This is a genomic window from Ewingella sp. AOP9-I1-14 (genome assembly GCF_052375995.1).
GTDB lineage: Bacteria > Pseudomonadota > Gammaproteobacteria > Enterobacterales > Enterobacteriaceae > Ewingella > Ewingella allii.
Genome location: NZ_JBQSVA010000001.1, coordinates 1 through 112,210, shown reverse-complemented (window position 1 = coordinate 112,210; position 112,210 = coordinate 1). Strand labels below are relative to the sequence as shown.

Here is a 112,210-nt window from a genome sequence, read left to right as displayed (position 1 = left end):
CGGGGAGATGAGCAAACGCTACGGCTTTATCTATGTCGACCGCGACGACGCCGGGCAGGGCACGCTGGCGCGCACCCGCAAAAAATCCTTCTATTGGTATAAGAAGGTGATTGCCAGCAACGGGGCGGATTTGGATTAAGCCCGCCGCGCTAGCGGGTGGTCAAATCTTGGTTTTCGCCACAAACTTGCCGTCGCGCAGCAGCGCCACTTGGTGCGTTCTTTTGTACCAGATGGCGGTAAAAATGCCTTTCTGATAGACCTGAGCATCGGCGTTTTCTTCAACCAGCGCCGCCGCCGTGGATTCAATGTAACCCTGCTTGTCGGCGGGATAGATTTTGATGTCGATCCCGTCGATTCGCGCGGTAACTTTTTTGTATTTCGGCGTGGCCTGCGCATACTGCGCGGCGGCATTGCGCAGCGCGGCATTTTCAGCCGCACTGGTGATGCTGGCCTGACGGTTCTGCTCGGCAATGTAACAGGCGTCTTTCGAGATGCCCTGCGCCTGACAATCCGCCATGCGCGATGCCGAGGAGCTGCAACCCGCCGCCGCCATCGCCACTAAAACTAAACTCATCGCTTTCATCATCATCATTATTTCTCTTTTCTACTGCTTAATCGCGGAGAGGCTTTAACCCCGCCCGTTGAATCACTCTTACCACTCGGCGGAGAAACCTGCGCCAATCACCGGGTCATTGGAGGTGGTCCCGGCGATAGTGGCTTTCGTCACCCAGCTATGGTTGATGCGAGCCGAGAAGCCTACGGCAATTCCCGCCTCTGATGCATATTCACCCGCACCGGCACCCACCGAGAAGGTGGCGTTTTGCGACACCTGCGGGATGTTCGCCATCGCCGCGACGCCAGCAATGCCGGCATTCGCCTGCTTCTTATTATCGTCCACTTGGGATTTAAGGTCGGAGAATTTCTGATTGGTGTAGTTTTGCGACTGCTGCAACGTCTGCTGATCGCCCGCCGCGCGCGCGTGGGATTCTGACAAGACTTCTGCGTGATTCTGCTCCGCCTGACTGTTCAGCGCGTTGATCTGCTGGTCGTAGTAGTTGGCTCGGCGCTGCTGCTGTTGGGCAGCTTGCTGAGTCTTCGCCTCGGTCGCTTGAATTTGTTGCTGGGTCTGCTTTTCCTCAGCCGTGACTTCGGCAGTCATTTCCGAATGCGCTCTGGCATGTAGCATGGATTGGTAGCGATCGCCTGAGATAATGGCCTGCTGTTTCGCAATGCCTTCAGCCGATTTCTGGGCATTAGCCGCAGTCGAGGTTGCCGCAGATGCAGATGATAAGGCGACTTCGGAATTCTTCTCTGCTTGATGAACCTGCGTCATATCAGCGTCTTTGCCATCAGCGCCATCTTTGCCGTCGATACCATTTTTGCCATCAACACCGTCGCGTCCATGAGCGCCGGTGGCACCCGTCGCGCCGTCTTTGCCGTCGATACCATCCTTACCGTCAACCCCATCTTTACCATCGACGCCATCATGGGGCAGGGGCTGGGATTCTAATTCACTAATGCGTCGAGTATTGCTGGAAACCTGATGATCTTCATTATCGAGTTGGGTCCCTAGACTGTTGATAAGCTGATGGTCATCATGAATCGCTAGCGTGTTGATCTTAATCTGCGGATCAGGTTCGGCAACAGGTTGAGAAGGGGCAGTGCTAACGACTGGTGTCAGGGTAGAGGTCGTGTCGAATGAGGTTGGAGTGGATAAGAGCTTAATTTCGTGAGGATCATCAAAACGGACCAGTTGATTGGTTTGCTGAACATTATAACTTGCGCCAAACAGCTGTTGGTTCACGGTTGCCAAGCTGTCACCACCGAGGATGGCACTCCGCATGTACTGCGGCATATCATTATGTTCCGAAATAAACTGGTTAGCGGCATCAAGCTCTAGTCCGGTTAACCCGGCTCTTGCAGGCTCTGCAACTGTCGCCGCAACGAACACCATCATTACGCCAGACAGGACGCGGCGAATCGTCGAAGGTGAAACACCAAAATAGCGCGCCAGCTCGGCTTTATTGGTATTTCCGGCAATAAAGGCTTTGATGATTTCCGCATTACGGTTTTGAGATTTTTGCGACACGTCTTTATTTCTCCCTTGAAATAAGTATCCATTAGATACAAAAAATATTTCTCTTAGCTTCATATTTGGCTAGGTTTGACGAAGCATACACAGGGTGAATATGACTTGCCTTAGTCATCAGCTATAAGATTGACCATTGTCAAGAAATGTAAGCTTTAATAGCTACGTGAATAGGTTTTACTGGAACATCTATTTTGTCGCTAATAGATGGTTTTTATGGGCGCTAATGGATTTTTAGGTCGTGTAGATTGTAGCGGTTCGCTACGCTATGAAAACCCTACAAGATGCGAGTAGAATGCGGCAGGCAAAAAATGAAGGGAGCTAAGTCTATGGCGGTTAAAGCAAAAGAGTTTCATGATTACGTGGCACGTTTAGGGATTGAACAGCCCGCGTTATGTATTCTACTCGGCGTCCAGCGATCAACGCTGAATAAGTGGCTGAATGGCACGGTGACGCAAATTCCCGCCGTGGCGGTGACGGCCATCAAGATGCTGTGGTTTATGAAAGAGAGCGATCCGGTGATGTTCTCCAAGTGGGCCTATGTCCAAGATTTCGGCATGACGGCAGAATACGCGCTAAACGAGCGCGCGCAGGAGTTTCTGCAAACCATCAAGAAAGAGCCAAGCCTGCCGATTCGAAAGCTGCTGAGTAAAAGCTAATCCCACACCTCTACCCATTCGCCACATCCAAAATCGCCTGCGCGAAAGCCTCGGGTGCCTCTTGCGGCAGGTTGTGGCCTATGCCACCGCCGATGGTTCGATGCTGATACTTACCCGTGAACTTATTGGCATAAGTTTCAGGAGCAGGGTGCGGCGCGCCGTTAGCGTCGCCCTCTAGGGTGATAGTCGGGATCTTAATCAGTGGGGAAGCAGCCAGGCGATTCTCCAAATCATTGTATTTTGACTCACCCTCGGCCAGACCCAGACGCCAGCGATAGTTGTGGATCGACACCGCTACGTGGTCCGGGTTGTGCAGCGCCTGAGCCGAACGGGCGAACTCTTCGTCGCTGAACTGCCATTTTGGCGAGGCGGTGTGCCAGATGAGTTTGGCGAAAGCTTCCGTATTGGCGGCATATCCCGCCTGACCGCGCTCGGTGGCGAAGTAGAACTGATACCACCACGCCAGCTCGGCCGCAGGGGGCAGTGGCTTCTTATTGGCGGCTTGGCTACCAATCAAATAGCCACTCACCGACACCAAGGCTTTAAAACGCTGAGGCCAAATTGCTGCGAGAATATTGGCGGTGCGCGCGCCCCAGTCAAATCCGCCAACCACCACCTTCTCAAGCCCCAGCGCGTCTAAAAATGCAATCGCATCTACCGCGACCACTGCCTGCTGGCCGTTTCTCGGCGTAGATTCTGAGAGAAAGTGCGTCGAACCGTAACCGCGCAGCCAAGGGATCAGCACGCGGTATCCCGCTGACACCAGGATCGGCGCGACATCAAAAAAGCTGTAGATATCGTAAGGCCAGCCGTGCAGCAACAACACCGGTTCACCGTTTTTCGGCCCGACATCCACATAACCGATGTTTAAATCTCCGGCGCGGATCTGCTGAATATTTTTAAAGGTGCCCAGCACTTTGTTGCCAGAAGCTGCGGGCAATGCGCCAGCTGTGCCGGAATTTGCACTGGCAGGTAAGGCCGTCAGCCCCAGCTCAAAAGCGGCAAGTCCGGCTGCGGCGGTCTGAATAAAGCGGCGGCGGGCAGGGTTATCAATGTCTGGCATAGCTCTCTTCCTCAAAGGTCAGATGGATCGATATGCAGCAGAATGACGCGCGAGATGACACTGCTCTGTGCACCTCTTTATTTAAAACGGGCGATGTATCTCCTGTGTGTCGGTTTAGCCGCTCAATTGTATGTTCAGGTATCTGAACTGTGCCGTAAGCCCTTTAACCTTCTATGCCATTCGGCAAAATGGTCGTTCACACTTGCTACTTTTTGCAGTATATTGCGTTTTTCTGCTGTTATTTGTGAGTGGAGGGCGAATGCACAAAGTGGCTCGCCAGCAGGTTTTGCTGGAACTGCTCAGTGAAAAAGGGCAAGTGAGTGTCGCGGATTTAGCGCAAAAAATGCAGGTTTCTGCGGATACCGTGCGGCGCGATCTGGCGGACCTTGAGCGTCAGGGGCTGGCGCAAAAAAACCACGGCGGGGCGATTGCCTTAGACCTGTCGGCCATGAACCGTCAGGGGCGTAGCCATCTGCTTGCTACCACCAAGCGAACGCTGGGGCAGGCCGTGGCGGCGCAGATCCCCGCAGGCAGCACGATTTTCCTTGATGCGGGCAGCACGGTGCTGGCGGTGGCGGATGCCCTGCGCGGGCCGATGACCGTCATCACCACCTCGCTGGATATCGCCCAGTGCCTGAGCGAGCGGGCGGACATTCAGCTGATCCTGCTCGGCGGCAGCTGGGATGCCAAACAGCGACTGTTTGCCGGCAGCGCCACCCTTGCGATGCTGGCCCACTACCGTGCAGATATCGCCGTGCTGGGGGCCTGCGCTATCCACGCCCAGCTTGGCCTGAGTGCCAGTCAGGAGGCGGATGCCGAAGTGAAACGCGCCATGCTCAAGCTGAGCGCCGCCCACTGGTTGGTCGCCGATCACCTCAAACTCAATCGCTGCGAGCCGCATCTGGTGGCGGAGCTAACTGATATTCATCACTTGTTCATCGACCGCCCGTGGGGCGAGCTGGGTGAGCAAGATTCGATCAAAGTCAGCGTCACCGCCTCGGGGACGCAAGGAGAAAACCATGAGTGAAACGACCCGCACCGCCACTAAAAGCCTCAACGTGGCGTTAATCGGCTACGGCTTTGTTGGCAAGACCTTCCATGCGCCGCTGATCGGCGCGACGCCGGGCTTAAACCTGCTGGTGGTTGCCTCGCGCGATGCCGATAAAGTCCATGCGGACCTGCCGGGGGCTCTGGTGATTGCTTCTCCAGAAGAGGCTATCCGCCATCCTGATGTGGATCTGGTGGTCATCGCGTCACCTAACGCCACCCACGCGCCGCTGGCCAAAGTGGCGCTGGAGGCGGGGAAGCACGTGGTGGTGGATAAGCCATTTACATTGGATATGCAGGAAGCGCGCGAGCTAATTGCGCTGGCGGATAAGCAACAGCGCCTGCTGTCGGTGTTCCACAATCGCCGCTGGGACAGTGATTACCTCGGCGTGAAGCAGGTGATTGAGCAGGGGCTGATTGGCAAAGTGGCGCATTTTGAGTCGCACATTGACCGTTTCCGTCCAGAAGTGCGGGTGCGCTGGCGTGAGCAAAACGTGCCGGGCAGCGGCCTGTGGTTCGACATCGGCCCACACCTGATTGATCAGGCGCTGCAACTGTTCGGCCTGCCGCAGACGGTGCAGGGCAATATTGCCACGCTGCGCCCGAACGCGGAGATCAACGACTGGGCACACGTGGTGCTGAACTACCCGACGCATAAAGTGATTTTGCATTGCAGCATGCTGGTGGCAGGCGGCGCGTCCCGCTTTGCGGTTCACGGCGAGAAAGGAAGTGTGGTGAAGGCCAACGCCGACCGCCAGGAGAGCCAACTGTTGGCGGGCGTGGTTCCGGGAAGTGATGTCTGGGGGCAGGATGATGATGCCTTGGTGCTGTTTGAAGGCACCCACCCGTCGCGCACTATCGCCACCCCGAACGGCGATCAGCGCCAGTACTATATGCAAGTTCGCGACGCTTTAAACGGCGAGCGCGCCAACCCGGTGCCTGCGGTTGAAGCCTTGGCCGTGATGGCCGTGCTGGAAGCGGCGGTAAAATCCTCCGAGACGGGACAATCCCAATCCTTGGATCTGACCAGCGACGAGCAAGCCAGCTTGCGTTAATGGCCTTGGTGGTTCGCCAATAAATGCAAAAGCCGCCTGAGATGGGCGGCTTTTTTGTGGCTTCGAGTCAGGCTCAGTTGGCTTTTGAGCTGTCATTTAGTGGCGCCAACAAGACATACCGACTCAGCAGCTGAACAAACTGGTTATCCAGCTGCTTCACCAGCTGTGGCGGCACTTGATCATTCTGCTGGCGCGCTGCGGCCAGTTTTCGCAGCGACTCTTCCACCGGCGGCGCGGCGTTCAGTGCCTGCTGGATGGCGAATACCGAGGATTTGAGCTGCGAGACGGTCATGTACTTTCCGCGCTGCTCGTCTAAACCGTTTAGCTTATCGGCAAGTTGCTGAAGCTGGGTACTGGCCGAGTGCCAGCCGTTTAGGCTGTCTAGCGGCGCGGCGTTGGCATTCAGCTGCTGATTCCAGCTTTTTGCGAGCGCGATGGCCGCTGGATCCGTGGGCCACAGGGCTTGTGCCTGCTCGGCCAGCCGCGTGCCGCTATCCAACGCCCAGCGCGGTGACAGTCTGGCAAGCTGCTCGGTCTGGCGCTGGGTGCTGGCGATAAACGCCGGCGCGGCTTTATTCAGCTGCTCGGCGTATTGGATCTTCAGCGCGGCCAGCTCCTGCGAACTCACCGGCTGTGGCAAAACGGGCAAAGTCGCTGCCAGCTGTTGGTTAACCGGAGAATGTTTATAGGTCTTGATGCTCGCCGAGATACCGCTGCCAACTATCACCGTGACCAACACGCCCGCCACGAACCCTTTCCACTGGACAGGGGGTTTAGCCTCAGCCGGGGCAATCACTACCCGGGGCGTGGCCGGTTCGGCCTGTGCCACATACACCCAGCGCCGATCCTGATCGATGGGCATTTCGGTTGCAGCAACCTCTGCCGACGGGGGCAGCACCACGGCGCTCTCGCTGGTGTCCTGACTGTTTTCGAGCCGCACCGCGGCGTTTTGCAGCAGCCGACTCAGAGCCTGCAACTGGCTGAGATGTTTCAGCTCAAGGCGCTGAAGTTGGTCGCAAAGTGAGTTGATGAGCTTTTCTGCCTGATAAATCTGCGGCAGGTCGCGGTATTCTAACGTCATACAGCGCAGAGCCTGCTGCAACCTCTGGCTGAGGCCGTTGAGGATCTCGATGCGCGCATGCACCGCCTGCGGCCACAGCCCCGACCATTGATGAGACAGCAGGGCTTCAAGAATAGCCAACCCCTCGATCAAACCAGATAAACCGGCCAGCTGCACTCGCGCCTGGGTATACCAAGAGGCGGTTTGCAGCTCGATTCCGTTTTGCTGGAACAGATTGAGGCACAGCTGTTCGACCTTATGCCAGTTCACTTCTGGCCGTGCCGGATGGGTTAATTTGCCGAGTTCTTCACGGATAACGCGATAATCAGCGAGCTGACGGGGATCGCCACCCGTGCGTAGCTGGCGCTCAATAGACATTGATCGATTCCTTTCAGACGTGTCGTAGGGGGGTTAGAGATACTGCTGCTGTTTTAAATGGCGGATCAGCACCCGGCCTTCGGGCATAAAAGCCGTGCCGAAATGCACCAGCCCGAACTCCTTTAGCTCGGCGTGAATGCCGTATTCCAGCTGGCCCGGCGCGGATTGTGGCAGCAGGATCACCTTAATCTTTTTAAGCCGAGGTTCATATTTCAACAGCGTGTGCGAAAGCGTGGTCAGCAGAGAGTGCGCGGTGCCGGGCATCCCTTGCAGGATTTTGCTCATGTCCGGCAACCCGTAGTCCGGCAAATGGCTCAGCGTCCCCGCGCGACAGTTGAGAATACGCTGCATATTGTCGAGTACCGAGAGGATCACCTGATCCTGCTCGCTGACTTGTTGCAGATTAAGCCCCCCGGCAAAGTTGCCTAGCAGCATTTCGTAGAGTGAGGGCGAGTGACTTTGCGACATCACTTTTTCTCCGCGCGCAGCGTCAGGTTATTGTTACCCAGCTCAATGACGCGAGGGGAATCGGGATCGAGTTCTTCGCGATTGATCAGCAGCCGCCAGTGGTCTTTATTCATATCCGGATGGCGGAATAGGCCGACGATGGCTACAAACTTGGCGTCTTTTTCCATTGGCATGTCCAGTGACACCGAGGTTCCCGGCTTCACCACTAGGCTGCGAGTCGCCAGAAGCTCCTCTTTCAGCGCGTCTTCGCCATCTTCGGCGAGCTGTTGATAAACCGTTTTCTGGAAGGTTTTGTCGTCGCGTAGCTGATAGACCCGCACCATCACCGGCTCGGAGGAAGAGTTCTGCTCGTTATCATCTGTGTTCAGTGCTTCACGGGCGGTAAAATCGAGATGTAGAACTTTTATCTGCTTATAGAATATCGATTTAGTGGCAGCAACGGTGCCATCCGTTACGGTTTGAGTCAGCCCGCAGCCGCTCAATAACAGAGCCAAGACGGGGAGTCCGATTTTACTTTTCCAAACGGTATTTAATAACACGCGGTGTTCCTTCTTGAGGCTTGTGGGTAGCCATGCCGCTATAAAGGCTCAGCTCCACGGTAAAATAATCAGGTATGTCTTGGGTTGAAGCTTCTTCATCCAGCCCCAGTACGCCGGTGAGCCCTAGCCAAATCGGCGTATCTCCCAAGATGGGAGTAGGAAGCAGGCGAATGGGGACGGTCAGTTGAATGCGTGCCTTGTAGCGCCAGCCCAGGTAGACGCGCAACAACACCAGAAAATCGGCATAAATCGAGCCATCCGGCAGCCATTCCTTGGCTTCTTCACTATCTTCAGTGTGCAGTGAGATAAGCAACTGGCTGTTGGCATCGGTGGCTTCATCACCCAATACGGTGGCGTCGCGCAGCCAGTCGGCGCCCTCGTCGGTAAATGCCATCGGTGAGGCAATACGTACAGTGCGCAAGCAATGTGGTGTGACATCTGCCCGCGTTGCCGGAGCCAGTAATCGCACGAGTGCCTGCACGCCTTCAGCCGTTCTGCCCGGCTGGCGCATCACGCCGAGCAGCGCCAAAAATCTCGACGTCGGCGTAGCAAAATGCTGCTGCGAGCCGGGAATTCCCATACCAATCAGGCCCAATAGATTCTGCGAAATACTGTCTTTGCCGCCCGCCTCGTAGGTCGCCGGATAGGAGTATTTGCGCCAGATGCGATAAAACTGAGTCATGACGCGGTGGTTGAAAATATCGAGAAAACCCGCCAGCGCCTCGTGACCTTCGCGCTGCTGGGTGATGTCGTCGATATAGGATGTTGGCAGTGGGGAATCTACGCCATACAGCCCCATAAAGGTGGTGCGTACCGTCGGCAATCCGTCGGGATCGGTTTCCAGCGCCTTGAGTTCGCTGACGGGAAAACCCATCCCAGGATGGGGCCGAAAACGCACCGGATCGTCCGCTGGGTTGGCGGTACTTCCCAGTTTTGGCATGCCGGGTTGTTCGAGCAACTGGCAAAATCGGAAGAAATTAATCTTGCCGATATCCCGTTCCAGCCTGGCACTTAGCCGGGAAGGCGGGTTTTGTGATTCTCTTCCCATTCAAGTCGTTCTCCGGTGGGTTGCAGTATCAGGGTCAGGCGGTTAAAGAGATGAATATCGGTATACAGTGCGAAGAAGCGGCTAAGCATTTCGCCGAACAGGCAGATATCCCCCGTGCCTGCGAATCCATTACTGTCGAGGGTGATTTCAATGTGCACGCCGCGCAGCAAATACCCCCGTTCAAAACGCTCAATTTCGCTGTGTTTAACGTCGGCAATGGCATCCAGACGGCGGCGGTTCATCTCGCTTTCCGTCCAGTCATACAGGGCGAGCGTGCCGCGCAGCACTTCGGCACTGTCCATCATCCATAGGAAGCTGCTGCCCAGATGGCTGAGCACCCGCCAGTGAAAACGATCGCGATTTGGCGGGTAACAGGGCATCGACGGCACGGACAAGTTTCGCATTCGCACGTTGGCGCCAGTGGATTTGACGACGGTATCCAGCACCGTGCTCTGCAAGGATTTGCGCGGCAGTTGGCCGTTGGTGCCCGTTAGGCTAAGGGAAAGATTTTCATTTTCCGGCACCGTGTGGTTGTCAAAAGCTTCCCCACCGAGAACCAGCCAAGTGTCATGCAGCCCCGAAGGACCGCGTTTCACCCTCGTGTGGTAGTAATACTCCGGCGCGTTGTGGCGCAGCATGCCCCCTTTGTGGCGGAAGCTGGTGAAAGGCACGTACACCTGATAACCCGAGTGCTTCGACGAAATAACCGAGTCCACCGAGTAGATTTCGGTATAGCCATCCTGCACCCGCATTGGGCGCAGCAGGTATTCCGTCTGCAAAGAGGAGAGGGTGAGAGGATCCGACTCCAGCGAGAACAAATTGATCACCGGCACGCAGTGCAGGCGCAGGTTTTTTTCTGAGAAAGAGAAGTCGTGCTCCCAGCGTTTTTCCAGCACCACGTCAATCTCGAACCATGGAAGTGCGTTCGGCAGCGCCACCGATTCCAATCCTTCCAGGGCGACGAACATAAACTTTTCGCGGAAAGTGAAGTATTCCAGCAAAAGCTGGTAGCCACTGAATGCTGTATCGCCTTTCGGCCACAGCTGGTCTTGCTCGCTAAAACCCTGCGGGGCGAAAAAGCCGTCTAACAGCTGACGGTCGGCCTGACCCGGCAGGCGGATCCACATTTTGGCCGTATTTAACGTCAACGCTTCATGCAGGGCGCAGGCCAGCGGGGCATCGGCATCAAGATAGATCGGCAAATGCTTGAGACTAATTTTGCTCCAGTCAGCCAATTCGCCGCAGTTAAAACGCAAGCGAATCACCGAGCGACCGTCAGGCTCGCTGTCCAGCGCGGCGCGTTGTAGCGAGATCGGCAGCAGCTCGATGTCCTGAGTCGTGGTATAGCGGCAGCGCGTTGCGCGTTCACCAATCGGGCGCGACAAAACTTCGAACCCTTTGTGCATCGTCATCCGCTCCTTCATTTCCCGCCAGTCTGGGGTGAATTCCACAATCGACAGGGAAGGGATGGTGCGCAAGTAGTGCGGCCAAAGCAGGCTGACCAGCCCTTCGGTAAGCTCCGGCAGGTCATCATCAAGCTTCTCCCGCAGGCGGCCCATCAGGAAAGCAAAGCCTTCAAACAGGCGTTCAACATAGGGGTCGCGAGCCCCGACTTTATCCAGATTCAATCCGGCAGCGCGGTCAGGGTGCGCACGAGCAAATTCCTCGCCCGCTTCGCGCAGGTAACGCATTTCGGCGTCAAAATAACGCAGGGTTAAGTCGTCCATGGGATCTCAATGATAAAGAGTGGTGGTTGGAGAAGTTTTAAGCTTTTATTTTCTTTAAAGTTCGCATGAACATAAAGAGCATGAATGTGGTTATTTTGATGAAGGAGATAATCGAAACCCAATAAAACGTGTAAACGATATGATATAGTTCCTCAATTAAGAAAATCTATTCTCTATTCCCAAAGTTAGGTTCAAAGGTATATTTGATATCCAGTGGTATAAGAATTAATACAACGCTTATTACAATAATGGAAATTATCAAAGAGGATGGCCAGGTAAAAGTGAGGGTTATTGAACTGACAGTCAATCACCCTAAGTTACTTTTAATATTTAAGATGATAAAGTCATTTATTCTAGTTCTGTCCATAGGTGTCTCTGAATGGAGTTATTCTTTTATAACAGAATCCACGCTTTATTTCTTCAAGGGTAGATCTTTTTTCATATATGGTTATTAATGCTTTACAAATCCTTCCATCAGATGAGAGAGTGAATGCTTGTCCGCCACTGCTGATGGAGTAATAAGATTGTCTGTTACCAACACTCCAACCTATATCTATCCTTGTGTTATTTTTCATCATCCTAAAAATAGAAGGCGATATCCTTTTTAACTCATTGGGTTTAATGATTTGAGGTGTCTCGTTCATTATTTCTTCAACTTCCTCTTCATTAGGTTCAACACCATATATGCTTTCGCCAGAGTACAAGTAAATGTTATGTTTTGTACTGTTTGATATAAGTATTGTAGGCTTGACGAGATCTAATTTAGCAGTAATGATTGCTAAAAGTATTACAGTTGCTGTAATCATTATTATTGGCATTCTCACTTAGGATCCTTTAGAGTTGTCTCAACTAATTTTTATCAAATATCACTTTTAGATCTCATAACCTAAGTAATATCATGCCTATCTAATTTTCTTAAAAGAAAACAAGATAATGGACATGGATATGACAAAGCCATAAATAGATGCCCGATTGATACTATCGAGTGCACTGGTTAGAGCGTCGATTGCATCATAATATTCTTTTAATGAAGTTGGGGGAGTGAGTTTTATGCTTTGATTTTCATAAAATGCACCTATTTGGAACGATGTTATTGTTATTAAGGTAAAATAAACAAAACAAGCTACGATTATCATCACCCAGCGAAGTATGTATTTTTTTTAAATGAATATCTCATGATTTCTCTACGATGCTCGCTAATAGGTATCATAAACTTGTTTAAAATGCATGAAGTTTTTGGTAACAGATGGTTTTGTTCTCTTTCTTTAAAATAGCCGTGTCGCTTTTAATGATAATTGATATTGAGCAGTTTCCTTCTTGTTTGGAGAGTTTAAATAATTGCCCCGATGTGCTGATTGAATTATATTCATATTGCCCTCCAATATACCAACCGACACCCACTTCCGAATCGTTGGCTAATAATCTTTTTAAAGAAGGTTTTAACATTATTTTTTGGCCGGGCATGAGCTCGTTGGGTCTTCTTTTTATTATCTTATCAACCTCTTCGGCGCTTGGGTCTACATCATATGTACTTTCGCCAAAGTATATATAAATATTATGACTTGTATTGTTGTGGATCAATATTTTCGGCTTTAGTAAACTTATTATATAGAATGATGTGAAAAATAATGCAACAATTAAAGTCGAGACTAATATTGGTTTTCTCATTGATTTTTACTCTAAACAGTATAGTTTGGTTTTTTTACACTCAAACACAAATGGTCTTGTCTCGATTGTTTCAAGTTAATGTCTGGTTCATTTTCGAGTGCGTTTAGAATGTCTATAGAGGTTAAGTCCCGTGCGTACCTACCGTATTTATAATACAAGTTAAATCCTATGTTTACGCAAGCAATATCGTCAATTGGATCTTTTACCGAATCAATGCTGGTTCTAATTTGTTCCATGTTTGAGCCTGCAAGTAAAGTTTCAACTGAAAACCCAGTGCTTAACCCTACATAACCATAATGTATATTAGACCAGACAACATAGAAGTAATCGTGATTTTTGTATTTGTGATAATGGCTCTTTGAGATTTGGCGGCTTTTTAATTGACGCTCTACAGCTACCTCACTAAATTTGGATTTTATTAAATGCTTATGATCCCAAATCGATCCTGTTTTTACTGCTTGAAACCAAATTGCCATCGCAGTAACCGGTGAAAGTTGCGGTGGTGGGTTCAATTTATTATACCAAGGACTATATTCCCATTCTTTCATACTTTCGTTATAAGTTTCTTTGTCTATAAGTAACCTAATTTGTTCCGCAGTCTGACTTCTTACATTCTTTTTAATTTCATTAACAATATATTCGGCGACAATTAAGGCGCCATCTGTATGCGTACAGATTATTTTATTTTTGGGCGAGTTAGCTTGGTTATTGTTGTCGGCGGATTCACTTGCTTGAGTACTTGGTTTAGAGGAATCAGAAGGAGTTAAATCATACGTATCATCCACCATTGACGGAATAAACTCTGCTTCGCAAGGACAGCTGCTTTTGCTGTGCAGAGTGCCAGCAAAATTTCGGCCGTGGATCTTATCGCCGGGAATATGGCCGATAATAAAGTAAGTGCCGGGGTGTTTGCCGCAGGTTACGCGATCTTCCTCGCGAGCCACGGCTCTGCCGAACAGTGTGTGGGTTGTATCACCTTCAATGATGATACCGCCACAGGTGGTTTCATCTTCCACCACCAAGTAATAACCTTGTGTCATAAAATAATCCCTTATTAAATGTTAATCACACAACACCGCAGCCCTTGCCGGGTCGAGCGCTATTAGCCCGCTGAGCAAGGTTTCCTTATCGCTGTGCAGGCGAAGTTTGTCGCTGTCACTGCGCTGCGCCTTCATACGCAGTAACTTGAGGCGTCGGGCTTTGACCTCAAAAACCAATCCCGGCTCCCAGTGGTTTAGGGTGAGGGATGAGCCGCCGCTATCCAGATCCGCCAGCAGGTGGAGCGCCATGTCATTCTTGCCATATTGCTCAGCCACGCGGGCCATCACCAGTCGTAACAACCATTGATGACGCGGGGTAGTGACTCCCGGACGTGCTTGCAACCAGAGGATCGCGGTTTCAACGCCGTCACTGTCGGCCTGCGCCAGCGCTTCGCTTTCAAGCTGAAGAATATCGTCCTCGCCGGAGGTGACGGCAGCGGCGGGTTCATTGCCCCAGCCAGTGGACGATTCCAGCACCTGCTGATTAATCCAATCTTGCGTGACTTCATCCGCGAAAGGCGTGCCGTCGCTCCAGCACAGGCTTTCCAGCCCGGTGAGACGGGTCAGCAGCAGGCGTAAATCCTGTGTAATACAGCTGGCCCAGCTGTCGAAGGGCGCTCCGGCCTTACTGAGTGCCAGATGCAAATACCACTGTACGTCGAGCCAGAAGTGGTTAACGCCTTCGGCAAACATCGACTCTGCCTGTTCCAGCAGTTCTACCCAGCTCTGTTGAAGATAGAGACGTTTGAGCTGTGCGCGATACTCCGGGCGCGGCGGCAGTAAGCGAGTACGGCCACTGGCGTCCAGCGGAGGAAGCTCATGAACCGTATCCCAACGCACGCTCTTGATCAGATGATGGCCCGAGAGCCATCCCTGAGGCTGGTCGCGCAGGTATTTTGCCAGCGTCTTTGCCTGATCCAGCAAGTCTCGGCCGGACTGCACTGGTCGCAGTGAGAGGGACGCGCTGGTGGTTTCCGCCGAGGGGGTTGAGGAGCCGCTATTTTGCGGCACTACGGCATGCATCCCGCCAGACTGCGCGAGGCGATTCTCCAGCACGGCGTAGAGCGCGCCGAATTGTGGGCGACTCGCTTCAGGCCATGTGCTTACGCCTTGCTCGATAAGTGTCAGAGCCGCCACGATACGGGCAAAATCAGCTTTATCCACTTCGGGGTAGAGTGAAAGGCTGTCCAGCATGCGTGAGCCTGCAAGCCATTCGAGCGCCGTTTTTCTGCTGGTGGCGCGCTGCGGGTGCAGCATCTCACCGTAGTCGCCAAGGAGAGCGGCTAACAAGGAGAGACCATCGGCAAAGCCGGCTTCGCCATCGCGATGCAGCCGCGCCCAGATGTAATAGGTGGCGACCCGCACATCCTTGCAATAGGCGGTAAGCAATTTCTCCGACAGCTCGCAGATAAGCGTGGTATTCGCACCTGAGAGCTTATTCACCTCTTCGCGCATTTGCTGAAAGTCGTCGTCGTAGCCCGGATCTTCACCGGCAGGCTGATCCGCTGAGATCGGTTTTAACCAGTTATTCCAGAGTGCGGCCTGCTCAGTTGCCAATTGCAAGAGTGATGAAGACTCGGCGCTGCAAGCCTCTTGCAGCGTGATTAATGTGGTCATTACGGGTCCTGTTGAATTTTAAGCGAGAGGGGCGGAGATCACTCTTGGGCTATTGCATCGGCGTCAAATGGCTTTTCAGCCGCAGCTTGCGTCTCTGAGGTCAGGAAGATTTTTGTCGGCAGCGTGAAGTTGCGCAGCTGCAATAGGCCCAGCGGGCCTTTGCCGAGCTCGGTGCGCAATATCCACTGGAGCGGCTGTTTATCGGTGGTTGTGAAGGTGAGCTGATAGCGCCCCTCATCAAGCTTTTGCTGTTTTGCCTGTTCCAGCCAACGAATCAATCCCCAGGTTCCCTGATAATCGCCGTATAAACGGGCGCCAGCGTTAACATTCGTCCAGGTCAGCATGGTGCCCGGTTTATAGGTATCGCCCGGCCAGCGGAAGCTCTGCCAGCTTTCCATCTGATTGAAGTATTTGAGCTTTTGTCCGTCAATTGATAGGTTGGTTTCCACTACGTCTGGCACGGGGCGGGCGAGCAGCTCGAAGCGCATACCCTGACTGCCATCAGTAAACAGGATGTCGGAAATCTGGCTGAGTTGATTAATCGCCTCGAGAAACGCCGGATTAAAGGTCAATCCTTGACTGTTAACCCTGTCTGGCACCCAGCGCGTCCCTTCTTTATGCAGCACGCCACTCAGTTCGCGGGTCAGGAAGCTGTCGATACGGCCACTGTCTTTGCGAATAAATTCGGCCAACATCGGCAGTGACGCATCGCTCTTACTGATGGCGAACGGATAACGCCCGTCAAACGCTGATTTCCAGTTAGCGACAATGGCGTTTTTCCACTGATCGTTGAGGCTGGCGGAAGAGGGTTGCAGCACCGTTTCCCAAGCCTGAGTCAAAGGCTGAACAAACATCGACTGCCCAAAACCGCTCCACTCCTCCCCCAGACTCGCCGCGATTAGGCTGCCATACTCTTGGGTGTCGGTCAGATCGACGCTTTTGCCTTGGAATACCGTCTGCGCCAGTACCTGTGTCATCTCCTGTGGGTCAGAGGCATTGGCAACCTGCTGAAGTTTAAGACGGACGCGAGTCACGCGGGTCAGCAGCGTTTGCAGGCTGAGCGAACTGTCGGAAGGCATCATATTCTGTGCACTGCCTTTGCCCATCAAGGCGAGCAGGGGACCAAAGGTTTCATCCAGCGGCCCGACCGGGCCGTGGGCCTGTTGGTCGATGGCTGGCTGCGCGTCTTTATTGATCAAGGCTTTCGCCGATTTCACCAGAGAGTCCGACAGGGCCTGATCTTTTTGCCCGGTCTGCCCCTGCCACGCCAGTGTGTTCATTAAGGCAATCAATGGCGACTGGCGCACATCGCTCATCAGGGTGAGCTGGTCAATAACATCAGATAAATTATGAGCGTCGTTCCAATGAAGACTGTTGAGGAAGTTCAACCAACTGCCTGCAAAATCAGTGAAATAGCGTTCTGTCAGGCGTTTTTTCAGGGCTTCAGGTGAGATTTCATCAGCAACTGACCGACGGTTGTCACTCAGCACCCAGTCAATCTCTTCACGGCGCGACGCCACGGCTTTATCTATTGCCTGCTGGATTTGCTCATCCCAGGCTTTGCGCGTGAACATGCCCGGCACGCTTTCATCAGTGTGGAACAGGCGCTGGGCATCGGTATCGCCCGCCATATCAGTCAGCGTCATATCCGCATAGTTGCGGCGTACCGACAGCAGCATATTTTCGTATAGCGTGCTTTCGGCATTGCGCTGGCCGATTTCTCCCAGCAGTACCTGACGCGCCTGAGTGACCAGACTGCTATCGACGTTGATTTTCCAACTTGGCTGAGTCGGCAGGTTAGAAGCATAAAACTGCCATAAATCAGGCGCCAGGCTCTGCCACAGGCCGGAAGAGACGCCTGCACGGCGCGGCTCAGTGGATTTCATCACTTGCGCGTAAAACTGGCCTTCGGCTTTTTCTGGTCTCGCCATCATCAAGTAGGCTTTTAACTGGTCGTAGCCTGATTTCGCCAGCACAGCGCGTTTCGGGCTATTCGCCGGAAGGTTGGCCAGCACGCTCAGTTTCTGCTGCAAACTGTCCGCAGCGGCATCGCGTATCAGGCGATTATTCGCCTGACGATACCAAGGGAGTAGGGCATCAAGCAGTGCCGCATTTTGGTCTAAGCCAAAACGCTGATACCAAGGAGCGCCGTGCTGAACGCGGGTTTGTAAACGCCCGATATCATTGCGCAGGGCTTGCAGGGCCATCAGTTGTGCATCAGATACAGGAAGCGGCTTCGCCAGATTCTGCGCCAGCTCGCTGGCTGAGACCATTTGATGGCGATTCACTACGAACGACAACAGGCTCCCTGCTGCCCAAAGCATAATCAGCGCCAGCAGGCTGTAACACAGGGTTTGCTCCCATGGCAGGCCAACGCGTTGTCCACGCGCCGCGCGACAATCCTCTAAAACCCCTTGCCAAGTTACGGGTGCAGACCAGGTTTTTTCATGGACGCCGGCAGAGGTGGCCGATGATACCGGCTGGCTGAACATTAAGCCGCGTAAAGGGATGCGTTTGCCATAGCTGGCGAGCCACGGGGTGAGTATTTTCCCCCAATGCGCGGCGGTGCTGCTCTCCAGTGATTGAGCAAGGCGCAGCAGGAAATCGTGCTGCTGATCGACAAAGACCTGTTGTAAACCCTGCTCGCGCAGCTGCGGTGTTAAGGACTTAAGTTGAGATTGAATCGACTCGGGTGACATTTTTGCAGGGAAAATGGCTCCTATCGATTGTTCCGTGCGCAAGTGACCCTCAGCTTTCCCTGCAATCACCTGCCAGAGATAAACCGCAGGCTGGTAGCGCAGCGTATCGCCGATTTTTTCCAAAGATCGCAGGCCGTCATCGACCCACTGAGCGTTTCGGCTTTGCCCATCAGCCATCGCCCAGACGATGCCGTCGAAGGGCCGAGTGCGGCGCAGCTTTCGCCACTCAGTCAGACGCGAGTGATCGCCTTCTTCATGCAGGCTGCCACCAAAAATGAGCAACGTGCGCTGACCTTCAAGCCAGCCCTGACTTGCCAGAGTAGGTGCCAGCGCGGCAACCTGTTCGGCTTCACCCATTACCATCAGCAAACGAACTTTATTGCGCCAGAACAGGCCGTAGCGAAGGCGCAGATGGCGCTTCAGAAACACCATTTTGTTCAGAGATTTATCTTTCGCTACTTTTTCAGGCTTAGGAATATCATCCCCTTTGGCTTGTTGACGAATTTCATCAAAATGCTTTTTACCCGAAAGGCGCGTACCGGCATAGGTTAACAACGCGCAACAGCTAAGAACGCCGGTTCCTACCATCAGCCCTGTCAGCCAGCGATCCTGCTGCGGCGTGTTTGGTATTAACCCAACCTGTTCTGGGTGCTGCCAGACTAGCCAGCAAAGTAGCGCGCCGGTAAGTAAAAATACCAAGGCAATAATCCAGAACCAGACTTCTGGTTTTTTAATCGGTAAGGCAATGCGCTTCACGTTATGTTCTCCTTGTGAGAAGCATTGGGAGAGACGGCACAACTCCAGACACTTTCGCTGCCTTGTTCGCCGTTAAAAATAAAATGTGGGGCAGGGGAATAGCTCATCGCCTTGGCAGCAACGGCAATGGCTAGCCAAGGGGCTGCGAGTGCCGTATCTCCAAGAAAACTGTCTATATGGTGCATGTCACTTTGTTGCTCAAGGCCGGTAAAGGGCAGCGCAGTTTTGACTTTGAGAATCGCTCTGTAAGCATCGCTTTTAGCCGATATTCCTGTTAACCACAGGTGCTGCACTCTGTCGATGCTCATGGGTACCCAGTCCGCAGCCTGCAAAGCCCTGGCGCGCAACATTTCATCATCCGGTTCCGAAAGCTCTGGCCGATGAAGCAGAGCAAGAGGTAACAAATCTTTTTGTGTCAGCCGGTTGCCGAGTAACAGTCCGACCACGGCTTCTGCGCTGAACAGGGTTATATCAGGCGCGATATGCAAGGCGACAACCAATAGCAAATCTTCATCTTGGATATGGTTATCCAGCCAGTTGTCGATCACCCTAAGCCCGCTCCCCCGAACAAAATGCGTAGGCTGAGGAAACGCTCTCTTTTTCCAGGCCTTCTGCCAGATCTCTTTCACCTGTGCATCAGGTATTGAAGAGGCGGATTCGAGTAAAACAGCAATAGGATGATCTGGCCGGATAAAGGCGAACGTATTCACGAAACTTTCCAAAAGTTCAGCAAAGGCAGCGGCAATGCGGTCATGAGGCTCATGATCTTCGGAAGTCGGCAATTTACTGTGGCGGACAGTACTTTCTTTTTTCCAGCTAGTTTGCGGTGTTAACATTGGCTGATTACGAAGCATAGCTTCGGTGCAGTCAGTGAATTCTGCATTGGCTATATGCGCCGTGCTGAAAGTCCCTGCCAAAATTTGTAATGCGCGACGTCCCCGCTGCACTTCCTGCAAAATCACCTGTTCACGGCGTTTGTCCCAAGCGTTGGCCTGAATTTGCTGCATCATGTAAATAGCCATTCGAATTCCCATTAATACCAGCCAAAAAATGACTGGAATACCCATGGCAAACCACCAGAAAGTGGCATCGCCCACCAATTTCCCTAATAATCGCATCAGTAATATTCCTGTCGCGACAAGGCATACCAACGCAGCTAACCAGCGCAAAGGCTTGGGCGGAGTAGGACGTAAATAGGGGGCAGGTATGGTATCTAGGTTTACTGGCATGTTTTGGGCCCTGGTCAGACAGGTTTTTATTTAATTGAATTTAATCAGATGGTTAGTTGATATTAGTTTTATCAAGGCATTGCTTTTATTAAAAAATGAGCGTAAATGTGTAGCTCTTTATTTTTGTTCTTATCTTGTGAATTTTTATTTGCTGTAAATAATTTTTCATATTAGATTTATTTCTTTTTTAATTTGTTAATCGCTTCTTGCTTGCCCATTACACCACCATTTGACATAGTTACACGTCCATCTTCATAAATAAATTCCGATTTATCTTCAAACAACATTTTTGATTTTTCTTCTCCCCATGTGATATTTATTAGCATGGAGTTTAATACGGGGGGGTAAAATGAATTGGATAATATGTTTTTACGAAAAAGATCAATTACCCTAAATTTCTGACAGCGAAATTTTATATTTTCAGAAATGCAATCTCTGGAGTTATAGGAAATTAGTAATTTTTCAATTAGTTTTGATTTTCCTTTTTTGTGTGGGAGATCATAATATGAAAATGCTTCATTTATATCACTGGAATTTATGGTTGTAATTAAATAATTATTCAAATATAGCCCTACAATATCTTTTTCAATAATAGCTGATGTTAACTTGCCTTTTATAGTTTCACAGCCAACTGTGTCCAATTTGCAACTCAATTCCGCTTTTGCATTAAACATTGTAGTTAATGATAATATAATTAATAAATAATATTTTAACATATTGTCTCATTTAATTTTGTTAATTACATCAAACAGATTGACGTCATTCGTTTTTTCTTTGCCAACTTCGGTGTAATAATATAAATGAATGACAATATTTGAATTTATAAGATTGCTTAGCCATAACTTATGTGTATTTATATGACTTTATATCCATCTTAGAGGTTTTTTTTTGATGGGCTTCCCATGCCGTGGGTTAAATATATCCTGCCAATACCTATTGTGAATATTTACAAGTAATGAATTGGGATGTTATTTTATGATGAATGATAGATATACTTTATTGTAATCGCTAAATAAAGATGGGTTGCCTCTACCAGTAAATATGAAATTTACCTTTTGTGGTAATTTTATTTCCGCCTGAAAACACTGCTCAGAATGGTATCCAGCATCATCTTTATACTTACATGAAACTACAGCACTCATTCCAGTAAATTTTGAGTTGGTGTTTATATTTGCAAAAACTGGAATGCCGTCAGTTACCGCCTCCCATTTTCCGTCATCATTCATTGTAAAGTAATCACTTTCTTCATTTGATATATTTCTACATAGTTTAAGGTAATCGGATGCATATACATGTTCCGCCCTAATGATTAAACAGTTGTTATTTTTTTTGATATTCCATTTTTCAGGGGTGTTTATAGTAGCTTCGTCAAGAGATGCTGATTTGGTATGCTCTTCGCTAAAACAAGCGGTGGTAAAGGAAAACAAAAAAAGTATTATGATTTTTTTCACTTATTCATCCCCAAGAATAGAATATATATTTTTAGTTGATTGAAATCTACGTTCAAATGATTGTTGATCCCATCTGTTTATTATCATGCTTACAGACCTTGAACTCTCGCGTGTAATCCCTGCATCCGCTCTTCTTAAAACTCCGTTTTTTACAACGAACTGTCCACCAGAGTCAATGCAATTGTACGGGACTATCGATACACTTTGTGGGTTATCAATTATAGGAACTCTTAATCTATTGGGATTTTGCCACCAACTGTTATCATATTCAGTGTTACGTAGCCACCCTCTATAAGTCCAATATCCTGCATAATTCGCTAATCCTGTTAATTGTTTAAATCCTCGCCCACGGAATTTCATACCATCTCCCACATGTGATAAAGTGGGATCAATAATCTGTCTTTGAGGTGCGGTTAAAATTGGTCTGTTTCTGGAGTCTCTCCCAATAACTATCATTAAGCGATTGTTCCTTATGTCTCTTAATTCGCTCTTATGGATATTTCCCAAATCATTGCCGTCACGTTCATAATTGTGGAAATAACCATATGTGTCTGTAGGATCAGAATAAAAGCCATTGGTTTCTTCGGAAAATGATGGATGCTCAGGGTGACGGCTAAATGAAACCGTTCCCTCAACCATAAGGTTTAAGTTTTGTGATTCAATTGAACCCTGCCCCAAGAAATGAGCTGCGCGTGTTGGATTATTCATGCCATATTTGGTTAATATATAATTTATAGACTTGCGATATTTCTCCCTAGTTTTTTCAGCTGTAGTTGAGTAAATTCTGCTTAAATCTATCTTATTTAACCACCCGCACTTCCTAAAATGCTCAATAAACCCACGTGGATCAAAATGCCATACTTTCCCTGAACCCAAGGCACCTGAATAAAAACACAGAGCCTCTGCGTGTTGTTTGAATCTGTCATAGTCCTTTTCATTCATCAGAACACGATCCTTCGATTCATTTGTTCCCGGTATCCGCCATATTGCCGTTTTTTCTGGTGTACATTGCTCCCATGGCAGACCAGTCATTAGCCATTTGTACCGGGCATCAATAGTGCTTTTCTCCCACTCAAACGGCATACAGCAGATAAGTTTGCGGCTTTGTGCTGCATACCTGTCTTCTTCCCTGAGCTTTCTTATTGCTGCTGAATTGCACTGGCTATGCGTGTCTTTATCATCATCAACCAGCTGCCAGCCTGTCCAGTGGGGGAAATCCGCATCGCTGAACTTTTTAACAGCCGCCACGGCAAGGTTCACTATACCTTGTCCACCAGGGTAATTTACGGTCATCCATAAGGGTGCTGTAGCAGGGACTAAGGTTTCATGCTCGGTGTGGATGATCCGCCCAAAACGTAGAAGTTCATAGCCGGCACTCGGACTTTGCGGATAGCGTGAAGTAGCTGTTTTATAGAGGTTATACTCATAGTCCTTGCCATCGGCATTGACCAAAGGAGAGCCAACACTCTCAAAGGCATCTTCTGCATTGGCGCATGCGCGTCGCGTAATCATGGTGCATGCTCCTTTACTGAAGCTCATGCTTACATACAGCGGCACTTCACTAGTATGGATTTCATTCAACTTTGTTGTGATATCGGTATTAGCCGAGGGGCGAGCCTCATAGAATTTCGTGCCTGCTGGCAGATAAAAATGAATATCGCCATAGATAACATCCGATCTTCCATTTTCATTAATATTCAACTTGCCGGTAGCTCTACCAACCAATTTACTGATGTTGGTGTCATCGCAGAAAATCTGAAAATGAAATTCATTTTTCCCATCAGTCATTCCCGATGAGCCAATAGGGGCTTTACGATAAATTTTAGAGCCCGTGTGAATCTCTGCTTCCAGATGCTTCAAGTGCATATATAGAGAATAAAAAATAATCTTCCCTTCTTCACCAGAACCGATCTCAGTCTCATGTTTTAATAAAACATAGCCATCATCCGTTCCTCTGGTAGGCGAGTATTTCAGCGGAAATTGATCTCTTTTCCAAGGCTTTGAAGGTATTCGAAACGACTCGACTGTACCGTCAGCTATAGCCCTAACTTTATTCGGTACTGCGCCAGAATCAGTGTGCGAAATATGGATCCCACCATGCCATGAATCCGACGCATTAAGAGGATACCCTCTACTGGAACTAACAGGCATCATCGCATCAACCCAGCCAGCATCACACAGGCTTGCATCTCTATTTCTCAGAAATGGAGGACTGATAATCATATTTTGACTCCTTGTCAGGAAAAAGTGAAATGGCTGGCAGGTTCTGTAGTTTCCGGTGCAACACTCGGGAAATCTTCTGGGATATTAGCTTTCTCCAACCGCCCATAATGTCCAGCCTTAGTCAGATATTCTCCCGCGGTGCCGGATTCGATCCGGTTCTCATCGAGTGTGATATAACTCCCGCCAGCGTTCAGCGTGATCCTTTTCTTCGCCGTGATCTTAATTTCATCTTCGGTGCTGGTGATAGTGATTGCCTTACGGGCCAGCAGTTCCATCAGGTCGTTTTGCGCCTGAACGGTGATAGGGCCTTGATTAGCAATTAACTTCATCCCCAGTTTTCTGACAAAAATACTCAGAGTATTGCCCACGCCGAGAAAGAAGTTCTTGGCGACGCTGACATCGGCATTTTTACCCGCTGTGGCAATTAGGTTGTCGCTGGCACTTATTTGCAGGTGCTCGCCGCTGCTCAGGGCAATACCTTTGGGGGCACTTAGCAAAAGAACGGATTGCTTTAATTCTTTAAGGTTTTGATGCAAAAGATTGATTTGAGCCTGCAGGTCAGAAGGGCTGGCCGTTGAAGCCTGAGCATCAGAAGAGATTGAGTTCATCTGCTCGTGAGCACTGTTCAGCAAATCCATTGCCGACTGCATCTCCAGCGCCTTCCCCTGGGCCTTGGGCTGCCCGTCGGCGCTGATGAAAATGCCTTTCTCGGCGCGGATCGCACCGAAGCTGTCGGTGCGCAGCTCGAAGCCTTCGCCGCGCGGCTGCTTGTCGGCGTCGACCAGATGGCCGAGGTTGAGCTGGCTCTTGCCACCGTACTCGGTGCTGAGCTTGATGTGCTCCTTGCCGCGCTCGTCGTCGAGGCGCAGCTTGTTATTGGACGGCGTGCGCAGCACGTTGCGGCGGTAGTTGCGAATGGTGACGTGGTCGCCGTGCGCCGAGTCGTGCAGGACGTGCGCGATGTACGGCCGGTCTGGGTTGCCATTTTCAAAAGCGATAGCCACCTCGGTGCCCGCCAGCAGCGGCAGGTGCATGCCGTAGGTGTCACCGGCGTAAGGCCGCGCCTGGCGGACCCACAGGCTCTCGTAACCCTGCTCCCAGCCGTCGCGGTCAAACAGCATGTTGACGCGATACCGCCCGTCCTTGTCGATATGCCCGTAGGTGTCGTTGGTCGTGGTGCTGGTGACGCGGGCGGGCAGGGTGCCGGCCATCGCCGGCTTGCTGACGGGCGTCGGGCGGAAGCAGTAATCCTCCGAGTAAGGAATGGCATCAAACGCCACTTCAAAACTTTTATCCCGCGCGGCGGTGCTGCGGGTTTGGGCCACTATCACGCCTTTGGCGAACGGGGACGGAATAGTGTTGCCGATAACCTTTAGCTCGTGGCCCGGCGTCAGGGTGGCCGCGTTGGCGACGCCCGAGAACCGCGCCTGTTGGTTAAGGTAGCGCTCGTGGCGCAGGCGGGCGTAGAACGCGCCGCTCTCCGGCTCGGGGTCACGGCCTTCGGAGCCCGCTGCCAGGTAGTTGTCGGCGTAGTGATAAGCCTCGCCGTAGGTGGTGGTGTCGCCGCGGGTGACGTCCGCCGCCGAGGCCAGGTCGGCGTTGGCGGTGCGGTAGTTGTAATCCCCGGTGCTCACGGATTTTTCCACCACCCGATAGGCGCTGGCCAAATCCCACGCCGACTCGACGCCGACGTCGTGCATGCCGGAGGGCGGCACGGCGTGCAGGGTCGGGCCGGTCGCGTAGTGGCGCTGGTCGTCATAAAACTCCACCACGTCGATATTGAGCTTGGGGTCGGCGGTGAAGCGGAACCAAATACCCACCTCGGCCAGCAGGCGCGAGATAAAGGTCAGGTCGTCCTCGCCGTACTGCATCACCTGCTCGCGTCGCGGATACGCTTTTACCAGCGTGAAGACGAAGTCCTGCCCGCGCATGGCGTGGCGCTCGCGCAGGATTTTCTCCACGATGCCGGGCACGGAGATATCCTGATAAATGCGGTTCTGGTGGCTGCGCGACAGCAGGGCCAGCCTCGGCTGCAGGCAGAGGGCGTAGCGGCTCTCGTCGCGCGAGGCAGAGAGGCGTTTGAAGCCGGTGACCACGCCCTGAATAACCCGCTGCGACTGCTGCACCGCCACGCCGAAGGCCTCCATCACGGGGGCCTGCAGGGTCAGCGAGGCGTCCTTCAGCAGCAGGGTGGCCGCTTCGATGTTTTGGTCGCCGCTGGTGAACGTGATGTCATAGCTGAACGGCAGGCTCAGGCTCTCGTTGCCAACAAAGCCTTCCACGTCAATCGGCGCGTCGCAGTCGCGCACGGCGAGCTTGTGGTGGCTGTGGTCGAAAAAGGGTGTCTTAGACGTGGTACTCATATCTCTGCTCCTTCAAACTCCAACAAAACCCCTTCCTCATCATCCCAGCCCAGCGTCAGCGACGTTGTGCGCTGCTGTTCGCTCATACGGCTGAGAAGCTGTTGACTCAGCACCGGCAGAATCTGCTGGTTGAGCAGGCTGTCGATGTTGCGCGCGCCGGTGTCCGGCAGCAGGCAGGCGGCGACTAGCTGGTCGTAAAGGCTCTCTTGGATGACGCATTTCAGGCTGTAATGTCGGTTGAGGCGTTTCGCGACCTGAGCCAGCTTCATCTCGACGATTTTTCTGAGCGCTTCTGCATCCAGCGGGCGATAAATCAGCGTTTGGAAGCGGGCCAGCAGGGCAGGCTGGAAATGATCGCGCAGGATAGGGCGCAGCAGTTCGTGCATCTCGCCATGCGTGGCCTGCGGCTGTTCATCCAGCAGTTGCATCAGGTGGTCACTGCCGAGGTTGGCGGTCATTAAGATCACGCTGTTGCGAAAATCAATCTCACGGCCTTCTCCGTCGCGCATAAAGCCACGATCAAACACCTGATAGAACAGGTTAATCACGTCGCGGTGGGCCTTTTCCACTTCGTCGAGCAGCACCACGCTGTACGGGCGTTTGCGCACCGCTTCGGTCAAAATGCCGCCCTGACCGTAGCCCACGTAGCCCGGAGGTGAGCCCTTGAGCTGGGAAACCGTGTGGGCTTCTTGATACTCGGACATATTGATGGTGATCAGCGATTTTTCACCGCCAAACAGGGTGTCGGCCAGCGCCAGCGCGGTCTCGGTTTTCCCCACGCCGCTTGGGCCGACCAGCAGAAAGACACCGAGCGGGCCGTTTTCTGACGTCAGGCCGGTTTTAGCGGCGCGCAGGCGCTGCGCCATATCCACCAAGGCGGCATCTTGCCCCACCACCCGCGTGGCGAGATGTTTCTCCAGTTGCAGCAGGTCAGTCTGCTCATCTTTTAACAGGCTGCTCAGCGGCACGCCAGTCCAGTCGGCAATGACGGTGGCGACGGTGCGGGCATCGACGTCGAGAGAGAGCAGCGGAGCGTTGCCTTGAACCAAACTGAGCTCTTGCTGCAAGGCTGCCAGTTGGGCCACGTCGGCAATCTCCCGACGGGCTTCGACAATCAGCTGGGTCAGGCGCTGCTCTTCTTTATACTGCTGATCGAGTTTTTGCTGCTCGAAGGAAAGCTGTTCGCGGCGCTGTTCAATGTCGTGCAGGCGGGTCGACGCGGTATCCGGGATCAGCAACAGATCCTGCTCAATAGCCTGTTGTTCGACCGCCAGTGCCGCCAGTTCGGCATTGATCTCCATCAAAGCCTCCGGCAGCGTGTCGATGCTCATGCGAACACGGGCACCGGCGGTATCGAGCAGGTCAACGGCTTTGTCCGGCAGTTGGCGGCCAGTCAGGAAGCGGCGCGAAAGAGTGACGGCGGCGGTGATCGCGGCGTCAAGAATGTGCACGCCGTGGTGCTGGGCGTAACGGCCTTTAAGGCCGCGCAGCATCAGGCTGGCTTTGGCGTCATCCGGCTCGTCGACTTTGACCATCTGGAAGCGGCGCTCAAGCGCGGCGTCGCGCTCAAAATACTGTTTGTACTCAGACCAGGTGGTCGCCGCGATAGTGCGCAGTTCGCCGCGCGCCAGAGCCGGTTTAAGCAGGTTAGCGGCATCTGCACCACCGGCCTGATTGCCTGCGCCGATGATGGTGTGAGCCTCATCGATAAACAGTAAAACGGGGGTTGGCGACTGCTGAACGGCTTCAATCACGTTTTTCAAACGCTGCTCAAACTCGCCTTTAACTCCGGCTCCGGCCTGAAGCAGGCCGAGATCTAAGGTGCGCAGGCTGACGGTTTTCAGGCTGTCCGGCACATTACCCTCACTAATGCGTAATGCCAGACCTTCCACCAAGGCGGTTTTCCCCACGCCCGGCTCGCCCACTAGAATCGGGTTGTTTTTACGGCGGCGCGAGAGGATGTCGATCATCTGGCGGATCTCGGTGTCACGGCCAAAGATCGGGTCGATCTGTCCAGCCTTGGCTTTAGCCGTCACGTCTAGCGTGAATTTATCCAGCGCGGCCTGTAGCGCTTCACTCAATGTCTGACCGGAAAGGGCGTCAGCGCCGGGTTGACGGGCTGGCTCATTCAGCGACGAAGCAGGCATATTGAGACTGGCCTGCTGCTGCAACTCAGGGCGCTCGTCGGACTGGACATTCAACAAGGGCTTGAGGCGAGATATATGGGCCGTGCTCAGGCTAAACAGCGGCCAGGCTCCGTCACAACGCAGCAAATGAGGGTGCATATTAAGGGCTTCGAGCAGGTGAATACTGCGAATGCGGTCATCGCCGTCTTGCAGGGATGCATTCAGCCAGGCGCTCTGCATCAGCTCGGTCAGCGAGTCCGATAACACCGGGCGAGCATGCACCGAGCGTGGCAGAGTATCAAGGTGCGCCAGCAGGCTCTGCCACAGGCTGTCCATGTCCCACTCGTAGCGGCGGGCCAGCACGGTGATGTCGCCTTCGCCCAATTCCAGTAATTTTAGTAGCCAGTGTTCTAGCGTTATCTCAGCGTGGGCGCGGGTCTGGCACAGCGTAGCGGCGGCCTCCAGTGCCTGAGCACAGTAAGGATTGAGGCGACGAAGGAGGGTGGCTGATTGATGTTCCAAGCTGAAATTCCTTGTGTTTTGGGTACGCTACCGCCCATAGCCTTCCTTTGCAGGAACCCAGGCCCATTAGGTCGATGTTCGAATTGTTTGTTGTTTGCGAAACTGCCACTGACTCTCAATAAGCAGTTTTGAAAACCACAAAAACAGCAGACGGCGAACCGCCTGCTTGGGGTTTACCCTAAATAATTCGCGTCGCGGGAAGGCGGCAAGTTCGCAAGTCCCCGGGAGCATAGATAACTATGTGACCGGGGCGAGGGAAGGCAGCCAAAGCACCAGCGGCGCGAAGAATGACGGGTAATTAGGCTGTGGTACGTTCGTTCCATGAATCGGAATGAATGATGTTGCCGTCTTTGTAAGTCCAGGTGATTTTTTCGTAACGCAGCTCAATCTCTTCGAGGTGGTTGTGTTTCTCGAAAGAGGCGTCTTTGATGTCGTGCATTTTCGGCGCGACTTTGACCAGCTTGACGTTCTCAAGCTTGGTGTTGAAATACTCCACTTCCTGACCTGCATCGTTGATGCGATACCATTTGAATTCGGCAGATTTCAGCGTCTGGCCGGTGGTCACCGCTTTGTAGAGATACGGGCTGGAGGAGTCGATTTCCTTGGTGAACAGGAACGGGGTATGAATGCGGGTCCCCGTCAGTTTGCCGGTGTTGTTGTCTGTCGGGATGTAAACGTTATGCTCCTGAGCCACGACTTCGATGCTGCCTTCGCGATCTTTCACATCAACGGCACCTTTAATGTCCGCGCCGCCGTCGTCTTTCAGCCATAAGTAAACGGGAATTGCCATGGTTAGTTCTCCTTGCTTGGTGTTGTAGCCACTTCAGATCCTGAAGTGGATTGAGATGCTGTTGCCTGACATGCATTCGCCTGCGGCACCAGACTAATTTCGACACGGCGATTGGCTGCTCGGCCTTCTGCTGTGTCATTTGTTGCAATCGGGCGTGTCGCACCGTAACCCTGAACGGCAAAGCAGGTTGGCGAGACATCGCTGGTTGAGAGCATCCAGTCGCGTAAGGCTTCGGCGCGTTTGAGTGATAGGATCTGGTTGGCGCGTGCGTCGCCGGTGATGTCGGTATGTCCTGCCACCACGATGAGCCAGCCGGGCTTGGCTTTGATGCCAATCAGCGCATTAACCAGCAGTTTCGTGCTGTTGGCTTTGAGCTGATATTTACCGGTATCAAACAGCGACAGGGCGTCGAGCCGCACGGTTTTCGGGGCAGTTTCCACGACCTTTGGCGGTGGCGGCGGAGGCAGATAGCTTTTGATGGCGGTTAGCAGAGGTAAGCGCAGACGCTCCCCTTGATACAGCCCTAACCCAAGGCGAAGCGGCTCGCCGTTACGGAACCAGTCATCAAGATGGGCGGCATCGTCGCGCAGGACGGCCACGGCTTTGGCTTTCGGGGCGTAATTGTGCATATCAATGCTTTCGTAATGACGGATATCGAAAGCCACGCGATGCAGCAGTTGCCGGTTGTGCCATGCGCTACAGCACAGCGCCACGACCGCAGCCAAGACGAGTAGGGTGAAACCTTGGCGCAGCACGCGTTGACAGGCTGATTTGCCATAGCCCAGAGGAAGGGTGGAAAAGAGAAAATCTGGGAAAGGCAGGCGGCTTGGTTCAGCCTCGGGTGCGGGCTGCCAGCCAGATACTGTGTTCAGCGCTGTCAGTGAGGATAGCCAGCGCAACCACAGAGAAGCTGGCTCGAGGTCTGGCAAACTGGCGACTTGATGCAGAATCACCTGCTGGGGTTGTACGCAGATGACGTCATCATTGCGTTGTACAAAAGCAGGTAAGACTTTTTCTTTTAGCCATTCATCGTGCTTAAAGAACATCACGGCTTGTTTGAGACGAACGGCTCGTTCCTCATTATCTTGAGTAAATTGCCAATCGCTTAGAATTTCCGGCATCGTGACGCTTGGCCAGACTGTCGCGGGCTGCGACTGCTGTTGTGACAGCCAAACTGGCGTTTCAACCAGACTGCTTGCAACCGTGCTGTAAACCACCAGCGGCACAGCGCAACGACTGTCTCGACGAAGTTGCACCAGCTGCCAGCGAAGCTCGAATAAATGGGTGGAAAGTGTTTGTTCATCCCCCTGCTGCTGTGGATTGACGGAGAACATGACGCTCAGTTGTCTGGCCCACTCAGGACGCTGTTCCAACAATTTCTGCGCGAATTGCCGAAGCGCTGTGATCTCATTGACGCGAAGCCAGCAGCCCTGCGCCGATTGATGAATAGTGTCGGCACCAAACAGCGCAGGCAGCGCATCGCCGCAAACCAGTACCACCGGCAAGCGATAGCTTTCCGGCGGCAGGCTGTCGAGGTTTATCGCTTCCAATTCGAGCAGGGATTTACGTCCGGCCAGCCAGAGGCCAGTCAGGCATATCAGCATGACCAGCGCAAAACTGACCCAGCGAACGGTCGGTGAAAAAGGCAGAAAGACCAGACATATTATTCCGGCTAAGATCCCCGCCCATAACCACAATCCTCGTTGCCAGATCTTACTCATCGCACTGACCCCGGTAACAAGGTCGAGAGTAGCCCTGACAGCCAGTGATCAAGACCTAACCACAGTAGCGCCACTAATAGCGCAGCTAAGCCAAGGCGTAGCGGCCAATAACGTAGCCATAACCCAATGCGATGACGCGACGGGGCGATCGCCAGCACGGGATTGGTTGGTGCAGAGTTAAAGGCGGGAACTCGAGCAGAGAGTTGGTCGACCAATTGCTGGCGCTCGACACCCTCCTGTGGGCCTAGACCCCCTTGAAAACCTAGCATCAGCACGCAATGAAAACAGATTAAAACGGCTGAATCCGGCGCCGGTTCTCGCAACACCTGCCTGACGCGCTCGTAAAGCTGGCTTCCTGCATCCAAAGTTTTGAAGAAATGCGCCTGCAGGGGAGAGTTACACCATACGAAATAGATATCATCATGGGTGCTGCGGCCTTTTACCGTCTCATCCAGCACCGCGCACTGGGCATACATGATGTGCTGGCAGTTTGGCTCACTGATATGGGCGGCCTTCAGCGCCTGCTGAACATGCTCGATATCATCTACGCAGCGCTGCCAAAAAGCGCGACCGTCACCTTCGCTGCAGGTCATTCCCTGACGCAGGCTGATGATTTGCAGCCAGGTATTAGCGAGCAGCGCATCGATATCAAGGGAGTGAGTTGATACTTTTAAGGATTGATTCATGCGCGTAACACCGCAAAGAGTTCAAGCTGGATCTCACCTAAAGTGCCCGGCACATAGAACACGCAGGCCCCGGCATCCATCATCTGTTTCGCCGCCGGATGGTTGAGATCAAGAGAGAAATATTGGTTTTCGAGGCGCAGTGGTATGGCGGCAGGGACGTGAGTCAGTGCTCGCAGCGGAATGCCGTTCAATGCCACGTTGACCACATTCCCGACATCATCAGGCGCGCCGACTTTGCACAGCTGTGGGAACTGCGTTTGTAACTGAGCCGACGAGAGCGTGGAGCGAACGGAGAGATAGAAATCCACCTCTTCGCGCAGCCGTGGGTCATGTAAATCAGCGCGCCACTGGTTAATCCGCGCATCGTGAACCAGTTCAACAGCCACCAGGCGCGAAGGCAGGCTTGCCTCGAGCAAGATATTCAGTAATGCGAAAAGCGGCGGGAAAACGGCAGTTAGGCGGTCGTGCTGGTAAACGGGAATAGCCGTGCTGTCATGCTCTAAAGAGAATGTCAGCAAGCTGCCAGCCAGCCTTGCCAGCTCCTGATATAAACGCTCCGGGTGAACTTGCGGGTAGCGCTGGAAATTCCCCAGCACGGGTTCAGTACTGTTAAGGGCGTTGAGCAGCCAGAACAGCGAAACATCGGCCACGGCGAAGTCGGCCATGCGGGCGTTGCTTTCGCGACGCATGCCCATCAGCCGTTGCAGGCGCGCACGAAGCTGCACCATCAATATTTCCAATTGCTCACTACACCAGTGGCTCGCTTGCAGGCTGAGCAACGGCGGAATAAAGCTCTTGTCCTGAGTCCAGCGACCTTGCTGGTCACGGCGCAGAAGGGCAACCGGGCAGGTCTGATAATCCCCGTTCTCCTGCGTGCTTAGACGCAGTGAAAGCTCATGGGTCATCACGGCGATCTGTTTTTTATCGTCGCCAAACTGGTTCTGTACGTCTCGCCAGGCTTGGCGATATCGCACCGGGCGCTCCGCCCACTCGTCAGGTTGCAGACAGTTACCCCCATTGGCATAGGTTTGAGGTATCGCCAGCATGACGGTCGCTTCATTGGCCTGCGCTGGCAGGTTGGCGGCAAGCGTTAAGGTCGATGGCAGCAAATCAGCACTGCCGGTATCCACCAAAGTGCCATCCTGAAAGCGGACGTGTAAGCGTTCAGCTTTTAGACGGCCTTGGGCCAGCGCGTCCTGCTCGAAACTGGCATGCAGCACTCCCCACGGATGCAAAACGCCCATTTGCGCAATGCATTCGTTAGTCCAGGCCTCCAGAGAGGCCTGTTGTTGAAATTGCTGTGGAGAAACCAGAATTCCGCGTGTCCATAGCGGACGTTCAATTTTCATCCTGCCTCCGGGCTTCAAGCTTTCGCTTTAGGCATCTGAGAAACCAACGACAAGTTGACGTCCATGCCTTCCACCTGGAAGTGCGGAACGGCGTAGAGTTTCACGCGGAAGAAGCCAGGGTTGTCCTCGATATCTTCGACGGTCACTTTTGCGTCGCGCAGGGGGTGAGAGGCCTGCAGGTCGTCGCCCGGATCGGTCATTTCAGTTACCAGCGAACGCACCCAAGTATTCAATTCCAGCTCTAACAAGCGGCGGTCTTTGGTGGTGCCGATATTCTCGCGCTGGATCAACTTCAGGTAATGCGCGATGCGAGACAGCAGGAAGATGTAAGGCAGGCGGGCGTTGATACGGCTGTTGGCCGTGGCGTCAGCGGTGTCATACAGAGCCGGCTTCTGCGTGGAGTTAGCCGAGAAGAAGCAGGAGTAGTCGCGATTTTTGTAGTAAGAGAGCGGAATGAAGCCCAGATTGGCGAACTCAAACTCGCGGGTTTCAGGGATCATCACCTCTGAAGGGATTTTCACCTGATTGCCGGTACCCAAGTCGTACAAGTGGATTGGCAAGTCGGTTACTGCGCCACCGGCCTGCGGGCCACGGATCTGCACGCACCAGCCGTTCTTAATAAAGCTTTTCACCATATTGGCGGCAAAAGCAAAAGAGGCGTTGGTCCACAGGTATTTCTCGTGGTCGGGGCCTTTGACTTCCTCCACATAGTTGAAGCTGCGAACCGGCACGGTGTCTGGGCCATAAGGCAGACGACCCAGTACGCGCGGCATGGTCAGGCCGATGTAGCGGGAGTCATCGGCGTCGCGGAAGGATTTCCACTTGATGTACTCGGCGCGGTCGAAGTAGTTACCAATGTCTTTGATTGCCGCGACCTCTTCCATGGAGTCTTTCAGGAAGAATTTCGGGCCGACGGAGCCTACAAATGGCATATGCGCCGAGGCTGATACTTTAGAAATGTTACGCAGCAGGGCCACGTCTTGCGCACTGGCGTCAAACTCATAGTTAGAGATGATAGAGCCAATCGGCTCGCCGCCCGGCGTGTCATATTCTTGAATATAGGTGTGGTGATACAGGCCGCTTTGAATGATTTCCGGGCAGTCTTCGAAGTCTTGGCGCAGGTCTTCTTTGGAGACATCCAGCAGTTCGATTTTGACATTTTGGCGGAAGTCGGTGCGATCAATCAGGAACTTCAGGCCACGCCAGCCGGACTCCACGCGCTGGAAGTCAGGATGGTGCATGACCACGTCCAACTGACGGCTGATCTGCTCGTCGAGCATCGCGATATGGCCGTCGAGCAGCGTTTTATCCAGACGCTCAACTTTCTGCCCGGATGCCTTTAGGCGTTGCAGGAACACTTGCACAGCGGCGGTCACGCGCTCGTCGGTGGTGACATCAGACATCGCCTGATTGTCCTGGAAGAGGTTGACGTCGCCCAACGAGGAGACTGGCGTCAGGTTGATTTTGTCAAACAGGGACGCGTAAACACTTCCTGCGTCGGAATGTTCCAGCACGGTTGTGCGGCTTTCATGAGTATTTTCTGTATTTGCAGACATAAGCATAATCTCAGGTTGGTCCGATTCAGGAAGGGTTAAGCGTCTTTAGGGGCCAGCGCGGCCAGCTCGTTGCGCAAGTCATTGCTCAAGGTTTCATCCTTAAGGATGGTTTCGAGCTCTTTGCGGAAAGTGGCGTTGTCTAGCAGATTAGATTTGAGGTCGCGCAATAAATTACGCATTGCCAGCATGGCGCGAAGTTGGGGGATTTGACGGGCGACTTGTTCAGGCTCGAAGTCTTTCATATCGCCAAACGAAAGCTTAACGCTCTCTTCACTGCGATCGCCGGCCAGCGTGTTTTCCACTGTCAGGTTGAGCGAAGGGCCATATTCGGCCAGTACGCTATTGAAGTTGTTTTTGTTGATATTGATTTTTTCGCGTTCAGATAACGGACGATTCTCTTTCCCGTTACTGTAATCGCCCATTACCACCAGCTTTAATGGCAGTTCGACTTTCTTCTGCGCGCCGCCGGTATGGAGATCTAGCTTTATATTAACGCGAGCTTTAGGTATTTCATTTTGAAAGCTATTAGACATGGTTATTTTCCCTGCTTGTGATCGGGGTGTGATTTTTTTTGGCGACAAGCAGAAACGAAGAGCTTTGCTTCCTGCAAGGCCACTAACGGAGTTACGTCAAGATTCACTCATTACCTATGAGTTAAAAAATAGGGAATCTACTGGTTAATAATATTGAATACTTTGAATTAATCAATGCTTCCACATGCTAACTAATAGCTTTTTGGTTGTTTTAATTAAATGCATAAGTAAATTTAAAAGGGTTGCTTTTACTTTATATTGTTGTTTTATATTGCTTTTATAGGTTTTCTTTTTGTGGGGTCTAGGGGGCGGCAAATTGATGCGTCTGAGAGGTTTTTATTTTTATTATTTAACATTTAGGAGGCGTTTCTAAGAGTTTTCTTTAAGATTTTTCTGTGGTTTAGGAATAATCTTTCAAGTCTGTAGGATTATTCTTTCGCATTTCAGCTTAAGACTTTTCGTATATAAATTTTAATTCATCAGTTAATTGTGATTTTGCTGATAATAAAAACCAAAGAATTAATAGTCGAAAGTAAAAATAACGGCCGTAGAATGTCACGTAAGCCAATAATAGTTATAACCTGTTTTTGGGATAGCTGTCGGCAGAGGAGGTTAAGGATAGGGAGTCCGGCCTGATTGTTGGGGTATCAGGCCGGAATGTGGCGGGTAATTTTTACTGGGTGACGGGGATGGCTTCGATGACCAGGGTTTGTAACGGTTTTAAGGTCACGACAACAGGCTGGCGGTAATTGGCAGGCAGGCTGGTGTTGCTGCCATACACATTTTTAAGGGTGAATTGGTTGGCCTCGCCGCTGGGGATTTCAAAGCTTTTACTGAGGTCCAGATAGTAACTTTGTGCTTTATCCGACGGATTGCGCAGGCCCAAAATGGCTTTCTTTTTGCTCCATGATGCCCAGCCGTAGACCTCCAATGCAGTCGGATCGCCGCCAATCCAGTGGGTATCGACCAGCACGTCACTGTTATTGCGTGACCATTTTGCCGCCGCTGCCAGCGTGTCCCACTTATTGCTGTTTAACATTGACGGCGTGATGTACAGCTCTTGCAGCTGGGTCCCTGTCGCAAAATAGCTCCACACCTGATCGGCAAAGTCACCGTCGGTCTGCACTTTCTCCAGTCCAAAATAGGCGTGCTCCGCGCTGACAATCCCGTGATACATCAATGAGTTTATTGGGAACAGCGGGCCTTTGCGCACGATGGAGCGATAGGTTTCGGCATCGCGATAAGTCATCCACTGTTGAACCGGCGAGCCTTTGCCAAACACATTGATGTCATCCCCCTGACGCCAGATAGAGTCGGCGTAGAACAGCCATGACGGGCTGGCGTCGGTGCCGGTAGTCAGGTTGATAAATAGATCAGGATTGGCCTGGCGCATATTTTTAATCAACTCGATTGAGGCATCAAAGTCAGAGGCGAACTGACTGCCTGGTATATACGAGTTGGCGTTGCCCATGCCGTCTAGTTTGAAAGAGGTAATGTGCTCATTTTTAATGAGTTTGATGATTTGTTCATTAAAATTGCGAAAGTAATTGGGGCCAGAAAGGGCGAACTTGCCATCGACGGTTTCGAAACCATATTCTTTGGCGTGCGAAACGCGGATGTCGCGCGGCTTGTTATAGCCCCCCCAGGGTGAGAGCCACAGCCCGACCGAAGTGTGCAGGCTATCGGCTTTCTCCTTCACCGCGCCAAACCCTTTGCTGAATGCCGGGCCAAACATCCATTTCCCGGTGCGATCGTCCCAGCCGTCATCCAGTAAAAAACCATCCAGCTTCACGCCGCGCTTTTTAATCAGCTCGTCGGCGTAGGTGTCCATGCGATTCAGCACCTCTTGTTCGGTATAGGTGGTGAAGAAGCCGATATCCATCCAGCTGTTATAGTGCAGATAGGGTTGATAAGGGCGCGCCCGCACGGCGTTAATGAACTGGTTGAAGCTGCGGCGCAGCTGATTGCTTTCTTCAAAAGTCCCAAAGTAGGTGGTGAAGGTGACAGGGGTATCCGTGCCAATCGGCGTTTTCAGCTCAACGTTTAAATTGGTTGTGGTTTCATAGGCATAGGTATTAACGATAGGTTTTTCCGGCAGAATGAAAAAGCTGTCCGCAATGATCGGCGAGCTACTGATGGCGCCATTAACATAAGGAGCCTGAGCCTGCCCTTTGGTTGGGAAGAAGGTGATTTTCGCTACTTTCTGCGGCTGGCCTTTGGCCTGAATACTGTAGTCAATGCTGGCGTATTTGCCTTTCAGGCTATGCAACGCGACGCTGACGCTGAAGTCTTGGTGCTCATAATCAATGAGGATCGCGTCATCTTTTTTCTGCACGCTCTTAATTTTAAAATCGGCAGCGTGAATCACCTTTTCATCAGGTAATGTCAGGAAAAACAATTCAATAGGCGCTAGCTGGTGGCCCGAAAGCTTATCTTTTAACATCACGGCTGAGTGGGCGTCGTCAAAAGAGAAAGCCAAGTTATCGTTGTTTAACTGGTACTCGGAGGCGAGAGCGCCATTGCTGATCAGCAATAATAGGAGAGAACTTTTTATGAGGGTTTTCATAGGATGTCCTGATATCTCAGAGTAAAAAAGGGATGGGTGCTGAGATGGAAAAGGCTACCCGATAAGTGACAGGGTAACCTATATAAGAGATTTAATGTGACGCAACGGCTTCAGGGATGAGCTTATTCGCCGAGCCGCAGACCGTGACTTTGCTGCGCACCACGTCTTTCATGGCGTCCATGCCAACGCGCATGTAATAGCGCGGGTCGTTGCCTTCGGGGTTGTCGCCAAACCATTTTTTAACCGCCGCCGCAAAGGCAATTTTCAGCTCGGTGGCGACATTCACTTTGCAAACGCCCAACTCAATGGCGCGGCGCACATAGTCGTCAGGCACATCGCTCGCGCCATGCAAAACCAACGGAATGTCCACCGTTTCGCGAATTTCCCCCAAACGCTGGAAATCAATTTTTGGCCGCTTGGTGTATAAGCCGTGTGCCGTACCAATGGCGACGGCAAGGCTATCAATGCCGGTTAACTCGACAAATCGGCGGGCTTCCTGTGGGTCAGTGAGAAAAGCGCTCTCTTCGTCGACGTCCATGTCATCTTCAACGCCGCCTAGTCGGCCTAATTCAGCCTCAACGCTACAATCGTTGCGATGGCAAAAATCCACCACGCTTCTCACCAGACGGGCGTTCTCAGCAAACGGGAAGTGGCTGCCGTCAATCATCGCGCTGCGCACCCCGGCATTGACCTTGCGGGTAATATCTTCCAGTGACTCATGGTGGTCGAGATGCAGAGCCAGCGGCATGCAGTAGCTGGCAGAATAGGCTTCGCACAGGGCGTAGATCTCTTCAAAAGCGATATGTTTGAAGGTGCCCGGCGTACCGGCAAGGATCACCGGAGACTGCATTTCTTTGCAGACTTCGAGGATCGCCTGAATGGTTTCTGCGTTATGGATATTAAAAGCGGGAACGGCGTAACGCCGCGCCTGAGCGTCCTGTAAAAGATATTTGGTCGAAATAATGCTCATGTGGTGATCCTCTCAGCTTTTCCATGGATGAATAATGACGCCTTTCACCACGCGATTAACCGTGCCGCTGGCGGAAGGGGTGTCAGGGGTAATGCCCGCTTTGATTGATTCACCGAGAGCGAAAATTTGGGTGTACATCAGGAAACAGAAAGCCTGTTCGATATCGATAAAATCTCGGGAGGCGGGTAACAAGATGTGTGGCCCGGCAACGATTTCAGGGCTGCTGGTGGCCGAGATTGCCACCACGCGCATCGCCTGCTGGTCGCGGCGCAGCTCGTTGAGCAAGTCGAGATCGTATTGGCGGGTGTAGGGATGGCTCGACACAAACAGCACGACCAGGGTTTCATCATTGACCAAGGATTTTGGTCCGTGGCGAAAACCTGTCGGCGAGTCATAAAATGCCGCCAGTTTTCCCGCCGTCAGCTCCAACACTTTTAAGGCGGATTCCCGCGCCACGCCCTGCAAGCCGCCGCTGCCGAGATAAACAATGCGTTTGTATGGCAAGCCGCCAAATACCGGCTCGCTGAAGTCACCTTGAGAATCGATGATCTGTTCGCAGCGCGTCGCCACGTCCTGAAAACTCGGGCTGTTGATGATTTCAGGTACAAAAACTGCCAGACAGCTGGCCATCATGGTGCTGATGCTGCTGGTCATGGCGAACCCGCGATCGTGCGTTTCCGCAGGCATCAGCAGGGCTAGCGAGTTGTCACTGCTGACAGCATTTTGATACAGGCTGCCCGCTTCATTGCAGGTAATAACCAAATGGTGGCACTGGCCGACCAGCTGATTGGCTAAATCCACTGCCGCGACGCTCTCCGGACTGTTGCCCGAGCGGGCAAAAGAGACCAGCAGCGTCGGGCGATGGGAGGATAAATAATCAGCAGGGTTAGTCACGAGATCGGTGGTCGGCACGGCGACGAAATTTTTACCCGTCTGGCGCGCAAGCCAAGGCGCAATAATATCGCCGATAAATGCCGAGGTTCCCGCGCCGGTCAGGACGATATGCAGATCAGATTTTTGCAGCAGAGGGCTGAGAAAAGTCTCTATCTCGCGGCGTTGGCTTTCAATGTTTTTTAAGGATTGGATCCAGCATCCCGGTTGCTGGCGGATCTCTTTTTCGGTCCAGGTTGCCGTACCTGAAATACTGGCAAATTCGGTTTCGCTCATCACTTAGTCCTTAGTCGTACCTTTCAGTGAGCCAATACAAATCATGCATGGCTATCTTTCGTTTCGTTTCATTTGGCTTGTTTTGTGGTTAAATGAAATCTATACAAAAGAAAGTGAAAGATCAACGAAAGAAAGGAAATAAAACTAAAACTGTGATCTAAAGATGGAATGAATTTATTCAACTGATTGTTTTATATGAATAAGGCTATTTCTTGAGGAAGAAGACTTGCTACAGTCGAAAGGAAAGGAAAGGTTTGTGACCACGAGGGTCACAAACCAAAGTGTTGTGCAGTGAAAGGATTAGATCTCGACAGACTGACCATCAACCCATATTTTTTGCACCTTAAGCTGTGAGTCTAGCGCGATGATGTTGGCCATTTTCCCCTCTGAGAGTGAACCGTAACTCTGTTCAAGGCCGAGCATTTTGGCCGGATGCAGTGACGCCATATGAATGGCATCCGCCTCTGATATCGCGAGGTTATTGACCAGATTGCGCACCCCGGCATCCAGCGACAGGGTGCTTCCGGCAAGCCCGCCCGCAGCCGTGCGCACCATGCCTTGCTGTAGGGTGACGGGTTGCCCGCAAATCGAATACTCGCCGTCGGGCATGCCAGCAGCGCGCATAGCGTCAGTGATCAGCACCACTCGAGGCGCCGCGCAGTCATAGCAAAGGGCCATCGCCGCGGGATGAACATGGTGACCATCGGCAATTAACTCCAGCCAGGCTCGCTTATCCGTTAACCCCGCGCCAACCATACCCGGATCACGGTGATGAAGCCCCGTCATGCCGTTAAAGCAGTGCACCAGCCCATCGGCTCCGGCGTCAAAGGCCCGGACTGTCTCTTCATAGCTTGCCGCACTGTGGCCGAGCATTACTCGGATTCCCTGACTTTTAAGGTGCTGAATGACCGCGATCGCCTCGGGTTTTTCAGGTGCCAGAGCCACCACGCGCAGGGTGTTTTGCGACACATTAATCAGGCCATCTAGCTCGGCGATGCTCAGTTCGCGGAATAGCTCTGGGGCATGCACCCCCTTGTTCTGCGGCGTGAAGTAAGGCCCTTCCAGATAACTTCCCAGCACCGTCGCGCCTTTCCCACCCTGGTGATAGCGCAGGGCAATGCGTCGCAGTGCGCTCGTTATCTCATCAAGCTTCGCCGTGACGGTAGTCGGCAACCAGCCGCCGACGCCCTGACGCGCTTTAAACATCGCCAGCTGGTCCAACACCTCGGGAGCGTCATCCATGACGTCAACGCCATCGCCCCCGTGAACATGGATATCTATGTAGGCCGGACATAGCAGCTCGGCATCGCGCTTTGGAACACCTGCAGGGATTGGCTCAATGGCGATAATCTTGTTGCCGTTGAGCCGTAACTGGTGGTCTTGCAGCCAGCCTTGTTCAGTGAGCACTCGGTGCGCGCGCAATAGCGTGCTCATATCCCTTCCTCTATGGGTACGGCCTCACGATGACGGCCCAGCTCATCCACTAAGCTGGTTAGCCCCCGATGACCACATTCAAGGGCCAGAAGGCGGAATTCCTGACTGCTCAATCCCTCGCGCTCCAGTACCATTTCCAGCAGAAGCTGTAGATTCACGCCGGTGATCACTTCCCGCTCGGGTTTCTGCATGGCTAATGTCGATGCCACGCGAAAAGGCGTCCCGCCCAGTAAATCGGTCAGAAAAACCAGCCCCTCACTCTCATCTAGCAGGCTCAGCGCCTGTTCAAACTCGGAGGTCAGCAGGGCGGTTGACGAGCTTTCGGGGAAATCGATTGCCATGATTTGTGGCTGTTCGCCAAGAATTTGCTTCATGGCTTTCTCAAGCCCGGTGGCGAACCCGCCGTGACCCGTAAGAATAATGCTTAACATGTTGCGTCCTCTTGCTTACAGGAAGTGACCAAATTTGCCGACGATGCCCAACACCACGGTCAGCCCGATCAGGCGCAGCGGGCTCCAGCCACGGCGTACCAGCCAATACATCGTCAGGGTATATAGCAGGGGCAGAAACGCTGGCATTAGTTTGTCGATAACGTCGGTTTGCAGTTTAACTACCGCGTCACCGGCATTGATCTCCAGCGTGGTGGCTAAACGAACATAGGTTGCCACTAGCGCGCCAATTACCGTCATCCCAACGATAGAGGCGGCGCGGCCCACTTTTAGCGTGTTGGCCTTGATAACCGGAATGGCGGCAACTCCCATGCGATAGGCATAGTGAGCCAGCCCGAAACGCAGCCCGAGATGAACGACGTTAAACATCACCAAAAACACCACCGCACCGAGAATCGAGCCTTGCAGCGCCAGGCTGGCCCCAATCCCGCCGCAAATTGGCAGTAACGTGAGCCAGAACATGGCATCGCCAATGCCGCCCAGTGGCGCGCCAACAGCAATTTTAGTGCTCTGAATGCTGTTCACATCCTGCTTGGAACGCTCCATCGCCAGAATAATGCCGATGACAAATGTCACCAGAAAAGGGTGAGTGTTGAAGAACCCCATATGGCCTTTCATGGCTCGCGCCAGATCATTTTTATTGGTGTGGATCTTTTTCAAGGCGGGCAGCAGCCCATATAGCCAGCCTGAAGCTTGCATACGCTCATAGTTAAAGGAGGCTTGCAGCAGCATGGAGCGCCACGCCACGCGGTTAATATCTTTTTTAGTCAGCTCGGTGCCAATGGTCTGATCTTCATAGATATTGTCACTGCCAGACGTCACGGTTTTCTCACTGGTGCTGATCCCTGGCAAAACCTGAGTATTAGATACCATCTTCGAATTCCTCTTGTTTAGAGCTGGAAGGCTGCAGTGGGGCTGAGTCTTTGCGCATAAAATCGATGATTGCCATGGCGAGTGCGGCGGCGGCAATCGCCAGTACCGGCAGTTTTAGCCAAGCGGCAGCAACAAATCCAAGAATGAAATAGGGGATGTAGACGTTTTTCATCATGATTTTCAGCAGCACGGCAAAGCCGATGGCTGGCATAATGCCGCCCGCCACGCCAAGGCCGTCAATCAGGCGCGCCGGTAAGACATCAATGGCCGCTTTTGCGTGATCCGCGCCGAAGTAGATAGGCAGGAAGGCGCAGAGAAAATAGAAAGCCCCCAGTGCCAGTAACGCCAGATAGTTAACTCTTTCGATGCCTTTGGTGTCCGCGTTGGCCGCCATGCGGTCGCAGCGCGCCATCACGCCAGACATAATGGAGAACAAGAAGGTAATGCCCATTTGCACCGCCACGGCGAAGGGAACGGCCACGCCGACGGCCACTTCAGGCTTCACTCTGGCGGTGATAGCAAATGCGGTGCCGACAATTGTGCCGATAATCACATTCGGCGGCTGGGCACCGGCCAGCGGCGCAAGCCCCATCCATACCAATTCCAGCGTACCGCCGGTCAATATTCCCGCGTGAAGGTCACCCATAATCAGGCCGACCAGGGGGCCAAGGACTACCGGGCGATGCATATGCGTCAGGCCATTGAACATATCCAATCCCGCAATAAAGGCCAGGATCCCTAACGCTAGTGCCTGTAATAAGCTAATTTCCATAGAAAATACCTCAAAGGAGTTTGTAGAGATCCTGTGCTGGCTCGGTAGGTACGCCCTGAACAAAACATTCCACGCCGGCTTTTTTCAGGCCATTAAAAGCGGCAATGTCCTGATCGTCGACGGAGACGGTTTTGGCGATTTGTTGCTTGCCTTCGGCATAGTGCATATTGCCCACGTTGATGCGCGTCACCGGCACATTGCCGTTGGTGAGGGTCAGAAAGTCGGTGGGATTTTTACAGACCAGTAAGATTTTCTGCCGATCGTTGGCTCGATGAATATTGTCGATAACCTTTTGCAGCGGCCAAAAACGCACGGCGATGCCCTCCGCCAACACCATCTCCATTAAATGCTGCTGAACTTCATCTTCGGCCACTTCATCATTGGCTACTAACACCAGATTCGCCCCGGCAAACCCGACCCACTGAACACCCACCTGGCCGTGGATCAGACGCTCATCAATACGACTTAAAACAATGTTTGGCATATTTTCTTCCTTATTATCATTGTGTTATTGGGATGACGAAGTGCTCATGCAGGCAGCATGGTACTGACGCAGTACATCCTGAATGTGGTCAATAATCAGTTCATGCGGTGTTGCTGCCAGTCTGCCTTCACGAACTCTGCTGTATTGAAGGGGTAGGTACTGGCTAATCAGCGGCAGTGGAATAGATTGATCCGCTAGATGCGTCACCAAACGGGAATAAGCCTCGTCAATGTCGTGATCCGGCCAGTAGTAGCGAACGCGGTCGGAATAGCTGTACCCGCGCGCCAGACGGCGCTCATCGTTATTGCCGTGGTAATGCTGTTCCCAGTGCTGCGGGTGCTGTTGCATCACGCTTTCTAAGACATCTCTTAGCCCTGAACACTGGTGAGAAGGGCGAAGTTCATGCTCGATGGCGGCCAGCGAAAAGAGGGCTTCGCGCAATGCAAAAGTGAGCGCCGGGCCGACTTTCAAAATAGCGAAGTGATGTTGAACAAGCTGCCGTAGGGCGAGTGGTGTTTGATAATCGGTGGAGTGCGCTTCGAAGACCATGGTGTCAAATTCTTCGATAGTCTGACTTAGAGCAAGAGATTTTTCAGGTTGATAATCAATAATATGAGCATGATCGAATTCCACGCCGGGCTGCACGACCAGCCCAATAATCCGTGGCCAAATTTCGTTCAGCCCCTGTTGTTCAAAAGCATGGCGATGAGCTTGCAGCGTGGCTTTTGCTGCTTGTGGTGAGGTCACGGTGAGTGCCGACAGCGTTTCGTGCGCGCCCCCCGGAACCGGCACTTCTGTCCCAATGACATACACCAGATCAGAGGAACCCCATGTTTCCTTGCTGGTCTGCTCGGCAATTCGCGCAAGCCTTGCGGCACGCTCAGCCACGATCTCATCGGTTAATGGCACCGGGTCATCGGCACAGGACATGCTGCAATCCAGATGGATTTTTTTAAAACCCGCGGCAACATAATGGCGAATCAGCTCTTCAGCATGCGCCATAGCTTCTGCGGCAGGCGCCGTTTGCCAGCGATTTGGCCCCAAATGGTCGCCACCTAATATCAACTGTTGGCGTGGCAAGTGGTGCTCATCGGCCATTTGCTCAACGAAGTGACGAAAGTCTACCGGGGTCATGCCCGTGTAGCCGCCAAACTGATCCACTTGATTGGAGGTGGCTTCTATTAATAAGAGCGATTGTGTTTCCCTGGCGTGACGTATTGCCGCTTCAAGCACTAATGGGTGCGCGGAACAGACGGCAAAGATGCCGCATCCTTTATCCTGCTTATGGTCAGCCACAAACTCGGTTAAATGTTTCACTTTCCACTCCATAAGGGGTTAATGGTTATTTTTCTTTCAGTTCATTTCGTTGGATATTGCTTTAACGAACAATAAAAACAAAACGAAAGATAATGGAAATGCGATCTGTTTCGCAAAAGAAACGTAGTGAAAGGTTTTTTTATCCATTGCTCCACCGATTTCGCGTCGTGCAAAGGCTTGCATTTCAGCAAAAGAAAGGCGTTAATAGGTAAAGCGAAATGAAACGAAAGGCCGCGAGAAAGGATTAATGATGAGCAATACCGATTCGGCAATGGAAAAACGGGTAACAGGGACCAGTGAAAGGCGTGAGCAGATTATTCAGCGTCTTCGTCAACAGGGTAGTGTTCAGGTTAATGATTTGTCAGCATTTTTTAATGTTTCCACGGTCACTATCCGCAACGATTTAGCCTTTCTGGAAAAGCAGGGCATCGCCGTGCGAGCCTACGGCGGTGCGCTGGTCTGCGACGCCAACACGCCGGGAATTGAGCCGACGGTAGAAGATAAAAGCTCCCTTAATACTTCTTTAAAGCGCAGCATTGCGCTCGTGGCGGCCAATCTTATCAAGCCGGGCCACCGCGTCATTCTCGACTCAGGCACCACCACCTGTGAAATTGCGCGCCATATGCGTAATCATAAAGAGGTGATTGCCATGACCAATGGCATGAATGTGGCCAACGCGCTGGTGGAAGCCGAAGGGGTGGACGTGCTGATGACCGGCGGGCACCTACGCCGCCAGTCGCTCTCTTTCTATGGTGAACAGGCTGACCAGTCACTGCAAAATTACCACTTCGATATCCTTTTCCTTGGGGTGGATGCCTTCAGCCTCGAGCGCGGAGTCAGTACCCATAATGAAGACGAAGCGCGTTTGAATCGCCGGATGTGTGAAGTCGCGGAGCACATTATTGTGGTCACCGACTCCAGCAAATTTAACCGCTCCAGCCTGCACAAGATTATTGATACTCAACGTATTCATACGGTTATTACTGATAGCGGCATTCCAGAAGAGAGTTTGAACGGACTGCGAAAAGCCGGGGTAGAAGTGGTGGTGGTTGAGGGGTAGTTGCTGGGTCGATTTCTTCCGATTGACCCTAGCCAATAAAGTTATTGGAGCGCAATAACCATCATTCGGGATTAGGTTTTTTAAGGGAGTAAGTAGATTGGTGCTGGGATTTGTTACTAAGAAAGTTCTAACCGGCTGGCTAAATGTACCTATATATATGCCGAACTTTCAGTTCTATGAGAGACATCAAGCAACTATCACCACTCTCTACCCGGAAAAAATATTATCGGCGGTGGCTGATTATGATATCCAGCAGGACTTCATCATTAGAACCTTGATGTCGGTGCGACAACTGCCACAAAGATTACGTTTGGGTGAGTCTAGAGACAGTATTCATCAGTTCGGACTGAGTAATTTTACATTGCTTGAAAAATCCACAACTGAACTTTGTTATGGCTTAAGAGGCCAATTTTGGCGTAGCGATTTTGGTCTTGAGGATATTCCGGACACTCGTGCGTATTGCGCAGCACTTAAGCCTGGTAACGCAAAATTGTTACTGCGGTATCAATTACAAGAGATAGCGACTGATAAATATGCACTCTGTACAGAAACCTTCATCCATTGCTCTGACAGAGCGACCTACTTAAAAATGGCTTTGTACTGGCTGACGATAAGAGCAGGAAGTGGCTGGATCCGCCAAAGGACGCTCAAGGCCGTAAAGCGTAGCCTCGAAAAAGCGGGCTAATATCCTTCGGCATGCTGTGATGTCAGCTTATGCGCCATAAGCTGACATCTACATAATTACTTCTTCTTATTCAGCAGCGACTTTAAATCTGCGAAGGGATTATAGGTCGCCGCTTCAACATCGTCCTGCGCGTCTTCGCCCGCGACGACGGTTGTGCCGTACTGGTCCGCCTCGGTGTATTTTGAGTGCTCATGGTCATGGCAGTACAAACACAACAACTCCCAGTTACTGCCATCCGCCGGGTTATTGGTGTGGTCGTGATCGATATGGTGAACCGTTAATTCGCGCAGGTTGGAATAAACAAACTCACGCGAGCAGCGCCCACAAACCCACGGATAGATTTTTAACGCTTTCTCGCGATAGCCGCTTTCCAACCGCGAGTAATTTTTGGGGATCAGTGCCATGGTGGTGTCCGTTACGAAGTGAGGGAGTTAGATTATTGCCTCAATATATCCTTTAATGGGGTGGAAGGTCATCTGTCATGCCTCCAAACAAAAACCCCACGCATCTGCATGGGGTTTCTTTAACACAACTTATAGTCTCTACAACCCGAATTTTGGCTTAGACGTTAAACAAGAAGTTCATCACGTCGCCATCTTTCACGATGTACTCTTTACCTTCTGAACGCATTTTGCCGGCTTCTTTCGCGCCTTGTTCACCTTTGTAGGTGATGAAGTCTTCGAAAGCGATGGTTTGCGCGCGGATAAAGCCTTTCTCGAAGTCGGTGTGGATTTTACCGGCTGCCTGTGGGGCAGTGGCGCCCACAGGGATGGTCCATGCGCGGACTTCTTTCACGCCTGCGGTGAAGTAAGTTTGCAGGTTCAGCAGCTCATAACCGGCGCGGATCACGCGGTTCAGGCCCGGCTCTTCCAGCCCCAGCTCGGCCATGAACTCATCACGATCAGCGTCGTCCAGCTCGGCGATATCAGATTCAACCGCGGCGCAGACTGCCACTACGACAGAGCCTTCAGCAGCGGCGATTTTGCGAACGGTGTCGAGGTACGGGTTATTTTCAAAACCGTCTTCGTTAACGTTAGCGATATACATGGTTGGTTTTAGCGTCAGGAAGCTCAGGTAGCGGATCGCCGCTTTATCTTCGTCAGTCAGATCTAGCGCACGCAGCATGCCAGCTTCGGAAAGCTGTGGCAGGCATTTTTCCAGCGCAGCCAGTTCGGCTTTTGCGTCTTTATCGCCGCCTTTAGCACGTTTCTGCACGCGGTGGATCGCACGCTCACAGGTGTCGAGGTCGGACAGGGCCAGCTCGGTGTTGATGACATCAATGTCTTCCGCCGGGTCGACTTTGTTGTTCACGTGAATGATGTTGTCATTCTCGAAACAGCGCACAACGTGGCCGATAGCTTCAGTTTCGCGGATGTTGGTCAGGAACTGGTTACCCAGGCCTTCACCTTTAGACGCGCCTTTCACCAGACCGGCGATATCAACGAATTCCATGGTAGTAGGCAGAATGCGCTGCGGTTTTACGATCTCAGCCAGTTGGTCAAGACGTGAATCAGGCATTGGCACCACGCCAGTGTTAGGCTCGATAGTGCAGAACGGGAAGTTCGCCGCCTCGATGCCCGCTTTAGTCAGCGCGTTGAACAATGTAGATTTACCGACGTTCGGCAGGCCCACGATACCGCATTTGAATCCCATGTTGTTATCACCTTAATATCTTAATTATCAAGCAATTAACTTTAATCGCACGATGTAATGACCGTTATGCCCGCCATTATACACAGAATGCCGATCTCCGGCATCCTTCGCACCGTCTCTGCGTTGGCGCCTTCACTTATCCCGGTCACTGACTTGTGTCAGCTCGCGGGATTCGTTCAGTTGGCGCCTTCACTTATCTCAGACTCTAACCTGTATTTGAGATTAAAAATCTTGCCAGTATTCCGATCATTTTAGATACTGATCACAATGTTTTAACCGACCGGAAACGCGCCAGATGTCTTTCTTGCCTACGCCACCTTGAGTTTTTCCCTTCCGTAAACGGTTTTCACCGTGCTTTTTGCCGCGCTTTGCCACTGTGTGAAGCCTTCTGCGGCACGCGTTTCTCCGTCTGCGAGAAATGGTTTCTATTGATAAAAAGTGAATAACATCATGTTTAACCTGAAAGATTTCAGGATTTCTGACGTCAAGAATGAAGTTCTGGCGGGATTTGTTGTCGCGGTTTCGATGATCCCCGAAGCCGTAGGTTTTTCGCTGGTGGCCGGTCTGTCACCCATTGTCGGCTTGCACACGGCTTTCATTATTGGCTTAGTCACGGCGCTATTTGGCGGCAAGCCGGGCATGGTCTCCGGCGCGGCGGGCTCGATTGTGGTGGTGTTGATGAGCCTCGCGGCACAGCACGGCATGGGCTACGTGCTATGGGCGACGATATTTGCCGGGATAATTCAGATCCTGATCGGCGTTTTCCGTTTGGGGAAATTTATCCGTCTGGTGCCTCTTCCGGCTATTCACGGCTTTGTGAACGGTCTGGCGATCGTCATCATGCTGGCGCAACTGCACATGATTGCCGGGCAGGGGCCGCTGATGTACGGGCTGGTGCTGCTGGCGATTCTGGTGGTCGTGCTCTTCCCAAAACTGACCCGCGTTATTCCTTCTTCGCTGGCCGCCCTGATAGTGGTGGCGGCGGTGGCGATTGGCTTTAATCTGCATACGCTGCGAGTCGGAGATTTGGCGGATATCTCCGGCGCTTTGCCTCACTTCAGCCTGCCGGTTGCGCCGTTTAACCTTGAGATGCTGAAGGTGGTGCTGCCTTACGCGGTGGTGATCGCGCTGGTCGGCCTGATTGAATCCCTGCTGACCATGACCGTGCTGGACGAAATGGGGAATAAGAAGGGTAATGGCAATCGCGAAAGCATCGCGCAGGGCGCGGGAAACACCATTTGCGGGCTTTTTGGCTGCTTCGCCGGTTGCGCGATGATTGGGCAGTCAATTATCAACTTTACCTCGGGCGGGCGCGGGCGCATTTCAGGCGTGGTCGGGGCTATTTTGCTGATTTTATTTGTGATTAGCCTGTCGGGTTACATCGGTCTGTTGCCGGTAGCGGCGCTGGCAGGGATCATGTTGGTAGTGTGTTACAACACCTTTGAGTGGAGTTCGCTGCGCAGGCTGCGACGCATGCCAAAGGCCGACGCGCTGGTGATGGTGATTGTTACCTTAATCACTATTTTCACCGATCTGGCCGTGGCGGTGATCAGTGGAGTAATTATCTCCGCGCTGGTCTTCGCCTGGCAGCAGGCGCGTATCCGCATTCGTGAACATAAAACCAAGGGCGATCTGGCGATTTATAAGCTTGAAGGGCCACTGTTCTTTGGCTCCTCGGCCAGCTTTGGCGAGTTATTTGAGCCGATGAACGATCCGCAAAACGTAGTGTTGGACTTTGCCGCAACGCGAGTGATGGACTCCAGCGGCGTTGAGGCGATTGATAAACTGACCGCGCGCTATCTCGAGGCGGGCAAGTCGATTCGGCTGCGCCACCTCAGTGATGACTGCGTGAGCCTGCTGAAAAAGGCTGGTCCGTTCTGTAGCCACGAGCTGGATGACCCGCAGTATTACGTCGCGGAAGACAATCTGTGAAGGCAGTCAGGCAATCTGAATAAGAAAAGGCGCGAATTTCGCGCCTTTTTGCTTTTAATAGAGTTTTAACTGAGTTACGGCTGGGCTTTAAAACTGTGCAGACGCTGGATGGTTTTCTCTAAACCTTCTTTCATTAGCATCTCGGTACAGCGTAGCGACTCGTCGATGGCGTCATCAATCAGCTTCTGCTCGCTGGCCGGGGGCTTGCCGAGAACAAATCCCACCACCTTATTTTTATCGCCCGGATGACCAATACCAATGCGCAGGCGATAGAAATTAGGGTTGTTCCCCAGCTTGCTCTGAATATCTTTCAGGCCGTTGTGGCCGCCGTTGCCGCCGCCCAGTTTGATTTTCGCCAAGCCCGGCGGGATGTCTAACTCGTCGTGGGCTACCAAAATCTCATTCGGCTCGACGCGATAAAAATTCGCCATCGCCAGCACGGCCTTGCCGCTGAGATTCATAAAGGTCGTCGGCACTAAAAGACGAACATCCTGGCCCGCCAGCGACAAACGCGCGGTGTAGCCGTAGAACTTACTCTCTTCTTTAAGCTGCTGATTATGCTGGCGCGCCAACAGGTCCACATACCAGGCTCCGGCGTTGTGCCGCGTTTGGGCGTATTCGGCGCCAGGGTTGGCCAGACCCACAATTAATTTAATGCTGCTCACGTTGGTTTCGCTTCTTCATGAGGTGACGATCAGGGCGTTAGTTTACCCGCGTGAGGCAGTTGTGCCAAACCTGCGGAGGGGAATTTCAGGATAATGATTTTAAAGGTGAATAGTTGAGCAAGAAAACCATTCACCCTTCAAATGAAAGTGACAACAAAACGTAAAGATTTGTCATGCTATGTTCTCTGTCTGTGATCGTTGCCGCAAAGTAAAACCCACCCGACGACTACACTTTGAGCTAGGAAAACAGAAATAGACCTGTTCAATTGATGGATTACTGGAGGTGACATATGAAACGTAAAACCGCAACAGTATTAGGTAACGTGCTGATGGGGCTTGGTCTGGTCACTATGGTCGGCGGGGTTGGATACTCCATTCTGAATCAGATGCCGAGTCTGAATTTACCGCAATTTTTAGCCCATGGCGCAATAGCCAGCATCTTTCTTGGTGCGATTTTATGGCTAGCAGGGGCGCGAATCGGTGGCCGTGAACGCGTTGCCGACCGTTATTTTTGGGTTCGTCATTATGATGCCCGCTGCCGCAAGAATCATCGTCATTCTTAACACTAGGCGATTAACAACCTATAGCTTTGCCGATCGGCCAAAGAAAAACCCGTTATTGCGCGAACAATAACGGGTTTTTTATGCTCGCTAATCAGCCCCTTCCGCAAGCAGAAGGGAACCAGATTAATGTTCGAACATCGCAGAGATAGACTCTTCGTTGCTGATGCGACGAATCGCTTCAGCCAGCATACCTGACAGAGTCAGAGTACGAACTTTCTTCAGTGCGCGAATTTCTGGAGACAGCGGAATGGTGTCACAGACAATCACTTCATCAATCACGGAGTTCTTGATGTTCTCGACGGCATTGCCAGAGAAGATTGGGTGCGTGGCATAAGCGAAAACGCGCTTAGCACCGCGCTCTTTCAAGGCTTCAGCGGCTTTACACAGCGTGCCGCCGGTGTCGATCATGTCGTCAACCAGCACGCAGTCACGGCCAGCAACGTCACCGATGATGTGCATCACCTGAGAAACGTTAGCGCGTGGGCGGCGTTTGTCGATGATAGCCATGTCAGTGTCGTTGAGCAGTTTTGCCACGGCGCGAGCACGGACAACACCACCAATATCTGGGGAAACCACGATTGGGTTTTCCAGATTCTGTTGCAGCATATCTTCCAGCAGAATCGGGCTACCGAACACGTTATCAACCGGTACGTCGAAGAAGCCCTGGATCTGTTCGGCGTGTAAATCTACGGTAAGAACGCGGTCAACACCGACGCTAGAAAGGAAGTCTGCAACCACTTTGGCGGTGATTGGCACACGGGCTGAACGCACCCGGCGATCTTGACGTGCATAACCAAAATAAGGGATGACCGCAGTGATACGGCCGGCGGAAGCGCGGCGTAAGGCATCAACCATCACGACCAGTTCCATCAGGTTATCGTTAGTAGGTGCGCAGGTGGACTGGATAATGAAAATATCTCCGCCACGTACATTTTCGTTGATTTGCACACTTACTTCACCGTCGCTAAAACGACTGACGGCGGCGTCACCAAGGCTGGTGTATAAACGGTTGGCAATACGTTGTGCTAGTTCCGGGGTGGCGTTACCAGCAAAAAGCTTCATATCAGGCACGAGAAGAACCTCAGGCTTGCGTCCAGGGAAGACATTGGCTTATGGCACCACCGGGCGGTGAGCGATGCCACAGCATTATGCTTACGAGAAAAAATACTTCGGTACATCTTTACAACCAATACTACGAAAATCTTGGCTCTGTTACAGAGTGAGAGGCTGGCAAAGAACAGACACGGGAAACGGGACCGTGACGCTCTACGCTTTGCCTGCTGCTCTCAGCCATTCTTCGCGGAAACGGTGCAGGGGAGAGACGTTGACGCCCTTAGCTACAAACCCGGTGACCGACGATGGAATCTGATTCAAAACCTGACGGGCTTCATGCTCGGTCGCAAATTCGGCGAAAACGCAAGCACCCGTGCCCGTCATACGTGACGGCGCGTATTCTAACAGCCAAGAAACAAGCTGTTCAACCTCGCAAAAACGTTTTATCGCAATCGGTTGGCAATCATTTGTCCACGCTGTGCTTAAAAGCACATTTATCGGCCGTTTTGGCGTGTCGCGGGTTAACTCAGGATCGCCAAAAATCATCGGGGTCGGGATATGCACGCCCGGGTGGGCCACTAAATACCATTTTTCCTCAGGCGCGACGGGTTGCAGTATCTCGCCAATGCCTTCGGCAAAGGCGGCATGGCCCATCACGAACACCGGAACATCTGCGCCTAAGGTGACGCCTAACGCGGCCAGTTGTTCATCTGACAGGCCGCACTCCCACAGGGCATTCAGTGCTACCAATACCGTCGCGGCATTAGAGGAACCCCCGCCCAGTCCGCCGCCCATCGGGATGCGTTTGATGAGCGAAATGTCCGCGCCAAGCGAGCAGTTTGCGTGACGTTGTAACAAACGCGCGGCGCGAACCACCAAATTATCTTCGTCCGCGACGCCCTCGACGGGGGTAGTGAGGACAATTCGCCCGTCGTTGCGCGGCACGAAAGAGAGGCTGTCGCCATAATCGACAAACTGAAACAGGGTTTGCAGTTCGTGATAACCGTTGGCGCGCTGGCCGGTGATATAAAGGAATAAATTGAGTTTAGCCGGAGAAGGCCACAATTGCGTCATCTCAGTTTAAGGTCCAGCTGTCCATTTTCAATTTGATGCGCTGGTCGCCTTCGGTCAGTTCCAGGCGATTCGGCAATGATGGGATCATATCGTCGCTGTAGCTCTGATACACCACGGTACCTTGCTGGCCGTGTTGGCTGTAGTTAACTTTGGACAGGCGGTACTGGCTGTCGAGGGTGAAATCACTCTCATCGCCCGGCAGGCCCAGCATCCACAGACGCAGGTTAGCCAGCGGAATCGACATGCCGGTCAGCTTCTGAATCATCTCATCAGGATTGTTACTGGTGTACTTCTTGCCTTCATTATTGGTCAACTGGGCGACGCCGCTTTGGACTTTCAGCTCCATCTCGGTGCTGCCGAGTGGGTTGGTCAACAACAGGCGGTAGTTGTCACGCGTGTATTGCTGCCAGAAGAAGCGGGCATAAACTTTTTGTTTATCTGAGATATAGGCGAAGGAGCCACGCGTTTGATAGTGCTCTAATTGCTTGATTTGCGCCTCATGCTCACGCCACTGAGGGGAAGTCGGACTGGTCGCCGGACCCTTAGGAGCATTGATGGAACAGGCGGCAAGCACCAGGCTTGCAAGAGGAAGAAGACGAACTAAATGAGCTTTACGCATTGGCATAACAGATTAAATCCTTGGGTGCTGAGGCAAAATGCCTGGGCAAATTCGGCGATGGTCAGTTTAGCATACTGACGTCGAGCACGTTAGCCACTGAGAAAGGCCGCAATTGTTTCAAGAAAAAAGAGTAGCCCTTGATAGATCATGGCTATCATTGATATTGAAGTACGCAGTGAGGAGATCCAGTAAGCTCGAAGTCATCGAAATCGTCTGTTGCTTCAACAACTTTAACGGATAATGCTGCTTTGCTTTTATTGATCCGGCTCATCTTGTAGAATGCGCCACAGACGTAAACCCATACCAACATAAGTATTACTCGAAAAACGCTTCCTTATGACCCTGCTTGCATTAGGTATCAATCACAAAACCGCACCGGTTTCTTTGCGTGAACGGGTAACTTTTTCTCCCGAGACCATTGAACAGGCGCTCTCTAGTCTGCTCCAGCAACCCCTGGTGCAGGGCGGTGTCGTGTTGTCCACCTGTAACCGAACTGAGCTTTATCTCAGCGTGGAACAGCAGGAAAATCTTCAGGAACAGTTGGTTAAATGGTTATGTGATTATCACCATCTCAGTGCCGATGAAGTGCGTAAAAGCCTTTATTGGCATCAGGATAACGCCGCCGTCAGTCATCTTATGCGCGTGGCCAGCGGCCTTGATTCGCTGGTCGTCGGCGAGCCGCAAATTCTCGGTCAGGTGAAAAAAGCCTTCGCTGAGTCCCAACACGGGCAGGCGGTTTCGGGTGAACTTGAGCGCCTGTTCCAAAAATCCTTCTCCGTCGCCAAGCGCGTACGCACTGAAACCGATATCGGTGCCAGCGCGGTTTCCGTGGCTTTCGCAGCTTGTACTCTGGCCCGGCAGATTTTCGAATCCTTGTCTGACGTCAGCGTATTGCTGGTGGGCGCGGGGGAAACTATCGAGCTGGTGGCGCGCCATCTGCGTGAGCACAAAGTTCGCCACATGATGATTGCTAACCGTACCCGCGAACGGGCACAGGTGCTGGCAAGCGAAGTGGGCGCTGAAGTGATCACGCTGCAAGATATTGACGCGCGTCTGGCCGATGCCGACATTATTATCAGCTCCACCGCCAGCCCGCTGCCGATCATCGGTAAAGGCATGGTGGAACGCGCGCTGAAAGCTCGCCGCAACCAGCCGATGCTGATGGTAGATATCGCCGTGCCGCGTGATATCGAGCCTGAAGTGGGCAAACTCGCCAACGCCTACCTTTATAGCGTTGATGATCTGCACAGCATTATTCAAAACAATATGGCTCAACGTAAGGCCGCCGCCGTGCAGGCGGAATCTATCGTTGAGCAAGAAAGTTCTAATTTCATGGCGTGGCTGCGATCGCAGGGCGCGGTGGAAATTATTCGTGATTACCGTTCCCGTGCGGATCTCGTCCGTGCCGAAGCAGAAGCCAAAGCGCTGGCTGCCATTGCTCAGGGAGCAGATGTTTCTGCCGTTATTCACGAATTAGCACATAAACTGACTAACCGTCTTATTCACGCACCCACCCGTTCCCTGCAGCAGGCCGCCAGCGATGGCGATGTCGAGCGCTTGCAAATTTTACGCGACAGCCTCGGGCTGGATCAGCAATAGTTCCTATTTATTACAGGGTTAAACACCACGCATGAAGCCTTCTATTGTTGCCAAACTGGAAGTGTTACAAGAGCGCCATGAAGAAGTGCAGGCGATGCTCGGCGACGCTACTGTTATTGCCGACCAAGAAAAATTCCGCAACCTCTCCCGCGAATATGCTCAGTTGAGCGATGTCTCTGCCTGTTTTCTGACCTGGCGTCAGGCGCAGGAAGATTTGGCCGCGGCCGAAGAGATGCTCGATGACCCAGAGATGCGCGAAATGGCGCAGGATGAAATCAAAACCTGCAAAGCCACGCTGGAAGAGTTAGAGCAGAAGCTGCAATTGCTGCTGCTGCCAAAAGATCCCGATGACGAACGCAGCTGCTTCCTTGAAATTCGCGCCGGAACTGGCGGCGACGAGGCGGCAATTTTCGCCGGTGATCTGTTCCGCATGTACAGCCGTTACGCCGAAACTCGCCGCTGGCGCGTTGAAATCGTCAGCGCTAACGAAGGTGAGCACGGCGGCTTCAAAGAAGTGATCGCCAAGGTGTCAGGCGAGGGTGCCTACGGCCAGCTGAAGTTTGAGTCTGGCGGCCACCGCGTGCAGCGCGTGCCGGAAACCGAGTCGCAGGGGCGTATTCACACCTCGGCCTGTACCGTCGCCGTGATGCCAGAAATTCCAGAGGCCGAATTGCCAGAAATTAACGCCGGTGATTTGAAAATTGATACCTTCCGCTCCTCGGGCGCGGGTGGTCAGCACGTTAACACCACCGACTCGGCCATTCGTATCACCCACTTGCCAACTGGCATCGTGGTTGAGTGTCAGGATGAGCGTTCACAGCATAAGAACAAAGCCAAGGCGATGTCGGTGCTGGGCGCGCGTATTCGCGCGGCTGAAATGGCTAAACGCCACGCAGAAGAGGCGTCAACCCGCCGCAACCTGCTGGGCAGCGGCGACCGCTCCGATCGTAACCGCACCTATAACTTCCCGCAGGGCCGCGTGACCGACCACCGCATCAACCTGACCATTTACCGTCTGGATGAAGTGATGGAAGGCAAGCTGGACGCGCTGATCCAGCCGATTGTGCAGGAGTATCAGGCAGACCAGCTTGCTGCGTTGTCCGAGCAGGAATAATGGATTTTCAACATTGGTTGCATGACGCCACCCGTCGCCTGTCGGCGGGTGAAAGCCCCAAGCGCGATGCAGAAATTCTGCTCGGGTTCGTCACCGGCCGGTCGCGTACTTTTATTATGGCCTTTGGCGAAACGCCGCTGACGGCCAGCGAACTTGAACAGTTAGAGGCTCTGCTGGCGCGACGTGAGCAGGGCGAGCCGGTGGCCTATCTGGTCGGCGAGCGCGAATTTTGGTCATTGCCTCTCTCTGTTTCACCCGCCACGCTCATCCCCCGTCCCGATACTGAATGTCTGGTTGAACAGGCATTGCTGCGTTTGCCGTCTTCGCCGCAAAAGGTGTTGGATTTGGGAACCGGCACCGGAGCCGTGGCCTTGGCGATTGCCAGCGAACGCCCGGATTGCCAGCTCATCGGCGTTGATTTACAGCCCGAAGCCGTCAAGTTGGCCCAGCATAATGCGCAAAAGCTGGCGATCGCCAATGCCAGTTTCGTGCAAGGCAGCTGGTTTGCTCCCGTCGCGGGCCAGCAGTTTGCCGTTATCGTCAGTAACCCTCCTTATATTGATTCTGCCGACCCACACCTGGCTGAAGGCGATGTGCGCTTCGAACCTGCCAGTGCGCTGGTGGCGGACAACGCCGGACTTGCCGACTTACAGACTCTCATTGAGCAAGCGCCGCAGCATTTATTAGCCGGCGGCTGGCTATTATTGGAGCACGGCTGGCAGCAGGCGAAAGACGTCCAACAGCTGTTTCGTCAGGCGGGCTACCATCAGGTCGCCACGGTGAAAGATTACGGCGGCAATGACCGCGTCAGTCTCGGGCAGTGGCAAGGGGCGTAATGGCTCTTGTTGCTTCATTGCCTGCCCGTAACCCTTAATACACAAGGAAGTAAAATGTCTGCTTTTATGGCTTTTAAATACCTGCATATTGCCACCGTCATAGTGAGTATTTTTCTGTTTGTATTGCGCTTTTTTTGGAAATCGACAGGTTCTGCTATGCTGCACCAGCGTTGGGTGAAAATTACGCCTCACGCGGTTGATACGCTTTTGCTGGTGAGCGGCATTGCGCTGCTGATCATTGCCCGACTTTATCCATTCAGCCCGCAGACTCCTTGGCTGACTGAAAAGCTTTTTGGCGTTATCATCTATATCGCATTGGGGTTTGTTGCACTCAGTAAACGGCCACGTCGGCAAACCACTCGGTGGATTGCGTTTATTCTGGCAATAGGATGCTTAGCCTTGATCGTTAAGCTCGCCTTGACACAAATACCGCTGCTATTGGGATAACTATGAGTACCATTGCTGATTTCGAATTTAACGCCGCGCCGCTCAGCGCCGGTGTCATTCTGGTCACTCAGGCCATCCGCTATGATTTCAACGCGGATGACGTCAGTCGCCAGTTACAGTCGCTGGTTGAGGAGGCTCGCCGGGCTATCCCGGAAGATCTCAATCAGGATCAGCAGCTTGAAGTGTTAATTGAGTTGTTTTATCGCACCTGGGGCTTTGGCGGCGCGGGGGGCATCTATCGCCTGTCAGACGCCATCTGGCTCGACAAAGTACTGGCTTCGCGCCAGGGCACGCCAGTTTCGCTCGGGGTTATTTTCCTGCACATCGCCCACCAGTTGGACTTGCCGCTGATGCCGGTGATTTTCCCGACTCAGCTGATTATGCGTGCCGACTGGCTCGACGAAGAGATGTGGCTGATTAACCCGATTAACGGCGACACGCTGAGCGAACATATTCTGCATGTCTGGCTGAAGGGCAATCTGGGCGTCACCGCCGAGATTGAAGATGATGATTTGGAAGAGGCGGAAAATAACGTCATCGTCCGAAGAATGCTCGACACGCTAAAAGCCGCGCTGATGGAAGAGAAGCAGATGGAGATGGCCCTGCGCGCCAGCGAAACCCTGCTGGAGTTCGATCCAGATGATCCTTACGAAATTCGTGACCGCGGTTTGATCTACGCCCATTTGGATTGCAATCATGTCGCGCTCTCTGATTTGAATTACTTCGTCGAGCAGTGTCCTGAAGACCCGATTTCCGAAGTGATTAAAGTGCAAATCCACGCGATTGAGCACAAGCAAGTTACCTTGCACTGAGTTAGAATTAGCCGCAGAATATTAAATAGGCATTTAAATACAGTGCATTACCTGTACAACTGCCCCTGATAGACAATCAATAAGGCCAAAGCATGAAACAAAAAGTGGTTAGCATTAAAGATATCAACGTCGCCAATGACCTGCCATTTGTACTGTTCGGCGGTATGAACGTGCTGGAATCCCGCGATATGGCGATGCGCGTCTGCGAACACTACGTGACCGTGACCCAGAAACTGGGCATCCCTTACGTGTTCAAAGCCTCTTTTGATAAAGCCAACCGCTCATCTATTCATTCTTACCGTGGCCCAGGTCTGGACGAAGGGATGAAGATTTTCCAAGACCTGAAGCAAGCCTTCGGCGTGAAAATCATCACCGACGTCCACGAAAGCTGGCAGGCACAGCCGGTTTCTGAAGTGGTTGACGTGATCCAACTGCCAGCCTTCTTGGCTCGCCAAACTGACCTGGTTGAAGCTATGGCAAAGACCGGCGCCGTGATTAACGTGAAAAAGCCACAGTTCGTCAGCCCGGGCCAGATGGGCAATATCGTTGAGAAGTTCAAAGAAGGCGGCAACGATCAGGTGATTCTGTGCGACCGCGGCAGTAACTTTGGTTATGACAACTTGGTGGTCGACATGCTGGGTATCAACGTGATGATCAACGCCACTGGCGGCCATCCGGTGATTTTCGACGTGACTCACGCCCTGCAAACTCGCGACCCGTTCGGCGCAGCCTCTGGCGGCCGTCGTGCTCAGGTAGCAGAACTGGCGCGTGCTGGCATGGCAGTAGGTCTGGCCGGTCTGTTCATTGAAGCTCATGAAGATCCGGCTAACGCCAAGTGTGACGGCCCGTCTGCGCTGCCATTGGCTAAACTGGAGCCGTTCCTGGTTCAGATGAAAGCCATTGATGATCTGGTGAAAAGCTTCCCGGCTCTGGATACCAGCAAGTAAGATTCTGTAGTACGGCGAGCTTATTGCCAGACACCAGACAAAAAAGGCGCCTCTGCAAACGGGGCGCCTTTTTGCTTTTCAGCCTTGATGCATTCTAAATATCTGGCTGGCTCGCGGCCTGAGCATCGGCCAGCGTGCTGTAGAAACTTAAACGCTGCTCGATAGGTTTGACGCCCGCCCGCGCCAGCGTTTTCAAAGGCTGGAAGGGAATATCGGTTATCACCAGCTCGACGTTCTCCGGCAACTCGTCAATGAAGTGTTGCAGGGCGCTCAGCCCGCCCGCGTCGAGGATCGCCACGCGGTCCCATACCAGAATAATGCGTTTGGCCTGCGAGGTGCGGGCTGAAAGCTCGCCAAACACTCGCTCGGCGGCGGCAAAGAACAGCGGGCCGTTGACTCGCCAGACGGCCTCATCGGCGGCGAAATCTCCGGCCACTTCGCTCAGGCGGGTCATCTTGGCGATGCGGCGCATAAACAGCAGCGATGCCAGCACAATCCCCGCTGTAATGGCGATCACCATGTCGAACAGCACGGTGAGGCTCATGCAGGTCAGCATCACCAGAATGTCGTCTTTGGGCGCGCGACGCAGCAGGTTGACCACTTTATGGGCTTCGCTCATGTTCCACGCCACCATTAGCAGCAGCGCCGCCATGGCCGCCAGCGGCAGCCATGAGAGCAGCGGAGCGAGCATCAGTAGCGCCAGAAGCACCAACAGCGAGTGAATGACGGCAGACACCGGAGAGGTCGCTCCGGCGCGCACGTTGGCGGCGGAGCGGGCAATCGCCGCCGTGGCGGTAATGCCGCCAAAAAACGGCGTCACGATGTTGCCAATCCCCTGACCGATCAGCTCATTGTTGGAATGATGCTTTTTGCCGGTCATGCCGTCGAGCACTACCGCGCACAGCAGGGATTCAATTGCCCCCAGCATCGCCATAGAAAACGCGGCGGGCAGAAGTGCCTGTACTAAGTCGAGGCTAAAACCTGAGCCGCCGCCGGTGGCTGCCCAAGGCAGGGTAAATTGCGGCAAAATTGCCGGAATGCCGCTGCCCTGCGAGCCGTCGGGAAGCAGGTAGTGGAAGCGCGAGCCGATGGTCGCCACTGAATGGCCGGTTTGCATAAATATCGCCATCACGGCGCAGCCCGCCAGCAGGGCCGGGAGATGGCCGGGCAACTTCAAGCCAAGCTTCGGCCAGAAAATCAGTACCGCCAGCGTCACGACGCCAATCGCGGCGTCGCCTATATCAAAGCTTGGTAAGGCCTGAACCAGCACCAGCAGCTTGCTGAGATAGTGTTCCGGCATGGCATCCACGCTCAAACCGAAAAAGTCCTTAATCTGCATGGTGGCGATGGTGATACCAATCCCTGAAGTAAATCCGAGCGTCACCGGCAGTGGAATATATTCTATCAGCCGCCCAAGGCGTAACACGCCCATTAGCACCAGCATCAGCCCGGACATTAATGTCGCCAGCAGCAGGCCGGATAAGCCATATTGTTGGGAAACCGGGTAGAGGATCACCACGAAGGCCGCCGTCGGCCCCGAGACGCTAAACCGCGAGCCGCCGCAGATGGCAATGATGATCCCGGCGACGGCGGCGGTATAAAGGCCGTTTTGCGGCGGTACGCCGCTGCCGATAGCCAGCGCCATAGCCAGCGGGATGGCGATGATGCCGACGGTGACCCCGGCAATAGCATCCTTGAGCAGACGCTGGGCAGTGTATTTCTCGTTAACGCAGGCGTCTTTTAAGGCGCTAAACAGGCGAAGAGGGCGATTGGCAGAAGTATGCATAACAGCGGGCGTCCATGGCGATGAGGATATTAAGGCGGGAAACAACCCCGTCATCGGCTAAGCAGTAAAGATACGCTCTTTTTCTGTAACAGTTATAGATGCAAATCAAGGACAAGACGGGTGACAAGCTGGATAGTATCCGCCGATTTTTGTGAGAAAAGTGCCGCTATCGACATAATTTCGGTACGGGGATATCAGCAAACTAAGAGTTCATCTATATTCAAGATAAGTCCTTATTTCTCTGGGTTTATTATTCAGGAAGCGTGATTCCCAATGCCCGATTTTACCTCCTTAGGGAAATTATATGCTGACGTTTGCGTCACTTACGCCACGCTATCCGTCGGCTATTTTATCCTCAGCCGCAGTGAGCCTTTCACTTCCTACGGCGACATCTGGAAACGCATCGCTTTTGGCCTGATGGCCGGCGTCGCGGCGCTATTTCTTTCCCAGGATCGGCTGATCCTCAACGATAATGTCTATTACAGCTTCGAAATGCTGCCGATGATTTTGGTGACCTTTTTTGGTGGCTGGCTCAGCGGGCTGTCGTGCTATCTCTTGCTGTTTGCGCTTAACGGCGGCTATTCGCTCAATAATCTGCTGATTGGCTGCATTATGCTCGGGCTGTTTTTATTTCGCGTATGGCGCAAGCGCCAGCATCGGGTGTTTTATATCACTTTGCTGCTGGTAGGGCTGGGACGAATTGCGTTGGTATCGAGCCTTTATGGTTCGGTGGTGCCGTGGGCGACGCTGGTGCTTTATCAACTGGTCACCGCGAGCTGCATGATCCTGTGCTATCACGCCCTGAATTTTAAAGAAATCTACATGAAAAAGGTGTTCGCCATTCGGGTGAAGGCCGCCACCGACCCTCTGACACAAATCAGCAACCGCGCCAGTCTGGATTATCGGCTCTCGGTTCAACAGAGCCGTCGCCAAAGCTGTGGGCTGATCATCATTGATATTGATAATTTTAAGCGGGTGAATGATACCCATGGTCATTTGATTGGCGACCGGGTGCTGAGTGAAGTCGGGCGCGTGCTGCGCAATGTCACCCGCAGCAAAGATTTTGCCGGACGCTACGGTGGCGAAGAGTTTTTGGTGATCACCGCCGCCTATCAGCCCGAGGCGGTACTGGCAATCGCCGAGCGGCTACGTCAGGAAATCGAGCTTAATCTGATGATGCTGGAAGATGGCAGTCCGCTGAAGGTCACCGCCTCGCTCGGCGTGTCGCTGTATCTGCCGGGGATGCAAATTCGCAAAGCCATAAAACTGGCGGATGAAGCCCTGTATAAAGCCAAGCATCAGGGGAAGAATCAGGTGGTCGCCAGCTCTATTTTGCAGTTGGCGCAATTGGGGGATAGGGAGGTTTGAAAAGCAAACGGCGGGTTATTACGCTATAGCCAAGGTGATCAGGGGTGCACTCGTGCCGTCCATGGCCCTCGCCCTGCGGGCAGCCTTCGGCTGTGCAAATTGGCTGTCCTGCCAATTTGTCGAACATAGGGTTCTCACCGGGCCGCTCCCAACGTAATAAAAGCAAAAGGGGCTTGGATTTTCATCCAAGCCCCTTTTGCTTTTATTTGGCGGTGAGAGAGGGGTTCGAACCCTCGATACGCGTTAGCGTATACACACTTTCCAGGCGTGCTCCTTCAGCCACTCAGACACCTCACCGTAAGTCATTCCACGCCGTAGCGCTGCTGACCGGCGCTAATGTAGGGAAAAGCACCCTCAGCGTCAACACTCTTTTGCAGGAAAGCGATCGTTTACTCAAAGTTAGAGCAATTTGCTGATTTACAGAGCAAAAGTACCCTTAAGCGGCCGCAAAAGCCCAATTATTAATCTTGCTTATGATGCGCGCTGGGTCATTAGCTATGCTTCGTAGCAGAACAATTATCAGGCAAACGATTTTAACACCAAGTAAATAACAAAATTATGTTGGGAAAAAACGCGGTGACGGGAGTATAACAACGGCCCTATCGGGTTATTGCCATATAAAAACCAGCTGTATGAGGGTTCTGGCAGATCTAACTTCTATCAGTACATTCAGTACATTTTTTGTAAGACGGGGTCAAATTTGAGTCAGTTCGAACACGCGGCGTCGCCGCAGCAGCCGCACCGGTCGAAGATACCGGCAGGCTCAGGGGCTTTATTCTTCATCCAGACCTTTGCCACACTCGGCTTTGCCGTGCTGTATTCCACGCTGGTGCTGTACGCCACAAAACGCCTTGGCTTTAGCGAAGGCAATGCCAACGCCATCATGGGCGTGTTCGGCGCATTTAACTATGGTCTGCACATGTTTGGCGGCTACCTCGGCGGGCGCTACCTGAGTAACCGTAACCTGTTCGTGCTGGGCATGGTGCTGCAAGTCTTCGGCTGTGGCCTGATCGCCATGGAAGGGGTAGAAGGGCTGTATTGGGGGCTGGCCATGTTCCTCACCGGCAGCGGGCTCAACGTTACCTGCCTGAACATGATGCTGACTCAGCGCTTTGCGCCAGAAGATGACCGCCGTGAATCCGCCTTCCTGTGGAACTACGCCGGGATGAACCTTGGCTTCTTCATCGGTTTCGCCGTGGCGGGGTACTATCAGCTGACTGAAAATTATAAGTCGCTGTTCCTGTTCGCCACCTTGGGCAACGTGCTGGCGATTATCGTCACGCTTTATTACTGGCGAATTCTGGCCGACATCAGCACGCCGCTGCGCGAAGCGAGCCGCAGCGTGTTTATGCGCCGCATGGTGATTGGCTTGGCCGTGCTGGTGGTGCTGGTGCCGATTATCCGCGTGTTGCTGACTCATGCCGAGTTCAGCAGCTACTTCGTGGTGGTGCTGGGCATTATCATCTTTGCCGCCATGGCCTTGCTGACTTTCCGTCATCGCGAACATGATGAACGCCGCCGCATGAAGGCTTACCTGATTCTGGCTCTCGGCTCGCTGGTGTTCTGGACGCTTTACCAACTGGCGCCTATGGGCCTGATGCTGTTCTCTGAGAACAATATCAACCTGAATGTGTATGGTTTCCAAGTCGCACCTCAGTGGATCCAAGACATCAATACCGTGGTGATTGTGGTCGGCGGCCCATTGATGGCGCTGTGGTTCAAAAAGCTGCGCCAGCGCGGCTGGAACCTCGACATTCCGCTGCAATTCTCCGCTTCTCTGTTCTGTATCGGTCTGGGGATGCTGGTTCTGCCGTGGGGAATTAGTCTGGCGGGCGGTGACGGCCTGGTGGCCTTTAAATGGATTGTGATTAGCTACGTTCTGCAAAGTATCGGCGAGCTGCTTATCTCGCCAATCGGCTACGCGATGATTGGCAAACTGGCTCCGGCGCGCTATCAGGGCGTGATGATGGGCTGCTGGATGATGGTGACCGGCGTGGCCTCGGTGCTGGCAAGTTACGTCTCTGGGCTGATGCCTGAAAACACCGGCAGCACGGCGGCGCTGACCAACCCGGGTTACAGCTCGGTGTTTAGCGTGCTGGGTTGGGGCTCTGTCGCCACCGGCGTGGTGCTCATCGTGCTGATCCCACTGCTGCGCCGCCTGATCCAACGCGTTCCGGCGTAATTTGCAGTAGTTATTCATCAAATCAATTGATGCCAACAGGCTCCGAATATCGGGGCCTGTTCTTTTTTGTCTCTATGGGTTGCATCCTGATGATATTCGGGGAAATCTATCAGGGCTTAGGAGGCAACCATGATGAATATAATTTTTTACCACCCTACATTTGATTCGAAACAATGGATTGACGGAATAAGTAACAGACTGCCACAAGCTAAGGTTCGCGCCTGGCACCGTGGTGACGACCAACCCGCAGACTACGCCCTGGTCTGGCAACCCCCTCATGAAATGCTGGCTCCGCGCACCCAGCTAAAAGGCATTTTTGCCCTCGGTGCCGGTGTGGATGCCATACTGATGCAAGAGCAGCGTAATCCGGGCACACTGCCTGCGGGCGTGCCGCTGCTGCGTTTGGAAGATACCGGCATGTCGCTGCAAATGCAGGAGTACACGCTGGCCGCCGTGCTGCGCTATTTCCGCCGAATGGACGAATACCAGCTGTTCCAGCAGCAAAAGCAGTGGCGTCCGCTGGCTCCCCATGAGCATCAGAACTTCACTATCGGTATTCTGGGCGCGGGGGTGTTGGGCCAAAGCGTGGCCGAGAAGCTGGTAGAGATGAACTTCCAAGTGCGCAGCTGGAGCCGCAGCCCGAAAAACATCGTCGGAGTGCAGAGCTTCGCGGGGGATGACCAGCTGGATGAATTCACCACCGGCTGCAAACTGTTGATCAACCTGCTGCCGAACACGCCACAGACCGTCGGCATCTTGAATAAAAACCTGTTTGCCACGTTACGCCCGCAGGCATATTTGATTAATATTGCTCGCGGAATGCATCTGGTAGAAGGTGATCTGCTGCGCGCCCTCGACGCCGGCCAAATTGCCGCCGCCACCCTCGACGTGTTTGTCGAGGAGCCGTTGCCGGGCATGCACCCATTTTGGTCACATCCGCGTGTTAGCATCACGCCTCACATCGCCGCCAACACCTTACCCGAACAGGCGATGGACAATATCGTGGCCAATATATTGGCACTTGAGGAAGGGCGAACGCCGACCGGGCTGGTGGATTTGCAGCGCGGATACTGATGGCCGTCACGCATCCGACTCAAACCGCCCGCTACCTGTTACACCATCATGGCGAACATCGCCGCCCTGATGGTTCATTGTGAGGAGTTTACATGCCGTATCCCGTTGATTTACACATGCATACCGTTGCCAGCACCCATGCTTACAGCACCCTGCATGACTATATTGATGAAGCCACAGAAAAGGGCATCAAGCTGTTTGCGATCACCGACCACGGCCCGGACATGGCCGATGCGCCGCACTACTGGCACTTTATGAATATGCATGTGTGGCCGCGACTGGTGAACGGCGTCGGCATTCTGCGCGGCATTGAATCCAACATTAAAAATATTGAGGGTGACATCGACTGCACCGGCCCGATGCTGACCGCCATTGACGTCATCATCGCCGGTTTCCACGAGCCGGTGATGCCGCCTTCTGACAAAGAGACCCACACGGCGGCGATGATTGCCGCCATGGCCGGTGGCGAAGTGCACATCATCAGCCATCCGGGCAATCCGCGCTATCCGGTAGATATCCCGGCGATTGCCGCCGCCGCCGCAAAATACAATGTGGCGCTGGAGCTGAATAACTCCTCCTTTACCCACTCGCGGGCAGGCAGTGAGCCAAACTGCCGTGCCATCGCGCAGGCGGTGAAAGAGGCGGGGGGCTGGCTGGCGCTGGGTTCTGACTCGCACATTGCCTACTCGCTGGGCGGCTTTGAGCAGTGCGAGCGCATTCTGCGTGAGGTGGATTTCCCAGAGGATCGTATCCTTAATGTCAGCCCGCGCCGTTTCCTCGATTTTCTCGAAGCGCGCGGTCGTCAGCCCATTGCTGAATTAAAGGATCTGTGACATTGTCACGCCCTTTGCTCGCTTTCACTTTTTCCTTTGGCTTAACAGGTTGCCGCTATGAATGAATTTTCGATTGTTTGCCGCGTACTCGGCTCGTTGTTTAACCGCTCGCCGCAAGATCCGGTGCTGGCTCCGCTGTTTGGTTTGATTCAACAGGGCAAGCTGCAAGAGCACTGGCCTCTGGAGCAGGACGCCTTGCTCGCCCGTCTGCGTGAAAGTGCGGATCCACAGGCGCTGGCCGCCGAGTACGACCATCTGTTCGTCGGTGAAAACCGCGCGGTGTCGCCTTATCGCAGCGACTATGTTGATGGCGCGACCGAGCAGGACGTGCGTGCTTTCCTACAACAGCGCGGCATGCCTTTGGGCGAGAACCCGGCAGACAGCTTCGGCTCTATGCTGCTGGCCGCGTCTTGGCTGGAAGACCAGTCTGCCGAGGACGAAGTGGGTGCGCAGACCGCGCTGTTTGACGACTATCTGTTCCCATGGTGCGGCAAGTTCTTGGGCAAAGTCGAAGCCCACGCGACCAGCGGCTTCTACCGCACGCTGGCGGAAATCAGCCGTGAAGCGCTGCAAGCCATGCGCGATGAGCTGGAAGAGTTGGCGGCGTCCGACATTGAGAATGAAGACGACGACGAGCAGTGATCTGCCCATTTTAGGTTGAAATCTAAAAGCTAGAAATGCAAAAGCCCGGCGGGTGTTGCCACTCAGCCGGGCTTTTTTATGGCAGTGAACTTGTTCAATCCGTGAAGGGAATAACCAACTCACCCGGCTTCACTTCGATACCTTTCGCCAGTTTCTTCGCCATCGCTTCGCCCTTACTCTTATCGGCATTCAGCACATAGGCCGGCTTCTGATCAAAGTAGGATTTCAGCGACTGGTTGAGATAAGGCATTAGGCCTTTCATCACCGACTGCATCTTCTCTGGCTGGATGGTGTAATCCACCACTTCCATATCTTTCAGATAAATAGCGCCTTGGGCTTTATCAAAGCTCGGCTGGGCTTTTAGCGTCAGCGTCATGTCGGCTTTTTGCGGGCCGAATAGCGAGGTGACGTCCACGCTGGCGTTACCCGTCAGCGTCACTTTACCCGGCTCGGCGCGGCCGATTTGGCTATTAAGGTTGGTCAGAGTAATTTTTGCATCGACCAGCCCCGGCACGCCCAGCTGTTTCTGGAAATCATTGTGCTTCTGCAAATATTCATTCACTTGCTGCTCACTAAGCGTGTACTGCGTGAGCTGGTTACATCCGGCAAGCAGGCCGGCGAACAGCAGGGCAGCTGCCCCTAAAAATAGCTTTCTCATCTTATCCTCTGTGCGTGATACCGCGTGAACAGCCTAAAGCCATCGCAGCATGTTCTAATTCCATGACAATGCCTATCAGACAACGCTGATTAGCCTAAGTGCTTGGCGCACAGATTAAAAGTCCAAATCGTGCAGTAGAAGAGGCAGGGGAAGAGCAGCCGGAAGAGGCTCCGGCTGCTAAGGCGATTAAATCGCCAGACTGGTAAACAGATTGACCTGAGTCTGTTTCGCCATATTGTCGCGATAGGCTTGCACGCGAGAAGGCAGCACCACGCCTTTGACAATCGACAGCGAACGCAGCAGCGGCCACAGGCTGAAGTCATCTTCTGAGAGTTCGCCATTCACCGCGTTAGGCTCCTGAATCAGCTCATCCAGCGCACGCAGGTCGTGGCTGATTTTCTTCACCAGCCCCTCAGAGTGCTGAAGGTGCTCTTTGAAGTCGCCTATCGACGCCTGCTTTTTCTCGGTGAAATACTTCTTAGCTTCCGGGGTGGAGAACTCCTCCAGCGGAGCCTGCACGAAGCGCGGCAGCAGCAGCCTGGAGGTGTATTCAGACACCTGACGCAGCCAGGCGGCAATTTTCGGATTGGTCGCGCCGGTCAGCAGCGGCTTGCCGTCGCTCTTATCGATGAAGTGCACGATATCCATGCTTTCTGGCATAAAGCTGCCATCCTTTTTTTGCAGGATAGGGACAACTTTTTTACCCACCATTGAAATCGGGGTCTTTTCGTCATCATTAGCTAACGCTTTGATTTCAATGGGTATGTTTTTAAGGCCAAAGATCATTCGAGCTTTAACACAGTAGGGACAATGTTCGTAGATGTAGAGTTTCATAGTGCGGTACTCCTTTAATCCGTGGCGGGCCTACAAGGGACTGCAAAAAGGCCAGCCGTGTGTGACGCCATTTAGGAGTATGGGTAAAGATTAGGGGGAGATCAAACCGCTCTCGGCCGAGAGCGGCGTTTAATCACAATCAGTTACCGCTAAGCATCGCAGGTTCAATGCGTCGCAGATTGAACTGCCAGTAGAGGCCGGTGAGGGTGATCAAGCCGACAATCGCCAGTAATAACCACGGCAGCTGAGGCAGTTCCAGCGCGCGCCCGGTGTCGTACATCCAGCCGCCGCCGGTATAGCCAATCACGCCGCCGAGAGCCAAACCTAAACGGCTGAAACCCATGTAACTGCCGCGTGCGCGGGCGTCGGCCAGCGAGGCGCCCAGCGTTTCACGCGCCGGTTCGGCAATGATTGAGCCGATATAGAAAAAGCCAATCAGCATCAGCAGCGGGTTGATAGAGGTCACCATGCCCACGGGCAGCAGGCTGAAGGTCATGATCAGCAGGCCGAACATCAAGCGCTGCTCGAGGCGAAAACGCTTTTCGCTCCAGCGAGCAATCGGGTACAGCAGGGTCAGCGACAGCACGGCCTCAATGGCGTACATCCATTTCACCGCCGACGGGCTGCCCGCAATGTCATTCACGGCAATCGGCAGCATCAACATTACCTGCACGGTCAGCATGTAATAGCCGGTCAGGGTCAGCACGTAGGCCACAAAGCGGCGGTCGCGCAGCACGCGCATCATGCCTTCACGCATCGGGGTGCGCATGGTGGAGATTCGGTAGGCGGGCAGCAGCCAAGCGTTACATAGGGCCGCCAGCACAAACACCGCGGCCCCGGCCCAGCAGACGTAGTGGAAGTCATACTGCAACAGCCAACTGCCGATCAAGGCCCCAATAACGGCACCCGCGCTGTCTTGCATCATCAATAAAGAGTAAAAGCGACTACGCTCATGAGGACGGGTGAGTTTAATGACCAGCGCGGTGCGCGGTGGGTCAAACAAGGTGCCGCCGAGGCCGGATAAGATGCAGGAGCAGACCAAGATCCACGGCGCGTCGGCCATCGCCATGGTGGCGAAGCCGGAGGCGCGCAGCAGCATGCCGGTGACAATCATCGGTTTGGCACCAAAGCGGTCGGCAATCGCGCCGCCAAAGATGCCCAGACCCTGTTGGGTCAGTTGGCGCACGCCCAGTGCTAACCCGACGGCCATCGCGGCCCAGCCTAGCTGGTCTACAAAGCGAATCGAAATCAAGGGGAATACTAAAAAGAAGCCTAAAATAACCAGCGCATTATCTAATAATAGGAAGTATTTACCCAAGCTCCGAGCTTGCGAGACCAATGACATGCTTCACCTGAAAGGTTGTGGGCACCCGATCCGACAGGTGCTGCGAGGGGGAAAGAAGACCGTTCAATTCTGAACCTCAAACGGGCAATTGGATAGGGTGCTATAGATAATATTTTTTTATCGTCAAGCCGCGCTCAGACTGGCAGAATTGACGTTTAATCGGCGGATTATTCATCCGGCTTATGGTTTCCTATCAATACTTCTTATCGACCCATGCGGACTGTGGAGGGAAGGGATGTTTGGCTATAAATCTGCCACACCAAGAGTGCGGCTTACCACTGACCGAATGGTATTGCGTTTAGTGCACGAACGCGACGCGCACCGTATGGCTGATTACTATGTTGAGAACCGCGCCTTCCTTAAACCCTGGGAACCGGTGCGCGATGAAAGCCACTGTTATCCTTCCGGCTGGCAGGCGCGTCTTGGGCTGATAACTGAGATGCAAAAGCAGGGCAATGCCTATTACTTCATCCTGCTCGACCCGGACGAGAACCACGTGCAGGGCGTGGCGAACTTTAGCAACGTGCTGCGCGGCTCCTTCCACGCCTGTTTTCTCGGCTACTCGCTGGGTGAAAAATGGCAGGGCCAAGGGTTGATGTTTGAAGCACTGCAATCGCTAATTCGCTACATGCAGCGCCAGCAAAAGATGCATCGCATCATGGCTAATTACATGCCGCACAACCAGCGCAGCGGCGCGTTGCTGCATCGCCTCGGCTTTGAGCGCGAAGGTTATGCGAAAGATTATCTCTTGATCGACGGCAAGTGGCAGGATCACATCCTCACCGCCTTGACCTATCAGGATTGGACCGCGTCACGTTAAGGAAGCAGCATGAAACATGAATTAAGCGCCAAAGAGGCCCGCGTGGTGGGCTGTTTGCTGGAAAAACAGCTGACCACGCCAGAACAATATCCGATGTCGCTCAACGGCCTGACCACCGCCTGTAATCAGAAAACCAACCGCGAGCCGGTGATGGAACTGAGCGAAAGCGACGTGCAGCAAACGCTGGATTTACTGCTGCGTAAGCACATCATCCGCACCCTCAGCGGCAGCCGCACCATGAAGTACGAGCACCGCTTCTGTAACTCCGAGTTCGGCAATTTGAAGTTCTCGCCGCAGGAAGTGGCCGTGGTTACCACTCTGCTGCTGCGCGGCGCACAGACGCCGGGCGAGCTGCGCACTCGCACCAACCGCCTGCATGATTTCGCCGATGTCAGCGAAGTCGAACAAACACTAACTGCACTCAGCCAGCGCGAAGATGGCCCGTTCTGCGTGCATCTGGCGCGTGAGCCGGGCAAACGCGAAAGCCGCTACATGCACCTGTTCAGCGGCGAAGTGAGCCACGTGGCATTGGCTAGTGAAGATGAGCCTTTTAGCGCCTCAGCCGCCGACAGTTCAGCACTGGAAGAACGCGTTGCCGCGCTGGAAAGCGAAGTGGCGGAGTTAAAACAACGCCTTGAGCATTTACTCGAACGCTTGGCAGACTAGGAGTCGCGCGTGACAAAATTACGTATTGGCGTGGTGGGGTTAGGTGGCATAGCGCAGAAAGCGTATCTGCCGATCCTCAGCCATGCAGAAAAATGGACGCTAGCGGGCGGCTTCTCGCCGAATCAGCAGAAAGCGCAGGCCGTTTGCGACAGCTATCGCATGAACTGTTTTTCGCGGCTGGATGAGCTGGCCGCGCAGAGTGACGCAGTGTTTGTTCACAGCAGCACGGCGAGCCACTTCGAGGTGGTCAGCCAACTGCTCAAGGCCGGGGTGCATGTCTACGTGGATAAGCCGCTGGCGGCCGAGTTAGATCAGGCCGAGCAGTTGATTGAACTGGCTGATAAAACCGGCAAAAGCCTAATGGTGGGGTTCAACCGCCGCTTTGCACCGCGCTACCGCCAGCTGCATCAGCAGTTACAGCAACAGCCGGCGGCTTCGCTGCGCATGGATAAACACCGTTCTGACAGCGTAGGGCACAACCTGCGCTTCACACTGCTGGATGATTACCTGCACGTGGTAGACACCGCGCTGTGGCTGGCGGGCGGCGACGCCAAGCTGCTCAGCGGCCAGATCACAGCAAACGCCGAACAGCAGATGATTTACGTCGAGCACCATTTCAACTGTAACGGCAGCATCATCACTACCTCAATGCACCGCCGGGCGGGGAGTTCCCGTGAAACCGTGCAGGCGGTGACGGATAGCGCGGTCTATCAGCTGGCGGATATGAAACAGTGGCAGGAAGAGAAGCACGACCTGCTGACTCAACTGCCGGTTGCCGGTTGGCAGACCACGCTGGCCCAGCGCGGATTCGAAGGGGCGATTCACCATTTCATTGAAAGTATCAGCAATCACACCGCGCCGGATACCAGCGGCGAGCAGGGGATTTACGCCCAAAGGCTGATTGAGAAGATGTTAGAAAGTGACGTTGTCACCATCTGATGACTGACAGGTAATATTATATAACAACTGCCAGTAGCTATTGCGTTTCGGATGCGTAGACTATGGCGCACGTTAGAGCTCTGCCAGTTCTTACCTCCCACGCCTGCTGCCGCAGGCGTGGCTGTTTAGCCGCTGGCAAATAAGAAAATTGATATGAATCTACTGAAATCTTTGGCCGCCGTCAGTTCAATGACGATGTTTTCCCGTGTATTAGGTTTTGCTCGCGACGCCATTGTCGCGCGGGTGTTTGGAGCAGGAATGGTGACGGACGCCTTCTTTGTTGCTTTCAAACTGCCTAACTTGTTACGCCGTATCTTTGCCGAAGGCGCGTTTTCGCAGGCTTTTGTGCCGATCCTCGCCGAGTACAAAACACAGCAGGGCGAAGAAGCCACTCGCACCTTTATTGCTTACGTTTCTGGCCTGCTGACGCTGGTGTTGGCCGTGGTCACCGTGCTGGGGATGATTGCCGCGCCTTGGGTTATCTACGTCACTGCGCCGGGCTTTGTTGATTCTCCAGACAAATTTGCCTTAACCAGCGCGCTGCTGCGTATCACTTTCCCCTATATTTTGCTTATCTCGCTGGCGTCACTGGTGGGGGCGATACTCAATACCTGGAACCGTTTTTCCATTCCGGCGTTTGCGCCAACCTTCCTTAACGTCAGCATGATTGGCTTTGCGCTGTTTGCCGCGCCGTATTTCCACCCGCCGATTTTAGCGCTGGCGTGGGCGGTGGTGGCCGGGGGCCTGTTGCAACTGGGCTACCAACTGCCGCACTTAAAGAAGATCGGCATGCTGGTATTACCGCGCCTGAACCTGAAAGATGCCGGTGTCTGGCGGGTGATGCGCCAAATGGGGCCAGCCATACTTGGGGTTTCCGTTAGCCAAATTTCGCTGATCATTAACACCATTTTTGCCTCATTTCTGGTGTCTGGCTCGGTGTCGTGGATGTATTACGCTGACCGCCTGATGGAGTTCCCGTCCGGCGTGCTGGGTGTGGCGCTGGGCACCATCTTGCTGCCATCGCTGGCGCGCAGCTTCTCCAGCGGCGACCATATGCAGTACAACCGCCTGATGGATTGGGGCCTGCGCCTGTGCTTCCTGCTGGCGCTGCCAAGCTCGGTGGCGCTGGGGATTCTGGCGAAGCCACTGACCGTAGCCCTGTTCCAATACGGCAAATTTACCGCCTTTGATGCCTCTATGACCCAACGCGCGCTGATAGCCTATTCCGTTGGCCTGATGGGGTTGATCGTGGTCAAGGTGCTGGCTCCGGGCTTCTATTCGCGTCAGGATATTAAGACGCCGGTGAAGATTGCCATTATCACGCTGGCGATGACTCAGGTAATGAACCTGGCCTTTATCGGGCCGCTGAAGCATGCCGGTCTGTCACTGTCGATTGGTCTGGCTGCCTGCCTTAACGCCGCGCTGCTCTACTGGCAACTGCGCAAACAGGATATCTTCCAGCCGCAGCCGGGCTGGCGCATCTTCCTGCTCAAACTGATTCTGGCGGTTGTGGCGATGTCCGCCGCGCTGCTCGGCATGCTGTACGTGATGCCCGCGTGGGACGTCGGCGGCATGGCTTATCGGCTGGCGCGCCTGATGGCGGTGGTCGTGGTCGGGGTGATCGCCTACTTCGGCGTGCTGGGGCTGTTAGGCTTCCGCGTCAAAGAGTTCGCTCGCCGTCTGGATTGATTTCCAGCCCGCCAATAACCAAGCAATAACAAAAAGGCCAGCATCAGATGCTGGCCTTTCTTATGGCGCGGAAAACGCGAGAATTACATGCGTTCTACGGTTTCAATACCCAAGGTATCCAGACCGGTTTTCAGCGTTCTTTGGGTCAGCAGGGCCAGTTTCAGGCGGCTTTGACGGCTGGTTTCGTCAGCAGCGTTGAGAATTGGGCAGTGCTCGTAGAAGCTAGAGAACAGGCCAGCCACGTCATACAGGTAAGCACACATGGTGTGCGGTGTACCTTCGCGGGCCACGGTAGTCAGCACTTCTTCAAATTGCAGCAGGCGAGTGGCCAGCAGGGCTTCGCGCTCTTCGCTGATAACCATCGGCTGAGTCAGGCTGTTAACGTCAATATCCGCACGCTTGAAGATGGACGCCACGCGGGTGTAAGCATACTGCATGTAAGGCGCGGTGTTGCCTTCAAAGGCCAGCATGTTGTCCCAGTCGAAGATGTAGTCGGTGGTGCGGCTTTTCGACAGGTCAGCGTATTTGATCGCGCCGATACCGACGGCGTTAACCAGATTTTCCAGCTCTTCGCCGCCCAGCTCTGGGTTCTTTTCGGTGATCAGCTTGCGCGCGCGCTCAATGGCTTCGTCCAGCAATTCGGACAGCTTGATGGTGCCGCCAGCGCGGGTTTTGAACGGCTTGCCGTCTTTGCCCAGCATCATGCCGAACATGTGGTGCTCTAGTGGCACAGACTCTGGCACATAACCGGCTTTACGCACGATGGTCCACGCCTGCATCAGATGCTGGTGCTGGCGGGAGTCGATGTAATAGAGCACGCGGTCTGCGCCAAGGGTTTCGTAGCGGTATTTCGCACAGGCGATATCCGTGGTGGTGTACAAGTAGCCGCCATCCTTTTTACGGATGATGACGCCCATAGGCTCACCTTCTTTGTTCTTATATTCGTCGAGATAAACCACGACCGCGCCTTCGCTATCCACTGCCAGACCTTTCTCTTGCAGGTCAGACACGATGCCCGGCAGCATGTCGTTGTACAGGCTTTCGCCCATGACGTCGTCGCGGGTCAGGGTGACGTTCAGACGGTCATAGGTGATCTGGTTTTGTGCCATGGTGACATCAACCAGCTTGCGCCACATCTGGCGGCAATACTCATCGCCGCCTTGCAGCTTGACCACGTAGTTACGCGCGCGTACCGCGAACTCTTCGTCTTCGTCATAGTTCTTTTTCGCTGCGCGATAGAACTCTTCGAGGTCGGAAAGCTTCATCTCACCGGCGTTTTCATTCTGCACTTTTTCCAGATAGGCAATCAGCATGCCGAACTGGGTGCCCCAGTCGCCGACGTGGTTGGCGCGGATCACTTTGTGACCGAGGAATTCGTTGGTACGCGCCGCGGCGTCGCCAATGATGGTGGAACGCACGTGGCCGACGTGCATCTCTTTTGCCACGTTTGGCGCAGAGTAGTCGATAACAATGGTTTGCGGCTCAACCGGAGAGATACCCAGTTTGGCATGTTGCAACGCGTTGTCGGCATTCGCCGCCACAAAGGCGCGGTCGAGAAAAATATTGATAAAGCCCGGACCGGCAATCTCGACTTTAGAGGCAATTCCGCTCAGGTCTAACAGCTCAACCACTTTCTCTGCCAGTTGTCGTGGGGCCATGCCCAGCTTTTTCGCCACGGACATCACGCCATTCGCCTGATAGTCACCAAATTGCGCTTTGGCTGACTGACGGACTTGCGCTTCGCTATCAGCAGGCGCGCCTGCTGCAGTCAACGCCTGACTGACTTTATCTGAAAGGAGAGCCTGTATATTCACCGAGTTACCTTTTGAATCAATACCCTTCACCTTCGCAGATGAGTTTGGGTAGGAGTTTGATGGTTTGCTGTTCACCTAACGCAGATGAACCAAAAATGATGCGTGTTTATATCATATAAGCCCCGCGGCGTCAGTATTGGCGCACGTTTGCCGCATAGCAAACGCGCAGAATGCGGGACGTATCTGGCAACGGCATGAAACCCTGTGTAAATTAGCCGCCGACAGAGATTAATTTTAAGGAAATAGCTACCATGCTGAACATGAAAGATGTCGCCGACTTAGAGGATTTAGTCGCGGACATGCCGCGTTTTGTTACCGCGCTTAGCGCCTTTGCGGAGAAGTTACAGCTCGATTTGTCGGCTTATCATGCTGATCATATTTCATTGCGCTGCCACCAAAACACCACGGCGGAACGCTGGCGCAAAGGCTTCGAGCAGTGCGCGTCGTTGCTCAATGAGACGGAGATCAATGGCCGCCCAATCTGCTTATATTCCTTGAACCAGCCGCTGGACGTCGGGCCGCTGCGCATAGATTTGGTTGAACTGCCTTATCCGGGCGAAAAGCGTTACCCGCACGAAGGTTGGGAGCATATTGAAATTGTGTTGAGCGGCGGCGAAGAGGGTTTTTATGCCCGGGCTTTGGCAGAGCTGGCCGATAAAGCACTGACCGCGCCGGGCATTAAATTAAAACAGAGTTCGCCAAAGGGGGAGCACGAGCGTTTACCTAACCCGACGCTTGCCATCACTGACGGCACGGTGACCATTAAGTTTCACCCGCACAGTTTGCGGGATATTGTTGCCAGCGAAAAAGAGTAAGTTCTAGCCGTTCAAGGTTGCCAGCGCCTGTTCCATTCTCACCAGCGCCTGTTCCAGCAAGGCGCGCTGGCAGCCCAGATTGATGCGTACAAACTTAGGCGCGCCGAAAGCCAGCCCTGAGGTAAAGCCCACTCCAGCATCCACAAAGAAGCGATACGGGTTATTCAGCGGCAGGGCGGAGGCATCAATCCAGCCAAGATAGGTGCCTTCAATCGGCAACATTTTCAGCCCCGGCATGGCGTTAATCCTTTGGGTAGCGAGCTGCTGATTGCCCCGCAGATAAGCCAACTGCTGCTCCAGCCAGTCGTCGCCATGCCTATAGGCGGCGGTGGCGGCGACATAGGCTAAAATATTGACGTGTGGCACGATGCCTTCGGCGGTTTTCTCAAACTTTTTACGCAGTCCGGCATTAGGGATAATTGCCATTGAGGCGCCAAGACCTGCCAGATTAAAAGTTTTCGACGGCGACATCAGCGTGATGCTGCGCTGTGCGGCATCGTCATTCAGCGACGCAAAAGGAATATGCTTAGCCTGCGGGTCAAGCAGCAGGTCGCAATGGATCTCATCGCTGCACACCACCAAGTCATGCATTTGGGCAAAGGCCAGTTGCTGCATCAACTCATCGCGGCGGTAAACAGTGCCGCCGGGATTGTAAGGGTTGCAGAGCATGAGCAGGCGTTCGCCGCCGTCCATTTTCAGCTCGGGAGAGTGAAAATCAGCCACCCAGCGTTGGTCAACTTCTCTGACCGGAATGCTTTTATATTGGCGACCTTCCGACTCTGCGGCCTGAATAAAGGGCGGGTAAATCGGTGACGGCAGCAGGCTGGTTTGATGTTGGCTAACCGTGGCGCGCACCGCGACATTCAGCCCGCAAACCAGGCCGGGCAGTGAAACAATCCATTCAGGTTTAATATTCCATTGGTAACGCTTATTGGCGCGCTCAATGAAAAGTTCGATCAATTCTGGCGGCGTAAAGCCGTAGCCGAAAACCCCTTCGGCGACGCGCTGTTGCAGTTCAGCTACCACTTCTGGTGGCGAAGCGAAGTCAGTATCAGCGACCCAAAGTGGAATGACGTCCTGATTTTTATATTTGTTCCACTTAACGCTATCGCTGTGACTACGGTCTACCCATTGATCAAAATTGAGTGTCATAGTTAGCCTTCCAAAGCAGGCAATTGGGCGGGAGTGCTCATGCTAAAGCCTACGCGACATGGCCCGCTACAGACAAGTGTTGTAGCATGATGCCGTAATTAGGAGAGATCACATGACTAAGTTAGAAGTGTGTTGTTATAGCGTGGACTGTGCGTTAACGGCAGAGCAAGCCGGCGCTGACCGGGTTGAGTTATGTGCCAGCCAGGCCGACGGTGGCGTCACGCCAAGTTACGGCACGTTAAAACTGGCCAGAGAGCAGGTCACTATCCCCGTACATCCCATTGTGCGTCCGCGGGGCGGCGACTTTTGCTACAGCCAGAGTGAATTTAGCATCTTAAAAAGCGACGTCGCCTGTATTCGCGATCTCGGCTTCCCCGGCGTCGTAGTGGGTATTCTGGATGAAGAAGGCCACATTGATATGCCAAAAATGTGGGAAGTGATGGCGCTGTGCGGCAACATGGCTGTGACCTTCCACCGCGCATTCGACATGTGTCTGAACCCGAAAGTGGCACTTGAGCAACTCACTCAATTGGGCGTTGCGCGCATTCTCACGTCGGGCCAGCAACAGAATGCCGAAGTCGGATTACCGATGCTTCGGGAACTCAACGAGCTAAGTCGTGGTCCTATTATTATGGCCGGTGCGGGTGTTCGTTTGACCAACTTGCAGAAGTTTGTCGACATCGGTTTGAGCGAGCTGCACAGCTCGGCCGGGCGTCAGGTTCCGTCGCAAATGCGCTACCGCAAGGCGGGCGTGACCATGAGTTCTGATACCGATTTTGACGAATTTAGTCGTTACTGCGTGGATGGCGATATCGTGGCAGCGATGAAAACGGCATTAGAATTTGGCGATGAGATGTCTCGCACGGCGTAACAGTCACAGATTGCCGGGCAAAGAGAAGGGCGAACTTTTTGCACCACAGATTTAACCGGGCCTTACGGCCCTTATTGCGTCGCCCTGCGCAAGTACCAAGCCCCGTCATTTTGGCGGGGCTTCTTTTATTTATATCAACAAGTTACGTGATTTGGGGGTGCTGGTGGGGTGCTGGAGCATCTAAAAATACCAGCCCAATAGCTGGGAATATTAAATAATAATCATAAAAAAACCGGGTTTCCCCGGCTGTTCACGCTTTGCTTTGCATACTCTCAAAAAGGTCTTTTCCTTTCTTTCTTTGCCTATCGAGATGGTCAGCTAAATCCTGAATATGGATCATTCTCGGTGATTTTTGGCTATCGCTAGCCCGAAAGGTAGGGACCGGAAACTGGCCGAGAGCCGCTTTATTTTCAGCTGTTGAAGGCTTCATTCCAAAGTAGCGCTCCGACACATCAGAGAGCGCGATTGTCGCAGTCTGGAATTCTGCCATCAGTAAAAACATAGTATTCATATTCATCTCCTCAAACTGCGCCAATCGCTTTCTGAACTACCCGATAACCCCGTTTCCGGGGCTTCTTCTTTGGGCTGATTTTCGCTGCAGCCACCCGTGGTCGTGGCGGCTCTGGCTCATGGATGCCGGTGCGCATTCGATACTTCTCGCGCATCTTCCACGCGTTCCATGCTGTCCAGTCGCATCCGTCATCAATTTCGACGGTGGCCTGAATTAATTTATCGTTCAGGTCCACCCGCTGATTTTTCGAAACTCTGTGCATGGTCGGCATCACGTTGCCACCTTGCTATAACCAGCGTTGATGATTTCTTTCGCGATACTGGCTGGTGTAGGAGTTTCTAACCACTCAGCTTCCTGAATAACTCGATTTAGTTCTCCCAAAAGCACAGCCTCATAAGTTTCAGGCCAGTGCTCACCGGGAATTTCATTGCCGTGATATTCGCCAAGCAGGTCGATAGTCAACAGAGCCGCCTCTTCCGCCGATTTTTCGGGTTTGCGGTAACTGGCTGCCCATACTGCGCTGGTGATATCGCCCGGATCAGCTCCGGCATTTTTGATGATTTGTGCGAGTTCAAATACGTTAGTTTCTACCATTGCATGTCCGCCCCAAGCTGCCGAGCCACTTCCTCTGGGCCCATGTCCTCTAACATTTCGCCAAACCGGTTCAAGCAGGCGCTGATCCACTGAATACCGCGAGGCTTTAATGTGGGGATTGCTCCCCAGTTAAGGAAAAAACCTCTTGGCGCTTTCTCCATTTCACCCAAGTCCAAAATTCTCAAGTAGCGATTCAACCGCATAGCGTCAGACATACCATTCTCTTGCAGATGAGTGTCGATGAAGCCCGCCAACGAAGTCCGGTCAATCGCGAAGTCACCATACTTGTGTCGGTACACCGGTCTGCGATGCATGGCAATCTGATGATACATAAACGCTTCACATACCAGATGAAGAACCTGATTCACGCGGGCGTTTCTAATCTTTCCCATATTCATCGTTCCAGCTCCTTCACAACCACTTTGTAGGCCCGCATGACCTTTGGTGTGCGACCTGTGATATGAGTTGTACGACGAACAATGCCAGTGCTGGTGGCTCTCACATCGGAGTGAAGTAAAGCGGCATCAACGCATCGATTATGTTGGGAAACCTGCGTTAGCCAGCTGGTTAGCGTCAGCGTGGCCGTAAGGCCGTGGATCTGATAGTCGATATGCATTATTTGGCCTCCGGCGTATAGACGGCTTTGTCGTGGCTGAACTCGCCGTTCCATGTGGTTTTCATCGGCAACTCACCCTTCAGGTACAGCGCATAAATACGGTGGCAACCTTTCTCAAGCAGCACTGGCGTTTTCTTACGAAACGACTCTTTCCCATGAGGTTTGATTTCTGTTTCCTCTTCGGTCAGATACTTATCACGGGCATAAGAGGCGACGCGCCAGCGCGGTTCTTTCTCTGGGTCACGCTGTTCATCAAAAATCCAATTGCGAGTCAGCGCCCACCACATCACTTTGCTGGTGTTTACCCCGTTCAGGCATTTGCAGAAGGCAGGGATCGTCATGCCCTTGGCGAAGTGCTTTTCCAAGCTATCGACGGTTGCTACCAGATGTTGGTTTTGCAGCCCCAGCGCTTCGAGCTTTTCTTCTGCTTCGATCACCATCATCGCCAACTGCTTACGGCCGATGGAGGATGAATCCACAGGTGCTGCCAGCGCCTGCCGCTTGGTGAAGTAGAATTCACTCAAATCGTTGAAGTATTCCCACGCCCGATCTGTCTCCAGCATTTTCGAATGATTGGCTGCGCCTCGCTCAGTCCAGAGCGTCAGGCTGCGCGTCTTGTTCGAAATTTGCGCGGGACTGTAAGAGATGCGCAAATTTTCAAGCTCGTTACCCGAGATCTGGAAGTAATGCTTACATTCAACGAATCGAGATTTATTGCGGTTGAAGTTTCGGCGAATGTTCTCGGCGTCAGTACCATAACCCGCTGCCAGTTGCTCAGTAGTAACAACACGCTGACCGCGATATTCGATAACCTGTAAATCCTTGGCACCCATAGGAGCCAGCTCAGTTTTAGTTGTCATGTGCGCTCCTTAATGGATAGATGGATTTACTGGCGCTTTTTCACCAGCACGAAGCCGAGCTGCCACATCAATAAAAACCTCATCAAGAAAACCGGCGAACCAGTCATCGCCAGTATCAGTAAGGCGTTCTTCATTGGCTCTATAGAACTGATAGACTGCGATAAAGCGTTCCTGCTTGGTTTCAAGTAGAGGGCTTTCAACGTGTTGCATTAGCACGTTTTCAACCAGCTCCCGAGTTAACCCAATAACGGTATTACCAGTTTTAAATTGATACTCTCCGTCACGTAGCCCCCAGCGTTTTTCACATTTAATGAGGTAAAGCATGGCTACCGTGCCGCGTATCGACCGACAGCAAGCTTCGGCCCACTCATGCATTTCAGCGTCAGTTAACGCTCCTTTTCCGAATCTGTTCTCATCGAGCATCCAGTCAGGGAATTTATTCCCCGACCGTTCCTGCATATCCTTGAGTTTTTCAACCAGCTGCTTCACTTCAATTTTTTCATTGCTCATTATTTTCTGTCCTTCTGCGCGTTATATTTTTCGTGACTCATTAGCTGCCAGTTCTTGCCGTTATCTTTCGATAGCAGTCGCCAGCGGTGATTTACTTTTAGAGATAGGTTCCCCGTGCCTATAATTCGCACCGGATTTAATCGCTGTTTTCGATACTGACTCAGCACGACAACTGCCCGGTCATGCACCCACTCTGGAACTCGGATTGCCGTCAATGTCATGGTTACAACGCCTCTGGCTTGCCTTGGTATTTCGCCCTGTAAGAGCAGCGGGCAGAGTTGCTGGCGCACAGATCTCGCTCTTTTTCGGTCAGGCCCAGCGCCAGAGCTTCGCGCCATGCCACCGCTGCGCGGCGGTTCAGGCTCTGCGCCTCAAGCTCTACCGCTTTGTTGCATAGCGATGTGAAAAGAGAGGCCATCAGTTCACCACCTGAAGGTCGGTTGCATTGGGGTTTTGCAACGCTTCGCTCACGGCATCGGCCATCATCTCTTTCATGAAATCGTGGCCTGCTGGCGTTAACTTCCCGCGACTTGGGTTGAACATTGAGGCGTAGGTATCCACTACAGCCTGCTCTCCATCAGCCGCGCCGCGCACCTCGTAAACAAGGCGCTCAATGTGGCCAATCATGATTCGGGACAGGCTCACTTCGGTTATTTCGACAAGCACCGGTAACTTGCTGGTAGGTACTGAGACTGGCACCTGATATCCCCCGAAGTGACGGAAGCAGTAATCGAGATAGGCGAGGGCGATCCGCTGGCGGTCACGCTCAATTTTTTCTTTATTAGTCATCGTTAATATTCCTTGTCTGGAATTTGGTTGCAGAATTCCCCGACCGTGAGGCCGTAAATTTTTTCTGTGAATTTGTTTAGATGTTTAGCTGATATTTTCGCTTAGAGCTTCATTAACCTTTTTTAATAATTCCTTGCTGTCTTGGCTGTTCAAATAATCAGTAAAAACAAAAGAGCTTTTGGAAAGAAAATCAGCCAGAGTGCTAAGAAACCCAATCATCTGCCCCTTGGCTGAACCATTAAGGTTACATTCCTTAAACATATCGGAAACTATCCAAGGCAATTCATGATGCTTCTCATTTTTATTTTCTAGTAAGTACTTCATATAAATTATCGCAAGGTTACGTCCAACATCATTCCCATTTCCATAATGTCCAACATCAGGCACACACCACCAATCTAACGGACTAGCGTGATTGATAGGATCATGATTAGCTCTTTTATCGATGAAGGGTAATCGATGAAGCGGAAGTGCTCTTTTGTTGTGAAATTTCATTTTCATCAAAAATGCTCCGATTCAATTTTATTTAAGCTCATACGTACTTGCTTTATATGCATGACCACTAAGTGAAGGGCTGAGCGTTCATTATGCCAACTAATATCTTCCCCTAGGTTATCTATCAAAAGATTCAAAACACCTTCAGCAGTTTCTATGTCGCAAGCGCATCCGATAAGCAGATCGGATATTTGGTTGTTTTGTTCTTTATCCTTTTCCATTTAAAACCTCGCTTGCGGTTTGCGAAATAACATCAAGAAGGCCAAGCATTAAATCCATTTGTTCGGCAGATTTATCAAGATATCCAGCCGCAGTAGCGAGTGCTTTAATCTTTTCGAGTGCATCTTCTGCTGCTAACTTGTCAATTTGCGCCATGCGGTCCACCCATAACTGGCAATCGAGAACCCAGCGAAAGAACGTACAAGCTAGATAGCTGGCGACGCGCCTCTTTCTCATTGCAGGCAACAACTCTTCGCATTACAGGCTTTGCTTTAGGGTCAGAGCGCAAGACAGATGCAAAAACAAATGTGCTTGTGCTAGTATTCGACTCAGCCTTATTCTCAACACCGTCGCAGGTATTAATGTTTAGGGTCAGGCTCTGGTGTTTAATGGGCGTTGAAGCCAGAGCCGTATCACAGTGACATGTCACGCCAATCATACTTCCACCTCTGACTTTCCACCTGTTGCACACTCAGCTTGAGGTTTACTCTCGCGCTTGCATATAATACGAGCCAAAGATTCGAGAGTAACGAAGCGACAATCGCAGTCTTTATTTTGGCATTGATGATGCCGCTCCTTGGTGGATTCACTCAAATAACGACTTGTGCGTGTATGAGCTACATGAGAACAAATAGGGCAGTGCATCATTTTATTTGTCCTTATTAATGTTGAAGCTTGCACAAGATTCTATTTCAATCATTTTTTCCAGAATCTCCATATTGGCAGATATTAAAAGGCCAACATTTTGCATGTCACTTTTCGCATCTGCATAATGATCGTTGCTAGCAGCCCAGAACATTAGGTTTGCAACTGAACGTATTCCATTAACGATATAATCAATCCCCATGCCTGCATTACTTTCATGAGCTTTGTATTCATCTTTGCTTAATTTCTTTCCATCTACAGAAATCATCAAATCAGCTAAGTTAGGCATTTTTATTTTCCACAAGTTTTATTAGATTTTCTTGCTTAAACATGAGCAAGCTAGTTTTCAAATGCTGGCTTATTACTTACCCGAATAACTTAAATTTGAATTACTCAGTTGTTTGCCGTTGAGATAAAGGTACGCCACGATATAACTTATTGCAATACCATAAGTTATAAATACATGCCTTTTGTAATGTATGTATCTGAAAGGAAAGGTATTATTTTTTTAATTTAAGTTATTTTTCACCATTTTATAGGCGAAAAAAAACCGGCTCGTGGCCGGTTTGTTGCTTGGGGTAAGCTTCTATAGGACGACGGAATACCAGAAAACTCTACCTATGATTTCCAAATCATTCTCGGTGGTTTCTTCATCCTCAAACTCTTCCCGATTGTAACTTCGGATCACCACTTTCCCGCCGGGGCGACGGTAAAGAATTTTCACCCTCTTCAGTCCATCCACGTTAATAGCATAGAGCTTACCATCGTCTATTCGCTTATTGTTGCAATCAACAGCAACGTCGGTCCCGTCAGGTAGAACCGGCTCCATGCTATTTCCTCGAGCTGGAAAGCAGAGAACTCCAGATCCGTCAGAGTTTGCCCCTACACGACGAAGTAAGCTTTTAGAAAAGCGCATCGTTAGGCCGCTGTAATCCATATCAGAGTAGCTTCCATCACCAGCTGCAAGTTCTATATCCTTGAGGTATGGCACCTCAACCTCATCATTTTGAAGCGGGCTGCTTGAGTCCCAAACGTCTATACCATGGCTTTTATTGTCCCCATGTATTGCTGGGAGCTCTGCCTCTGGCCTATGTGCTGACTCTATTGGCTCCACCCCATTTGCAAGCCATTCCGGGGTGACTGATAAAGCATGGGCTATTTCCACCAACTTTCTACTGGTGCCGGTTTTTCCGTTCATTAACTTCCAAACCGAGGGCTGAGATATGCCCACTTTTTCAGCGAGGGTGGCTTGAGTGACCCCCGCTCGGTTCATTGCCCATTGAAGGCGTTCTGCGAATGTTTTCATCATTACAATCTATACCTTTAGTTATCACAATTCAAATACCTTAAGTTATTGCAATAAGTTATACAAGTGCTACCATGAGGTAATCTTTATAACTTTAGGTAAGTTTATGATCAATATTCACATTGAGAAGGCCGTCAAAGAGGCTGGTGGTCAGGCTGCACTGGCGCGTCTTTGCGGGGTTTCTCAGCCGGCTGTTTTCAAGTGGCTAAATGGAAGAAGGGTCAAGGCCGATCATGTGATGTCTATTGTTAAGGCATCCAATGGGAAGGTGTACGCCTACCAAATAAGGCCCGATCTTCCTGATGTATTCCCACATCCTGAGAGCGGGGAATAAGCTATGAGCATGAAATTGATGACTCGTGCCTTCGATATCAAGGTAGGAAGCCATTTAAGAAAGCTCATCCTCATCAAGTTGGCTGATAATGCTAACGACCAAGGCGAGTGCTGGCCTTCTTATGGCTACATTGCAAATCAATGCGAGTGCAGCAAAAGCGCTGTGAAAGAGCACATTTCTGCGCTTATAAGCATGGGTCTTGTAGGTAAAGAAAACCGTCTGGGTGGCGCTGGCGGGCAGGGTAATAAATCAAATATTTATCATCTGAATTTTGATAATCAGATCTCTACCCCTATGCCAGCAGATAACCCACCCCCTGTGTCATCAGCTGGCACCCCTGTGCCGCCAAAAAGCACCCCTGTGCCGTCAGATAACCCACCCCCTGTGCCGCCTGCTGGCACCAGAATCAGTCATTCTTTTGAATCAGTCATTGAACCTATCAATGAACCTAAAGAACTTGGTGCATCTGGCGATGAACCGCCTGCCAAGAAAAATAAAAACGCTTACTCAGAGGAATTCGAAAAGGCGTGGAAAGCATATCCAGCTCGGGAGGGAAGCAATCCGAAAAATTCAGCTTACAACGCATGGAATGCCCGAATCCGTGAAGGTGTTGATTCTCAGTCGATGTTTTATGGAGTGATCCGCTACGCAACATTCTGTCAGGCCAAGGGGCAGACAGGCACCACCTTCGTAATGCAGGGGCAGCGCTTCTTTGGTAAAGCCCATGAATTTGAAAACACATGGATTGTGGCCGGGCAGCCGCTGCGCGCTGGCCGAAGCGATACGCACAGCGGCTTTGATAACCGTGATTACGGCGATTCACAGATTAATTTTTAGGAGAGAACATGAGCAATTTTTATTTCCAGAGCCAGTATCAGGCCAAACTTAGCGACCTGTCCGCTCGACTGCGTGAGCTGGATTCGACACTGGATCTCGCGAACGGTGTTATTTCCGCAGATAACCGCTGGTTCACCGGGCATGAGAGAAAAATAGTGACGTGTGAGCTTCACGGCGATTTCAACCAGACGATTTTATCTCAAGAATTGCGTGGTCGCATTCACACGTTGGAATCTCGGTGCCCTGCCTGTGTTTGCGACGAAATTGAGTCAGTCAAAAACGAGCAAAAGCAGCTAACAGTTGACCGCCTGATGGGCGATGCGGGAATTACTCCCCGTTTCCAGCATTGCGAATTCAACAACTATGAAGTCGTTAACAAGGCGGCCAACACCAATTTGCAGGCCTGTCAGAGCTATGCGAAATCATTCCCTGAGCTTTCCAAAAAGGGAACCGGGCTGATCCTGATTGGCAAATGCGGCACCGGTAAAAACCATCTCGCAGTTGCTTTGGCAAAGGAAGTTATCCGCCTGCATCAGCAGTCAGTTCGCCTGACCGACGTTATGCGTATTATCCGCGCCGTGAAAAGCACATGGGGTAAGAACGCCGAACACACCGAGACTGAAGTTATTGATTATTACGCTTCGCTCGGGTTGCTGATTATCGATGAGGTAGGGGTGCAGTACGGGTCAGATGCGGAAAAAATCATTCTCTTCCAGATCATCAATGACCGGTATGAAAACATGCTGCCAACAATCCTGATTAGCAATCTGACGATGGCCCAGCTTTCTGAGTCAATCGGCGAGCGTCTGACTGACCGAATGAGCGAGGGCGGTGGTTCCGTGCTGGCATTCAACTGGGATAGTTATCGCCAATCCGGAGCAAAAGCATGACCCACGAGGAAGCAGAACAAGCGGTGATCGGCGGGCTGCTGTTGCGCCCGCTAGACGCAGTGGTGTTTGAGGTATTCGGGTTACTGTCTGCTGACGCTTTCAGCATCAGACAATATCGCGAAATCTATCTAGAAATTAAACGCCAGTCTCTTGATGGAAAGAACACCGATCCCTTCCTTGTAGCCGATGCGTTGGGGGAGGGGTATGAAGCACTTACCGTAGCAGCTACAGGTTTGTCATGGTCAGCTCCGAGCCTTAAAAATTATGCGGAGATGGTAAAGCGGAATCATTTTCTGCGTGGCGCTGAGGGCATGATGTGCAGCGCCTTAGAAGGCTTTAATGCCGCTCGTAACGCCGACGAAAAAATAGCAGCAATCAAGCAGCTTCATGACGACATTCAGCGACTTAGTTTCAACGATGGGGTCCGTGCTCCGGTTCATATTGACGAGTTACTCGCAGGGATGGCTGAAAAGCTTGATTCCCGCATGCAGGGACTTGAGGAAAGCAGGACCATTCTCACCGGCATTGAGGAACTTGACCAGCTGACAGGTGGCTTTGATTTAACAGACCTCATCCTGCTGGCCGCACGACCATCGATGGGAAAAACAGAGTTTGCGTTGAATCTCATCGACAAAATTACCGAGCAGGGCAGCGGCGCTTTATTCTTCAGCATGGAGATGTCAGGCGCACAAATTGCAGAACGTCAGGTTGCTGGGGCTGGTGGCTTTTCCACCTCAAAACTGAAATCCCCAACATCACTTTGTGATGAAGACTGGGCTCGTATAGGGATGGGGATCAAGAGCATGACTGGGCGGCCTATCTGGATTGATGACGCTAGCACGCTCAACGTAAACCAAATTGCTGAGGCTGCGGAGCGACATGCGCAAGAACACCCCGAGCTGGCTATCGTTTTTGTTGATTACCTTGGCCTAATTGAGCTGTCTGGCAACCAGAGGCACGACATTGCAGTGGGAGAGGTTTCTCGCGGACTTAAAGCATTGGCGAAACGTATCAGACGTCCGGTGGTTGCACTCAGCCAGCTTTCGCGCGGTGTAGAGCAGCGCACTAACAAACGCCCAGTCAATGCTGATCTCAAGGATTCAGGAAGCATTGAGGCAGATGCAGACTTAATCATGATGCTTTACCGAGATGAGGTTTATGACGAAAGCAGCCCAGCCAGAGGGCTTGCCGAAATAAACGTGACAAAAAACCGAAACGGGCCGCTGGGTACGGTGTATCGCCAGTTCAAATATGGGCATTTCCTGCCTATTGACCAAGCTGAAGCGGCTAACCGTTGCCGACAGCAGCCAGAAGTCCCATCGCGCCGCTATTCAAAGCACTAATTTAGGGGAACCTGATGAAACTCGAAAACGCACTGAAGCAGTTCAACCCTAAAAGCCAGATGATCACCAACGTCCCGTCAGCGACATCGTCTGATTCGTTAAGTGGCCCTGACCTTGCCGCCTGTTTGGGTATGGCTGAGTCTCAGGCATCTTTTGGCATGGCTGCTTTCCTCGGGAAGAACGGGATCAGCAAAGAGGATGGCCAACGTACTATTGAGCGCCTTGCAGCCTACGCGATGCAGAACGCCGGTAAGCACGTTGGTAAAGCAGCTGGACGACGTATGGCGCACTGCATGATTATCCTCGCTAAGATGGCTTATGCGGAATACTGCCAGTCCGCAGCAAGTACCAGCTCCTGCACTGATTGCGCTGGCACTGGTTTTCACGCAACTGAGCGCGAGGTGGTTAAATATGCCGGTTACATTGGCGCTGATGGAGAAGTGAAAATCCCCGAGGTGACAGAAATCCAGTCAGTGAAAGATTTGTGTCAGACCTGCAACGGGAAGGGAAGCATCTCGCACCGTTGCCGTTGCAATGGTACTGGCCGAGTGCGGGACCTTGAGAAGTCCAACCGTTTCGGGGTTCCAGTTGATAAGACCTGCGACCGCTGCACGGGGATAGGATTTAAACGCACACCGGGCACAATGGCCTACAAAGCGATTGTGGCGCTACTGCCTGAACTGCACGAGAGAACATGGAACCGCAACTGGAAACCGCTCTATGAGTTGCTGGTGGTTAAATGTGACAAGGAAGAGAACCACGCTGACGCAGTGTTTCAGAAAATCACCAGAAGATAGGGTGATCGGGGATCTTATTAGGCAATTCGAATATAAGTGTTGCATTTTGTCCGAACTTGGCGTAATTTCTCTAAATCATGGGCGTTTCTGTAGATGACCCACGTGAAAACACATAAGACCTCGGCAATCGCCGGGGTTTTTATATTTCTAAGGCTGCCTTCGGGTGGCCTTTTTTATTTCCCGATGACTACGCACCCAACCGGATACCCGGAGGGGGAGACTATGAAAATGGACCAAGGCTCAGGAAACATCGTCACGCAGTTCTTTGCGTGGTTCGCTGCGCTTGCGGCCGCCTGCGGATTCACCACTCAAGACATGATTTACATGTTGTTTGGACTAATCGGCGTGATTATTTCCTTGGCGTCGTATGTCAGTGGTCGTCTGGACGCTCGAAAGGCGAGAAAAGAAAACGAGAAACGCACCAAAATCGTCAGTGACTATCTGGACGAAGCCCGAACAAAACCCGCTCATGAGAAACCAGCTGCTGCGAAGGTTATCAGCGAGGCGCTTTCTAAAGCGGAAGTGTGATATGGCGAACCTGAAGACAAAACTCAGCGCGGCCATGTTGGCTTTAATTGCTGCTGGCGCTTCTGCTCCCGTCATGATGGAGCAGTTTCAGGACGAAAAAGAAGGTACAAGCCTGATTGCATACGCCGACCAAGGCGGTATTTGGACAATCTGTGGTGGTGTGACTCGAGTCTATGGGCAGCCAGTATTAAAGGGGCTGAGATTAACCAGAGCACAATGCGACATTATCGACAAAGCCGAACAGGCCAAAGCGCTGGCGTGGGTTGATAAAAATGTACGAGTTCCCCTTACTGAGCCGCAAAAAGTTGGAATCGCTTCATTTTGCCCATGGAATATTGGCCCCGGTAAATGCTTCACATCGACGTTCTACAAAAAACTCAATGCCGGTGACCGGCGCGGTGCATGCGCTGAGATCAAACGCTGGATTTTCGACGGCGGCAAAGATTGCCGGATTCGTTCGAATAATTGCTTTGGACAGGTAGAACGCCGCGATCAGGAAAGTGAATTGGCTTGCTGGGGGCTTGATGAATAGCAATGTTTCGATTGTTGTGGCCTTCGCCGCAGGCATAGCGCTGACGTGGTGGATTGAGGGCATGCGCTGGGATAAAGACGTTTCCAGCCTGAAAGAGTCCCACGCCCTTGCACTGAAGAAGATCAGCGATAAAGCCTTCGCAGATTTGGTCGCCGCCAACCAGCGCACCACTGAAGCGCAGGCCGCCGCAGCTGAATTAGATAAGAAGCATACCGAGGAATTAGCCAATGAACTGGCAAAAAATGAAGCTCTGCGCGCTGACGTTGCCGCTGGCACTCGCCGCGTGCAAATCGCCTCCGCCAACCTTGCAACCTGTCAGCTCACCCGGGGCAACAATACCGGAGGCAGCCGCGTGGGCGATGCAGTACAAGTCGAACTCTCTGACGCTGGTGGACGGGCTGTTCTCGATCTCCGAGCCAGCACCATCAAAGACGACCAAGTGATTAAGTACCTTCAGGGCTACATCACCAAGGTGGTGAAGCAGTGCAGGGTAGGCATTACAGCAGGCATTCACTGAGTGCCTGTGATAATGTCGAATTGTGGTGTAAGCACATACCTAGTGCGGCGATCTAGTATCGGGTTTGCCGGTTAGATTCCGGTGGCGCTGGCGTTAATCGACCAAGGTTGCGGGTTCGAGTCCCGACGGTTAATGCTGCTGGAGATGGATACCAGCCACCACATCCTAAATGTTAAGCATGTAAGGGGCTTCTATGGAAACTGACAAGCAGGAAACCATGCCAGTTATGATTGATGGCTCGCTAGTTCAGGTCCCGTTCCACTATGAAAAGAATACTGGCGGCAAGATGGTCAAAGTCCCTGAGCTAGTTGGGGAATTCGTGGACATTAAAAGGCTGGACTCAACGATGCCCGAATATGTTACGGCCTCTCGATGATCGGAGATTGTCAGCAATAATCAGGTGCGCGAGATGTGGGCTAAGCCCATCCGGACGAAGCGTGACACTGCTATAAGCGGAGGGGTGGCGCAGATGGCCAACACCTCTTTGCTCAAGGGTTCGAATCCCTTCCTGATTACCACATAAAACAATAGACCGCCGCTGGGCGGTTTTTTTATGGGAGCAAATATGCAGGTCACTATTGACGGTGTTGCGTATGCGCCTACGTACAATTCGGGTTCCCGTATTGGCATTGCCATCACTACGCACAACCGGCCAGCTGTGTTGCCTAAGACGATTGAGCAACACCTAAAGCACCTTCCACTTGGTGCGAAGATAATCATCATCGATGACGGGTCAAACCCACTAGCAGCCGCGCCGGAGAGCTTCGAGATAATCAGGCACGAGAAATCACTCGGCATTGTGGCTTCGAAGAACCGTAGCCTTGAGGCGCTGATTGACGCGGGTTGTGAGCACCTTTTCCTATGGGATGATGACGCTTATCCGATCAGCGATAACTGGCACGTCCCATACGTTGAATCACAAGAGCCTCACTTGGCTTACCAATTCCTTGATCTGGCTGGCCCCAACAAACTGAGAGACTTGGGCGTGCTGTTCCGAGATGGCAGCCATATCGCCTACACCGGCCAGCGCGGCGTGATGCTCTATTACCATCGCAGTGCTATCGAAAAGGTTGGAGGCTTCGACCAAGTTTATGGCCGCGGCATGTACGAGCATCCGGATCTGGCTTTGCGCATTCATAACGCCGGGCTGTCTACTTGGGCTTTCGCTGACGTGGTTGGGTCAGAGCTGCTTATTCACTCTCTTGATGAGCACGAGCAGGTGACACGCTCATTGCCACGCCCAGACCGCGAGGCGCTGGTAAAGAACAATGTTGGCATCTTCAACGCCCGGCGGGAGTCTGGCTATACAGGTTATGCCCCCTACCGCAGAGAGCAGAACGCGGTGATCACCTCCCTGCTAACCAGCCAATCAGACCCACAGCGCAGTACGAAAATGCACTGTTCCCCGGCGACCATTCAGGCGTGGGCCAGCTCAATAGCTGGTGGACGCGCGATAGTGCTGGCTGATGAGTTGAAAGAAGCGCCCGCCGGCGCAGAGCTACACCAAGTGGCGGTAACAGCGATGAGCCCTTACTTAGCGCGCTGGCAGCACATCTATCAGTTCCTTCGAGATCACCCTGAGTTACGTTTCGTTTGGTGTACCGATGGCACTGACGTTGAGATGCTGCATGAGCCATGGGCTGAAATGGTGCCCGGCAAAATCTACGTGGGTTCAGAGCACAAGACCTATGACGACGAGTGGATGCATGCCAAGCATCACGGCAGAGCCTACACCGACTTCATACAGCAGCATCTGAATGAGCCAATGCTAAACGCTGGGCTGGTCGGCGGCATGCGCGCTGACGTGATGGAGTTTGCGCACCGCATCATCCGCCTGCATTACCGCATTGAGAGCCAGCGCTTTTGGAAGCAGGAAACCGCACCTGAAACGCTGGTGGACATGGGCGCTTTCGGTATAGCCGCTAAATCGTTTGGTGACCGCATTGTGACGGGGCCAAGGGTCAACACAATCTTTAAGTCGGATGGCATCGGTAAGGGGTGCGCGTGGTGGAAGCACAAGTAAAATTCGTGGTGGTTGGGCATCATGCCCGGCGAGCGCAAGCTGATCGTCTTGCCAGCCTGCTCGGCGGTCACGTGCTAATGGATGAAGAGGGCAATGGCGCTAACTGGAACCACTGGCGCGCTATCGAATGGGCCAGCCAACAGGATTGCCGAGTGGTGATACTCGAGGATGACGCGGTGCCAATGCCCGGCTTCAAGGAGTCAGTGCGCCAATGGCTAAGCCGCTTCCCTAATGACTTAATCAGTTTCTATCTTGGCACCGGCCGCCCGCCGCAGTACCAGCAGCATATCGCCGCAGAGTTGATACAGGCGGATAAGCTGAGGGCAGACTTCATCACAATGAACCGGCTGATCCACGGCGTGTGCTACAGCCCGCCGCAGTGCGGCATTGCGAAGATACTCAAGGAGTGGAACCGCACCAAGGCAGCAGACTATGCAGTCGGTGATGCGCTGGGACGCCGGGTCATCTATCCATGTTACTCACTGGTGGATCATGCCGACGGTGAGACAGTCGAGCTTCACCATGACAATGAGCCACGCAAAGAACGTCGCCGCGCATGGCGGTTGGCTTTGCCCATGAGCTGAGGTAGGAAATGGAAAAGAAAGAGCCTCGAGTTTATGGCAGCCGGTGGAACAAGGCGCGCTTGTCATTCCTCAGAGATAACCCGCTATGCATTATGTGCCAAGAGCAGCATCGAATAGTGGCCGCGTCAGTCGTTGACCACATCGAACCCCACAAGCTCACTGACGCCATTAAGTCAGGTAATCAGCAGGAAATCGCGAAGGCACAGAAGCTGTTCTGGGATAAGAAGAACTGGCAACCACTGTGTAAGCCGCACCACGACTCAACCAAGCAGCGAATGGAAAAAGGCGGTGTTGTCATCGGCTGTGATGCTAATGGCTATCCTCTCGACCCAAACTCGCACTGGAGTAAGTAATGACGCAAGACCAACAAACCATACTGATGTTTAAAGGACTCATCGCATCACTGCCAGAGCAACAGCAGGTGAAGGTGAAAGAAGCCGAGAAGAAGATCCGCGAGATATTGCGCGACTATCCAGAGGGAGAGGCCACCGTGGCCTTCGGGCTGATTGGAGCCGAGCTTCAAACCGATGGAATGGAAATGATTTCCAAGTGAAATGATTGCATTTGCAATGATATTGATTCTCATCTAGGGCAGGGGGAGGGGTAAATCTTCAAAGGCTTTGCTCCTAAAGACCGCTGCCAAAGTTTTATTTTAACGCTAACCCGATTTTTTCAGTTTTAAAGGTGTTGACATATGGCAGAAAAAAGAACCCGTTCCGACAGTTCGTCGGCGGCAATTCAAGCCATGCAAAATGCAACAGTGGACACCATCCAACCGCCAGTGCATGCGGGTTTGGAGAAAAAAGCCGAACCATTTTGGCATGACAATATCAGATCAAAAGCTCTGGACAGTTGGACGCCGGCTGACCTGCTGGCCGCCGCCGAACTCGCCAATAATCAGCTTTATATTACCGTTTTACGCAAAGATTTACGCAAAGAAGAGCGGGTGCGCGGCGAAGACCGTGACGAAGGACTTATCAAGGACTACCGCAAGCAGATCGTCGAATTGCAGCGAACCATTCTGGCCCAGCGCCGTGATTTACAAATTCACTCTCACGCCACCAACGGCGAGAGCCGAGACCAAAAGAATCGAAATCAGAATGACCGGGCGGCGCGGAACACCAAATCGCACCACGGCGAAGAAGAAGACAATCTGATTGCTTTCCCTAAACACGGATAACAAATTATGACGCGAGGTGAGCGTGTTATAGCGTTCATTGAGCGCTTTTGCTTGGTGCCAGAAGGAAAGCTTATTGGTCAGCCAATGAGATTGGACCCGTTTCAAAAGCGATTCATTCTGGCTATTTATGACAACCCTGTCGGTACCGACATGGCGATCCTGAGCATCGCCCGTAAGAATGGCAAAACAGGCCTCATCGCAGGAATTCTTCTTGCCCACTTAGTGGGACCTGAGGCTGTCCAAAACTCACAGATCGTTAGTGGTGCTCTTAGCCGGGAACAGGCTTCCATAGTTTTCAACCTCGCCGTAAAGATGGTTAATCTCAGCGCTGCCCTGCAGGACCTCGTACATATCACGCCGAGCGGCAAGAAACTGATTGGCCTACCGTGCAACGTCGAATACAAGGCGCTTTCTGCAGAGGGCAAAACCACGCATGGCCTGTCTCCAATTCTGGCAATTCTTGACGAAACGGGTCAGGTGCGTGGTTCACAGGATGATTTCATTGATGCGATCACTACCGCGCAGGGCGCACATGAAAATCCGCTGCTGATAGTCATCAGCACGCAGGCGGCGAATGACGCAGACCTGTTGAGTATCTGGATTGATGATGCCGTAAAGTCGAAAGACCAGCACATTGTCTGTCACGTTTACGAGGCCCCGAAAGATGCAGATATTAGCCTGCGGGAAACGTGGTTAGCTGCCAATCCTGCACTGGGCACCTTCAGGTCTGAAAAGGACATGGCGAGGCAGGCTGAAAAAGCAGGAAGGATGCCGAGCTTTGAGAACACCTACCGAAACCTCAATCTTAATCAGCGAGTGTCTACCGTTTCACCGTTTATTTCCCGCAGCATCTGGGAACTGTGTGGCGGCGTGCCCATTAACTCGCCAAGGAAATGGTATGCCGGTCTTGACCTATCAGCACGCAACGACTTGACCGCTCTGGTCATTGCTGGCGAGGCGAAAGATGGCATGTGGGATATTTTCCCCTTCTTCTGGACACCAGAAAAAACGCTGGTTGAGCGTGCGAAAACAGACCGTGCGCCTTATGACGTATGGGCTAAGCAAGGCCTACTAAGGACGACGCCCGGCGCGTCCGTAGATTACGCATTCGTGGTAAATGACATCGCAGAAATCATCAGTGATTTTGACATTACCTCCCTCGCATTTGACCGGTGGCGTATAGAGCAATTCAGGAAAGACGCTGACGCAATTGGATTGGCGCTGCCTCTGGTCGAATTCGGTCAAGGCTTCAAAGATATGGGGCCAGCAGTAGATACCCTCGAGTCGCTCATGCTCAACGGGCGAGTGAGGCACGGAATGCATCCCGTTTTAACGATGTGTGCCGTTAATGCCGTTGTTGTGAAAGATGCTGCCGGAAATCGCAAGCTCGATAAATCGAAAGCTACAGGCCGAATCGACGGCATGGTCGCACTCACGATGTCGGTGGGCGCGGCAAATGGGGAAGTCACTGAGAAAGGCGGTGACTTTGACGACTTCATATTTAAACCACTGAGCATGTAATGGAAGAACCTAAATACAGCATCGACCTCCGAACAAATAAAAGCTGGTGGGCTCGGGCGGCATCATGGTTTGTCGGTGGTCGCCTAGTGACGCCAGAAAATGGCTCACAAACCGGCCCTGTCTCAGCCAGTGGGCATCTTGGCGATTCAAACATTACCGATGAGAGAATTCTTCAGATCTCCACGGTGTGGCGCTGCGTTAGCCTTATCTCGACCTTAACGTCAACCTTACCACTCGATGTTTTTGAAACTGATAAAAACAATAACCGAAGCAAAGTCGGCATTATCGATAGTCCTCTTGCAAGACTATTACAGTACTCACCAAACCAGTACATGACCGCTCAGGATTTCCGAGAAGCCATGACGATGCAGTTATGTTTTTACGGCAACGCTTATGCCCTGATAGAGCGCAATCGGTCTGGCGACGTCATTAGCCTGCTTCCTCTTATGTCCGCAAATATGGACGTGCGAATGGAAAGTAAAAGGCTGGTTTATCGATATCAGCGCGATAGTGAGTATGCCAACTTTCAGCAAAGTGAAATCTTCCATCTGAAGGGGTTTGGGTTCAATGGACTTGTCGGACTTTCACCCATTGCACATGCCTGTAAATCAGCGGGTGTTGCCGTGGCGATGGAAGACCAGCAGCGTGATTTCTTTGCGAACGGGGCAAAGTCTCCGCAAATTCTTTCAACGGGCGAAAAGGTACTCACAGAACAGCAACGAACGCAGGTCGAGGGGAATTTCAAAGAGATTGCCGGTGGTCCGGTAAGAAAACGCCTATGGATACTGGAAGCAGGATTCAGCACCTCGGCCATCGGCGTCACCCCGCAAGATGCAGAAATGATGGCCTCAAGAAAGTTTCAGGTTAGCGAACTTGCTCGATTTTTTGGCGTTCCGCCTCATCTCGTTGGAGATGTTGAGAAATCAACCAGCTGGGGATCGGGGATCGAACAGCAGAACCTCGGTTTCCTGCAATACACGCTTCAGCCTTATATCTCCCGCTGGGAAAACTGCATACAGCGCTGGTTACTTAAGCCTGATCAGGTCGGTGTTTTACATGCAGAACACAACCTTGATGGCCTTCTGCGTGGTGACTCGGCTTCTCGGGCAGCGTATATGAAATCGATGGGTGAATCTGGCCTGCGTACCATAAACGAAATGCGCCGCATCGATAACCAACCTCCTTTACCGGGCGGCGATGTCGCCTTCCGGCAGGCGCAGTACGTGCCAATCACTCAACTGGGCAACAACAACGAGACTCGCGAAAGCGGGTCTTAGTTTTTATGGGGGCCATGATGCCAGAAATTAATAAAACGCTTTCCTTTGACCAGACCGAAATCAAATTCACAGGTGATGGTAAGCAGGGGATCTTCGAAGGTTACGCCTCTGTCTTTAACAATACCGATTCTGATGGCGACATCATTCTCCCCGGCGCTTTTAAGAACGCGCTAGCCAACCAAACTCGCAAAGTGGCTATGTTTTTCAACCACAAGACATGGGACTTACCTGTCGGTAAGTGGGACACGCTGGAAGAAGACAGCAAAGGGCTTTTGGTTCGCGGGCAACTGACGCCGGGACATAGCGGGGCGTCGGATTTGAAGGCTGCCATGCAACACGGCACCGTCGAAGGTATGTCGGTCGGCTTCTCTGTCTCCAAAGACGATTACTCAATGGGGACGTCCGGCCGAATCTTCAAAAACGTGGCTGCACTGCGCGAGATCAGTGTGTGCACCTTCCCAGCTAATGAATTGGCCGGGGTATCTGCAATGAAGAGCGCTGAAGGAATCGAAACTATTCGCGACGTTGAGAACTGGCTGAGGGATTCAGTCGGATTATCGAAGTCGCAGGCAGTGGGCATGATTGCCCGGTTTAAGTCAGCAATTCGGAGTGAGTCCGATGGCGACCAAGACAAATCAGAAATCGCAGCTCTACTCGAGAGCATCCAATCTTTCCCTCGTAAATTAGGAATCAAATAATGTCCGAATTAGCCAATATTCAGAAAGCCATCGAAGACTCACAGCACAACATGCAGCAGCTTTTCGATGCACAGAAAAAAGAAATCGAAAGCACGGGTCAGGTTTCCAAGCAGCTTCAGGATGACCTGATGAAAGTTCAGGAAGAGCTGAAGAAATCTGGCGCGCGTCTTTTCGATATTGAACAGAAATTCGCAACGGGTGCGGAAAATCCAGAAGAGAAAAAATCATTCTCTGAACGCGCCGCCGAAGAGCTCACTAAGTCATGGAACGGCAGCAAAGGTAGTTTCGATGCCAAGACATTCAATAAGTCTCTGGGCAGTGATGCTGCCTCAGCTGGTTCGCTGATCCAGCCATTGCAGGTGCCGGGCATCGTCATGCCAGGCCTGCGTCGCCTGACCATTCGCGATCTGCTGGCTCAAGGTCGCATATCCAGCAACTCTCTGGAATATGTGCGTGAAGAAGTATTCACGAACAACGCGGCCACTGTTGCTGAAAAGGCATTGAAACCTGAGTCAGATATTACTTTCAGCAAGCAGACGGCAAACGTAAAAACCGTGGCTCACTGGATTCAAGCTTCTCGTCAGGTTATGGACGATGCGCCTATGCTTCAGTCCTACGTGAACAACCGCCTGATGTATGGTCTGGCCCTGAAGGAAGAGGGGCAATTGTTGAACGGCGACGGCACCGGCGACGATCTGGAAGGCATTAACCACGTTGCAACTGCTTATGATTCCACTCTGAACGCCACTGGTGATACCCGCGCCGACCTGATTGCACATGCAATTTATCAGGTAACAGAATCTGAATTCAGCGCGTCAGGCATCATCTTGAACCCGCGTGACTGGCACGGTATTGCGCTGCTAAAAGATAACGAAGGCCGCTATATCTTTGGCGGGCCTCAGGCATTCACCAGCAACGTAATGTGGGGGCTTCCGGTTGTTTCAACCCAAGCACAGGCACAGGGTACGTTCACCGTCGGTGGTTTCGATATGGCTTCTCAGGTTTGGGACCGTATGGATGCAAGTATCGAGGTTAGCCGCGAAGACCGCGATAACTTCGTGAAAAACATGCTGACCATTCTGTGTGAAGAACGTCTGGCGCTGGCGCACTACCGTCCAAAGGCGCTCATCAAGGGCACCTTCGAATCTGGTTCTTGATAGACGGAGCGGGGCGGGGAAACCCGCCCTGATTGCTGATGGCTATTGCTGTTACTGACGTTGTGCCCATTGAAGAACTACGCCAGCACATCGAGTTTGATGGTGATGACCGAGACGCGCTGATCACCCGTTATGCGCAAAGCGCGCTGGATTATTGTCTGCGCTGGTGCGACGAACCCGCGTGGAAAGTTGCCAATGACATTCCTTCACCGGTTATCACCGCCATGCTCCTGATATTTGGCGATCTGTTTGAACACAGGACAAGCCAGACTGAGGTGCAACTTTACGTTAACCGCGCTGCTGAGAGTCTCATGTGGACCTGCCGAAACTGGGCAAATAGCACTTCAGTAGAGGAGACATCCTGATGGAACCCGGACGATTCAGGCATCGTTTAACGCTACAAAACTTCAGGACAATAAAATCGCCGTCCGGGCAGCCGCAAAAAGAGTGGTTCGACGTGGCCACTAAAATTCCGGCCGAATGTAAGGCGATAAGTTCACGTGAAATCATGTCATCTGGCGCTGAAAAAGCGGAGGCCACCATCAGAGTTTGGATGCGGTACCGCGCCGATATCACGGCATCATCCAGACTGGTCTGTGAGACGGGGCCTTTTAAGGGGATGACGTTAGAGGTTACCGGCATACCTTTGCCTGATGCCAAAATGTCGCGCCTCGAAATGCTTTGCAAGCAGGGGGTGAAGTCGTGATTGATACGAAACTGGATTTTTCAGACCTGCTGGATATTTCAGAAGACCTTAACGCGTTGAGTAAAGCGGAGAATCGAAAGGTCATGCGCAATGCGACGCGGGCGGCGGCGACCATTTTCAAAGATGAAGCGGTAAAGCGCGCGCCAGAGCGCACCGGCAAGCTGAAGAAGAATATTGTTGTCATGACCCAGCGTGACCGTAATGGTGATATCTCTTCGGGCGTGCATGTTCGGGGTACCAACCCAAGGACTGGCAACAGTGACAATAAAATGAAAACCAACGACCGCCGGAATGCTTTCTACTGGCGTTTTGTTGAGCTGGGCACGTCCAACATGCCCGGGATACCCTTTATCCGCCCAGCCTATGACGCGCGTCAGGAAGATGCCACGAATGCCGCCTTTGCGACGGCGAACCGGGCCATTGATGAGGCGCTATCAAAATGACTGAGGCCGACGTTCATGGACTTATCGGGCATCTTGCCGCCGGGCAGGTTTACCCGTACGTCGCTCCGCTCAATGCCGCCGGCGAGCCGGATATTTCCGCGCCGTGGGTGGTTTTTAGCATTATAAGCGAGAACTTTGGTGACACGTTCTGCGGCCCAGCCGAGGAAACTGACTCACTACAAGTTGATGTCTACGCCACCACAATCGACGAAGCCCGCGCTCTTCGTGAGCAGGTGCAGCTTGCGCTGTCCCCTCTGAATTTTACTCAACTTAATCGAACAAACGGATATGAGCCGGAAACGGGGCTCTACCGCGCCATGCTGGAAGTTCAGAACCAGCAGTAACTGAAAACCTCACCAATGGCCGCCAAAGTGCGGCTTTTTTTATGTCTGGAGATCACATGACAAGTAAATACGAAGTCACGAAGGGTATGACGGTTGCCGTCACCGACGCACCGGTATCGGCAGCAGATTTTTTGGCTCCGGGCTTTCCGGGCGCTGGGGTCAAATGGCTTGAGGCAGCCTGTGCGACCAAGGAAATCACGTTCACCGGCGGCCAGAAAGGCGACATCGACGTCACCACGCTGTGCTCTACCGAGCAGGAGCAGACCAACGGACTTGCCGCGCCGGCAGAGATGAGCATCACCCGCAACTGGGTAGGCGATGAAGAGGCCCAAGAGGCTCTCCAGACCGCCTATGAAAACGACGAACTCCGCGTGCTGCGTGTCTTGTTCCCATCGGGTAACGGTTTTTATGTTCTGGTCGAAGTTCGCCAGAGCTCATGGTCAGCAGCAACGTCTTCGGTTGTGGCCGCCACTTACTCACTGCGCGTTCGCGGCAAACCTCAGCGTATCCGCCAGGCGACCTCTTAAGCGGCAATTACCGCTTTTTTCCTTTCCTTCGACTTAACCAACCAAGAGAAATTAAGCATGACTAAAAAGGCTTTAACCGTTTCATTGCGCGATCTGGCGCTGGCCCCGTCCGGTGCATATCGCACCAAGGAAACAACGGTTCCAGAGTGGGATGGCGCCAAGGTAATTCTGCGGGAACCATCGGGGCAGGCGTGGACGGATTTCCAAGCCCTTCTTAATCCTGAGCTGCCAGAAGGTGACGAACCGAAAAAATTAACACCGGCAGAAACCTTTATTCGAAACCGCGCCGCTGACGTGATCCTTTTCATTGACGTATTGCTTGATGAAGAAGGTCAGCCAGTATTTTCAGCAGAAGATCAGGACGAAGTCGCTCTGATTTACGGTCCGGTTCACGTTCGACTATTGCAGCAGGCTCTTGCCTTAGGCGTGAGTCAGGAAGTTGCTGAAAAAAAGTAAAAGAGCCGCTGACTTTCTTTCTTTTCTCTTTGGCGCTCCGTCTGGGGCGCACCGTTCACGAACTTCGGCAAACCCTCACCGCAAGCGAAATGAAAATGTGGATCGCCTATGACCGGCTCAGCCCTATTGGTGACTGGCGCGGTGACGTGCAGGCTGCGCAGATGGCAACGGCCGCAATCAATGCGCAGGGTGGGAAACTCGGTCTTAACGACGTGTTGCTTAAATGGGGCCATTCGTCTGAAGAAAACGAAATCAGCGAGCTTGAAGAATGGATCTCTGGGTTGTAACTAGGCCTGCCATTTATCTTTTTCGTGCGGTAACCTATGGTGGATTAATCAATTCATAGGGAAGCCAAAATGTTTAAATATGCATTAATAATCTTTATCGCTATGTTCTTATCTGCGTGTAAACCTAGTGATGATGACATGATTAAATTTGGCGAGTCTTTAGTTAGAGAGACGCTGAAAGACCCAGAAAGCGCTAAATTTAATTCTTTTTATCGTCAATTTGGTGATGGCGTTGGATATGTCTGCGGTGTCGTTAATGCAAAGAACTCATATGGCGGCTATGTAGGAAATAGAAATTATTATGTTCACCTAACTGTCAAAAACGGCAAAGTTATTGATAGTAGTCCCGTCAAGATAATTGACGATAAGGATGATAAAGGTGAAAGCAATTTCAAAAGCATATGCCAGTGAATAACTAAAGCCCCAGTGGGGCTTTTTTTGTGGGCAAATTATGGCAACCCTGCGTGAACTAATCATCAAAATATCTGCCAACTCCAGTTCTTTTCAGTCTGAAATTTCCCGTGCATCTCGCATGGGGGCGGATTACTACAAAACGATGGAGCAGGGCGGTAAAAAGGCCGCCGCGGCGACTCGTGAGACTCAGCGTGCGATCAGTGAACTAAGTTCAGAACTTGCTTCTGTAAAATCTTCTGCTTCCGGGCTAGCGGGGGCTTTTGCTGGGGCCTTTGCCACTCATCAGCTTATTGAATTCGCTGATACGTGGAATCAGCTAAGTGGCAGGCTTCGATTGGCCTCGACATCCTCTGATGATTTCTCTGCATCCCAGCGCGTGTTGATGGATATTAGTCAGCGTACCGGCACCTCCCTTCAAGCTAACAGCAATCTTTATGCTCGTATTGCTCAGTCAATGCGCTCCGCCGGTTTTGCGTCCGCTGATGTGGCAAAAGTCACCGAGACAGTAGCGACGTCCCTTAAGCTGTCAGGGGCCAGCACTGAAGAGGCTAGCTCTGTTATTACACAGTTGAGTCAGGCATTGGCCTCCGGCGTTCTGCGTGGTGAAGAATTTAACTCCATCATGGAAAATGGTGGGCGACTTGTTAAGTTGCTGGCCGACGGATTGGGTACCACCGTTGGTGGCTTGAGAAACATGGCTAATAACGGCCAGCTAACCACCGATAAAATCGTCCCTTTGCTGACCAACGTGCAGATCCTGCGCGATGAATTTGACACGATGCCAGCCTCAATCAGTGGCTCTGCACAGAAGGTTGAAAACGCCTTTTTAGCATGGGTTGGTGGTACAAATAGTGCAGTGGGAGCCTCTTCAACCCTTTCAGGTGCTCTTGACTGGCTAGCCAAAAATATTGATACGGTAGCCAACGCATCTGGCCTGCTAGTTGGAGTTGGGTTAGCAAGATATTTCGGCAATATGGTTGGTAATATCGCTCAATCTACTCGTGCAGTCATTGAGAATAAAGTTGCTGAGGTTGAGCTCGCTCAAGCGCAGCTGCGTGGAACGCAGGTTAGCGTGGCCGCAGGTAGGCAGGCTGTTTATCGTGCTCAGCAAGCTAAAGCTGCCGCCACCTCCATTGGGGCTCAAATTGTTGCTGAAAGAAATCTTATGGCTGCACAGGCATCTCTTGATAAAGCTATATCCGGTAGAAATGCAGCTGCTAGTAACCTTACAGCAATAACATCAACGATGACTCGCTTGGGGGGGAGCGTCTTAGGAATACTGGGAGGTTGGCCCGGGGTCATTATCGGCGCTGGCGCTGCAATGTACGGACTTTACCAACATACCCAGCAAGTGCATAAAGAGGCTGTGGGCTTCGCCAATAATCTCGAAGAGATAAACAGCAAGCTACAGACAATGACGGTGCTTGGCCTCAAAACAACCGCAGGTGATGCGCGCTCATCTTTGGCGGCGCAGAAAAGTGACCTTGCCGACCTTGATACGCAGATAGCCAAGGTTAAAGACAGTCTCAAGGGACTGGATCAAATCCAAAAGGACTACAACGCCCACCCGACGACAACGTGGCTTAACACCTTTATGGATCAGGCGGATATCACCGCCAAGAACATAGATCTTACGGATAAGCTTAACAAACTGGAATATCAGCGCGAGGATGCGGCGGCCAAGGTGGAGCGCACCCAAAAACTGGTCAATGATGCCAGCGATCTTGCCACAAAAAAGGCAGTTGAGCAGGCGGGCGCGGTGTCAATCCTGAAAGGCGCTTATGATCTTTTGAACCACTCGATGTCGGCGACTGCCGGCGCAACACCGCCACAGTATACTGGTCCGGTAGTATCCACAGCCAAAGCAACACCCCAACAAATTACAGCACTAGAAAAGGCGCGGCGAGAAAACGAACTGGCGAGCCTTTCTGGCCTTCAAAAACTTCATCAGCAGTACGTTTATGAAGCCCAAGACTTGGGGCTAACAGGCGCGCTATATACCACCTATATCTTCAACAAAGATCAGGCAGCCAAGAAAGATGCCGCAGGCGCTGAGGCGAAGAAAGCGAGCACGGCGGCGACAAGAGACCAGAACAAATCTGAACGGGAAGCGGCGACCATTGCAGAGCAGTATGCCCGCAAGATGGCCGACCTTACCGTCGAGATCGAAGTTCAGAAAGTAAGGGCGACCGAGGGAGAGAAAGCGGCCGAGCTTTATGCCGCGTCACATCAGGCCGGTACCAAGTGGACCGATGAGCAGCGCAAGGCTATTCGCGCTTCCTCTGAAGAGTTGGCGAAGTGGAACCAGAAAGCTGATGAGACGGTGAGAAAGCAGCGTGAGCAGGCCGACGCGTTGAAGCAGTTAACGGAAGCGGCCCGTAAATTCAGAGATGAAGGGGCTCTTGCTACAGAAACTGGCAGCATGAGTGACCGTCAGCGCCAGAAATTCGATGAAACGCAGCAGATAGACCGCTTGTTTGATAAGGCTGGTGGACAGGGTAATTCACAGGCTATCGCCGCGCGCATTGCTGCTCTTGATGAGCTAGATAAAAAATATAAAGCAATTGCGATAGCAGAGAGTGACTGGCGGGCCGGGGCACAAAAAGGCCTAGAGAACTGGATGGACAACGCATCGAACTATGCGGATCAGACTGCCAATCTCGTTTCTAACACGATGAGCGGCTTTGTGGATACGCTTTCCGGTGCGCTGAGTGGCAACAAGGCAAGCTGGGAGGACTGGTCAAAATCAGTTCTTCAGTCCATGCAGAAAATCATTCTCAATGCGATGCTGCTTAACAGTATGAAATCACTAGGCGGGTCTGGCTTCCTCGGCTTTATGGGTTTTGGCGGTGCAGCCTCCGGCGGAGCATCAGCTGCTGGCGGTGCTGCCGCAGGAACTGGCGCAATGGGCCTTTCAACCAGCTTCCAAGGCTACGATGAGGGAGGGTATACAGGCGACGGAGGGAAATACGAGCCCAAAGGCGTGGTGCACGGCGGGGAGTTTGTATTCACCAAAGAGGCTACGCAAAAAATAGGCGTAGAAAATCTGTCAGCACTAATGAGAAACGCTCGAGGCTATGCGGGCGGGGGCTACGTCGGTAATAACCCAACGTCGATGCCTTTGACGCGCGGAACTAATTCCTATAACGGCGGAAATACGGTTGGTGACTCGTCTTATGGCGCCGCTGGAAATGGGGCACCTGTTATTCATCAGACTTTCCACGTTTCCGGAAACGGTGACGCAGCACTGAGGCAAGCAATGCAGGACGCGGCGCGTCAGGGGGCGCAGGACGGAGCTAAACAGGCCCGTCAGGAAATGCTTCAGGACTTCCAGACTAGAGGGCAAGGCCGCCGCCTGCTTGGCGTTTAACAGGAGAGAACTATGGCTGTGCTCGAATGGCCGCATGACGTATGCCCGGCCTCATTAACTTGGAGACCGGAGAGTAACAGTAAGACTTTTCGGTCGCCCTTCAACGGTGCTTCACAAACCGTTCGCTTCCCCGGCACCCGCTGGCTATGTTCCCTGACCTTTACCAACCTGAACGATGACAAGTCACGTCGCATTGATGCGCTGGTGGCGGCGCTGGATGGTGAGTATGGTCGGGTAAAAATCCGAGACTGGGGGCGTTCCGGGCGAAAACCCGCAGGCGCACCGGTTGTTTCAGATGCTAATCAGTCAGGCGTGTCACTGGGTACCAAGGGCTGGACGCCGGGGGTAGTCGTTTTGCGCACCGGGGATTACTTCACCGTGAACGATGAGCTGAAGATGGTCACCGCCGATGCCAGCAGTAACAGCAGCGGCGTGGCTATCATCCAGTTTGCGCCGATGTTGCGCAGCTCGCCACCGGCGAACACGCCGATCGAAGTCTCCGCCCCCTACGGTATTTTCAAGCTGAAGGATAACAGTCAGGGAACGGGAAACCGGATACCGGGCATATTCACCAGCTACACCATCGATTTCGAAGAGGCTTTTTGATGATAGTCGCGCCATTTACCGATGACATGATCACTTGGCTTTCCCGCGACCGGGTCACTGCCGTTCTAGCATCAAAAATTGAGTTTGAATCAGGTACCGTTTATATCCATTCGGGTACTGGCCCAATGGTTCTTAACGGTTTTGTGTTTACCGGTCTCGGCAAGATGGGCAGCGTGGATGATGTGGGCGAAACCAGCTCGACGAGCCCCACGCAGCTGAAGATGACGCTGTCCGGGCTGGATATGTCGCTGTTTGCAACAACGCTGAATGAGCGCTGTGTTGGGCGGCCGGCAGAGCTTTATCTTGTCGCTCTGGATGATTCAGGCGTGCCGCAGGTCGCAGATCTGCTGTTTAAAGGAAAAGTGACCAGCACCTCAGCCAGCGCCGGTGCTACCAATGCGTTGCAGTACACTATAAGCAATGTTTTTGAAGACTGGCAGCGCCCTTTCCCGGATCGCTTCACGGATGAATCGCATCAGGCTGCACAACCTGGCGACCGTATCTTTCGCTACGTTGCCCAAATGTCCGAACGCTCTATTTTCTGGGGAAGCAAGAAAGACGCTCCGCCGTTTACTTATTCATAGGGGATCGCATGAAGCATCCTGACTGGCAAAGAAGACTGATAGACGTGATTAAGGCCGCTGAAAAGCGGCCTTTTTTATGGGGCGAGAATGACTGCTGCCTGTTTGCCGCTGACTGCGCACAGGCAATGTGTGGCGAGGATTTCGCTTCTGATTTGCGTGGTACTTACAGCACTGCCGTTGGAGCAAAGCGCGTGCTGCTGAATGCGGGCGGTTCGATTGAGAAGGTGCTGGCACAGCATCTTGACGAAGTGCCGGTGAGCCTGCGCCAGCGCGGGGACATTGCCGTAGTGATTAGCGGTGGCAGCCGCTGTGCTGGCGTGGTGTTTGGCGGCGCTGTTTTTGTTCCGGGAGAATCCGGGCTGGTTAAATTGTCGGGCAAGCCCGAGAGCATCTGGAGGGTTCGTTAATGCCTGCTGCTATTCCTATCATTGCGACAGTGGCCGCTGGCGCCGCGGCTTCTTATCAGGCTTACGGCATTGCCATGGCGATCACCATTGCCGCTCAGGTTGCAACGCAGGCGCTGACCAAGAAACCTTCCCTTGACGGGTACCGTGATAACGCCGAGCGCAAGCAGGTTCTGCGCGCCGCCGCCAGCGCCAAGACGGTCGTGTACGGGCAAACCATGACTGCCGGCACGCTCTTTTTCTCAGAAGAGCAGCCGGGCGATCAGACCGACGGCGAGATGCTTCACCTAGCGATCACGCTGGCTGGCCATCCACTTTCCAGTGTAGGAAAGATTTATCTGGGTGACGATGAGATAGCCACCTTTGGCGATTTCGCCCAGTTCGAGGTCCACATTGACCGGCAGACTGCGGATCCCTACCTGCTGGCTAATGCTCCATCATGGAAGGCCGACATGATTGGCAAGGGCATCAGCTGGTTGCGACTCACGCTGAAATACAGCGCTGAGAAGTTTCCATCAGGCATTCCAAATGTGCGTGTCGAAAAGTTTGGGCGTCCGGTCTACGACCCGCGCACCGGGAAAACCGGTTATTCGAACAATGCCGCGCTCTGCATTCTGGACTATTACCGCAACTACCTGAAAGTGCCTGACAGCGATATCTTCTGGGATCAATTTCAGGAGGCGGCCAATATATCGGATGAGATGGTCACACGCGCTGATGGCGCAAACGAGAAGCGCTACACCATCAACGGCGAGTTTGACCTGAGCGAAAACAAAGCCAGCATCCTCGAGTCTATGCTTGGAGCATGCGCAGGAGAGCCAACATATACCGCCGGAAAGCATGGGATTCTGGTGGGGGCGTATTACGGACCAGCCAGCCTTATTATTACCGAAAGTCAGTTGGCCGGTGACATAGAAATCATGCCCGAAGTTTCGCAGTCCGAGCGAGTCAACACTATTAAAGGGACATTTGTAGATCCGCTACAGTTTTACTCCGAAACAGATTTCCCAGCAGTTTCAGTCAGAGAATGGGTAACTGAAGATGGGGTGGAAATCTCGCAGGATATGAAGCTCCGCTTTGTGACTTCCGAATTTCTTGGGCAGCGTCTGGCCGATATCAAGCTGAAGCGTACCCGCATATCGCGCACCATGAACGTAGTACTAAACCTGAGTGGCTACCGTTACCGGCCCGGCATGTACGTGAAAGTGAATTTCCCGACGCTCGGCATGAATAATATCGAAATGCGCGTCACTGACTGGAAGTTTGGCGTGCAGAATGGCGTGCAACTGACGCTTAAACAGGAAACCTCCGATGTCTGGGGGGATGCTATTGGCAAACCGATTGAGCGGCCGCCATTCACTCAGTTACCGCCGGGCGGGGTGGCTCAGCCACAGAACCTACGTTACACGGTCGAGGAAATTGGGCAGGTTGTACAGGGCGTGCTGTCTTGGCAGAACATCGGGCAAGTTTCTTACAACAACGTCATCATCCGCCGCGCCGGGGTTCCTGTACTTTCTGTTCAGGTGCCCGGCACATTCACGCGCCTGACTGGCCTGCTCCGCGATAGCTATACGGCGCACGTAATTGCCGTTAATCAGATGGGGGCGCAGTCTCCAGAAGGCTTTCTGGCGTTCAATATCGAGGCACCGCCACCGCCGTCGTCCGTCAGCGTTGAGCAGGGCTATTTTGCTATCACGCTGAAGCCGAAAATGGCGGAGCTCACCAGCGTTTCCACGCAGTTCGATTTCTGGACCTCGGGCGAGATAAGGCTTGCCAATACCAACACGGCAACGGTAGAGGCTGGCGCTACTCGCGCCGGTATGGGGACGACGTGGACTAGCAACGGTTTGAAGGTCGATCACACCTATTACTGGTATGTGCGAACAATCAATGCATTCGGTTCCTCTGCATTCGTTGAGGTTGTCGCGCTTTGCAGTACCGACACAGCCAGCCTGATTGATCAGATTTCCCACGAAATCGAAGGGTCGGAAACGTTCGCAAACCTGAGCAAGGGGATTGATACCAATACAGACGCCATCATTGAAAACGCCATTGCAAACGATGCGGACGTGCAGCGCCGCCGGGTAGTTGATGGGCAGAATGCAGCTGAATTTCTCAGTATCACGACGCTGATTGCGAATAATGATTCCGCATATGCTCAGAAGTTCGATCAGCTAACGGCAATTTCAGGCCAGAACTCTGCTGCTGTTCAGCAGGTTTCCAGTGCTTACGCGGATTTAAACGGGAAGTTATCAGCGCAGTGGGGCGCTAAAGTGCAGGTCGACAGCAACGGAAATAAGTATGTCGCTGGCATACAGCTTGGCGTCGAAGGCAATGGCGGGGCCGTACAGAGCTACTTCCTCGTCAGTGCCAATACCATGGGGTTCTATAATCCCGGCAATGGCGAAATGAAGCTGGCCATGGCGATTAAGAACGGACAGATGTTCATCAATGAGGCGCTGATTGATTATGCCTCTATCACTCTGGCAAAGCTCGGCAGCTGGTATTCAGCCAATTATGTTCCCGGCATGAGCGGCACCATTATGCGTGCTGATGGTTCGTTTGAGTTTAATGGCTATGCTCCCGGGCAGGGGAGAGTAACCCTTGATTCAAGAGGGCTCCGTGTATATGACGCGGCAGGAAATGTGAAGGTAAAAGTTGGGGACTTGAGATAATGACATTTGGAATAGAAATATCTGGCATGAAGTCTTACAACATGGATGATGCCAGACCTCTTACATTCCTAGGGACTTTATCAATTGGCGCTGATATGGGGAATATAAACTCATCGAGTGGTAATTATTCATCTTTATGTCCCGCTGGCTCCCAATTGGTTTGCATACCTGATAATGCAATCGCGATTATCGGTTCTTCAGTATCACCAGCCATGCAGTTTAAATCTCTTGATATTGGAATAGATAATAGCGCTAGAACAGTTTCAGTAACCCTTGACCTCAGAACCAATCTGCAAAGCCCGGTATTTCGAAGCAGCGCAGCTGACAGGCCCAAATCAGTAAACGTCTATTGCGTATACCCGCCAGTGGTTAACCTTGGCGGGTTTGGCTTTGAAGTATCTCAGGGGGGCTCTTTTCCCTACGTGGTCGATAGCTCCAGAGGAATGTTTTTGACGTATACCTATAACGGTATATTCAATGGAAACCTGCAACTGCCTATCAGCACACCGTCAAACGTATTTTGTTATTGGGACCATCCCGAGGTTGCAATTTATTTTGAAGAGTCAACGAAAACAATAAGAGGTTACTCC

At 52.5% G+C, this 112,210-nt stretch carries 118 protein-coding genes, 1 tRNA gene and 1 pseudogene (1 of these 120 cut by a window edge); 57 read left to right on the top strand and 63 right to left on the bottom strand.

The features are described 5' to 3' along the window. Window positions 1-139, top strand: partial view of a 6-phospho-beta-glucosidase gene (locus ACT3RT_RS00600; protein WP_496202359.1) — the final stretch only. 1,292 nt of this gene lie to the left of the window's left edge; the window shows 139 of its 1,431 coding nt (coding positions 1,293-1,431); its start codon lies off the left edge, out of view; it ends in the stop codon at window positions 137-139. Window positions 140-160: 21 nt separating this feature from the next. Here ACT3RT_RS00600 and ACT3RT_RS00595 read toward each other — a convergent pair whose 3' ends face one another. Continuing rightward, a complete protein-coding gene (locus ACT3RT_RS00595) occupies window positions 161-592 on the bottom strand; it encodes a hypothetical protein (RefSeq protein ID WP_496202358.1) in 432 nt (143 codons plus the stop codon). A gap of 60 nt (window positions 593-652) precedes the next feature. After that, a complete protein-coding gene (locus ACT3RT_RS00590; RefSeq protein WP_496202357.1) occupies window positions 653-2,089 on the bottom strand; it encodes a YadA-like family protein in 1,437 nt (478 codons plus the stop codon). Between the two features lie 329 nt (window positions 2,090-2,418). On the opposite strand from ACT3RT_RS00590, the gene ACT3RT_RS00585 reads away from it, so the two are divergent. Continuing rightward, window positions 2,419-2,748, top strand: a complete 330-nt coding sequence (locus ACT3RT_RS00585; protein WP_353502312.1) for a hypothetical protein — start codon at window positions 2,419-2,421, stop codon at window positions 2,746-2,748. Between the two features lie 10 nt (window positions 2,749-2,758). Here the strand turns inward: ACT3RT_RS00585 and ACT3RT_RS00580 are convergent, their stop codons facing one another. Then, window positions 2,759-3,811: an alpha/beta fold hydrolase gene (locus ACT3RT_RS00580; protein ID WP_496202356.1), complete on the bottom strand. Its 1,053-nt coding sequence runs from the start codon at window positions 3,809-3,811 to the stop codon at window positions 2,759-2,761. 259 nt (window positions 3,812-4,070) lie between these two features. On the opposite strand from ACT3RT_RS00580, the gene ACT3RT_RS00575 reads away from it, so the two are divergent. Next, complete coding sequence (locus tag ACT3RT_RS00575; RefSeq protein WP_396130514.1) at window positions 4,071-4,838, top strand: DeoR/GlpR family DNA-binding transcription regulator; 768 nt, start codon at window positions 4,071-4,073, stop codon at window positions 4,836-4,838. Then, a complete protein-coding gene (locus tag ACT3RT_RS00570) occupies window positions 4,831-5,913 on the top strand; it encodes an oxidoreductase (RefSeq protein ID WP_496202355.1) in 1,083 nt (360 codons plus the stop codon). The genes ACT3RT_RS00575 and ACT3RT_RS00570 overlap by 8 nt, the downstream gene beginning before the upstream one ends. Window positions 5,914-5,986: 73 nt before the next feature. Here the strand turns inward: ACT3RT_RS00570 and ACT3RT_RS00565 are convergent, their stop codons facing one another. The 31 genes from ACT3RT_RS00565 to kbaZ form a co-directional block, all read right to left on the bottom strand. Further along, on the bottom strand, window positions 5,987-7,351 hold the full coding sequence (locus ACT3RT_RS00565) for a VasL domain-containing protein (RefSeq protein WP_496202354.1): 1,365 nt from the start codon (window positions 7,349-7,351) through the stop codon (window positions 5,987-5,989). Between the two features lie 33 nt (window positions 7,352-7,384). Further along, window positions 7,385-7,819, bottom strand: a complete 435-nt coding sequence (gene tssE / locus ACT3RT_RS00560) for a type VI secretion system baseplate subunit TssE (RefSeq protein WP_496202353.1) — start codon at window positions 7,817-7,819, stop codon at window positions 7,385-7,387. Beyond that, window positions 7,819-8,400: a type VI secretion system lipoprotein TssJ gene (gene tssJ / locus ACT3RT_RS00555; RefSeq protein ID WP_496202593.1), complete on the bottom strand. Its 582-nt coding sequence runs from the start codon at window positions 8,398-8,400 to the stop codon at window positions 7,819-7,821. The genes tssE and tssJ overlap by 1 nt, the downstream gene beginning before the upstream one ends. Next, window positions 8,330-9,406 carry a type VI secretion system baseplate subunit TssG gene (tssG, locus tag ACT3RT_RS00550; RefSeq protein ID WP_496202352.1) on the bottom strand — a complete coding sequence of 359 codons (1,077 nt, stop codon included), beginning with the start codon at window positions 9,404-9,406 and terminating at the stop codon, window positions 8,330-8,332. The genes tssJ and tssG overlap by 71 nt, the downstream gene beginning before the upstream one ends. Continuing rightward, window positions 9,370-11,133 (bottom strand): type VI secretion system baseplate subunit TssF, encoded by a 1,764-nt coding sequence (gene tssF / locus ACT3RT_RS00545; protein ID WP_485900836.1) that lies wholly within the window; start codon window positions 11,131-11,133, stop codon window positions 9,370-9,372. The genes tssG and tssF overlap by 37 nt, the downstream gene beginning before the upstream one ends. Window positions 11,134-11,486: 353 nt before the next feature. After that, a complete protein-coding gene (locus tag ACT3RT_RS00540) occupies window positions 11,487-11,957 on the bottom strand; it encodes a hypothetical protein (protein WP_496202351.1) in 471 nt (156 codons plus the stop codon). Between the two features lie 394 nt (window positions 11,958-12,351). Further along, on the bottom strand, window positions 12,352-12,801 hold the full coding sequence (locus ACT3RT_RS00535; RefSeq protein ID WP_496202350.1) for a hypothetical protein: 450 nt from the start codon (window positions 12,799-12,801) through the stop codon (window positions 12,352-12,354). 11 nt (window positions 12,802-12,812) lie between these two features. Then, the gene (locus tag ACT3RT_RS00530; RefSeq protein WP_496202349.1) at window positions 12,813-13,841 is read right to left on the bottom strand and encodes a polymorphic toxin type 44 domain-containing protein; all 1,029 of its coding nucleotides are present in this window, start codon (window positions 13,839-13,841) and stop codon (window positions 12,813-12,815) included. A 21-nt stretch (window positions 13,842-13,862) separates the two neighbouring features. Next, window positions 13,863-15,458: a type VI secretion system protein TssA gene (gene tssA / locus ACT3RT_RS00525; RefSeq protein ID WP_485900832.1), complete on the bottom strand. Its 1,596-nt coding sequence runs from the start codon at window positions 15,456-15,458 to the stop codon at window positions 13,863-13,865. A gap of 38 nt (window positions 15,459-15,496) precedes the next feature. After that, window positions 15,497-18,913 carry an ImcF-related family protein gene (locus tag ACT3RT_RS00520; protein ID WP_496202348.1) on the bottom strand — a complete coding sequence of 1,139 codons (3,417 nt, stop codon included), beginning with the start codon at window positions 18,911-18,913 and terminating at the stop codon, window positions 15,497-15,499. Then, on the bottom strand, window positions 18,910-20,031 hold the full coding sequence (locus ACT3RT_RS00515; protein ID WP_496202347.1) for a hypothetical protein: 1,122 nt from the start codon (window positions 20,029-20,031) through the stop codon (window positions 18,910-18,912). The genes ACT3RT_RS00520 and ACT3RT_RS00515 overlap by 4 nt, the downstream gene beginning before the upstream one ends. 287 nt (window positions 20,032-20,318) lie before the next feature. After that, complete coding sequence (locus ACT3RT_RS00510) at window positions 20,319-20,858, bottom strand: hypothetical protein (RefSeq protein WP_485900826.1); 540 nt, start codon at window positions 20,856-20,858, stop codon at window positions 20,319-20,321. A gap of 252 nt (window positions 20,859-21,110) precedes the next feature. Then, on the bottom strand, window positions 21,111-21,593 hold the full coding sequence (locus ACT3RT_RS00505; RefSeq protein WP_496202346.1) for a hypothetical protein: 483 nt from the start codon (window positions 21,591-21,593) through the stop codon (window positions 21,111-21,113). Further along, window positions 21,594-23,816, bottom strand: a complete 2,223-nt coding sequence (locus ACT3RT_RS00500; RefSeq protein ID WP_496202345.1) for a hydroxyethylthiazole kinase — start codon at window positions 23,814-23,816, stop codon at window positions 21,594-21,596. Window positions 23,817-23,830: 14 nt separating this feature from the next. Beyond that, entirely contained in the window at window positions 23,831-26,179 is a 2,349-nt protein-coding gene (vgrG, locus tag ACT3RT_RS00495; RefSeq protein WP_496202344.1) for a type VI secretion system tip protein VgrG, read from the bottom strand. Continuing rightward, complete coding sequence (tssH, locus tag ACT3RT_RS00490) at window positions 26,176-28,827, bottom strand: type VI secretion system ATPase TssH (protein WP_496202343.1); 2,652 nt, start codon at window positions 28,825-28,827, stop codon at window positions 26,176-26,178. The genes vgrG and tssH overlap by 4 nt, the downstream gene beginning before the upstream one ends. Before the next feature lie 298 nt (window positions 28,828-29,125). Continuing rightward, a complete protein-coding gene (locus ACT3RT_RS00485; protein ID WP_034790858.1) occupies window positions 29,126-29,617 on the bottom strand; it encodes an Hcp family type VI secretion system effector in 492 nt (163 codons plus the stop codon). A gap of 2 nt (window positions 29,618-29,619) precedes the next feature. Continuing rightward, window positions 29,620-31,338 carry an OmpA family protein gene (locus ACT3RT_RS00480; protein ID WP_496202342.1) on the bottom strand — a complete coding sequence of 573 codons (1,719 nt, stop codon included), beginning with the start codon at window positions 31,336-31,338 and terminating at the stop codon, window positions 29,620-29,622. Continuing rightward, the gene (gene tssL / locus ACT3RT_RS00475) at window positions 31,335-32,024 is read right to left on the bottom strand and encodes a type VI secretion system protein TssL, short form (RefSeq protein ID WP_485900813.1); all 690 of its coding nucleotides are present in this window, start codon (window positions 32,022-32,024) and stop codon (window positions 31,335-31,337) included. The genes ACT3RT_RS00480 and tssL overlap by 4 nt, the downstream gene beginning before the upstream one ends. Further along, window positions 32,021-33,373 (bottom strand): type VI secretion system baseplate subunit TssK, encoded by a 1,353-nt coding sequence (gene tssK / locus ACT3RT_RS00470; protein WP_496202341.1) that lies wholly within the window; start codon window positions 33,371-33,373, stop codon window positions 32,021-32,023. Before tssK ends, tssL begins: the two co-directional genes overlap by 4 nt. A 14-nt stretch (window positions 33,374-33,387) precedes the next feature. Further along, the gene (gene tssC / locus ACT3RT_RS00465) at window positions 33,388-34,935 is read right to left on the bottom strand and encodes a type VI secretion system contractile sheath large subunit (RefSeq protein WP_496202340.1); all 1,548 of its coding nucleotides are present in this window, start codon (window positions 34,933-34,935) and stop codon (window positions 33,388-33,390) included. Window positions 34,936-34,964: 29 nt separating this feature from the next. Then, complete coding sequence (tssB, locus tag ACT3RT_RS00460; protein WP_353502275.1) at window positions 34,965-35,462, bottom strand: type VI secretion system contractile sheath small subunit; 498 nt, start codon at window positions 35,460-35,462, stop codon at window positions 34,965-34,967. 673 nt (window positions 35,463-36,135) lie between these two features. After that, a complete protein-coding gene (locus tag ACT3RT_RS00455; RefSeq protein WP_496202339.1) occupies window positions 36,136-38,028 on the bottom strand; it encodes an enterotoxin in 1,893 nt (630 codons plus the stop codon). 91 nt (window positions 38,029-38,119) lie between these two features. Beyond that, the gene (gene kbaY / locus ACT3RT_RS00450; protein ID WP_485900807.1) at window positions 38,120-38,998 is read right to left on the bottom strand and encodes a tagatose-bisphosphate aldolase subunit KbaY; all 879 of its coding nucleotides are present in this window, start codon (window positions 38,996-38,998) and stop codon (window positions 38,120-38,122) included. A 12-nt stretch (window positions 38,999-39,010) separates the two neighbouring features. After that, a complete protein-coding gene (locus tag ACT3RT_RS00445) occupies window positions 39,011-40,165 on the bottom strand; it encodes an SIS domain-containing protein (RefSeq protein WP_485900805.1) in 1,155 nt (384 codons plus the stop codon). A 300-nt stretch (window positions 40,166-40,465) separates the two neighbouring features. Beyond that, window positions 40,466-41,599, bottom strand: coding sequence for an N-acetylglucosamine-6-phosphate deacetylase (gene nagA / locus ACT3RT_RS00440; protein WP_496202338.1), 1,134 nt, complete (start codon window positions 41,597-41,599; stop codon window positions 40,466-40,468). Then, complete coding sequence (gene agaF / locus ACT3RT_RS00435; protein WP_353502270.1) at window positions 41,596-42,030, bottom strand: PTS galactosamine/N-acetylgalactosamine transporter subunit IIA; 435 nt, start codon at window positions 42,028-42,030, stop codon at window positions 41,596-41,598. The genes nagA and agaF overlap by 4 nt, the downstream gene beginning before the upstream one ends. Before the next feature lie 15 nt (window positions 42,031-42,045). After that, entirely contained in the window at window positions 42,046-42,921 is an 876-nt protein-coding gene (gene agaE / locus ACT3RT_RS00430) for a PTS N-acetylgalactosamine transporter subunit IID (protein WP_353502269.1), read from the bottom strand. Beyond that, window positions 42,911-43,693 (bottom strand): PTS N-acetylgalactosamine transporter subunit IIC, encoded by a 783-nt coding sequence (agaW, locus tag ACT3RT_RS00425; RefSeq protein ID WP_353502268.1) that lies wholly within the window; start codon window positions 43,691-43,693, stop codon window positions 42,911-42,913. Before agaW ends, agaE begins: the two co-directional genes overlap by 11 nt. Before the next feature lie 10 nt (window positions 43,694-43,703). Continuing rightward, window positions 43,704-44,177, bottom strand: coding sequence for a PTS N-acetylgalactosamine transporter subunit IIB (gene agaV / locus ACT3RT_RS00420; RefSeq protein WP_485900800.1), 474 nt, complete (start codon window positions 44,175-44,177; stop codon window positions 43,704-43,706). A 24-nt stretch (window positions 44,178-44,201) separates the two neighbouring features. Next, window positions 44,202-45,494 (bottom strand): tagatose-bisphosphate aldolase subunit KbaZ, encoded by a 1,293-nt coding sequence (gene kbaZ / locus ACT3RT_RS00415; RefSeq protein ID WP_496200973.1) that lies wholly within the window; start codon window positions 45,492-45,494, stop codon window positions 44,202-44,204. Window positions 45,495-45,744: 250 nt separating this feature from the next. Between kbaZ and ACT3RT_RS00410 the strand changes: the two genes are divergently transcribed. Both ACT3RT_RS00410 and ACT3RT_RS00405 read left to right on the top strand, forming a co-directional pair. Then, window positions 45,745-46,554, top strand: coding sequence for a DeoR family transcriptional regulator (locus tag ACT3RT_RS00410; RefSeq protein WP_496202592.1), 810 nt, complete (start codon window positions 45,745-45,747; stop codon window positions 46,552-46,554). Between the two features lie 97 nt (window positions 46,555-46,651). Beyond that, complete coding sequence (locus ACT3RT_RS00405) at window positions 46,652-47,239, top strand: hypothetical protein (RefSeq protein WP_496202337.1); 588 nt, start codon at window positions 46,652-46,654, stop codon at window positions 47,237-47,239. A 56-nt stretch (window positions 47,240-47,295) separates the two neighbouring features. Here the strand turns inward: ACT3RT_RS00405 and yajD are convergent, their stop codons facing one another. Together yajD and ychF are read right to left on the bottom strand one after the other, a co-directional pair. After that, window positions 47,296-47,643 carry an HNH nuclease YajD gene (gene yajD, locus ACT3RT_RS00400; protein ID WP_353502264.1) on the bottom strand — a complete coding sequence of 116 codons (348 nt, stop codon included), beginning with the start codon at window positions 47,641-47,643 and terminating at the stop codon, window positions 47,296-47,298. Between the two features lie 157 nt (window positions 47,644-47,800). Then, on the bottom strand, window positions 47,801-48,892 hold the full coding sequence (gene ychF, locus ACT3RT_RS00395) for a redox-regulated ATPase YchF (RefSeq protein WP_353502263.1): 1,092 nt from the start codon (window positions 48,890-48,892) through the stop codon (window positions 47,801-47,803). 450 nt (window positions 48,893-49,342) lie between these two features. On the opposite strand from ychF, the gene ACT3RT_RS00390 reads away from it, so the two are divergent. Further along, window positions 49,343-50,824 (top strand): SulP family inorganic anion transporter, encoded by a 1,482-nt coding sequence (locus ACT3RT_RS00390; RefSeq protein WP_353502262.1) that lies wholly within the window; start codon window positions 49,343-49,345, stop codon window positions 50,822-50,824. A gap of 74 nt (window positions 50,825-50,898) precedes the next feature. On the opposite strand, the gene pth is transcribed toward ACT3RT_RS00390, so the two are convergent. Continuing rightward, window positions 50,899-51,489 carry an aminoacyl-tRNA hydrolase gene (gene pth, locus ACT3RT_RS00385; protein WP_353502261.1) on the bottom strand — a complete coding sequence of 197 codons (591 nt, stop codon included), beginning with the start codon at window positions 51,487-51,489 and terminating at the stop codon, window positions 50,899-50,901. A gap of 290 nt (window positions 51,490-51,779) precedes the next feature. On the opposite strand from pth, the gene ychH reads away from it, so the two are divergent. Next, a complete protein-coding gene (gene ychH / locus ACT3RT_RS00380; protein WP_496202336.1) occupies window positions 51,780-52,052 on the top strand; it encodes a stress-induced protein YchH in 273 nt (90 codons plus the stop codon). A 123-nt stretch (window positions 52,053-52,175) separates the two neighbouring features. Here the strand turns inward: ychH and prs are convergent, their stop codons facing one another. From prs to lolB, 3 genes are all read right to left on the bottom strand, one after another. Beyond that, window positions 52,176-53,123, bottom strand: a complete 948-nt coding sequence (gene prs / locus ACT3RT_RS00375; protein WP_034790822.1) for a ribose-phosphate diphosphokinase — start codon at window positions 53,121-53,123, stop codon at window positions 52,176-52,178. 195 nt (window positions 53,124-53,318) lie between these two features. After that, window positions 53,319-54,179 carry a 4-(cytidine 5'-diphospho)-2-C-methyl-D-erythritol kinase gene (gene ispE / locus ACT3RT_RS00370; protein ID WP_353502259.1) on the bottom strand — a complete coding sequence of 287 codons (861 nt, stop codon included), beginning with the start codon at window positions 54,177-54,179 and terminating at the stop codon, window positions 53,319-53,321. Between the two features lies 1 nt (window position 54,180). Further along, the gene (lolB, locus tag ACT3RT_RS00365; protein WP_353502258.1) at window positions 54,181-54,804 is read right to left on the bottom strand and encodes a lipoprotein insertase outer membrane protein LolB; all 624 of its coding nucleotides are present in this window, start codon (window positions 54,802-54,804) and stop codon (window positions 54,181-54,183) included. A gap of 330 nt (window positions 54,805-55,134) precedes the next feature. On the opposite strand from lolB, the gene hemA reads away from it, so the two are divergent. From hemA to kdsA, 6 genes are all read left to right on the top strand, one after another. Further along, window positions 55,135-56,397 (top strand): glutamyl-tRNA reductase, encoded by a 1,263-nt coding sequence (gene hemA / locus ACT3RT_RS00360; RefSeq protein WP_353502257.1) that lies wholly within the window; start codon window positions 55,135-55,137, stop codon window positions 56,395-56,397. A 31-nt stretch (window positions 56,398-56,428) separates the two neighbouring features. Beyond that, a complete protein-coding gene (gene prfA / locus ACT3RT_RS00355; RefSeq protein WP_353502256.1) occupies window positions 56,429-57,511 on the top strand; it encodes a peptide chain release factor 1 in 1,083 nt (360 codons plus the stop codon). After that, window positions 57,511-58,347 (top strand): peptide chain release factor N(5)-glutamine methyltransferase, encoded by an 837-nt coding sequence (gene prmC / locus ACT3RT_RS00350; protein ID WP_496202335.1) that lies wholly within the window; start codon window positions 57,511-57,513, stop codon window positions 58,345-58,347. The genes prfA and prmC overlap by 1 nt, the downstream gene beginning before the upstream one ends. Window positions 58,348-58,401: 54 nt before the next feature. Beyond that, entirely contained in the window at window positions 58,402-58,794 is a 393-nt protein-coding gene (locus ACT3RT_RS00345) for a SirB2 family protein (protein WP_485900777.1), read from the top strand. A 2-nt stretch (window positions 58,795-58,796) separates the two neighbouring features. Next, the gene (gene sirB1, locus ACT3RT_RS00340) at window positions 58,797-59,606 is read left to right on the top strand and encodes an invasion regulator SirB1 (RefSeq protein ID WP_353502253.1); all 810 of its coding nucleotides are present in this window, start codon (window positions 58,797-58,799) and stop codon (window positions 59,604-59,606) included. Between the two features lie 92 nt (window positions 59,607-59,698). After that, window positions 59,699-60,553 carry a 3-deoxy-8-phosphooctulonate synthase gene (gene kdsA / locus ACT3RT_RS00335; protein WP_034790806.1) on the top strand — a complete coding sequence of 285 codons (855 nt, stop codon included), beginning with the start codon at window positions 59,699-59,701 and terminating at the stop codon, window positions 60,551-60,553. A 94-nt stretch (window positions 60,554-60,647) separates the two neighbouring features. Here kdsA and dauA read toward each other — a convergent pair whose 3' ends face one another. After that, the gene (gene dauA / locus ACT3RT_RS00330; RefSeq protein ID WP_353502252.1) at window positions 60,648-62,339 is read right to left on the bottom strand and encodes a C4-dicarboxylic acid transporter DauA; all 1,692 of its coding nucleotides are present in this window, start codon (window positions 62,337-62,339) and stop codon (window positions 60,648-60,650) included. Window positions 62,340-62,612: 273 nt separating this feature from the next. On the opposite strand from dauA, the gene ACT3RT_RS00325 reads away from it, so the two are divergent. Further along, window positions 62,613-63,707, top strand: a complete 1,095-nt coding sequence (locus ACT3RT_RS00325) for a GGDEF domain-containing protein (RefSeq protein ID WP_485900774.1) — start codon at window positions 62,613-62,615, stop codon at window positions 63,705-63,707. Between the two features lie 207 nt (window positions 63,708-63,914). On the opposite strand, the gene ACT3RT_RS00320 is transcribed toward ACT3RT_RS00325, so the two are convergent. Further along, window positions 63,915-64,004 (bottom strand) — tRNA-Ser (locus tag ACT3RT_RS00320). Window positions 64,005-64,407: 403 nt separating this feature from the next. Here ACT3RT_RS00320 and ACT3RT_RS00315 point away from each other — a divergent pair. The 4 genes from ACT3RT_RS00315 (at window position 64,408) to ACT3RT_RS00300 (ending at window position 68,438) form a co-directional block, all read left to right on the top strand. Further along, window positions 64,408-65,889, top strand: coding sequence for a peptide MFS transporter (locus ACT3RT_RS00315; protein ID WP_353502250.1), 1,482 nt, complete (start codon window positions 64,408-64,410; stop codon window positions 65,887-65,889). A 132-nt stretch (window positions 65,890-66,021) separates the two neighbouring features. Further along, window positions 66,022-66,963, top strand: coding sequence for a glyoxylate/hydroxypyruvate reductase GhrA (ghrA, locus tag ACT3RT_RS00310; protein WP_353503978.1), 942 nt, complete (start codon window positions 66,022-66,024; stop codon window positions 66,961-66,963). A gap of 92 nt (window positions 66,964-67,055) precedes the next feature. Beyond that, complete coding sequence (locus tag ACT3RT_RS00305; RefSeq protein WP_353502249.1) at window positions 67,056-67,796, top strand: phosphatase; 741 nt, start codon at window positions 67,056-67,058, stop codon at window positions 67,794-67,796. 57 nt (window positions 67,797-67,853) lie between these two features. Next, entirely contained in the window at window positions 67,854-68,438 is a 585-nt protein-coding gene (locus ACT3RT_RS00300) for a TorD/DmsD family molecular chaperone (RefSeq protein ID WP_496202334.1), read from the top strand. Window positions 68,439-68,532: 94 nt separating this feature from the next. Here ACT3RT_RS00300 and ACT3RT_RS00295 read toward each other — a convergent pair whose 3' ends face one another. The 3 genes from ACT3RT_RS00295 to mdtH all read right to left on the bottom strand — a co-directional run bounded on the left by ACT3RT_RS00295 (window position 68,533) and on the right by mdtH (window position 71,275). Continuing rightward, window positions 68,533-69,096, bottom strand: a complete 564-nt coding sequence (locus tag ACT3RT_RS00295) for a lipoprotein (RefSeq protein ID WP_496202333.1) — start codon at window positions 69,094-69,096, stop codon at window positions 68,533-68,535. Between the two features lie 186 nt (window positions 69,097-69,282). Then, complete coding sequence (grxB, locus tag ACT3RT_RS00290; RefSeq protein WP_496202332.1) at window positions 69,283-69,930, bottom strand: glutaredoxin 2; 648 nt, start codon at window positions 69,928-69,930, stop codon at window positions 69,283-69,285. A 139-nt stretch (window positions 69,931-70,069) separates the two neighbouring features. Continuing rightward, window positions 70,070-71,275: a multidrug efflux MFS transporter MdtH gene (mdtH, locus tag ACT3RT_RS00285; RefSeq protein ID WP_496202331.1), complete on the bottom strand. Its 1,206-nt coding sequence runs from the start codon at window positions 71,273-71,275 to the stop codon at window positions 70,070-70,072. A 235-nt stretch (window positions 71,276-71,510) separates the two neighbouring features. Between mdtH and rimJ the strand changes: the two genes are divergently transcribed. From rimJ to murJ, 4 genes are all read left to right on the top strand, one after another. Further along, complete coding sequence (gene rimJ / locus ACT3RT_RS00280; protein WP_034790769.1) at window positions 71,511-72,095, top strand: ribosomal protein S5-alanine N-acetyltransferase; 585 nt, start codon at window positions 71,511-71,513, stop codon at window positions 72,093-72,095. A 9-nt stretch (window positions 72,096-72,104) separates the two neighbouring features. Next, the gene (locus ACT3RT_RS00275; protein ID WP_496202330.1) at window positions 72,105-72,761 is read left to right on the top strand and encodes a DUF480 domain-containing protein; all 657 of its coding nucleotides are present in this window, start codon (window positions 72,105-72,107) and stop codon (window positions 72,759-72,761) included. A gap of 9 nt (window positions 72,762-72,770) precedes the next feature. Further along, window positions 72,771-73,700 carry a Gfo/Idh/MocA family protein gene (locus ACT3RT_RS00270; RefSeq protein ID WP_496202329.1) on the top strand — a complete coding sequence of 310 codons (930 nt, stop codon included), beginning with the start codon at window positions 72,771-72,773 and terminating at the stop codon, window positions 73,698-73,700. Between the two features lie 153 nt (window positions 73,701-73,853). Beyond that, window positions 73,854-75,389, top strand: a complete 1,536-nt coding sequence (gene murJ, locus ACT3RT_RS00265; protein ID WP_496200981.1) for a murein biosynthesis integral membrane protein MurJ — start codon at window positions 73,854-73,856, stop codon at window positions 75,387-75,389. Window positions 75,390-75,472: 83 nt separating this feature from the next. Here the strand turns inward: murJ and argS are convergent, their stop codons facing one another. Next, on the bottom strand, window positions 75,473-77,203 hold the full coding sequence (gene argS, locus ACT3RT_RS00260) for an arginine--tRNA ligase (RefSeq protein WP_353502241.1): 1,731 nt from the start codon (window positions 77,201-77,203) through the stop codon (window positions 75,473-75,475). A 260-nt stretch (window positions 77,204-77,463) separates the two neighbouring features. On the opposite strand from argS, the gene ACT3RT_RS00255 reads away from it, so the two are divergent. Continuing rightward, complete coding sequence (locus ACT3RT_RS00255; protein WP_485900972.1) at window positions 77,464-78,018, top strand: VOC family protein; 555 nt, start codon at window positions 77,464-77,466, stop codon at window positions 78,016-78,018. 3 nt (window positions 78,019-78,021) lie between these two features. On the opposite strand, the gene ACT3RT_RS00250 is transcribed toward ACT3RT_RS00255, so the two are convergent. Then, entirely contained in the window at window positions 78,022-79,170 is a 1,149-nt protein-coding gene (locus tag ACT3RT_RS00250; RefSeq protein WP_496202328.1) for a MalY/PatB family protein, read from the bottom strand. 112 nt (window positions 79,171-79,282) lie between these two features. Here ACT3RT_RS00250 and cutC point away from each other — a divergent pair, with 112 nt between their 5' ends. After that, on the top strand, window positions 79,283-80,041 hold the full coding sequence (gene cutC / locus ACT3RT_RS00245) for a copper homeostasis protein CutC (protein WP_353502239.1): 759 nt from the start codon (window positions 79,283-79,285) through the stop codon (window positions 80,039-80,041). 250 nt (window positions 80,042-80,291) lie between these two features. On the opposite strand, the gene ACT3RT_RS00240 is transcribed toward cutC, so the two are convergent. From ACT3RT_RS00240 to ACT3RT_RS00165, 16 genes are all read right to left on the bottom strand, one after another. After that, window positions 80,292-80,552, bottom strand: a complete 261-nt coding sequence (locus ACT3RT_RS00240; protein WP_353502238.1) for a pyocin activator PrtN family protein — start codon at window positions 80,550-80,552, stop codon at window positions 80,292-80,294. Between the two features lie 10 nt (window positions 80,553-80,562). Beyond that, the gene (locus ACT3RT_RS00235) at window positions 80,563-80,826 is read right to left on the bottom strand and encodes a hypothetical protein (RefSeq protein ID WP_353502237.1); all 264 of its coding nucleotides are present in this window, start codon (window positions 80,824-80,826) and stop codon (window positions 80,563-80,565) included. Next, window positions 80,823-81,146, bottom strand: coding sequence for a hypothetical protein (locus ACT3RT_RS00230; RefSeq protein WP_353502236.1), 324 nt, complete (start codon window positions 81,144-81,146; stop codon window positions 80,823-80,825). The genes ACT3RT_RS00235 and ACT3RT_RS00230 overlap by 4 nt, the downstream gene beginning before the upstream one ends. Next, window positions 81,140-81,538, bottom strand: coding sequence for a hypothetical protein (locus ACT3RT_RS00225; RefSeq protein WP_496202327.1), 399 nt, complete (start codon window positions 81,536-81,538; stop codon window positions 81,140-81,142). The genes ACT3RT_RS00230 and ACT3RT_RS00225 overlap by 7 nt, the downstream gene beginning before the upstream one ends. A 223-nt stretch (window positions 81,539-81,761) precedes the next feature. After that, complete coding sequence (locus tag ACT3RT_RS00220) at window positions 81,762-82,622, bottom strand: ORF6N domain-containing protein (protein ID WP_496202326.1); 861 nt, start codon at window positions 82,620-82,622, stop codon at window positions 81,762-81,764. 9 nt (window positions 82,623-82,631) lie between these two features. Continuing rightward, window positions 82,632-83,132 carry a hypothetical protein gene (locus ACT3RT_RS00215; RefSeq protein ID WP_496202325.1) on the bottom strand — a complete coding sequence of 167 codons (501 nt, stop codon included), beginning with the start codon at window positions 83,130-83,132 and terminating at the stop codon, window positions 82,632-82,634. Next, window positions 83,132-83,353: a ParE family toxin-like protein gene (locus tag ACT3RT_RS00210; RefSeq protein ID WP_441656120.1), complete on the bottom strand. Its 222-nt coding sequence runs from the start codon at window positions 83,351-83,353 to the stop codon at window positions 83,132-83,134. The genes ACT3RT_RS00215 and ACT3RT_RS00210 overlap by 1 nt, the downstream gene beginning before the upstream one ends. Before the next feature lie 2 nt (window positions 83,354-83,355). Further along, complete coding sequence (locus ACT3RT_RS00205; RefSeq protein WP_496202324.1) at window positions 83,356-83,550, bottom strand: PerC family transcriptional regulator; 195 nt, start codon at window positions 83,548-83,550, stop codon at window positions 83,356-83,358. Beyond that, window positions 83,550-83,921, bottom strand: coding sequence for a hypothetical protein (locus tag ACT3RT_RS00200; protein WP_496202323.1), 372 nt, complete (start codon window positions 83,919-83,921; stop codon window positions 83,550-83,552). Before ACT3RT_RS00200 ends, ACT3RT_RS00205 begins: the two co-directional genes overlap by 1 nt. 84 nt (window positions 83,922-84,005) lie before the next feature. Then, window positions 84,006-84,422: a hypothetical protein gene (locus ACT3RT_RS00195; RefSeq protein WP_486030670.1), complete on the bottom strand. Its 417-nt coding sequence runs from the start codon at window positions 84,420-84,422 to the stop codon at window positions 84,006-84,008. After that, window positions 84,422-84,637 (bottom strand): hypothetical protein, encoded by a 216-nt coding sequence (locus tag ACT3RT_RS00190; RefSeq protein ID WP_486030672.1) that lies wholly within the window; start codon window positions 84,635-84,637, stop codon window positions 84,422-84,424. Before ACT3RT_RS00190 ends, ACT3RT_RS00195 begins: the two co-directional genes overlap by 1 nt. After that, the gene (locus ACT3RT_RS00185) at window positions 84,624-84,791 is read right to left on the bottom strand and encodes a hypothetical protein (RefSeq protein WP_486030674.1); all 168 of its coding nucleotides are present in this window, start codon (window positions 84,789-84,791) and stop codon (window positions 84,624-84,626) included. Before ACT3RT_RS00185 ends, ACT3RT_RS00190 begins: the two co-directional genes overlap by 14 nt. Next, complete coding sequence (locus ACT3RT_RS00180) at window positions 84,778-85,074, bottom strand: host cell division inhibitor Icd-like protein (RefSeq protein ID WP_496202322.1); 297 nt, start codon at window positions 85,072-85,074, stop codon at window positions 84,778-84,780. The genes ACT3RT_RS00185 and ACT3RT_RS00180 overlap by 14 nt, the downstream gene beginning before the upstream one ends. Continuing rightward, window positions 85,071-85,283, bottom strand: coding sequence for an ogr/Delta-like zinc finger family protein (locus ACT3RT_RS00175; RefSeq protein ID WP_496202321.1), 213 nt, complete (start codon window positions 85,281-85,283; stop codon window positions 85,071-85,073). The genes ACT3RT_RS00180 and ACT3RT_RS00175 overlap by 4 nt, the downstream gene beginning before the upstream one ends. A gap of 1 nt (window position 85,284) precedes the next feature. Continuing rightward, window positions 85,285-85,569 (bottom strand): hypothetical protein, encoded by a 285-nt coding sequence (locus ACT3RT_RS00170; RefSeq protein WP_353502222.1) that lies wholly within the window; start codon window positions 85,567-85,569, stop codon window positions 85,285-85,287. A 297-nt stretch (window positions 85,570-85,866) separates the two neighbouring features. Continuing rightward, on the bottom strand, window positions 85,867-86,589 hold the full coding sequence (locus ACT3RT_RS00165; RefSeq protein ID WP_496202320.1) for an XRE family transcriptional regulator: 723 nt from the start codon (window positions 86,587-86,589) through the stop codon (window positions 85,867-85,869). Window positions 86,590-86,692: 103 nt separating this feature from the next. Here ACT3RT_RS00165 and ACT3RT_RS00160 point away from each other — a divergent pair, with 103 nt between their 5' ends. The 32 genes and pseudogenes from ACT3RT_RS00160 to ACT3RT_RS00005 all read left to right on the top strand — a co-directional run. Further along, window positions 86,693-86,920: a helix-turn-helix domain-containing protein gene (locus ACT3RT_RS00160; protein ID WP_496202319.1), complete on the top strand. Its 228-nt coding sequence runs from the start codon at window positions 86,693-86,695 to the stop codon at window positions 86,918-86,920. A gap of 3 nt (window positions 86,921-86,923) precedes the next feature. Continuing rightward, a complete protein-coding gene (locus tag ACT3RT_RS00155) occupies window positions 86,924-87,757 on the top strand; it encodes a helix-turn-helix domain-containing protein (RefSeq protein WP_496202318.1) in 834 nt (277 codons plus the stop codon). 8 nt (window positions 87,758-87,765) lie between these two features. Continuing rightward, a complete protein-coding gene (locus ACT3RT_RS00150) occupies window positions 87,766-88,647 on the top strand; it encodes an ATP-binding protein (RefSeq protein WP_496202317.1) in 882 nt (293 codons plus the stop codon). Beyond that, the gene (locus ACT3RT_RS00145; protein WP_496202316.1) at window positions 88,644-89,990 is read left to right on the top strand and encodes a replicative DNA helicase; all 1,347 of its coding nucleotides are present in this window, start codon (window positions 88,644-88,646) and stop codon (window positions 89,988-89,990) included. The genes ACT3RT_RS00150 and ACT3RT_RS00145 overlap by 4 nt, the downstream gene beginning before the upstream one ends. 14 nt (window positions 89,991-90,004) lie before the next feature. After that, window positions 90,005-90,787: an antitermination protein Q gene (locus ACT3RT_RS00140; RefSeq protein WP_496202315.1), complete on the top strand. Its 783-nt coding sequence runs from the start codon at window positions 90,005-90,007 to the stop codon at window positions 90,785-90,787. Between the two features lie 222 nt (window positions 90,788-91,009). After that, window positions 91,010-91,315, top strand: coding sequence for a hypothetical protein (locus tag ACT3RT_RS00135; protein ID WP_353502213.1), 306 nt, complete (start codon window positions 91,010-91,012; stop codon window positions 91,313-91,315). A 1-nt stretch (window position 91,316) separates the two neighbouring features. Then, window positions 91,317-91,847 (top strand): lysozyme, encoded by a 531-nt coding sequence (locus ACT3RT_RS00130; RefSeq protein WP_496202314.1) that lies wholly within the window; start codon window positions 91,317-91,319, stop codon window positions 91,845-91,847. Next, window positions 91,840-92,364 (top strand): lysis protein, encoded by a 525-nt coding sequence (locus ACT3RT_RS00125; RefSeq protein WP_496202313.1) that lies wholly within the window; start codon window positions 91,840-91,842, stop codon window positions 92,362-92,364. Before ACT3RT_RS00130 ends, ACT3RT_RS00125 begins: the two co-directional genes overlap by 8 nt. A 193-nt stretch (window positions 92,365-92,557) precedes the next feature. Beyond that, a complete protein-coding gene (locus ACT3RT_RS00120) occupies window positions 92,558-92,740 on the top strand; it encodes a hypothetical protein (RefSeq protein ID WP_496202312.1) in 183 nt (60 codons plus the stop codon). Window positions 92,741-92,929: 189 nt separating this feature from the next. Further along, the gene (locus ACT3RT_RS00115; RefSeq protein WP_496202311.1) at window positions 92,930-94,387 is read left to right on the top strand and encodes a glycosyltransferase; all 1,458 of its coding nucleotides are present in this window, start codon (window positions 92,930-92,932) and stop codon (window positions 94,385-94,387) included. Continuing rightward, complete coding sequence (locus ACT3RT_RS00110) at window positions 94,369-94,971, top strand: hypothetical protein (protein ID WP_496202310.1); 603 nt, start codon at window positions 94,369-94,371, stop codon at window positions 94,969-94,971. The genes ACT3RT_RS00115 and ACT3RT_RS00110 overlap by 19 nt, the downstream gene beginning before the upstream one ends. An 8-nt stretch (window positions 94,972-94,979) precedes the next feature. Continuing rightward, window positions 94,980-95,324 (top strand): HNH endonuclease signature motif containing protein, encoded by a 345-nt coding sequence (locus tag ACT3RT_RS00105; protein ID WP_496202309.1) that lies wholly within the window; start codon window positions 94,980-94,982, stop codon window positions 95,322-95,324. Beyond that, window positions 95,324-95,524, top strand: coding sequence for a hypothetical protein (locus ACT3RT_RS00100; RefSeq protein WP_496202308.1), 201 nt, complete (start codon window positions 95,324-95,326; stop codon window positions 95,522-95,524). The genes ACT3RT_RS00105 and ACT3RT_RS00100 overlap by 1 nt, the downstream gene beginning before the upstream one ends. Before the next feature lie 141 nt (window positions 95,525-95,665). Next, entirely contained in the window at window positions 95,666-96,151 is a 486-nt protein-coding gene (locus ACT3RT_RS00095; RefSeq protein WP_496202307.1) for a terminase, read from the top strand. Window positions 96,152-96,157: 6 nt separating this feature from the next. Beyond that, window positions 96,158-97,672, top strand: coding sequence for a terminase large subunit (locus ACT3RT_RS00090; RefSeq protein WP_496202306.1), 1,515 nt, complete (start codon window positions 96,158-96,160; stop codon window positions 97,670-97,672). Continuing rightward, window positions 97,672-98,949: a phage portal protein gene (locus tag ACT3RT_RS00085; RefSeq protein ID WP_496202305.1), complete on the top strand. Its 1,278-nt coding sequence runs from the start codon at window positions 97,672-97,674 to the stop codon at window positions 98,947-98,949. The genes ACT3RT_RS00090 and ACT3RT_RS00085 overlap by 1 nt, the downstream gene beginning before the upstream one ends. Before the next feature lie 17 nt (window positions 98,950-98,966). Beyond that, window positions 98,967-99,647, top strand: coding sequence for an HK97 family phage prohead protease (locus tag ACT3RT_RS00080; protein WP_496202591.1), 681 nt, complete (start codon window positions 98,967-98,969; stop codon window positions 99,645-99,647). Continuing rightward, window positions 99,647-100,804, top strand: coding sequence for a phage major capsid protein (locus ACT3RT_RS00075; protein WP_496202304.1), 1,158 nt, complete (start codon window positions 99,647-99,649; stop codon window positions 100,802-100,804). The genes ACT3RT_RS00080 and ACT3RT_RS00075 overlap by 1 nt, the downstream gene beginning before the upstream one ends. A 38-nt stretch (window positions 100,805-100,842) precedes the next feature. Further along, window positions 100,843-101,169 carry a head-tail connector protein gene (locus ACT3RT_RS00070; protein ID WP_496202303.1) on the top strand — a complete coding sequence of 109 codons (327 nt, stop codon included), beginning with the start codon at window positions 100,843-100,845 and terminating at the stop codon, window positions 101,167-101,169. Beyond that, window positions 101,169-101,510 carry a phage head closure protein gene (locus ACT3RT_RS00065; protein ID WP_496202302.1) on the top strand — a complete coding sequence of 114 codons (342 nt, stop codon included), beginning with the start codon at window positions 101,169-101,171 and terminating at the stop codon, window positions 101,508-101,510. Before ACT3RT_RS00070 ends, ACT3RT_RS00065 begins: the two co-directional genes overlap by 1 nt. Next, complete coding sequence (locus tag ACT3RT_RS00060) at window positions 101,507-101,953, top strand: HK97-gp10 family putative phage morphogenesis protein (protein WP_496202301.1); 447 nt, start codon at window positions 101,507-101,509, stop codon at window positions 101,951-101,953. The genes ACT3RT_RS00065 and ACT3RT_RS00060 overlap by 4 nt, the downstream gene beginning before the upstream one ends. Continuing rightward, a complete protein-coding gene (gene gp17 / locus ACT3RT_RS00055) occupies window positions 101,950-102,297 on the top strand; it encodes a tail completion protein gp17 (RefSeq protein ID WP_496202300.1) in 348 nt (115 codons plus the stop codon). Before ACT3RT_RS00060 ends, gp17 begins: the two co-directional genes overlap by 4 nt. Window positions 102,298-102,353: 56 nt before the next feature. Then, entirely contained in the window at window positions 102,354-102,824 is a 471-nt protein-coding gene (locus tag ACT3RT_RS00050) for a phage tail tube protein (RefSeq protein WP_496202299.1), read from the top strand. Window positions 102,825-102,881: 57 nt separating this feature from the next. After that, entirely contained in the window at window positions 102,882-103,280 is a 399-nt protein-coding gene (locus ACT3RT_RS00045; RefSeq protein ID WP_496202298.1) for a phage tail assembly chaperone, read from the top strand. 8 nt (window positions 103,281-103,288) lie between these two features. Further along, entirely contained in the window at window positions 103,289-103,567 is a 279-nt protein-coding gene (locus ACT3RT_RS00040; protein WP_496202590.1) for a phage tail assembly protein T, read from the top strand. A gap of 69 nt (window positions 103,568-103,636) precedes the next feature. Next, window positions 103,637-103,978: a hypothetical protein gene (locus tag ACT3RT_RS00035; RefSeq protein ID WP_496202297.1), complete on the top strand. Its 342-nt coding sequence runs from the start codon at window positions 103,637-103,639 to the stop codon at window positions 103,976-103,978. A 40-nt stretch (window positions 103,979-104,018) separates the two neighbouring features. Further along, on the top strand, window positions 104,019-107,351 hold the full coding sequence (locus tag ACT3RT_RS00030; RefSeq protein ID WP_496202296.1) for a phage tail tape measure protein: 3,333 nt from the start codon (window positions 104,019-104,021) through the stop codon (window positions 107,349-107,351). 12 nt (window positions 107,352-107,363) lie between these two features. Beyond that, entirely contained in the window at window positions 107,364-107,957 is a 594-nt protein-coding gene (locus ACT3RT_RS00025) for a hypothetical protein (RefSeq protein WP_441656150.1), read from the top strand. Then, on the top strand, window positions 107,957-108,541 hold the full coding sequence (locus ACT3RT_RS00020) for a hypothetical protein (RefSeq protein ID WP_496202589.1): 585 nt from the start codon (window positions 107,957-107,959) through the stop codon (window positions 108,539-108,541). Before ACT3RT_RS00025 ends, ACT3RT_RS00020 begins: the two co-directional genes overlap by 1 nt. A gap of 8 nt (window positions 108,542-108,549) precedes the next feature. Beyond that, a complete protein-coding gene (locus ACT3RT_RS00015; RefSeq protein ID WP_496202295.1) occupies window positions 108,550-108,948 on the top strand; it encodes a DUF6950 family protein in 399 nt (132 codons plus the stop codon). After that, a complete protein-coding gene (locus tag ACT3RT_RS00010; protein ID WP_496202294.1) occupies window positions 108,948-111,620 on the top strand; it encodes a phage tail tip fiber protein in 2,673 nt (890 codons plus the stop codon). Before ACT3RT_RS00015 ends, ACT3RT_RS00010 begins: the two co-directional genes overlap by 1 nt. Next, window positions 111,620-112,210 (top strand): annotated as a pseudogene (locus ACT3RT_RS00005) (hypothetical protein); the annotation flags it as partial. The gene ACT3RT_RS00010 and the pseudogene ACT3RT_RS00005, both read left to right, overlap by 1 nt.

What these genes read in the sequence shown, in the direction of transcription:
- ACT3RT_RS00300 (WP_496202334.1), top strand. Translation starts at nt 67,854, where the DNA reads ATGAATGAATTTTCGATTGTTTGCCGCGTACTCGGCTCGTTGTTTAAC.
- ACT3RT_RS00390 (WP_353502262.1), top strand. Translation starts at nt 49,343, where the DNA reads ATGTTTAACCTGAAAGATTTCAGGATTTCTGACGTCAAGAATGAAGTT.
- tssE (WP_496202353.1), bottom strand. Translation starts at nt 7,819, where the DNA reads ATGTCGCAAAGTCACTCGCCCTCACTCTACGAAATGCTGCTAGGCAAC.
- ACT3RT_RS00530 (WP_496202349.1), bottom strand. Translation starts at nt 13,841, where the DNA reads ATGACACAAGGTTATTACTTGGTGGTGGAAGATGAAACCACCTGTGGC.
- lolB (WP_353502258.1), bottom strand. Translation starts at nt 54,804, where the DNA reads ATGCCAATGCGTAAAGCTCATTTAGTTCGTCTTCTTCCTCTTGCAAGC.
- hemA (WP_353502257.1), top strand. Translation starts at nt 55,135, where the DNA reads ATGACCCTGCTTGCATTAGGTATCAATCACAAAACCGCACCGGTTTCT.
- ispE (WP_353502259.1), bottom strand. Translation starts at nt 54,179, where the DNA reads ATGACGCAATTGTGGCCTTCTCCGGCTAAACTCAATTTATTCCTTTAT.
- ACT3RT_RS00410 (WP_496202592.1), top strand. Translation starts at nt 45,745, where the DNA reads ATGAGCAATACCGATTCGGCAATGGAAAAACGGGTAACAGGGACCAGT.
- ACT3RT_RS00575 (WP_396130514.1), top strand. Translation starts at nt 4,071, where the DNA reads ATGCACAAAGTGGCTCGCCAGCAGGTTTTGCTGGAACTGCTCAGTGAA.
- ACT3RT_RS00180 (WP_496202322.1), bottom strand. Translation starts at nt 85,074, where the DNA reads ATGATTGGCGTGACATGTCACTGTGATACGGCTCTGGCTTCAACGCCC.
- ACT3RT_RS00510 (WP_485900826.1), bottom strand. Translation starts at nt 20,858, where the DNA reads ATGTTAAAATATTATTTATTAATTATATTATCATTAACTACAATGTTT.
- ACT3RT_RS00165 (WP_496202320.1), bottom strand. Translation starts at nt 86,589, where the DNA reads ATGATGAAAACATTCGCAGAACGCCTTCAATGGGCAATGAACCGAGCG.
- ACT3RT_RS00010 (WP_496202294.1), top strand. Translation starts at nt 108,948, where the DNA reads ATGCCTGCTGCTATTCCTATCATTGCGACAGTGGCCGCTGGCGCCGCG.
- ACT3RT_RS00585 (WP_353502312.1), top strand. Translation starts at nt 2,419, where the DNA reads ATGGCGGTTAAAGCAAAAGAGTTTCATGATTACGTGGCACGTTTAGGG.
- ACT3RT_RS00155 (WP_496202318.1), top strand. Translation starts at nt 86,924, where the DNA reads ATGAGCATGAAATTGATGACTCGTGCCTTCGATATCAAGGTAGGAAGC.
- ACT3RT_RS00210 (WP_441656120.1), bottom strand. Translation starts at nt 83,353, where the DNA reads ATGACATTGACGGCAATCCGAGTTCCAGAGTGGGTGCATGACCGGGCA.
- ACT3RT_RS00455 (WP_496202339.1), bottom strand. Translation starts at nt 38,028, where the DNA reads ATGAAAACCCTCATAAAAAGTTCTCTCCTATTATTGCTGATCAGCAAT.
- ACT3RT_RS00200 (WP_496202323.1), bottom strand. Translation starts at nt 83,921, where the DNA reads ATGACTAATAAAGAAAAAATTGAGCGTGACCGCCAGCGGATCGCCCTC.
- ACT3RT_RS00015 (WP_496202295.1), top strand. Translation starts at nt 108,550, where the DNA reads ATGAAGCATCCTGACTGGCAAAGAAGACTGATAGACGTGATTAAGGCC.
- ACT3RT_RS00205 (WP_496202324.1), bottom strand. Translation starts at nt 83,550, where the DNA reads ATGGCCTCTCTTTTCACATCGCTATGCAACAAAGCGGTAGAGCTTGAG.
- ACT3RT_RS00115 (WP_496202311.1), top strand. Translation starts at nt 92,930, where the DNA reads ATGCAGGTCACTATTGACGGTGTTGCGTATGCGCCTACGTACAATTCG.
- ACT3RT_RS00160 (WP_496202319.1), top strand. Translation starts at nt 86,693, where the DNA reads ATGATCAATATTCACATTGAGAAGGCCGTCAAAGAGGCTGGTGGTCAG.
- agaV (WP_485900800.1), bottom strand. Translation starts at nt 44,177, where the DNA reads ATGCCAAACATTGTTTTAAGTCGTATTGATGAGCGTCTGATCCACGGC.
- ACT3RT_RS00325 (WP_485900774.1), top strand. Translation starts at nt 62,613, where the DNA reads ATGCCCGATTTTACCTCCTTAGGGAAATTATATGCTGACGTTTGCGTC.
- ACT3RT_RS00130 (WP_496202314.1), top strand. Translation starts at nt 91,317, where the DNA reads ATGGCGAACCTGAAGACAAAACTCAGCGCGGCCATGTTGGCTTTAATT.
- ACT3RT_RS00090 (WP_496202306.1), top strand. Translation starts at nt 96,158, where the DNA reads ATGACGCGAGGTGAGCGTGTTATAGCGTTCATTGAGCGCTTTTGCTTG.
- ACT3RT_RS00515 (WP_496202347.1), bottom strand. Translation starts at nt 20,031, where the DNA reads ATGCGATTATTAGGGAAATTGGTGGGCGATGCCACTTTCTGGTGGTTT.
- tssG (WP_496202352.1), bottom strand. Translation starts at nt 9,406, where the DNA reads ATGGGAAGAGAATCACAAAACCCGCCTTCCCGGCTAAGTGCCAGGCTG.
- ACT3RT_RS00045 (WP_496202298.1), top strand. Translation starts at nt 102,882, where the DNA reads ATGACTAAAAAGGCTTTAACCGTTTCATTGCGCGATCTGGCGCTGGCC.
- ACT3RT_RS00100 (WP_496202308.1), top strand. Translation starts at nt 95,324, where the DNA reads ATGACGCAAGACCAACAAACCATACTGATGTTTAAAGGACTCATCGCA.
- ACT3RT_RS00145 (WP_496202316.1), top strand. Translation starts at nt 88,644, where the DNA reads ATGACCCACGAGGAAGCAGAACAAGCGGTGATCGGCGGGCTGCTGTTG.
- ACT3RT_RS00535 (WP_496202350.1), bottom strand. Translation starts at nt 12,801, where the DNA reads ATGAGAAAACCAATATTAGTCTCGACTTTAATTGTTGCATTATTTTTC.
- ACT3RT_RS00500 (WP_496202345.1), bottom strand. Translation starts at nt 23,816, where the DNA reads ATGATTATCAGTCCTCCATTTCTGAGAAATAGAGATGCAAGCCTGTGT.
- sirB1 (WP_353502253.1), top strand. Translation starts at nt 58,797, where the DNA reads ATGAGTACCATTGCTGATTTCGAATTTAACGCCGCGCCGCTCAGCGCC.
- tssB (WP_353502275.1), bottom strand. Translation starts at nt 35,462, where the DNA reads ATGTCTAATAGCTTTCAAAATGAAATACCTAAAGCTCGCGTTAATATA.
- ACT3RT_RS00275 (WP_496202330.1), top strand. Translation starts at nt 72,105, where the DNA reads ATGAAACATGAATTAAGCGCCAAAGAGGCCCGCGTGGTGGGCTGTTTG.
- ACT3RT_RS00150 (WP_496202317.1), top strand. Translation starts at nt 87,766, where the DNA reads ATGAGCAATTTTTATTTCCAGAGCCAGTATCAGGCCAAACTTAGCGAC.
- ACT3RT_RS00035 (WP_496202297.1), top strand. Translation starts at nt 103,637, where the DNA reads ATGTTTAAATATGCATTAATAATCTTTATCGCTATGTTCTTATCTGCG.
- ACT3RT_RS00085 (WP_496202305.1), top strand. Translation starts at nt 97,672, where the DNA reads ATGGAAGAACCTAAATACAGCATCGACCTCCGAACAAATAAAAGCTGG.
- ACT3RT_RS00125 (WP_496202313.1), top strand. Translation starts at nt 91,840, where the DNA reads ATGAATAGCAATGTTTCGATTGTTGTGGCCTTCGCCGCAGGCATAGCG.
- prfA (WP_353502256.1), top strand. Translation starts at nt 56,429, where the DNA reads ATGAAGCCTTCTATTGTTGCCAAACTGGAAGTGTTACAAGAGCGCCAT.
- ACT3RT_RS00215 (WP_496202325.1), bottom strand. Translation starts at nt 83,132, where the DNA reads ATGAGCAATGAAAAAATTGAAGTGAAGCAGCTGGTTGAAAAACTCAAG.
- ACT3RT_RS00580 (WP_496202356.1), bottom strand. Translation starts at nt 3,811, where the DNA reads ATGCCAGACATTGATAACCCTGCCCGCCGCCGCTTTATTCAGACCGCC.
- ACT3RT_RS00220 (WP_496202326.1), bottom strand. Translation starts at nt 82,622, where the DNA reads ATGACAACTAAAACTGAGCTGGCTCCTATGGGTGCCAAGGATTTACAG.
- grxB (WP_496202332.1), bottom strand. Translation starts at nt 69,930, where the DNA reads ATGAAACTCTACATCTACGAACATTGTCCCTACTGTGTTAAAGCTCGA.
- ACT3RT_RS00185 (WP_486030674.1), bottom strand. Translation starts at nt 84,791, where the DNA reads ATGGCGCAAATTGACAAGTTAGCAGCAGAAGATGCACTCGAAAAGATT.
- tssK (WP_496202341.1), bottom strand. Translation starts at nt 33,373, where the DNA reads ATGAAAATTGAACGTCCGCTATGGACACGCGGAATTCTGGTTTCTCCA.
- cutC (WP_353502239.1), top strand. Translation starts at nt 79,283, where the DNA reads ATGACTAAGTTAGAAGTGTGTTGTTATAGCGTGGACTGTGCGTTAACG.
- ACT3RT_RS00225 (WP_496202327.1), bottom strand. Translation starts at nt 81,538, where the DNA reads ATGGGAAAGATTAGAAACGCCCGCGTGAATCAGGTTCTTCATCTGGTA.
- ghrA (WP_353503978.1), top strand. Translation starts at nt 66,022, where the DNA reads ATGAATATAATTTTTTACCACCCTACATTTGATTCGAAACAATGGATT.
- ACT3RT_RS00135 (WP_353502213.1), top strand. Translation starts at nt 91,010, where the DNA reads ATGAAAATGGACCAAGGCTCAGGAAACATCGTCACGCAGTTCTTTGCG.
- ACT3RT_RS00595 (WP_496202358.1), bottom strand. Translation starts at nt 592, where the DNA reads ATGATGATGATGAAAGCGATGAGTTTAGTTTTAGTGGCGATGGCGGCG.
- ACT3RT_RS00255 (WP_485900972.1), top strand. Translation starts at nt 77,464, where the DNA reads ATGAAAGATGTCGCCGACTTAGAGGATTTAGTCGCGGACATGCCGCGT.
- ACT3RT_RS00190 (WP_486030672.1), bottom strand. Translation starts at nt 84,637, where the DNA reads ATGGAAAAGGATAAAGAACAAAACAACCAAATATCCGATCTGCTTATC.
- nagA (WP_496202338.1), bottom strand. Translation starts at nt 41,599, where the DNA reads ATGAGCACGCTATTGCGCGCGCACCGAGTGCTCACTGAACAAGGCTGG.
- tssC (WP_496202340.1), bottom strand. Translation starts at nt 34,935, where the DNA reads ATGCTTATGTCTGCAAATACAGAAAATACTCATGAAAGCCGCACAACC.
- ACT3RT_RS00105 (WP_496202309.1), top strand. Translation starts at nt 94,980, where the DNA reads ATGGAAAAGAAAGAGCCTCGAGTTTATGGCAGCCGGTGGAACAAGGCG.
- ychH (WP_496202336.1), top strand. Translation starts at nt 51,780, where the DNA reads ATGAAACGTAAAACCGCAACAGTATTAGGTAACGTGCTGATGGGGCTT.
- ACT3RT_RS00250 (WP_496202328.1), bottom strand. Translation starts at nt 79,170, where the DNA reads ATGACACTCAATTTTGATCAATGGGTAGACCGTAGTCACAGCGATAGC.
- tssA (WP_485900832.1), bottom strand. Translation starts at nt 15,458, where the DNA reads ATGACCACATTAATCACGCTGCAAGAGGCTTGCAGCGCCGAGTCTTCA.
- ACT3RT_RS00050 (WP_496202299.1), top strand. Translation starts at nt 102,354, where the DNA reads ATGACAAGTAAATACGAAGTCACGAAGGGTATGACGGTTGCCGTCACC.
- tssL (WP_485900813.1), bottom strand. Translation starts at nt 32,024, where the DNA reads ATGAATCAATCCTTAAAAGTATCAACTCACTCCCTTGATATCGATGCG.
- ACT3RT_RS00570 (WP_496202355.1), top strand. Translation starts at nt 4,831, where the DNA reads ATGAGTGAAACGACCCGCACCGCCACTAAAAGCCTCAACGTGGCGTTA.
- kbaY (WP_485900807.1), bottom strand. Translation starts at nt 38,998, where the DNA reads ATGAGCATTATTTCGACCAAATATCTTTTACAGGACGCTCAGGCGCGG.
- rimJ (WP_034790769.1), top strand. Translation starts at nt 71,511, where the DNA reads ATGTTTGGCTATAAATCTGCCACACCAAGAGTGCGGCTTACCACTGAC.
- tssF (WP_485900836.1), bottom strand. Translation starts at nt 11,133, where the DNA reads ATGGACGACTTAACCCTGCGTTATTTTGACGCCGAAATGCGTTACCTG.
- prmC (WP_496202335.1), top strand. Translation starts at nt 57,511, where the DNA reads ATGGATTTTCAACATTGGTTGCATGACGCCACCCGTCGCCTGTCGGCG.
- ACT3RT_RS00080 (WP_496202591.1), top strand. Translation starts at nt 98,967, where the DNA reads ATGCCAGAAATTAATAAAACGCTTTCCTTTGACCAGACCGAAATCAAA.
- agaF (WP_353502270.1), bottom strand. Translation starts at nt 42,030, where the DNA reads ATGTTAAGCATTATTCTTACGGGTCACGGCGGGTTCGCCACCGGGCTT.
- ACT3RT_RS00170 (WP_353502222.1), bottom strand. Translation starts at nt 85,569, where the DNA reads ATGCCTAACTTAGCTGATTTGATGATTTCTGTAGATGGAAAGAAATTA.
- ACT3RT_RS00565 (WP_496202354.1), bottom strand. Translation starts at nt 7,351, where the DNA reads ATGTCTATTGAGCGCCAGCTACGCACGGGTGGCGATCCCCGTCAGCTC.
- ACT3RT_RS00020 (WP_496202589.1), top strand. Translation starts at nt 107,957, where the DNA reads ATGATAGTCGCGCCATTTACCGATGACATGATCACTTGGCTTTCCCGC.
- yajD (WP_353502264.1), bottom strand. Translation starts at nt 47,643, where the DNA reads ATGGCACTGATCCCCAAAAATTACTCGCGGTTGGAAAGCGGCTATCGC.
- ACT3RT_RS00445 (WP_485900805.1), bottom strand. Translation starts at nt 40,165, where the DNA reads ATGAGCGAAACCGAATTTGCCAGTATTTCAGGTACGGCAACCTGGACC.
- ACT3RT_RS00120 (WP_496202312.1), top strand. Translation starts at nt 92,558, where the DNA reads ATGGAAACTGACAAGCAGGAAACCATGCCAGTTATGATTGATGGCTCG.
- vgrG (WP_496202344.1), bottom strand. Translation starts at nt 26,179, where the DNA reads ATGAGTACCACGTCTAAGACACCCTTTTTCGACCACAGCCACCACAAG.
- ACT3RT_RS00095 (WP_496202307.1), top strand. Translation starts at nt 95,666, where the DNA reads ATGGCAGAAAAAAGAACCCGTTCCGACAGTTCGTCGGCGGCAATTCAA.
- ACT3RT_RS00065 (WP_496202302.1), top strand. Translation starts at nt 101,169, where the DNA reads ATGGAACCCGGACGATTCAGGCATCGTTTAACGCTACAAAACTTCAGG.
- ACT3RT_RS00140 (WP_496202315.1), top strand. Translation starts at nt 90,005, where the DNA reads ATGAAACTCGAAAACGCACTGAAGCAGTTCAACCCTAAAAGCCAGATG.
- ACT3RT_RS00195 (WP_486030670.1), bottom strand. Translation starts at nt 84,422, where the DNA reads ATGAAAATGAAATTTCACAACAAAAGAGCACTTCCGCTTCATCGATTA.
- agaE (WP_353502269.1), bottom strand. Translation starts at nt 42,921, where the DNA reads ATGGTATCTAATACTCAGGTTTTGCCAGGGATCAGCACCAGTGAGAAA.
- dauA (WP_353502252.1), bottom strand. Translation starts at nt 62,339, where the DNA reads ATGCATACTTCTGCCAATCGCCCTCTTCGCCTGTTTAGCGCCTTAAAA.
- mdtH (WP_496202331.1), bottom strand. Translation starts at nt 71,275, where the DNA reads ATGTCATTGGTCTCGCAAGCTCGGAGCTTGGGTAAATACTTCCTATTA.
- ACT3RT_RS00175 (WP_496202321.1), bottom strand. Translation starts at nt 85,283, where the DNA reads ATGATGCACTGCCCTATTTGTTCTCATGTAGCTCATACACGCACAAGT.
- ACT3RT_RS00485 (WP_034790858.1), bottom strand. Translation starts at nt 29,617, where the DNA reads ATGGCAATTCCCGTTTACTTATGGCTGAAAGACGACGGCGGCGCGGAC.
- ACT3RT_RS00480 (WP_496202342.1), bottom strand. Translation starts at nt 31,338, where the DNA reads ATGAGTAAGATCTGGCAACGAGGATTGTGGTTATGGGCGGGGATCTTA.
- kdsA (WP_034790806.1), top strand. Translation starts at nt 59,699, where the DNA reads ATGAAACAAAAAGTGGTTAGCATTAAAGATATCAACGTCGCCAATGAC.
- ACT3RT_RS00305 (WP_353502249.1), top strand. Translation starts at nt 67,056, where the DNA reads ATGCCGTATCCCGTTGATTTACACATGCATACCGTTGCCAGCACCCAT.
- ACT3RT_RS00240 (WP_353502238.1), bottom strand. Translation starts at nt 80,552, where the DNA reads ATGAATACTATGTTTTTACTGATGGCAGAATTCCAGACTGCGACAATC.
- ACT3RT_RS00030 (WP_496202296.1), top strand. Translation starts at nt 104,019, where the DNA reads ATGGCAACCCTGCGTGAACTAATCATCAAAATATCTGCCAACTCCAGT.
- ACT3RT_RS00075 (WP_496202304.1), top strand. Translation starts at nt 99,647, where the DNA reads ATGTCCGAATTAGCCAATATTCAGAAAGCCATCGAAGACTCACAGCAC.
- gp17 (WP_496202300.1), top strand. Translation starts at nt 101,950, where the DNA reads ATGACTGAGGCCGACGTTCATGGACTTATCGGGCATCTTGCCGCCGGG.
- murJ (WP_496200981.1), top strand. Translation starts at nt 73,854, where the DNA reads ATGAATCTACTGAAATCTTTGGCCGCCGTCAGTTCAATGACGATGTTT.
- ACT3RT_RS00230 (WP_353502236.1), bottom strand. Translation starts at nt 81,146, where the DNA reads ATGGTAGAAACTAACGTATTTGAACTCGCACAAATCATCAAAAATGCC.
- ychF (WP_353502263.1), bottom strand. Translation starts at nt 48,892, where the DNA reads ATGGGATTCAAATGCGGTATCGTGGGCCTGCCGAACGTCGGTAAATCT.
- ACT3RT_RS00345 (WP_485900777.1), top strand. Translation starts at nt 58,402, where the DNA reads ATGTCTGCTTTTATGGCTTTTAAATACCTGCATATTGCCACCGTCATA.
- ACT3RT_RS00295 (WP_496202333.1), bottom strand. Translation starts at nt 69,096, where the DNA reads ATGAGAAAGCTATTTTTAGGGGCAGCTGCCCTGCTGTTCGCCGGCCTG.
- ACT3RT_RS00070 (WP_496202303.1), top strand. Translation starts at nt 100,843, where the DNA reads ATGGCTATTGCTGTTACTGACGTTGTGCCCATTGAAGAACTACGCCAG.
- agaW (WP_353502268.1), bottom strand. Translation starts at nt 43,693, where the DNA reads ATGGAAATTAGCTTATTACAGGCACTAGCGTTAGGGATCCTGGCCTTT.
- ACT3RT_RS00025 (WP_441656150.1), top strand. Translation starts at nt 107,364, where the DNA reads ATGGCTGTGCTCGAATGGCCGCATGACGTATGCCCGGCCTCATTAACT.